Here is a 94,999-nt window from a genome sequence, read left to right on the forward strand (position 1 = left end):
TTTTTGAGACACCATATTTTTCGGCGAAACGGATCAGGGATAGACGATACCTCATATCTTGTGTTATACTTGCCATGCGGGAATACTTCCTTTCTTAAATGTTTAGGTTTGGTAGCTTAAAGCATAACACAGAAAAGGTATTTCCGCTTTTTAATTATTCAGTTGTAACACATGTATTGTAATCCTACAAGAAGCAGAGGTAAATATTCATTTATAGGCGTTGCAAAAATAAAAATAAAGTCCTATAATAATTATGTTTAAGTGGATTTACTAGGAATACTAGTCACATCATCAAAATATAGGAGAGGAGAAAAAGGGATGAAAAAGAAGCTAAACAAGATCGCAGCTTTAGTCTTGGCTCTGGTCATGGTCATCACGGGATTTGTGGCAGTTCCGCAGATGGATGTACAGGCTGCGAACGATGTACCGTCAATTATAACTAAGACGGATGTCACAAACATGAAACCCGGTGATAAGGTTCATGTTGAATGTTGGCTTAAGCCAAATGGAAACGTGATGCAGGTTGTCGGCGGATTTGATTTTGACACAAAGGTATATACATATGTGAAGGACAGTTTGGAGCAAGATCCAAATAATGTTCTCAAAAAGAATCTTATGTTTATTGTAGATGAGGAAGACGTATATACAGCAGGTGGATTTTCAGTACTGCTTGAAATGAAGGAAGGTAATCCGGTAAATAAAGATGTATTACTTTTTACGTTTGATGTAACAGTTAATGAGAATGCAAAAGGCTCAGGTCTTATGGGCTTTAATTGTGTAGGAATTCAGACAGGAACAAATGATAATGACAGAACTGATATCGACGGCAAAGATGTTCCATTAACAACATTAGATAAAAATGGTAATAAGATTGAAAACGGAGAAATCCCGGTTGCAATCGAACTTTCTTCTCTTAAGATCAACAAAGAAGACTTTACAATGACGAAAGGTACTTCCGAGACACTTACAGTGACAGGAACACCTGCAGAAGCGTTGGAAGGTCAGACAATTACATGGAAGAGTTCTAATAAAGATGTTGTGACAGTTGATTCAAAAGGTAAAGTTGAGGCTGTCGGAGTTGGAAACGCAACAATTACAGCGACAGCAGCAGGCAAGAGCGACAGTGTAAAGATCACAGTAAACAATCCGTTGAAAAAAATTACTGTAGATCCGGCAACTCTTACATTGAAAAAAGGTACTTCAAAGACATTGTCAGTGAAATATGATCCGGCAGATACGACAGATAACAAAGCAGTAACATGGGAGAGCAGCGATAAGAGCGTAGCGACAGTTGATGCAAACGGTAAAGTGACAGCATTAAAAGACGGCAGCGCAACAATTACTGCAAAGGTCGGAAAACTTACAGCAACTTGTGCACTTACAGTACAGGAGAAGAAACTGACAGGAATTTCACTTGATAAAACAGCTTTGGAACTTTCCAAAGGTCAGAGCAGTGAAGCTCTTAAAGTGATTTATACACCGGCAGATACAACAGATGATAAGACAGTTACATGGTCAAGCGCCGATGAAAAGATCGCAACAGTAAAAAATGGTGTCGTTACAGCGAAAGCAACAGGCACAACAAAGATTACGGCAACAGTAGGTACACATAAAGCTGAATGTACAGTTACGGTTAATGCAAAATTGACAGGCATCAAAGTGACACCGGACAAGGTGACAGTTGAAAAAGGTCAGAAAGCAAACCTGAATGTAACATATCTTCCGGCAGATACAACAGATGAAAAAGCTGTTACATGGAAGAGCGAAAATGAGAGCGTAGCAACAGTTGATGAAAATGGTGTTGTTACAGCAGTTGCAGGCGGAAAAACAAAAGTTATCGCAACAGCAAAAGCAAACAATAAGATCACAGCAGTATGTGAAGTAAAAGTTCCGATCCATACAGAAAGTATTGCGCTGAATAAAACAGAAATTACAGATCTTCTGAAAGGTAAAACAGAGAAACTTGAAGTATCGTTTATTCCGAGCAATACAGAAGATAGCCGTGAAGTAAAATGGACAAGCAGCGCGGCGGATATAGCTGCAGTTGATGCAAACGGAACAGTAAAAGCACTGAAAGAAGGCACAGCTACAATCACAGCAACAACAGCCGATGGAAAACATACAGCTTCTTGTACAGTGACAGTAAAAGAAATTCACCTGACAGATGTTAAGCTTGATGAGATGAAGAATCCGTCTGAACTTTTCAAAGGTGAGAAACATCAAATTAAAATCGGACTGAATCCGATCGATACAACAGATAATGTAATATATACATTTGCATCATCTGATGAAAAAGTTGTTTCTGTAGATAAAAATGGTATGGTAACAGCTTTGAAAAACGGCAAAGCGACGATTACTATTACAGTAAAAACAACAAACACAGACTTTGAGAAAACACTTACTTATGATATAACAGTAGAAGAAATTCCGCTTGAGTCGATTGAAATCAAAGGTGATGTAACTTCTCTTGAAGAAGGAAAGACAACAAAACTTAACGTAGTATTCAATCCGACAAATACAACAGATGACAAAACAGTTGTATGGAGCAGCTCTGATACAAAAGTAGCAACAGTAGATGCAAATGGTGTTGTTAAAGCTGTAAAAGCCGGAAATGTAAAGATCACAGCGAAAGTTGGAGATAAGACGGCTGAGTACGCTTTGAAAGTAACAGCAAAAGCAAACGGTACAAACAATAAGAATGAGAAACCGGCTGACGGCGGTGCAGTAAAGACCGGAGATAGCAACCACATCTCAGGTTTCGTAGTAGCAATGCTTTTATCCATAGCAGCGATTGTAGGCGTAGTAATTTTCAAAAAAAGAACGCATAGATAAAAGTTAAAAGAAAGCTCCTTGTTGGCGACTGACCGACAGGGAGCTTTTTGGTATCAGAAGAAAGAAAAACAGTAGATGATATTGTATTTCTTTTGATACCAAAAAGCTCCGAAAAGGTGCAAAAAATATATGTTATAAAAGGGAAAGAGCGTAAGGAGAATAGAGGTTGATGAGAGGAAAAAGAATAAAACAGTTTATTTTAATTTTATGCATGGTCTGTCTTTTCGGAATGAATGTTCAGGCGGAAGATGTATATACGGAGTTTCATGTAGATAATCAAAAAGGAAAAGCGGGAGACGTCGTAACAGTTCCGGTAGAGTTTAATACAGGCCAGGAAGTCGGCGGCTTTCAGATCTCTATTTATTATGACAAAGAAGTTCTGGAATTTCAGTCGCTGGAGGCAGGAGATTTGATTGAAAAAGCCGGAGGCGGAATATTTGATTATAACCATATTGAAGAATCATCAGAAATAATCGTTGTGTATGTAGTTCCGGATACAGTGAAAAATGAAGGATCTATCGTTGATTTGAAGTTTAAATTAAAAAAAGACTGTACGGAGAAGCTCCCAATCGGAATGAAGCCGGATGAAGTGGTAGACAATACGGAGTCCAGTAACCCGATTACAGGAGAAGTTTCCGGTGTGGATAAAGAATTTCAGGAGAAAGTTGTGGGAGATCTTGCCGTAGTTTCAACAGATCAGAACAAATCAGACAGATCGAAGTCGGACGATAAATCGGACAAAAAATCAGATAAGGATAAAGACAAGTCAAAATCTGAAAAGGAATCAAGCGATGATAAAAAAGATTCGTCCGAATCAGGTGAGAAAGGGAAAGGTGACAGCGGGAAAAAAGATGCTGATAAGGCGGATAAAGATAAGAAATCGAAAAAATTATCAGCTGAAGATTTTAAAGCGCTGGCTGCATTTTTCGGAGTTATGATTTTATCAGGCGTCGTTGTTTACTTGATAAAGAAGAAAAACGGAAACAAACAAAAGTAAAAACAAGTCAGAAAACAGTGATAAAAATAAAATCAGAAAATAGCGATAAACAAATAAAAGCAAGTAAAAGCTGCGAGAGCGGGGGCGGGATAAAAATGCTGATTTTAATGACGTGTATAGTGATAGTCGGAATATTGGGCGGCGGGTATTATGTATCGGTGTCTGCGGTAACCGGAATCGTACTGACCGGAGTTTTGTTTTACAGAATGTATGTGAAGAAGCGTATCACAGCAGCGTGGGATCTGAATATGGCTGCCTTTGCCGTGCTTGTGTTCGGATATCTTCTGTCTTGTTTATGGGCGGTGGATTCGGGAATGGCTCTTATGGGAGTCGTGAAGTTCCTTCCGTTGTTATTGTTCTACGTACTTGTATCGGGTCTGACGGACGAAAGAGAGAAAATGATCGCGTCTCTTCCGATGCTTGGATGTCTTATGACTGCTTTTTCATTTGTTATGATGCAGTTTGAAGTTTTTGAACAATGGGTATCGGTTGCAGGCAGGTTGTCGGGATTTTTTCAATATCCGAATACATATGCATTGTTTATGCTAATCTGTCTGATTCTTGTAATGTGGAGATTTGATTACAAAAAAATTGACTGGCTCGATATCGTGTATGGTGTTGCCGCTGTATTTGGAATTATTATGAGCGGAAGCCGTACGGTATTCGTATTAACTGCTGTTGCCGTTATATGGGTGTTTGCGGCAAAGTCCTCGGGGAAAAAAGTTATTATTTCAGTGTTGGCGGCAGGCGCCGTTGTGGCGGTGATATTGGCTGTTGCAGCAGGAAGCGCAGGTATTCTTGAGCGATTTACAAATATTTCCTTCGGAGCAAGTACGTTTCTCGGAAGAATTTTGTATGTGCAGGATGCGCTCCCGCTTATATTAAAACATCCTTTCGGACTCGGATATTATGGTTATTACTTTATACAGCAGTCAGTACAGACTGGTGTGTATACAGTTGTAAATGCACATAATGAATTGATTCAGATCTTGCTTGATGCAGGCGTGATCCCGGCGGTATTTATGGGCGCGGCGGTTTTACGTTCTGTATTTACGAAGAGGACGCAAAGCCGGAACAGGATCGTTCTTAGCATTATGATCTTACATAGCTTGTTCGATTATGACTTTCAGTTTCTGGCGATGGGATTTGTGCTGATCCTGTTTCTTGACATGCGGAATATTAAGACGCAGAAAGTGCCTGTTTTAACCGGAACGGTTGTAGGTCTGACCGGGGCGGCGGCAGCGGCGCTTTCGATTATGTGCGGGGTTTCGGACGTTTGCTATACGTCGGGAAATTATAAAGCGGCTGAAAAAGTTTACAGTGGAAATACAATGGCGCAGCTGGCTCTTCTTACGAAAGCGGATAAGGCAGAGGAAATGAAAGCGATTGCGGAAAAAGTGATCGTGGATAATCAGTCTGTGTCTCTTCCATATAGTGCATTGGCACAGGCGGCTTTTGCGGATGGGGACGTAGAACAGTTTACGGAATATAAATTAAAGGCGATTGAACTTGCGCCGTATCAGTATGAAGAATACGAGAATTATCTTGAAGTTTTAGTATACTGCAATGACCTGTATCACCAGATGGGCGATAAAGACGGGGTAAGATTTTGCGTGGAAAAGGCAGAAGAAATCCCGAAGATGCTGGAGCAGGTAAAAGAAAATACGAGCGCGCTGGGCTGGAAGATCGTAGATCGTCCGCAAGTGACATTGTCTCATGAGAATCTTGAGATCATTGAGGACATGAGGAGGCGGATGGATGAATAAAAAGAGAATTGTCGGGGTCGCATTGGCTGTCGGAGCATGTGGAGTCCTTGCGGCGGCGGGGATGATGCTTAGCAAAAAAAGTGGAGCGGTCGTGCTTGATCAGGCCGGAAATGAGATTGCAAAACTTATATTGCAGGACGGAAAGATCAGTTATGAGTGTGAAGACAAATATCAGTCTTATGCGGATATCGTTTCGCAGGAAGCGGTCAAAATGATTCAAGAGCGCGAAGGTGTGAATGAAAAAACTGCGGCAAAAATACTGGCAGACAGAGAAATAACAGTGAAAACATGGCTCGACCGGGAAACTTTGGATGCGGTGATCGGCTCTTATAATGACGGTGAAGGAATGGCATGTGAGCGGTTCGGAGCGGCGGTTACTGATAAAGAAGGGCATCTGACGGCGTGTTACAGTGATACAAAAGGAAACGACAACTATAACAATGTGACAAAGCCGGCGTTTGCAGGATCGACGATGAAACCGCTTAGTGTATATGGCCCGGCGATTGAGGACGGAACGATATGTTGGTCATCGTTGTACGAAGATAGCGCTTATGGAGTTGTGGCAGGAGACAACGGGATTGCCAGAGAATGGCCGGAAAATGTCGTGCCGTTTACAGGGAAAAATGTGACGGCTGCAGATGCACTGAAAGAGTCAAATAATGCAGTAGCCGTGAAAGTACTGAAAGATTACGGTGTTGAGAAGTCGGTTCGTTTTTTGGAAGATACGCTCGGTTATGATGTGGATAATGAGAAAAAGATTTTAGAGGAGGAAGGAGAAGACCGAACCTTAAGCAATATAGCGAGTGGATATCTGGCGGAAGGAGAAGACAGAATTTTAAGCAACATAGCGCTTGGATATCTGGAGAACGGCGTGACGGTTTCCAAAATGGCGGACGCATATCAGGTATTTATAAATGAAGGAAAAGATACGCCTCTTTGTGCTGTGAAAGAAATAGAAAAATCAGGAGAGACCTATTGGACGCCGCAGCAGAAAGAATCGGAAGTGTTCAGTGAAGATACGGCTTATAATATTATGAACCGGATGCTTCGGGAAGTCGTGACAGACGGAACAGGTATATCAGCACAGGTGACAGGACTTGACGTGTGTGGGAAAACAGGAACGAGCGAGTATGGAGACCATTGGTTTGTCGGAATGATTCCGGGAAATGTATGTGCGGTATGGTATAAATCTGATAAAGATATGGACGCTGAAACTGCAGACGCCGCTCGGATATGCAAAGGGGTCTTTGAAAAAATCGGGGCAGATGCATCGGAGCAATATTCGATTCCAACCGGTGTGAAAGAAGAAGTATACTGCAAAAAGAGCGGACTTTTGGCAGGAGAACAGTGTCAAGAAACAGGTATCGGATATTACAGGAAAGAAGATTGTCCGAAAGTATGCGGAGAATGCAAGTGATATATTAGTATGCAGAGTTTGCGGAAAGAGATATTAACAGTAAAAACTGACTTGAAAGGAGGCGGTAACTTTAAGAGAAAACAATACATTTTTTGAAAATATAAAGGAGCTTCCTGTATAATTCAAATATAAGGAATTCCAAGAAAGAAGGTTGAGAAAAAAATACCTCAGTGTAGAATAAGATTACTGACTTTGCACGGTTAGTAACAATCTTATTGAACAGAGAGGTATCTAAAATGAAGTATAACACACAGAACGCAAAAATTAAATCTATTACGGAAAAGACATTAATTGTTGGGATTGATGTGGGAAGTGAAACGCACTTTGCAAGAGCATTCGATTGGCGTAATTACGAGTATTCAAAGAAACCGTTGGAATTCAGTAATACAGAAGCTGGATTTATGACTTTAAAAGCATGGATGGCGGATTTTGCAGAAAAATACGGTAAAAACGTTGTGATTCCGGGAATGGAACCAACAGGACACTATTGGTTCAACCTTGGAGCATACCTGCAGGACAACGGCATGAAACCGGTTCATGTAAATCCACATCATGTAAAGAAGTCAAAAGAACTGGATGACAATAATCCAAACAAAAATGACCGTAAGGATCCAAAGACAATTGCGGCGCTGGTAAATGAAGGGAGATTTTCATATCCATATATACCAACTGGTATTTATGCTGAGATTCGGAGTCTTTCAAATCTCAGATTACAAACCCAGGAAGAAATTACAAGGATCAAGAACCGTATCGCAAGATGGTTTAGCATCTATTTTCCGGAAATCAAAGACGTTTATAGAAATCCGGATTCTGTGAGTGGTCTTATGATATTAAAAGAGGCACCTTTGCCACAAGATATCGTAAAACTGGGTGTAGATGGAATCAATAAGATTTGGCGGGATGCTAAGTTGAGAGCGGCTGGACTGAAGAGGGCAAAGACCCTGGTAACGGCTGCAGAGCACAGTATTGGAAGCCAGGAAGCACCTGATAGTGCAAGAATTGAATTGAAGAATCTACTGAACGATTATGAAATCTACAAAAATAGAGAGGAAGACCTGATGAGCCTGACAGAGGAAAAGTTGTCAGAGATTCCTCATATAGATAAGTTGTTGGAAATCAAAGGAGTTGGATTGAAAACAGTGAGTGGATTTGTTGCCGAAGTAGGAGACATCACACGTTTTGATAATCCAAAGCAACTGCAAAAACTAGCTGGATATGCCATTGTAGAGTGTAGTTCGGGAAAACATAAGGGCGAGAGTCACATCAGCTACAGAGGAAGAAAACGCCTCAGATATGTACTGTATGAAGCAGCCATATCCTTGATTGCAAGGAATGAAGAATTTAAGGAAGTACACCGGTATTATCGAACTAGAAAAGAAAATCCGCTAAAGAAGATGCAGTCAGTCATAGCAGTTGCGTGTAAAGTCTTAAGAATCTTTTATACGATTTTGACTAAAGGTGTGACTTATGACGGTGCAAAGATGATGCAAGATATCAAGAGACCACAGATGCTTGCAGCATAGAGTGCAGGAAGTAACCAACCCGAAAAGGTACAAAAGCAGAATGTAATGGGGAACGTCCACTGAAAAGTGCTGTTACAGGAAGCAAGTCAGTAATAATAGGAACAAAGAATGAGCAGGTAGTTGGCAGGAATATTTTCCATAGGGCAAGACCCTGACAAGGAGCTAAGCTGACACCCGGATTATGGATAGGCAGAACGAAGGAAGTTAGGACTCACGAAGTGATGATCCTGGTAGACACGGGAGGTGCGTTGCCATAGATGGAAGGGAATACACAAGGCCATTTAAAACGAATAAAAAAGACGTTTTATTTCGTATACCCTAAACTAGCTATTTTCGTACCAGATACAGAGAAACATCCATGATTCTTGTTCATTCATCTGAGATAGAAACTTTAAAAAACCTTTATTTTAAAGGAAAAAAGACTTGATTTATTAGGGAGGGGAATCTTCCGAAAAAATATATAAATCGGGAGAAACATTGACAAGTCAGGACGGTTGGCAAAAAACTTACTCAAATCTGCCGGCGGCAGACATAAACGGCAATGGAGAAAAAGAAATCTGCACGTATTATGTGAAGGAGATTTTGATTGCAGATTATAGTACAAGCTACAGTAACGGCAGCGTCGGTGAATCAGAAGATCCGTCGGCCGCGGCGCTTTCGTCGGGAACTATCACTGTTAAAAATACGGAAAAGATGAAATTCATATTACCTGAAACAGGTGGAACGGGACGTGGGATTCTGTACATTGCAGGAGTGTTTCTGTTAGGGATTTCTATGATTCTGTTAGGCAATAAAAATAGTTCTTTTTATGAATGCTTACATAAGAAAGGGTGACTTTTTGTATGAATTTGGATGAGCGGGATTTAAAAAAGATCAAATCTTTACATGTTATGTTGAAAATGCCAATATGGATATTGGAAAAAGAAACAAATAAAGTTTTAAAAAGCTATGAATCAATTTATAAGCATCCTATTTCTTACGGATTCAAAGAAAAGAATATCTCAGAAGAAACAGTGCAGTTCTACAGTGGAATATTAAATGAAATTTTTTTGTGCCTGTGGTATAAGGATATAAAAATAGTAATAGGCGCTTTTAGAATTAATAATGTTACAAGGGCAGATTTTTCACATGTTTATAATAATATGGATGATGAAAATAAGAAAAATTTGTCAGAAACCGAGTGTTGGGAATATTATGAAGCGCTTCCGGTATATCCGTTGGGGGATATCAGAGATTATTTGATCCTTTTAGGGTTTTTGTTTGATATGGATCTGGAAGATATCTATTCGGAAGGATTGCACGAGCAAGTAGCGAAAAACAAGTTAGAACTGGAGAAAAAGCCATCTGAAGAAGAGGTATATGACACTTTCCGTGTAGAGCGATATACATTTTATTATGAAAATAAGATCATGAACCTCGTAAGTCAGGGAGATATTCAATTATTAAAAAGTGGTCTTACAGAATTAGGAACGAGTGTTTTACCGATTTTAACGAGCAGTTCTTTAAAGACGGAAAAAAACTATACTGTTATTATTTTGGAAAAGCTGGCATCGTTGGCGATTCAGGTAGGAAAGGATATCGTGTCAGTAATCAGGCTGAGAAACTTTTATATCAAAAAGGTAGAAGAGCAAACAGAATTTGTAGGAGTTTTGGCTACGAGAGACAGCGCGATCATTCATTTTACAGAAGAACTTCACGGTGTATCGAATCAGGCAAGAACATCCCTCATCCGGTGTGTTCTGCAATATATTAATCTGAAAATCTATGATAACATCAAGGTGACGGAGCTTGCAAAACAATTTTATTTATCAGAAAGCGCGCTTCGCAGCAGATTTAAAGAAGAGATAGGCGTACCTATTAACGAATATGTAAATAAAAGAAAGATTGAAGAATCAAAGATGATGATCTGGTCGGGAATTCCGGCAGGAGAGATAGCAAGGCGCTTGAGTTTCTATGATCTGTCTCATTATTATCGTACTTTTAAAAAATACACAGGCGTGACACCACAGCAGTTTAGAGATACAAATATCATAGGACAGGAAATGTAATAATAGGCGAAAAGTTTGAGTAAAATCAGCTTTTCGCCTGTTTTGTTTTTGTAAATATCGGGTGTTTGGTAATTAAGAAGAAAAAAATGTTGTTATGTACACGAGGTGGTCAAACGGTACATTGAAGCGGGGGGGGGTAATAATATATGCTAACTCTAAAGCAAAATAATATAAAAGCTATACAGTTTTATATACACGGAAAGGAGGGGGGATATGCAGTTAAACAGAACAACAGATTACGTAGTAAGGATTGTGTACTTTTTAAGCAATGAAAACAGGATATTTACTTCTGAAGAGATTTCCGAGGCAATAGGGTGTTCAAGAGGTTACGTTATATCAATTTTAAGAAAATTATCGAAAGAAGGACTAGTGGAGGTGATCAGAGGAGTAAAGGGCGGTTTTCGGTTAAAGAAAAGACCGGACGCAATCAGTTTGTTTGATGTGATAAAAATCATGGAAGATACTATTTGTATCAATCAGTGTTTGAATGAAGAGGAAAATTGCAATCTAAAAGCAACCGATTACTGCCCGGTGAGACGGTTTTATCTTTCATTGCAAGAACAAATAGAATCGGAGTTAAAACATATGACATTTGAAATGCTGAGAAAATCGGGGGGGGCGGATAGAATATTTTAATAGTTCTTAATCAGGCGGGTAATGCAAAATGAAGTCAAATGAAATCGAAGGAATCAGATAGGAGGATTTATGGAAACGTTAAGAAAAATTATTGAAGAAAAAAAGCGAAAGGGAGAAGAAAAAAAGCCGTATTATGGAATACGCAAACTAAGCGTAGGTATAGTTTCCTGTATGTTGGGCCATCTTCTCTTTTTTGCATCGCCTGTAGTTGTAAGCGCTGTTGAAGCAACTCCGGAAGATGTAAGCATCATTCAGATGCAGTCGGTGAAAGGCGAAGCGATCGAAAGATCAGCGACGTTGGTTGCCGTTACCGGAGCGACAGGTATCAGGGCGGCTTCCGGAAACATAGATTCGGAGAATTTGGGATATGCTCCGAATGCAAAGTATAGTTTTCAGGATTTAAAATTCGATCCTGAAAAGCTAAGTAAAACCAATTCCGCGCGGCAGATCCAATTTAAAATCTACGGAAAGCACAATATTGCCGCTTCAACAGATAACTGGAAGATCAATCTTCAAATCGATGAAAGAATCGCAAAACATGTAATAGGAATCGAAGTTGAACCAAAAAGGCTGACAGAAGCAAATCCAAGACCGATCAGAAGAGCGCTTACGAGAAAAAGCGATACGATAGGGCGAATGACAAATATATGGGAAGTAAATTATATCAGATCTGAAAACGGAGTGTTTGCAGGAGGAGAGACGACAGATACTCAGACTGCGCATAATGGAATTATTTATCTTGATAAACCGCTGAATAAAATTCTTGAAGAAATCGGAGATGAAAATCTGACAAACGAACGGCTCTTTTACAGAATTTATTTGACAAGCGTTCAAGATAAAGGAGCTATTGTTCCGGGCATTGCTTCTACAGGATTTTTCAAAATTAACGGTCTGGATATCCAGATCGAAACGATAGAATCTAGCGGCAATGAAAAATGGTTTAAGCATGCGGCTGTTGAAGGCAGATATGTAAGAAGTGATAAGTTTAAAAATCCTGGCGGAGCGATTAATCAAAACGGAGCTATCGTCGTAGATCATAAGATATCGAAGAATACTAACTTTGCTTATATAAGCGCAAAGAACAAACCGTGGACTCTTGAGTATGGAGTCGATCCGAGATTGGTAAAATATATTGGAGGTATCGAGCTTTATTACATGGATGCAGCTGATTATGTGAATCCGGATTATTCTCTAAAAAACAAAGCAAATCGCAAAGTTCGAGATTTGTCGATCATAAGAACAGCAGGTCATAAAAAATATGGTTATGGTGATATTACAGAGAATCAGTTTACGCAAATAGTAGATGTTCATGGAGGACGACCCGAACCGATCACGATAAGATATGTCTATAAGCTTAATAAGCCAATCAATGAAATTTTGGAGGAATTAAGAAGAGAAGCCGGAGTAGAAGAAGGAGAAGCGTTTGGTAAAGATTTTATATTCAGCGCATGGATTACAGATAAAACAAAAGATGCTCTGATAACGAATACATACGGTACAGGCTACTATAGAATTCAGGATATTGACGGTGATGGAAAGCTTGATGAGGAGGAAGCAAATAATGAGCAAAGTCCTTATATCGGCGTTCCGAAAATTACAGCTCCTTATGAAGGTGATAATAAAGTAAAAGCTGTTGTGCATTTAAATGAAAATGCCGGAAAGGGAAATAAAGCTCAGCTGATCAATAAAAACGGAGTTGTCGTTGCTACAATTAATAATGTAGATGCAGAGGAAAACGGCATACCAAAAACAATAGATAGAGAACTTGAATTTACGGTTACTGATTCAAGTGTATTAGGTAAAGCAGGAGATAAACTTACCGTTAAGATCATTCCTTCAGATGAAAGGTATGAGAAAGCGGAAGAAGCAGAAACAAAGGTAAAAGAAGCGCCAAAAGCAGTCAAAGATCCTCTCAGAGTTGTCAAAGGAAAGGATTTAACAGAAGATACGGTATTAGCGAAAAAAGGAGTAGAAAATTCAAATAAAATGCCGGGAGGAACAACATATCGGTGGAAAACTGCTCCGAATACAAGTCAGGCAGGAAATACGACTGGGATAGTGTCAGTAACTGTTCCTGACAGAGAAGAAGCTTTTGAAGTAACTGTTCCTATTGAAGTGTTTTTAGCGGATGCAGATAAATATACTCCGCAGACAACGTCGATTATTAAAGAGTATGGAACATCAACGACAGAAGAGGAAATTATAGGCGCGGTAACAGTGCCGGGATATCCGGAAGATACAGTGGATGAACTGGAAATAGCACTTGATAATGCAACTCAGATTCCGGATGGGAATACAGCAGGGGATTATCCTGTAGATGTAACAGTTACTTATCCGGATGGAAGTGAAGATAAAGTACAAGTAACAGTTACAGTAAAAGAACAAAAAGATAATGAGAAGTATATTCCGGAATTCGATCAGATTAATAAAAACTACGGCGAAGCAACAACGGAAGAGGAGATCAAAGGTGCGCTGAAGGAAGAAAGCGTACCGGAGAACACGGAAGTCACAGTGAAGAATCCGGAAAACCTTCCGGACGGAATGACAGAGGGAACATTCGAAATAGAAGTGACGGTAGAGTACCCGGACGGAACAAGCGAAGATACGACAGTGCAGGTAGTGGTGACGGATAACCGCACGGATGCAGAGAAGTATACGCCGGAATTCGATCAGATCGAGAAAAACTACGGCGAGGCAACAACGGAAGAAGAGATCAAAGGTGCGCTGAAGGAAGAAAGCGTACCGGAGAATACGGAAGTCACAGTGAAGAATCCGGAAAGCCTGCCGGATGGAATGACAGAAGGAACATTCGAGATAGAAGTGACGGTAGAATATCCGGACGGAACAAGCGAAGATACGACAGTGCAGGTAGTGGTAACGGACAACCGCACAGATGCAGAGAAGTATACGCCGGAATTCAATCAGATTGAGAAGAATCATGGGGAAGCTACAACGGAAGAAGAGATCAAAGGTGCACTGAAAGAAGAAAGCGTACCGGAGAACACGGAAGTCACAGTGAAGAATCCGGAAAACCTTCCGGACGGAATGACAGAGGGAACATTCGAAATAGAAGTGACGGTAGAGTACCCGGACGGAACAAGCGAAGATACGACAGTGCAGGTAGTGGTAACGGATAACCGCACGGATGCAGAGAAGTATACGCCGGAATTCAATCAGATTGAGAAGAATCATGGGGAAGCTACAACGGAAGAAGAAATCAAAGGTGCACTGAAAGAAGAAAGCGTACCGGAGAACACGGAAGTCACAGTGAAGAATCCGGAAAGCCTGCCGGATGGAATGACAGAAGGAACATTCGAGATAGAAGTGACGGTAGAGTACCCGGACGGAACAAGCGAAGATACGACAGTGCAGGTAGTGGTGACGGATAACCGCACGGATGCAGAGAAGTATACGCCGGAATTCGATCAGATCGAGAAAAACTACGGCGAGGCAACAACGGAAGAAGAGATCAAAGGTGCACTGAAAGAAGAAAGCGTACCGGAGAATACGGAAGTCACAGTGAAGAATCCGGAAAGCCTGCCGGATGGAATGACAGAAGGAACATTCGAGATAGAAGTGACGGTAGAATATCCGGACGGAACAAGCGAAGATACGACAGTGCAGGTAGTGGTGACGGATAACTTTTTAGTTGTCACTAAAAATCCGCCAAAACAAATTGATGGACAGAGAGTAGCTGAAAATACAAATGTAATTACAGCAAATCTGACATTTACTGTAGAAGGTGTACATGATGAAGGATTAAATTCAGGTCTTTCCATTGATGAAAATGGAAATTTGACAGGAACGCCAAAACTTAATTGGGGTGACAAGAATTCCGACACTTATGAAGAACAGACAGTAGTTCTTCATGCAATAGCAACAGCGGAAAGTGGTAGTAAAAAACCTGTAACAATATCGGTAGTAGTTCAAAGAGATACGGACGGAGACGGAGAGCCGGATATCACGGATACAGACGATGATGGAGATGGATTTACGGATATAGAAGAGGAAGAAAAAGGTACTGATCCAAAAGATCCAGACTCAGTTCCGCAGGTTGATCCGATTGTTGCGCCGACTATAGGAGAAATAGAAGATCAGACTGTTGTAGAAGGAAATGCGATTACGCCGGTAACTCCGGAGGTGACGGAAGGATCGAATGTAACAGTGGAGGGTCTGCCGGAAGGAGTGATGTTTGAGAACGGAACGATTCAGGGAACGCCGAAAGTGACATGGAACGGATCGGAAGAAAGCAGAGCAATTACAGTGACAGTAAAGGCGGAGAAAGACGGAGCAACTGGCAGAGAGACTTTCGTGATCACAGTTCAAAGAGATACGGACGGAGACGGAGAGCCGGATATCACGGATACAGACGATGATGGAGATGGATTTACGGATATAGAAGAGGAAGAAAAAGGTACTGATCCAAAAGATCCAGACTCAGTTCCGCAGGTTGATCCGATTGTTGCGCCGACTATAGGAGAAATAGAAGATCAGACTGTTGTAGAAGGAAATGCGATCACGCCGGTAACTCCGGAGGTGACAGAAGGATCGAATGTAACAGTGGAAGGTCTGCCGGAAGGAGTGATGTTTGAGAACGGAACGATTCAGGGAACGCCGAAAGTGACATGGAACGGATCGGAAGAAAGCAGAGCAATTACAGTGACAGTAAAGGCGGAGAAAGATGGAGCGACTGCCAGAGAGACTTTCGTGATCACAGTTCAAAGAGATACGGACGGAGACGGAGAGCCGGATATCACGGATACAGACGATGACGGAGATGGATTTACGGATATAGAAGAGGAAGAAAAAGGTACTGATCCAAAAGATCCAAACTCAGTTCCGCAGGTTGATCCGAAGCCGGTCAAACCGGATCAAAAGCAAGATCCTGAAATTTCTCAAAATAAAGTAGTGAACAATGTGGTTAATAATTCTTATAAAAAGCCGATTTCCAATGCACCAAAAACAGGGGATTTTGGCAATGGAACAGGATATACAGGTTTAGCTGCATTGGCTGCGGGATTGATGCTTCTTCTTGGAATAAAGAAAAAAAGAAAAGAGGAAGACGGTGAAGAATAAGATCTGATATGATCACATTAAAACGGTGTAGCAATTTGCTATGCCGTTTTATTGTGACAGCTATGAACCAAATCTCAGGTTAGCCAGATACATTGGTGATCGAAATTAAGCCATTATGGCTGCCAATCGAAATCAAGAATTATGATTGACAAAATTGCATAAATAGAGTAAAGTTTAGTTAGTTAAAACTAACTAAAAGGCGAAGAAGATTATTATTTTGAGGAAACGATTTGCTTTTTGGAAAATGTTTAAGGAGAAATCAAAGAGACTATGTCAGAAGAAATGCTTGTAAGTTATTGCTCGCCCACTTTATCGGGGCTTAAAACAGGAAGTCTTTTTTCGTGTCCATGTGATTCTAAAAAAAAGATGTCCGGAGAAATAAGTAATTTTAATCAGAAGTTGTCAAAAAAAGGAATCCGAATTCTTCCGGTACGCATATCAGGCAGGAGAGCTTTGATTTATGTTTATCGTCCGGAAAAATTAAAGCAGGATTTTTTTGATGAGAAAGTGCAGACGATTTTAGCACATAAAGGGTATGACTGCACAAACCAAAATCGTTGTGTCTGCAGATTGGTTGAAAAACTGCGGAAGGATTCAGAATTTCCACATGAGATTGGTTTATTTTTAGGATATCCGGCGGAAGATGTCAAAGGATTTATAGAAAATAAGGCGGCTAGCAGCAAGTGCTCGGGATGTTGGAAAGTATATGGGGATGAACAAACAGCAATGAATCTCTTTGAAGAATACAGGAAGTGTACAGAAATCTGCTATAGAAAATGGAAAAACGGCGCAGATGTTGAACAGCTTACGGTTTCTATATAATCATGAATTCAGAAGAGCCGATAGAGAATGAAAAAATCCGCTTTAATAAGTTGAAAAAATTCATATGGATTTCATATGGAAAATATGTAATAATTTGCTTATTAATTGAAAAAACAAAAAAGAAAGGGGAAAAGTATGATTATTACGACAACACCTTCTATTGAGGGAAGAAGAATTGTAGATTACAGAGGAATTGTTTTTGGCGAGGTTGTCTCAGGTGTGGATTTTGTCAGAGATCTGGCGGCGTCTTTCACGAATTTTTTTGGCGGAAGATCAGGCGGATACGAGGAAGAACTTGTGACGGCAAGACAGAATGCGCTTAACGAGATGGCTCAGCGGGCGGCATCGGCAGGAGCGAATGCTGTTGTGGGAGTTGACGTTGATTATGAAGTTCTCGGGGCTGACGGAAATATGCTGATGGTGACAGTGAGCGGAACGGCAGTGGTTGTAGAGTAAATCAATTTTTACAAGGCAGCAGGGTCAGAAAAAGATCAGGAATAGGATTTGGGAAAAGGATCATGGAGAAGCGTCTGCATGGTCTTTTTTGCTTTCCGCTAAGAAATATAAAATCCCGGATATACAGAAGAGAGAATATGATGTAATATAGTATGGATATAGACTAAAGAAAAAGATAAAGGTGATTTTGTGAGAATCGGTAAAAAAAGTTCAAAAAGAGAGAAAAAGGCAATGTCTGTTTCGCTGTATGCGAACTTGATGTTTGTCGTAGTGGAGCTTGTAATGGCGATAGTGACAGGTTCACAGGCTGTTTTGCTGGATGGTGTATATGACGGAATCGAATTCGTTATGCTTCTTCCGTCTATCTTTTTAATACCGCTTTTATATAAGCCGAGTAACGAGAAATATCCGTTTGGGCATATGCAGATGGAGACTGTGTTTATCGTTGTAAAAGGAATAACAATGATCACTGTTACAGTCGGTTTGATCACGAACAGTATCAATATATTATTTCACGGCGGGCGGACAGTTGATTTTGGAGTTGTAGCGTGGTTTGAGCTGTTTGCTTGTGTTCTTGGCATAATAGTGACATTTTATCTGAAGAGGAAAAACAAAGCGATGAATTCCCCTCTTATTACAGTAGAGATGCAGGGGTGGAAGATGGATAGTATGCTTTCCCTCGGAATGACAGCCGTATTTTTCCTTCCGGTTTTCCTTCCGTTTAAAGGAGTAGGTCAATTAACTCCGTATTTGGACCCGTTTATCACGATCGTGCTGTCTATGATCATGCTTCCGATCCCGGTTAAAACGGTGTTTACCGGAATCAGGGATCTGTTGTTGATCTCTCCCGAGGAGGAAACAGTATCAGAGATCAAGCAGACGGTGGAACCGATCATACAGGAAAGTAATTGTGTGGATATTTATTATGACATTGTCAGAACGGGAAGAAAATTATGGATCAGCGCGTATATTAAATTGAACAAGGATGAGCTTTCCGTAAGGAAGTTTAAGATGCTGCAGACGAGATGCATTGCCGCCTTAAGTGAAAAATATACGGATTTTTATTTTGAGCTTCTTCCTGAAATCGAGCTTGATATGGAAGAACTGGAAGAACTGCAGGAAAAGCAGGAAAAACAACAAATGGAAAATAAAAACGGGCGGGAGGATAAATAATTGAAGAAAAAGAGAGGAATTCTATTCGGAGTCGTTTTTATTTGCGTATTGTTTTTTGTAATCGTATTTTTTGTGAGGAACAAAGAATCTGCCGAACCCGTCAGCAAAAGTGATTTTAAATTGAATACTGTTGTGACTGTTACAATTTATGATTTAGAAGAAAAAGAGAAAAAGCCGGATGACAAAGATAAAAGAAATGAAAAGGGAATACATAGAGAAGAAAAGGATGCGGAAGAGATTATAGATAAAGCGTTAAAGCTTTGTGACAAATATGAAAAGATATTCAGCCGTACGCTTCCTGAAAGTGAGATTTATGCGTTGAATCACGGAACGCTTCCGATGGAAGACGGATATTATCTTTTATCCGAAGAGTGCGCGGCGTTGATCGAAAAGGGGTTGTATTATAGTGAACTTTCCGGTGGAGCGTTTGATATTACGATCGAACCTGTTTCTTCTTTATGGGATTTTACTTCAGGGGAAAAGATCGTGCCGGATGCAGAGACAATCGCGGAAAAGCAGGCATGTGTAGGCTATGAAGATGTGGAGCTTAAAGGAAATAAACTACGTTTTAAAAAAGAGGGAATGGGAATTGAGCTTGGAGCTGTCGCAAAAGGATATATTGCAGATAAAGTGAAAGAATATCTTGTATCGGAAGGTGTGAAAAGCGCAGTTATCGATCTTGGAGGAAATGTGTTATGTGTCGGAGAAAAACCGGATGGGAAGCCGTTTAAAATCGGAATCCAGAAGCCGTTTGCCGATCGGAGCGAAACAGTGTCAGCCGTAGAAATTGCAGGTACGTCTGTTGTTTCCTCAGGCATATATGAAAGATATTTTGAAAAAGACGGGAAACTGTATCACCATATATTAGATCCGGCAACCGGATATCCGTATGAAAACGGACTCGTGTCCGTAACTGTTTTATCTGAAGAGTCGGCGGACGGTGACGGATTAAGTACGGCATGTTTTGCGCTAGGATTAGAAAAAGGATTAGAACTGATCGAACAGACACCGGATACAGAAGCGATGTTTATAACAGAGGATGGAGAAATGCATTTTAGCAAAGGTTTTGTTTATTGTGGCTAACGCTACTGTTTCACTTATAACCGGGCGCTCATCTCATACAGATGTCCGCCTGCATAAAAGAAAAAGAGATATGAAGGAGAGAAAAAAATGAGTATATGTGATTTAAAGTCTTATGAAATTGTACAAAGCAGAGATTTATCTGATCTGAGTTCAAAAGGAACGCTTCTGCGTCATAAGAAGAGCGGAGCAAGAGTTCTTCTTATGGAAAATGATGATGAAAATAAAGTGTTTGCCATCGGTTTTCGTACACCGCCGTCAGACAGTACAGGAGTACCTCATATTATGGAGCATTCTGTATTGTGCGGATCAAGAGAGTTTCCGGTAAAAGATCCTTTTGTAGAGCTTGTAAAAGGATCGCTTAATACATTTTTAAATGCGATGACTTATCCTGACAAGACAGTTTATCCTGTAGCAAGCTGCAATGATAAAGACTTTCAGAATCTTATGCATGTCTACATGGACGCGGTATTTTATCCGAATATTTACGAGCAGGATAAAACGTTTCGTCAGGAAGGATGGAGTTATAAACTGGATGCACCGGATGAGGAATTGAAGTTGTCGGGAGTTGTATACAATGAGATGAAAGGTGCGTTTTCTTCACCTGAAGGGGTGCTTGACCGGGTGATTTTGAATTCTCTGTTTCCGGATACATCGTATGCAAATGAATCCGGCGGCGATCCGGAAGTGATCCCTGATCTGACGTATGAACAGTTTCTTGATTTCCACAGGAAATATTATCATCCGTCAAACAGCTATATTTATCTGTATGGCGATATGGATATGGAAGAAAAACTGAACTGGCTTGATGAAAAGTATTTGTCTGATTTTGATGAGATTGAGGTTGATTCGGAGATTAAGTATCAGAAGCCGTTTTCACAAATGCAGGAGATTGTTCAGGAATATTCTATAGCAAGCGATGAAAGCGAAGCGGATAACACTTATCTTTCTTATAATAAAGTGATCGGAACTTCCTTAGATGAAAAGCTCTATCTTGCATTTCAGATTTTAGATTATGCGCTTTTGTCTGCTCCGGGAGCGCCGCTGAAAAAAGCGCTTCTTGATGCGGGAATCGGAAAAGATATTATGGGATCATATGATAATGGAGTTTATCAGCCGATTTTTTCTGTTATTTCTAAAAATGCAAATATGGAGCAGAAGGAAGCGTTTGTGGAAGTGATTGAAAATACGCTGCGAAATATTGCAGAAGGCGGAATTGATAAAAAAGCATTGCAGGCTGGACTGAATTATTATGAGTTCCGTTTCAGAGAGGCGGACTTCGGAAGTTATCCGAGAGGATTGATGTACGGACTTCAGTTGTTCGATAGCTGGCTTTATGATGAAGAAAAACCGTTTATCCATATGGAGGCGATTCCGACATTTGAGTTTTTGAAAAGTCAGATCGAAACAGGTTATTTTGAGCAGTTGATCCGAGATTATCTTTTGGAGAATCCGCACGGGGCGATCGTAATCATCCGACCGGAGAAGGGAAGGACTGCGAGAATGGATCGGGAGCTTGCAGAGAAACTGCAGGCGTATAAAGAAAGTCTGTCCGAAGAAGAGATTGAGAAACTTGTGCAGGATACAAAAGATCTGGAAGCGTATCAGGAAGAAGAATCTGCGCCGGAAGATCTGGCGAAGATTCCGGTGCTTAGAAGAGAAGATATTTCCCCGGAAATCGCGCCTGTCTATAATACAGAGATGGAGATCGACTCAGTGAAAACGATCTATCATAATGTTGAGACAAACGGAATCGGGTATGTAACGCTTCTGTTCGATCTTTCTGCGGTCAAGGAAGAAGATCTTCCGTATGTCGGCATTTTGCAAAGTGTCCTCGGCATTATCGATACAGAGAATTACGAGTATGGAGAGTTGTTTAATGAGATCAATATCCATACAGGCGGAATCGGAACGTCGCTTGAATTATATGCAGATGCGCAGAAAGTAAAGGAAAAGGAATTCAAAGCGACATTTGAAATGAAAGGAAAATCACTGTATCCGAAGATGGACGTTCTTTTCTCTATGATGCGGGAAATACTGACTTGTTCTAAGCTTGACGATGAGAAACGCTTAAAAGAGATTCTTGCGATGCTCAAATCACGCCTTAGTATGTCGTTCTTGTCATCGGGACATACAACTGCCGCTTTGCGTGCGTTGTCATATACATCGCCTCTTGCAAAATTTAAAGACGATACAGACGGAATCGAATTTTACGAAGTAGTAAAAGAAATCGAAGAAAACTTTGACGACCATAAAGAAGAATTGATCTGTCGGTTAAAAGCAATTTCAAAACAGATCTTTTGCGCAGATAATATGATGGTCAGCTATACTTCGGCAAAAGAAGGACTTGCCTATATGGAAAATGCATTTGCGGCTGTATCAAAACAGCTAAACGACGCAGATGTGGTACAAACAGAAGCGAAAGAAAACAGATGCATCATTCATTGTAAAAAAAGAAACGAAGGATTTAAAACATCTTCAAAAGTACAGTACGTTGCAAGAGTCGGCAATTTCATTGACGGCGGAGAAGAATATACAGGAGCGCTTCAGATCTTGAAAGTGATTTTAAGCTACGATTATTTGTGGCAGAATGTCCGTGTGAAAGGCGGAGCTTATGGATGTATGAGTAATTTTAACCGGATCGGAGAAGGTTATCTGATCTCGTACCGCGATCCGAATCTTGAGAAAACGATGGAGATTTACGAAGGCGTTGTAGATTATCTTGAAAACTTTAATGTAGACGACAGAGATATGAATAAATTTATTATCGGAACGATCAGTAATATCGACCGCCCGATGAATCCTGCCGCAAAAGGAAGCCGTTCTATGAACCTGTATATGAGCCGCGTGACAGAGGAAATGATCCGCCGGGAAAGAGAGCAGATCCTTTCGGCAGATCAAAAAGATATCCGAGCGCTTGCAAAAATATTAAAAGCGGTGCTTGACGCAGATCAGATCTGCGTGATCGGAAGCGAGGAAAAGATCGAAGAACAAAAAGAGATGTTTATGGAGATCAGAACATTAAGCTAAGAAGTATGACAGAACAGCGAAAAAGAGAATGATGAAGCGGTCGGATGACCGGATAAAGGAAATACAAGGAAAACGAAGAAGATAAGATTAAAAACAATAAGGAAGATAAAGAGAAGCGCAGAAGGCTTGCAGTGAGAATAAAAAGATAGGATGAGAAAGAGTAAGCGCGGGAAAGGATATTGATATGAGAGAAGATTTTAAATCAGGGTTTGTAACTTTGATCGGAAGACCGAACGTAGGAAAGTCAACATTAATGAATCATTTGATCGGACAAAAGATCGCGATTACATCGAATAAACCGCAGACGACGAGAAATCGTATCCAGACGGTTTTAACGACAGAGGAAGGCCAGATTGTTTTTGTGGATACTCCGGGTATCCACAAAGCAAAAAATAAGCTTGGAGAATATATGGTAAATATTGCAGAGCGTTCTTTGAACGAAGTTGACGTTGTGCTTTGGCTTGTCGAGCCGTCTGCTTTTATCGGGGCAGGAGACCGTCATATTATCGAACAGCTTAAGAAAGTGAAAACTCCGGTTATTCTTGTTATTAATAAGATTGATATGGTGAAAAAAGAAGAGATACTGACATTTATCGATGCATACAGAAAAGAATATGATTTTGCAGAGATCGTGCCTGTATCGGCAAGATCGGGAGATAATACAGATGAGCTTATAAAAGTGATTTTAAAATATCTGCCGTACGGACCGCAGTTTTACGATGAAGATACTGTCACAGATCAGCCGGAACGTCAGATCGTGGCAGAACTGATCAGGGAAAAAGCGCTTCACTGTCTGAATGAAGAAATTCCTCACGGAATCGCGGTGGCGATCGATCGGATGAAGGCAGAACGAAGAGTAATGCATATCGACGCGACGATCATATGTGAAAGAGATTCTCATAAAGGAATTATTATCGGAAAACAGGGAAGTATGCTGAAAAAGATCGGCAGTACCGCGCGTTACGAGATCGAGAGAATGCTCGGATGTAAAGTGAATTTGAAACTGTGGGTAAAAGTACAGAAAAACTGGCGCGACAGCGATTATCTTATGAAAAATTTCGGATACAGAGAGGACGAGTAATATCAACGCAGCGGTGATCGCATCGAAAAATTTTCTATAACAAAAATTTTCTACAACAAAAATTTTCTATAAATTATATATATCTTTTTAACTATCTTTTTATATCTTCTTAAATGTCCGCAAAGCCTTATTTTATCGGCTCTACGGGCATTTTGCTTTTGTGGTAAACCTCACATATCTAGGTCTATCTTCTTATATTTTCGCTATCAAGCGTGGTTAAAATCGTGGTAAATACTTCTATGCGATTAAACGCTGAACCTCTGATTTTGCAGTATCTATGGACGCATGAGCATACCAGTTCATTGTGATACTGATATTTGAATGTCCCATGATATACTGTAAATCTTTCGGGTTCATGTTCTTGCTTGCCAATCTTGTGCAGAATGTATGGCGTAGCGTATGCGGTGTGATATGTGGCAAAGGGTTATCCTTATGGTGCTTGTTGTATTTCTTTACCATACGGACAAAAAGCATATTGTAATCAATCGCAACTTTGGGCTTGCCTTTCTGATTGACAAATAGGAAGTTGCCCCGTCCATCTATCACAAATGGTTCTGCCTTTGGGCGTTTCTTCATAACCCGTTGAAATGCCTGTATCGTTTCTCTGCTTAATGGTACTTGCCTTATTCCGCTTTTCGTCTTAGGCGTTTCAATATAATAGCCTTGTTCCTTGCTCTTTAGTAACTGGTGGTCGATAATCACAACTTCATTCTTGAAATCAATATCGGCTACTGTCAGTCCGCACAGTTCCGAGATACGAAGTCCTGTCTTTAACAGTATCAGCACATCATCATAATACTTGTGATACACATTGTCCGTCTTGATGAATGAGAGTAAGGCTTGTTCCTGTTCCTCTGTCAATGCGACTTTCTCTTTGGTATCATTTTCTAGGACTTCACTCAACTTGAAATCAAAAGGGTTTTTCCTTACACAATCGTCTTGTATGGCGATATAGAATGACGCTTTTAACGAGCGTTTATGGTTGTTAATGGTGTTATAGGAAAAGCCTTTGTCTTTCATGCGTAACGCCCATTCCTTAGCGTCAGAGGGTTTTATCGTATCAATGCTCCTAGCACCTAACTTGTCCTCTTTCAATAACCGCATGAGCTGTTCCCGTTGTTTCTGTGTGCTTTTCTTCACGTTTGCCCTCTGTGCGTTCTGTTTGGCGTAGAGTTGGCAAAGCGTCATTTTCTTGCCTGTGCTGTCGATACCGTCCTCAATATCCCGTCTTATCTGCTGTTCCAGTTCACGAAGTGAGGGTTTTTCCCGTTTTCCCTTTGGTGTCGGGTCTGTGGGTGTCAATCTCCAAGCATACACATATTTTGTGTTTCCAAATGCGTCCACATATTTATATAAGTATTTTCCGTCTGTTCGTTGGCTCTCTCCAGTATGCAAGATACGTCCTTTGCTATCCCGTCTTTTTTCTTTCATGGTGTCTGCTCCTTTCCTTATTGGAAAGAGCCTTGATATGACTTGTGTTTATCATAACACATACAAGGCTCATTTGCATTAGATTGCGTCCAATTTGTCAATGACCTTTTCAAACTGTCGGCGTTTAATCTGTATGCGGTTGCCATTCATAATGAGCCAGCCAGCGTCCTTGTTTTCCTCTGCTAAGCGTCTTAACTTGTTTTCTCCGATACGGAAATACTTTGACGCTTCTTCAATGGTAAGGGTGTATTTTTCCCATACGGGAATATCGTTGTTATTCATCAGATACCCCCTTTCCCATGTTTCGTGTCATACTGGATATAGGGGATAAGGTCGGTGCGGTTTATCCTCTGTAAATGGGCGGTTAATTTACTGGAAAGGGAATTGCTGTATCTTGCCTTATCAAGCATAGTTCCCACTTTTTCCAGTCCGCCTAATGCGTCATGTTCTTCCAAGAAGTAAAAACTTTTGACAGCGGAAATCACGCCACCCTCTGTGAGCCATTGCTGTGTTTCTTCAAGGGAATTTTGCTGTTTTGGTACTTGCAGTTTTAAGACTTCCACAGCCCCTAAAAAGCGTTCCCAAAACCGACAAGTTTTCCATCTGCTCTTATTACTTTCGTTTCTGTTTGGTACGACAAAGCGTAGGTTGTTTGCCAATAGACCGAAAGCCAGTTCTCCAAGTTCCAGCGGTCTTTCCTTGAATGTCATGGCAAAAGCATGAGCCTTATCATCACGCAGTTGCATTTCTGTCCGTTTCCAACTGCCGACTTCCTCAAGCGTCTTATTATGTTTTGAACAGACTTCCTTATCCTTATCATAAAAGCGGTAGGACAATCCCGATTTACCAGCACCGATATAAACAGTCTTTGCGGTGTCGAAATCATCAAACTTGCTTTCGTCAAAGTGGTAGCCCTCACTATTCGAGATAAATTCCTCTTTTTCGCATTTCTTCTTTATCTGCTCTATGGTAAAAAATGGCTTTTCGTTTTTATCATCAATGGCAATATCAAGCCTTGTGAAGTGGAAGTTATCCTGTCCGTATCTTCGCTCACAATGTTTGAACATATCCCCAAAAGTACAATTCCTACTGTCGAGAATACGGAAAATATCATCACACCCTCTGCCGGTCATAACAAGATAACAGCCTAACCCTTGTGGGTTATCCTCTGTTTTTCTTGCGTCGCCCGATACATAAATATCTCCAATCTGCCAGCGTGCTTGATAGGTTTTGTATTTAATGCTTGCCGGATAGACATTGAAAATGTCAGTCGGTAAACCTAAAATGTGCATGATGACATCTTCAGCAGTTGCCGTTTCAAATACAATGCTGATGTAATCAATCTTAACGGATAAATTTTTGTGTGTAGTTATAGTGCATTACTCCTTTCGTATGTCCCGTTTTTTGCGGGGTAAAAATTGTGTTTTTTCCTTTATTTATCACAGTTTCTAGGTACTATGACATGTATGCGCAGGGCGGTGTTACATATACGCCCTTTACGAGCGCCTAAAGGCGTTCCCTTTCTTCCTGTGTCTGTTCCGTTCTTAACGCTCACGAGCCTTGAGAGGCTCGTGGCTAAACGAAACAGCCCCAGTCAGAAACCCTATTTTTAGTCTGATAGTCCATGCTCATTCATGCTATCAAAGTGAAAACATCTCTTATATATGCTTACTCAAGTGTGTGATTGACCCTAGCGTGCTTAATCACTCTGTCTGATAAGATAATAACGCCACTAGAATTACTTGTCAAGAAGTTTCGATTGACTTTTCGATATATATTAAGTATGATATGCTTATAAATGACAATAAAAGCAACGAAAGGAGCGGTTATACTAAGTTATGGAGTATTATGAAAAGAAAATCAGTTTCTTAGGAGAAAACATACAAATCATAAGAAAACACAGGGGAATGAAACAACAGGAACTTGCCAATAAAATCGGTATCAATATGCAGAGCCTTTCCAAGATTGAACGAGGTGTGAATTATCCTACCTTTGATACATTGGAAAAGATAATGGACGTGCTGGGAGTAACACCGAATGAATTATTGTCGGGGGAATGGAAATATATTGACCACACCGAGCCATATATCATGGACGTTATCAAACGAGAACAGGATTTTAATGTTTCCTTAGATTATTTGTCTGAAAATGAATTTTTCAATGACGAAAAAGAATGTAGATTTTACATGGAAACTACATTGATTAGATACATTAGCAATTATCTTTCTAGTGAGGTAGTAGAGTTGGAAGAACTTATGGAAATCAAGCAGTTGATACAGCGTCAGAAATTGGAACGCATGATGAAAGTACATAAGGAAATGCGAGGGTTAGACCGATACAGAGAACAGCCCAAAGAGTATAAATATCACGACCCTTATGATGATTGGATATTCCGTCAGCTTGCAGATATAGACAACAGAAACAACATTCCCAACACTTCGCCACAATTAGATTTTAATGAAACGGACTATGAAGATTATCTAAAAGAGAAATGGAATAGAGGACTTTAATTTTCCTCTTGCATGAAAGATACAGCAAACAAAAAGCCCAATCAAGAGTGCAAAGCACCACCAATGGTGGTAAGGCTCTTTACAGGGTTCTTTCTTTTCTGTGGTGGGTAATCAAGCGAAAAATGAAGAAGTGTTTTGTCATGCTTTATATTTTTATCCCGACTTTGATAATTCAGATTGTGAAAATGATTAAATACAGAAAAGCTAAATAACACGATTTATATTAGCATCACTTTAATGATAAATTAGTTAGAGTGGTGCCTTATTTTTTTCTCTGTACAATCACTTAAATAGGTGCTATAGTAATGGGTAGATAGTATTCGAACAGAAACTATACCACATATTTTTTATTTTTAAACCATGAGGATTATATCAGTTTGAACGAGACCTCATCCATGCAGATTTTCATGATTGTCACTTCCCAGAAAGGAGTGATCGATATGAGAGCAGGATTTATCGGAGCGGGGAAAGTAGGATTTTCCCTTGGAAAATACCTGAAGGAAAACGGCGTAGAGATTACGGGTTACTTCAGCAAATCACCGGAATCAGCTAAATCAGCAGCAGATTTTACTAACACAAAACTATATAAGAGTATAGAGAATATCTTAAGTGACAGTGATACCCTGTTTATTACTGTGCCTGATGGACAGATAAGCAAAGTATGGGATTATATGAAGAATCTGGATATTAAAAATAAAAATATTTGTCATTGCAGCGGTTCGATTTCATCAACCGTTTTTTTTGATGGTGAAAACCTCGGTGCAAATATCTATTCGGTACATCCCCTATATGCAATAAGTGATAAGTGCGAATCATGGAAACACTTGAATAAGGCTTATTTTACTGTGGAGGGTTCGGCAGAGAATCTAGATGAGATTAAGAGTATCTTTGAGCGAGCAGGAAATAAGGTAATCGCAATGGGAGCGGAAAATAAATCTCTTTACCACTGCGGTGCAGTAGTTGTAAGCAATCTCGTAAACGGACTTTTTCAAGTGGGGGCTGAAATGCTTGTAAAATGCGGCTTTGATAAAAAAGATGCAAAGAAAGCCTTAGTGCCTTTGTTTACTGGAAATGCCGACACATTGGCAGAAAAAGGGGTTGCGGCTGCCCTCACAGGTCCTGTTGAGCGAAATGATTTGTCGACTATCACAAAACACATTGAAGCTATTAAGGCAGCATGGATAAACGAGTCTGAGGAAAAGGTGGGATATGAGATGATATATCTTTTGCTTTCAGAAAAGCTTCTCAGTATTGCACAGGAAAAACATTTAGACAGTGACTATTTGAAGATGACGGAGGTAATTAAAAATGAAAAACACAGTATCCACTTTTAAAGAACAGAAGGTTAAGGGCGATAAGATTACAATGCTGACAGCCTATGACTATTCGACAGCTAAATTGATGGATCAGTCAGGTATTAACGGTATTCTCGTTGGAGATTCTCTTGGCATGGTTATGCTCGGATACGAAAATACTTTGCCGGTAACAATGGAAGATATGATTCACCATACAAGAGCAGTTACAAGAGGTGCCAAAGATGCCTTAGTAGTTGGAGATATGCCGTTTATGTCATATCAAGTTTCAGTTGAAGAGGCCATGTATAACGCAGGAAGACTTATGAAAGAAGGAAGATGTCAAGCAGTAAAGCTAGAAGGTGGAGCCTCTGTTTGTCCACAGATTAAAGCTATTACAGCTGCTTCAATTCCTGTTATGGCACATATTGGACTTACACCTCAGTCAGTGAACGTTTTTGGAGGCTTTAAAGTTCAGGGAAAAAGTGAAGAGGGAGCAAAGAAACTCATTGAAGAGGCAAAAGCTGTTGAAGAAGCAGGAGCATTTGCGATTGTTTTGGAATGCGTACCTGCAAAATTAGCGGAAATTATTTCTGAAAGCATTAATATTCCTACAATAGGAATAGGTGCAGGATCTGGCTGCGATGGACAGATTCTCGTTTATCAGGACATGCTTGGAATGGTCTCTGACTTTACACCTAAATTCGTAAAACAATTCGCAAAGGTAGGAGATGTAATGAAAGAAGCCTTTGCTGCATATATAGAAGAAACTAAACAGGGAAGCTTTCCAGCACCTGAACACACATTTAAAATTTCAGAAGATGTAATTAACAAGTTATATTAGGAGATAGAACGATGAAAATAGTAAAAACCGTAGATGAAGTGAGAGTTATAGTCAAAGAATGGAAGAAAGAAGGTCTTACAGTAGGTCTTGTTCCTACTATGGGATTTTTGCACGAAGGACATAAGAGTTTAATTACAAGGGCTGTTTCAGAAAACGATAGAGTTGTTGTCAGTGATTTTGTAAATCCGACTCAATTTGGAGTAGGGGAAGATTTGGAAAGCTATCCGAGGGATTTGGAAAGGGATACTATGCTATGTGAGGAGGCAGGTGCTAATTTAATATTTAATCCTGAGCCGGAAAATATGTATTTTGACGATTTTTCAACATATGTAAACATAGAAAGTCTTTCAGAGGAACTTTGTGGAAAATCACGACCAATACATTTCAGGGGTGTAGGCACAGTAGTATCTAAACTTTTTAATATTGTAAATCCCGACAGAGCTTACTTTGGTCAAAAGGATGCACAGCAGCTTGCGATTATAAAAAGAATGGTTAGAGATTTGAACTTTGATATCGAAATTGTGGGCTGCCCTATAGTTAGAGAAGAGGATGGTCTTGCAAAGAGTTCAAGAAATACATATCTAAGCAAAGATGAGAGAAAGGCGGCACTAATTTTAAGCAAAGCAGTTAAGCTCGGAGAAGATATGGCAAAAGCAGGAGAAAAAGATACAGATAAAATTGTATCAGAAATGATTAAGCTTATTGAAACTGAGCCTATGGCGAAAATAGATTATGTTCAGGCTGTAGACGCTGTTTCAGTTAAACCGGTCAAGGAGATGACAGCACCAGTACTAGTTGCCATGGCAGTTTATATCGGCAAAACCAGATTGATTGACAACTTTATTTACGAAGGTTAAACGGGGGTTAAATATGACATTTGAAATGTTAAAGGGGAAGATACACAGAGCTACAGTAGTTCAAGCAGAACTTGATTATGTAGGAAGCATCACTGTAGACGAAGACTTACTTGACAGTGCCGGAATTTTGGAGTATGAAAAGGTAAGTATCGTAGATATAAATAATGGGAACAGATTTGAGACATACACAATTGCAGGAGAAAGAGGCAGCGGAATGATATGTCTCAATGGAGCTGCTGCAAGATGTGTTCAGACAGGTGATAAGATAATCATAATGTGCTATGCACAGATGACTCCAGAAGAGGTAAAGAAAAATCCACCTAAAGTAGTATTTGTAGATGAGGATAACAAAATATCAAGAGTCGCAAGATACGAAAAACATGGTAAGCTATAAGACATGTAATTTGCAAATAAAAAAGGGCATTTCGGTAATTAAAAAATGTAAAAGGTGAAGAATATGTCATCTGCCCTCGTTGTGAGCAAGAAGTTTATAAAGAAGTAATAATTTATCCATTTTGTAACTTTGGCATAATGGCATGGCTTGAAGGAGAAAATGATGAAAATAGCAAACCAGTGAAAGATAAATCTAAGTAAAATCTCAGCTTAACAATTTAATATCTATATTTACAAAGCAGTTGGTCTTATGATTGACTGCTTTTAAAAAAGACACCGTTTAGGTGTGAGGTCTTTTTAGTGTTATTTATAGTCATATCAAGGCTCGTTTAATTATGGTAAATTCGTGGTAAAATGAGTGCTTTTCTATACTTCAAAATATTTGAAAGTATAGTGTTTATACGGATAATCAAAAATTAGATATAAAATTTCACATGAATAAAAATGGTATTTTTTATACAGTATGACCTTCTTTTCTGTCGGGGAAACTATTCTTAAAGATCACGGAAGAAGAGGTGGAACAGATGAAAGAAGAATACTGGGAATTATTTATGACATCAGGAAAGATCGATGATTATTTGAATTATAAAAACAGCCGGAAAGCAGATGGAAGCTCCGGCAGAAAGGAACGGCGTGAATCAGATTATACTGACAGGGATAGTACTCTCTACGATGCCGGTCGGCGAGTATGACCGGCGTGTTGTAATACTTACAAAAGAACAGGGAAAGATCTCGGCGTTTGCACGGGGGGCAAGACGCCCGAACAGTCCGCTTGTCGGTGCGCTCAACCCGTTTTCTTTCGGAACGTTTACGATGTATGAGGGGAGGACGTCTTACACGATACAGTCGGCAAGTATTTCTAATTATTTTGCCGAGCTGAGAGGCGACATTATCGGAGCATATTACGGTTTTTATTTTCTGGAATTTACAGATTACTATACGAAAGAATTCAATGATGAGCGGGAAATGTTAAAACTTCTTTATCAGACGCTTCGGGCGCTGACAAATCCGCATATTCCAAACATGCTTATCCGTTACATATTTGAATTGAAAGCGTTGACGATCAACGGACAGGCGCCGCAGGTATTTCAGTGTATGACTTGCGGAAATAAAGAAAGACATGCCGTGTTCAGCGCGGTGAAAGGCGGACTTGTGTGCAGCGAATGTATGAAAGACGTGCGGGACGGGATGAGTCTGGATCCTTCGACTTTGTATAGTATGCAATATATAGAAACAAGTACGATTGAGAAATTATATACGTTTAATGTGACAGAAAAAGTATTGACAGAACTTGGAAATGTGATGAGCCGGATGACGGATATATATGTCGGAAAGCATTTTAAATCACTGGAAATATTAGAGACTCTTATTTGATGTGGTGTATTTCAGGACAGGGATTGTGCTTAGATTTCAGAAGTCTGAGACAAAAACGTGAAAGAAAATAATAAAGGAAGAGAAGAAAGCGTAAGGTCAAATGAGAATAGCGATATGTGAAGATGAAGAATTTATACAAAATTCGATTGAAAAAAATGTAGAGAAGTGTTTAGAAATAACAGGGATGGCAGGAAAATGTGAATGCTTCGTGTCTGCCGAAGAATTGCTTGAGAAAGGAAATATGCCATATGCACTGTATATTCTTGACGTTGAGATGAAGAAGCTGAGCGGACTGGAACTGGCAGAACATATCCGAACAGAGGATAGAAATGCAGTGATCATTTTTATGACAAATCATAGTGAGATGATGCAGAAAGCATTCGACGTGCAGGCGTTTCAGTATCTGGTGAAACCGATCGATTCTGATACTGCGCACAATGTGATTATGCGCGCTCTGCGGATCATCCGGGAAAAAAGAAATTATATCCGCTTTACAAACAAATTGAAAGATATGATTTTTTATTATGATGAGGTTGAGTGCATCGAAAGCCGCAGAAGAAAAATCATCGTACATACAGAAAAAAGAGATTATGAGTTTTACGGAAGTTTGAGTCAGATTGAAGAAGATATAAAAGGATCTATGTTTGTGAGAGTACATAATTCATATCTTGTTAATTTGGAAAAATTAAGGGAAGTGGAGCGTGAATCAGTTACCCTTCGTTCGGGATTGAAAGTGCCGATTACAAGGACTTATAAGTAGGAGTTCAACAAAGCATATCAAAAATTTATTCTGATGAGCAAAGGGGGAAGAGAATAGATGATGGAATATGTATGGAGTACAATCGATTTTTTAGTAATGTATTTGTTTGCTTTGTGCTTTTTCAAACCGAGGAGACGGATAGGAAAGCGAATTGATTTCATAATATTAATTGTAGTGGCGGTAATGGCATCTTTTATCAATGATTATTTTGCCAATTCGGATATTAATTTAGTGGTGACAATTATTTTTATCGTAGTTGTACTTGGATTTTTTGAAGGAAATTGGAAGAGGAAATTATTTGTAGGAAGTTCTTTTTTTGCATTTATAATTACGATTGAAGGAATTGTTGCATTGAGTATAGGATATTTTTTTCATATTGAGGCATCCGAAATGCCGAAATTGGACAGTGATATTACGCAGTTTTTCCAACGCTTTCTTACAGAACTGCGACTGATCCTCGTGCTTGTCCTATATTTTTTCAGCAGGCGCAAGAAAAATGCGCCGGAGAGAAAGGTACAGAAAAGCTTTTTGATTATTCCGATATTAAGCGCTGTTTTGATTATTTATCTTCATGAGGCGCAGATTATGAGGGATTCGATTGATCTGATTTTTAGTTGGATAGTGACAATTATCGTCATCGTGATCAATATTATCACTTATATTCTTTTCCGAAAACAGGAGCAATATCATATCGCAGAAGGGGAGATGAAAAATCAGTTAAAAGAATATGAATATCAAAAGCTTCATTACGAACAGGTCGAGCAGCATCAGCAGGAAATCCGAAAGATTCGGCATGATATGAAAAATCAGATCGCAGGAATATACGGATATCTTGAAAAAGGAGAAATTGAAGAGGGAAAGCGGGAAGTTTGCAGTATCTTGAATCAATTAGAAAAGGCAGAGCAGAAATTATTTACTGCGAACGCAGTTGTGAACGGAATCTTGAATATGAAGTATGTAGAGATTGAAGCAAAGCAGATTGAAGCAAAGTTAGATGTAAAATTGCCGGAGATACTGGGAATTACAGGAACGGATTTAGGAGTGTTGTTCGGAAATATATTGGATAATGCAATCGAAGCATGCGAGTCTTGCAAAAAAGAAAAATGGATCGACTTGTTTGCAGTATACGAAAATCATGGAATTGTCATTTGTTGTAAAAATTCATGCAGTGAAACAGTAATGGATCTTCACACGAGAAAATCTGATAAGCGTAATCATGGCTTTGGTCTGTCTAGCGTAAAACAAATTGCAGAAAAATACAATGGAGACGTCTGGTGGGAGTCAGAAAAAGAAAGTTTTACATTGAATATAAATTTATGGGAAAAAATTGAAAAATAGTATATACGAGAAATACAGCAGTATCCTAAGAGGGTATTTGCTGTATTTTTTGTATAGGTGACGATACAAGTCTGGAGGTGTCAAAGACCTTAACGGTTGTGTACAATTCTGAAATGTGCCTTTTGCGCTTTCAGTGATCTGGCTTGTGATGAATTTTTATAAAATTTAGAATGACTGTTTTTTAAGTTGTTTTTTGCCGATCGGATCAAAACGAAAGAAATATAGAAACAAATATCATGTTAAAGTGCGAGTTGTTACAATAAACTATGCATTTTGTTACATGTTGGAAAAATTCAAAGAAAAATAGTGTATAATCAGAAACATAAAAAATCAGTCAAACAAAAGAGGGAAGAGGGGAAATGATGTGGAAAATGATTCATAAAAGATGGTTAAGCCTTTTGGTATTTGGCGCGGATATGGTTACAAGATTTGCTGCAAGTAACAAGTGTATATGGTATCTTTATCAAGAAGAAATTCCGAAAGATGCAGTGAAATTGAAAAAATGAAAAACAAAAGAGAAGATCGGTTTGAAGCAATCGTCGATCAGTTTGTAAAAAATGATCTGATTGCACAAGAGGAGTATTCTTATTATTTATATGGGGTGAAACATTTAGAAGTTTTAATCATGACAACAGGCGGAGTATTATTGAGTGGCATATTGTTAAAGGAGATATTGTTTACAGTCGTATTTCTAATTACATTTTCACTATTAAGAATCGGATGGCAAGGGATACATGCGAAAACGAAAATAAGATGTTTCTGTTATTCGTTACTGTTATTTTTAAGTGGAATCTATGTAAAAAAACAGGTAGTTCGTTCGATTGATCTTTTTAGTCAGGCAGTGTTTATGGGAAGTATGTTGATAATTTTGCTTTTGACTGCATTGTGGAAGTATAAAATCGACGGGAAATTAAATGAGTTAAAAAGATGTTTTTGGATATTAGGCGGTGTCAGTTTAGCGATAGTGCTTGACATTTTTGTAAAAAGTGAGGCTGTTATGTGTGGGATTGGATATTCTTGTTTCGCAATGATTTTGCTTTGGTTTATTAGTATGGTGAGGACAAAGGAATGAAAAAGAGAAGAATTATAATAGCAGTTATAAGTATTATTGTAGTTGCGGCGATGGTGTTATTCGATATGTTGTATATGAAAAAGGATAAAAAAGAGGAATTGCCACAAGAAGAAAAGAAAGTTGAGGAAATTGTGTGGATTACAGAGTCTTCTATTGAGGGAGTACAAAGTGAGATGGAAGAGGCGTTGAATGCGTTGTTGAAAAAACGTGGATGTGAATATAAAGTACGATTCGTATGCTTTCCAATGGAAACATATGAGGAAGATGTTGCAGAATATTTAGAGAACAATTCTGCTGATATTATTTACAGCAATTTGCGCGTCGTAGGAGATGACAGTAATCAGTATTATTCATTCTATAAAAACGGATATTTGCAAAATTTAGAAAAAATCAGAGAAGATGAAAAATTTTATGATGCGTATTCGGAAAAAACATGGGAGCATATGGAAATTAACGGCGAAATCTATGGGATTCCATCATATAGTTATGAGGGAAACGGTTTGTATTATGTGTTTAATCAACAATATTTGGATAAATATAATGTAGACATATCGCAGGTTACAGGAGATTTGCAGACATTGTATCCGATTTTGACGGAACTGTCGGAAAAAGAAAAAGATAACAAAGCGTTCGTGCCGCTACATTCTTATGAATATATGATTTATGCTCCTGAATATACAGAGATTTTAGATACAATCAGGGTAAAAGAAGGTATGGAAAAACCGATTGCAGAGAATTTACTGAATAATGAACAGGTGAAAGAATCCGTGTTGCTTCTTAACGAATTTCATAAAAATGGATTGCTGAAGGAGGGATCGGCAAATACGTTGGCAAATGGTAATTTCTTCGTGATGCTTATGTATGCAGATGATCCAGAGTTACTTCAAGAATATTTTGATACAATCTGCGAGGAAAATAATAAAAAACCACTCTCCTTAAAGTATGTAAAGATAGGAGAGCATTATCCCCCGCATAGAACAGGCGGAATGAACAGTGTGTTAAAAGGTGGAAACACAGAGAAAGCAATCGACCTTTTGAAAAGGACAGTTACAGATGAAGAAATCAGTAATCTTTTGAAATATGGAACAGAAGAGATGGAAGAAACACCGGCGATGCTTCAATGGATGTTTGGGAACGATCAGTGGAGCAAGGAGAAAAATGCAGTGAAAGAATCTTTAATCGCAGGAATTCAATTCGATGGAAGAGTTTACAAAGAACAGATAGATCAGCTTTCACAAATATATTACAGCTATTCAGAATTGTTCCGAGGTCTGTCAGAAAATCCGCAGGAAGATTATGAAAAAATGATGCAGGAAATGGAAGCGGCAGGAATTAACGCGATAACAGAAGAAGTAAATAATCAGTTGGATCAGTGGTATAACACGGTTCGATAAGAGGATTTGAAATTATTTTCGGGGCGTACGACCGAAAATGATCATAAATGAACAAAAAGAAAAAGATTAAAAAGGAGGACAAGAACATGACTAAGAGAATGAAACGAATTGCGGCATTGTTGACATGCGGGTTGGTGTTGGCAAGTGGAACAAGTGTGTATGCGGGAAATGCAGAAGGAACGCTTTTAGGGTATCCGATTTCACTAGAAGTATCAGTTAGAAAAGCGTCTGCGATGACGGCTGGAAGTTATCCGAAAACAACTATTTATCCTTATCGTTATGCTACAGGTGGAAGTGCAAACCAACTGATTCCAATGACAGCGGTTTCTGGGGGCGGTACGGCGAGCGTTTATGCTCCTGATGGATGGGATATTGGAAAGGCAGAAAGTTTGCATGAAAATGGTGGTGTCAAAGCATATTTAGTAGCATATCCATAAATTAAATTTAAAAATTTTTAGGCACAGGTATTTAGGCGCAGCTCTTAATATATAGTTGGGTATAAAAAATGATTAAAAATTAAATATTGGTTGAGTGAATAAGTAAATTCCATATGTAAAAGTAAATTCCATACAGAAGACTAAATTCGATATTTTAGGGTTTGACGAATTGTGTCAAATCCTTTAAAGTGGAATTTAACCAGATAATAAATGCTTTTCTGCAATAAAAATGTATGCTAATGAGACAACTGGAATCTGCTCTGTAAGACTAAATTCCACTTGTCTGGTATGTGTGATATGGAGCCTTTATCCGCAGATTTGTTTTATTATCTGGTTTTATTTTTTCAATAATGCAGGCGTTAATACGATCTCATCTGCCGGTATTTCAGTGAGAGCAAAAAAATTTAAAAGTTCATGTGGGAGCATGATTTTTGCAAGAGCCATAGGCGACAATCCACCAAGGCTTTGTCTTGGAGTACTGTTGATATGGCTCATCATCAGATTGATCTCTTTTTGCGAGTAATCGTCAAAGGATGTTCCTTTCGGGCATATTTTTCGGATATATTCATGGTTCTTTTCACAATGCGGCTTTTGCCAGGAACACATCGGATCACAATAATAAATACTTGTCCGAATCAGGTTGTCTTCACCACATTCCAATGCATCCGGAATCTGAAATTCACCGCCTCTGTCCGTTAAAATCAGCGAAAAAGCAGAGGCAAAAGAAAAGGTTCCAATCGCATGCTCAATGGAGTCAAATACATTTTTTATATGATCGGATTCTTTGCTGTCAAGAAGATACGCCATCATAAAAGAACATTCGGAAAAGTGGAAAGTGAGTAACACCTTGTGGGAACCTTCACAGCCGAGAACGGTATCCATTTCAGTAACTCTTGTATCCGGGAACTCTTTTAAAAATGCCTGAAAGTCTTTGTAAGTACGACCTTCATAGATTGTTTTATCAACTAATTCAGAAGAGCCGGAAGAACGGAGCTTATATTTTACTTTTTTAGGCAGATCGATATTTTTAACACTCAAAGCTCCGGATTCAATGTAATTGTAAAGCGTTTTTTCTGAGTAAGGGATCTCCGGATGATTCTGTAGGATCATGTAAGGGGACTGCCCCTGCATAATCAGTGGGGAAACCAGTTCATCCAGCCTTATCAAATCTTCAGGAGAAATGTTGATACCAGTTCGCGATTCAATCAGAACGGTTCGATATTCCCTGTGAGCAATCGTGGCTCTATAATAAGCCTTATCCAAACGGCATCCGCTTTTTTTACTGCAAGCATTGCATACAAAGGGAGCTTTATCTAGTTTGGAACAATGATAACTGCGAGGAATGAAATCATCGCAATGGGAATTACAGTGGTTGCAGAGTTTACACATTCTTTTGCATATCGGAGCATAGATTTCACAGATATTCTTTTTTTTGCAGTCTTTTATTAGAGCACATTTATTTTTTGATTCATTGAAGTGGCTATGTTCCTGAATAGTGCGGTGCTTTTTAATTTCTTTGGAGATAGTGGTTGGATCTTTTCCTAACTGTAGCGCAATGCTATGGAGGGAGTTTCCTTGATCCAACCTTTTTTCAATTATAATACGCTGATCCATTGTCATATGCTTTTGATTTCCAGGGATAGATTTACACATAAGTACCTCTTTTCTACTGCGGATAGAAGGTACTAAAATAATATAGGATATAGAAGAAGAGAGTAAGACTAAATTCAGCATGATGGTGGAATTTAGTTTTTCATTTAAGGAAAATTAAATATTCAGGCTGTTTTATAGTAAAATGCATAGCTTTGATTTATAATTAACAGAGAGATCTGGTTAAAAGACTTAAGGTGAAAAAGACTATAAAACAGCCTTACTGTATATGATTGATTTTTAGTAATCAAGGGGGAATACCGTTATGAAAAGAAGACGTTTTATATCATTTGTATTTGTATTAATCTTGTGCTTTGGAATGAGCGGATGTGGAAAGGAAAAGAAAACTACCGCACCTAATAAATTTCAATCAGATTATATGGAAGTGTGGGGTGGTACGACAGTAGAGGAAGGGGATTTTAGAGTTATAAACGGACTTTTATATTATATTGATTTTGAAACGATGGAGGGAATACCGATTTGTAATAAGCCGAATTGTCGTCATATATCATGGAAAGAAGATCGTAATACAAAATGTGATGCGGCAAATATAGATATTAGTACAGTATTTCCGTATGAAGGAAAACTATACGGATTTCGTTCTCTTTCTGATGGCGGCAGTGAATTGGTCGTATCTGATTTAGATGGGGGAGACTGGAAATCAAAGGGCATGTTTATTACAGCCGAAGAAATTTTTCAAGGCGGGGTTGTCGTGGGAAATCAGATGTTTTTTTTAAAGGATGTAGTGGTAAGACCCGAAGATCATATCACAGAAATGAGAACGGATACAGTAATGTGCGTATTGAATTTTGATACGATGGAACTAAAAGAACTTCGCAGAGAAAAGGGTGTTTTTTCTATTCAATTTTTAGGAGGAACGAAAGATTATCAGATCTATTCAGTACAAGAAGATAATGGAATCAAATGCTATCAGTTTGACTATGATGAAGAGGAGTCAAAAGAAATCTCTTTGAAAAACAGAACACAGTCTGTTGTAAAAGCAGATGAGACAGGATTTTATTATAATAGTGGAATTGATTATCCGAAAGAAGTATATAAACACGATCTTGAAACCAGTGAAAATGAAATTTGTATAAGTGAAGAGGAAGCGAAAGCAGCATTTGGAAAAGAGTATCTACAATTAATAATATGGGATGTTCGCGAAGATGGAATTCTATTTCATTTAGTGGATGAAAAAGAGGGGGACGTGTTTTGGAAAGAATCAAAAAGTGGAGAAATAAAAAGACTTTACTTGGAAGAAAATTTGCCGAAAAAGAATTCTAGATTGAATAGTTTTATGTTTGGAACGGAAGACGGAATTGGTTTTTCTTATTTGCAATCTTTAGATTCGGATAATATCGAATGGTATGGATATATTAGCTGGGAAGATTTACTAGCCGGAAAGAATAATATAAAGACACTCGTTGAAACAAAATTTACGGGTGGGGGAAAACCGCTTGATGAGGAGGGAAATGTGATCGGAGAATAATATAAAAGTATTTATTGAACCCAAGTTGCCAGATTTAGGTTATCTATTGGATGAAAAGGAAGGAGAGAACAAAGTCATGAAGAAGAAGCATTTATTAGGAGTAATTCTATTTTTCTGTGTTGTTTTAGCTACGATAATTTTTGCTTTAGATCGCATGGATGTTATATCCGAAGGAGTGGCGCTTTTTATTAATGTATCACTCATGGCATTGTATTGGTGTATTGCAAGCATCCTAAACAAGGACCCAAAATAGTAATCAGGGGGGAAATACCATTATGAAAAGAAGACATTTTATATCATTTGTATTCGTACTAATTTTATGTATTGGTATGATCGGATGTGGGAAAGAAAAGAAAACTACCGCATCTGATAAGTTTCAATCTGATTATATGGAAATAGGAGTTGGCACGACAGTAGAGAAAGGATATTTTGGCGTTATAAACGGATTATTGTATTATGTGGATTTTGAAACAATGAATGCAGTACCGATCTGCAACAAGCCGGATTGTCGTCATATATCGTGGATGGAGGATCGTAATACGAAGTGCAATGCGGCAAATACTGATATTTGGAACTTATTTCCTTATAAAGGAAAACTATACGGTTTTCGGTCTCTTGCTGATGGCGGAAGTGAATTGGTTGTATCTGATTTGGACGGAAGCAACTGGAAATCAAAAGGAATGTTTATTAAGGCAGAAGAAAGTTTTCACGAAGGTGTTGTAGTGAAAGATCAGATGTTTTATCTGAAAGATGTGGCGTTAAGAGAGGAAGAGGCGGCAGAACCGGAGTTGGAAACGGTAATGTGTATGTTGGATTTAGATACAATGAAGTCAAGAGAGATTTGCAGAGAACGAGGCACTTTTTCTATTCAATTTCTAGGAGGAACGAAAGATTATCAGATTTATTCAGTAAAAGGGGAGGATGGGGTTACCTGTTATCAGTTTGATTACAAGAAAGAGGTATCGAAAGAAATTTCTCTGTACGATATCCCCGGAAGGATTATAGGGGCAGATGAAACGGGATTTTATTATAATAGTGGGATCGATTATCCGTCAGCTGTGTATAGGTATCATTTTGAAACAGGAGAAAATGAGGTTTTCGTAAGCAAAGAGGAAGCGAAAGCTGCATATGGAAAAGATGTATTTTCTCTTAGTCTGTGGGATGTCCGTGAAGAAGGAATTTTGTTTAAGATATGGTACGGAGAAGATCAAAGATTGTTTTTGAAGGAAGCAGACAGTGGAAAGTTGAGACAACTTTCGCTGTCAGAAGAATTATTAAAAGAAGACTTTGTTTTAAACGGAATGTTGTTTAAAAACGAGGAAGGACTGGGATTTGAGTATACGCAGTATTTAGATATGGATCAGATTAACTGGTATGGATACATCAGTTGGGAAGATTTGCTAAGCGATGAGAACAATGTAAAAGTACTTATCGAACCGAGGATGACAAGCCGAGGTTATCCGCTGGATGAGGATGGAAATGTGATCGGGGCACAAGAATGAGAATGTGAGAATTAACTGTTAAGCGTTAAGCGTGTGAGCAGGGGAGAACGGATATGAAAAAGAAACTATTAGCAGGAACAGTCTTGAGTATTTGTCTTTTATCGTCAGGGTTGTCGGCTTGTTCATCAGAGGATAAGACGGAAAAACCATCTTCCGAGAATCAGCTTCAATCTGATTACATGGAAGTAGACGGTATTCTGACGAAAACGGAGAAGGGGAGTTTTTCGGTACATGACGGATTGATGTATTTTACGGATTATGAGACACAGACAAGTATACCGGTATGCGGAAAGCCGAACTGCCGCCATTTATCAGTATATGAAGATGAAAAGACGACATGCAATGCAGTTTGTTCTTCTTCGTATATGTTTCCGTATAAAGAGAAACTATATCGGATCGAGAGTGTAGATAATCGAGAAGGTAAGTTGATCGCTTCACATATGGATGGGAGTAACCCGAAAACAGTCGGTACGTTTTCTTCGGGAGATATGTTAGAATCGGCAGTGATTTTAAATGAGAATATGTACTATACCTACTGTGAATTACAAAATAAAATCCTGGCGGAACAGGAAGACGGACAGGCGCAAAGCGGACAGGCAATGGGATCAAATTGTTCGTTGAATCGTCTGAATCTTGACACGTTGGAGCAGACGGAAATTGTAAAGCTGGAAGATGTAAGCCATATTCTTATGCTTGGAGGAACGAAAGAGTATCAAGTGTGTGCTGTAGTGAAAGATGACGGAGTACAATATAACTTATTTGATTATGAGAGCGGAACATTGACTGAAATCTCGTTGAATACCGTTGATTATCAGCGTGTTGAAGTGACGCAGGATGGGAAGGGTTTCTATTATATCGGTGATGAAGGAAAGTCTCTCTATTGCTATCATATTGATTCAAAGGAAAATGAAAAAATTGTTCAGGCGGAAGAAGTTGGCGCTGAAAAAGTCACTGTAGAAGGTGTAAGTGAAGAAGGAATTTTGTTTCGGGCATTTCCGGAAAATGAATTATATGTAAAAAATGAGGAAGGAATCAGTAATCTGAAGCTGTCAGACCGACTTCCGACAGATCAGGCGTGGCTTAGTGGAATTAACGATATAACGAAAGACGGAGTTTATTTTACATATCAGGAAAAATATATCGGCGAAAAAGAAATTGAAGGAGATCTTCTCATGTACGACGCCTATATTGAGAAAGAAGATCTGTTTGGGAAAACAGGTGAAATGAAAGTGATTTATACGCCGAGAGTTTCTTCGGCGGGGAATATTGTAACTGAAGAGTAAGAGAAACAAAAAAACCTTGCCGGAGGGGAGGGATCGGATGAAATCTGTAATGTATGAATGGAAAAAGTTTCGTGCATTCCGCTATTTTTGGTTTTTGTGCTCGGTGTTTTTTCTTTTTAATATTTGGACGCTGTCTGAAAAAATGAAGATGGAGATGTACGATGCAGGAGCGGTGAAACAGATTTACGCAGATTTGAAGGCACAGCCGGAAGAAAAGCGTAAAGAGTGGATCGAGAAGCTTCCGGAAAAGAAAGTTCCTGTTTATACGGGGAATGAATATGCAGAAGAGATGTTGTACAACAAAATCTTTCAGGAGTACAGACAGGTCAACCGATACGACAAATATCTTGAGGAGATCAAGGAAAAAAGCGCGAGTATGTCCAGCGCTATTTTCTCGAATGAAGGAACGTTTGCTTATCGAAATGCACAGATTACCCCGGATGCGTATGAGAAACTGAAAGGACTGAAACTAAAGAGTGATGTATCGGACGGAGTGATCTTTGCCACAGAAGCAGAATTTACAGATCTTTGCATCGTTTTTATGCTTGCGGTGACAGTGTATTTTCTTGTGTTGGATGAAAAGAAAAATAAACTATATCCTTTGCTGAGATCCTGTTATCGAGGGAGAGGCTCTGTGATCGGGGCAAAGCTGACAGTGGCGGCATGTGTGACGGCGCTGCTCGTTCTTCTGTTTTACGGAGTCGATTATCTTTATGCGTGGCAGAAATATGGCTTTGGTGACCTCTCTCGTCCGATCCAGTCGGTAACTACGATGTACGAAAGTCCGTATATGATGTCCGTAGGAATGTTTTTATTTTTATATCTGATCGTCAAGATGGCAGTCTGCTATGTGATCATATTAGGAATGATATGGATTGCTCAAAAATCAGAGACACCGTCCGGCGCAATGATCGGAATCGGAGCGGTCGGAATTGCAGAGTATATGCTGTCTGCATTTCTTCCGTCGGTGTCTTATGCGGACGTGTTCAAATACGTTAATCTGGCGGAATATATGAAAGTGTATCCGCTGTTTTCTAAATACCATAATTTAGACTTTTTTGACAATCCGGTCAATGCGATGACTGTATTTCGGATTGTTCTTCCGGTAGTACTTGTTCTTTTTGTTTTGGGAAATGTGCGGAGGTTTTTCCGATGTGCCAAAACAAAGAGAAGATGGAGAAGGGAGAGAAAAAACAGCAGTCGGATCGGTTTTATTTCGGATAAATTATATTTTTACGAAAGTGTGAAATGTCTTTTCTCAAACCGTGCGATATGGGTATGTATCGCGGTCATGTACGGCGCCGTTCTTGTCGGGAATTCTATTCCGACATACAGGGATATCAAGGAAGAATACTATAAGTTTTATATGACCGATCAGCAGGGAAAGATGACAGAAGAAAAAGTGGAATACTTCAATGAGGAGCGCAAACGATTTGAAGAGATCTATTCTATGACTCCGGAAAATTCAGATCTGACTGCCGTTGAGATTGTTCAGAAGCAGGAAGAAAACAAGTATGCTCATGAAGGATTTTCCGAGGCGTACAGTCAGGTGATGTACATTATGTCAAATAATCAGGGAAAGGGAGTCAATGAACAGGAGTTGGTTTATGAAAAAGGCTATCAGCTTTTGTTCGGAGATAAGGCGGTGAAGGAACGTCTGATCGGGATTCTTTTATGTGTGATCGCTGCGGTGTACAGCGCATCCGGCGTTCTCGGAACGGAATATGATCTGAAAGTAATGAACCTGCTTCGCAGTACGAAGCGGGGGCGGAAAGAATTATTTTTAAAAAAGCTTGGCGTGTCATTCGGAATTACAGCGGTGATCTTTGTTTTAGTCAAGATTCCGGCGATATTAAAAGTTGTCGGGGAGTATCCGCTGGAATGTTGGGGCGCAAAGGTGCGTTCGATGATGTTTGCGGGACAGTCGGTTATAAATTGTTCGATCTTCGGATACGTTTTGATGCTGATGATTATGCAGCTTGTGACATTGTTTGTCATTGTATTTAGTACGATGGCATTGTCCGTCGTTTTGAAAGACTCTACGATGACGATGATACTTTCGCTTCTTTTGTTCGGCGGTCCGCTGCTCATTGAATGGGGCGGAGTTCCGATCGTACATTATCTTAGTCTGAACAGTCTTTTGGACGGGCATCAGATTTTACAAGGAAACTGGCTTGTACTTATTTTGGAAATCGTGATCTTTTGGGGAGCGCTTTCATTTGCGGCAGGATATGTTTTATATCGTGCTTATGAGAACAGGAGGTAGCAGGGATGGAAATTAAGATTCGGGAATTATGTAAAAGCTATGGGAAGAAAAAAGCCCTGCAAAATTTTGACGCGACGTTTGAAAACGGAATTTATGGCATACTCGGACCAAACGGGGCAGGGAAGAGCACGCTGATGAATATATTGACAGATAACCTCCTTCGGGATTCGGGGAGAATATTGTGCGGCGGAAAAGATATTTTGAAATGGGGCGCGGCTTACAGAAAATCGCTCGGATATATGCCACAGCAGCAACAGTTGTACGAAACGTTTACAGTGACTGAATTTCTCGCTTATATGGGAACGCTGAAAGGAATGAAGAAAAAGGAAATCCGCGCTCGGATGGAGCTTTTATTTCCTTTGTTAAATCTTGACAAGGTGAAACGTAAAAAGATCAAGGAACTGTCAGGAGGAATGAAACAGAGAGTGCTTCTTTTGCAGGCGCTTTTAAACGATCCGAAGATATTGATCCTCGATGAGCCGACGGCGGGATTAGACCCGAAAGAACGTATCCGCATCCGTAATCTTATTTCGGATTTGAGTCAGGATCGGATCGTTTTGATCGCAACTCATGTTGTATCAGATATCGAATTCATTTCCAAAGAAATTCTTCTGATGAAAAACGGACGGCTGATCGATAAGGCAAGTCCCGAACAATTACAGGCAAAGATTCAGGGAAAAGTGTTTGAAATGAGTGTAGGGCAGCAGGAGCTGGAAGAAGTGAAAGAAAAGTTTGAAATAAGTAATCTGTTCCGAAAAGACGGACAGATTATCGTTCGCGTAGTGACACAGAAGCGTCCGGAAGGGTATGATGAGATCAGGGAAGCCGCTCCGACATTGGAGGACGTTTACTTGTATGAATTTGAGGTGAAGGGAGCTATGCACAATAATGCTGTTAGAAAAATTGCAGGAACATAAAAATTTTACGGCTCATGAAAAAGATGTAGCGGAGTATATTTTAAGTCATTTAGATCAGATTTCGGAACTGTCGGCAGGAGAACTGGCGAAAGCGTCTTACACGAGTAAGGCAACAGTCGTGAGGCTGAGTCAAAAGCTTGGGTTAAATGGTTTTCAAGATTTGAAAATTACTCTTACTGCCGAGATCAATCAAAAAAAGCGGATCGATCAACTGCTTGCAAACGAGCCGGTGACTGCCGAAAGTACATATGACGATATCGTAAAAACACTTCCGGCGCTCTATGATAAAGCGGTGACGAATACAAGACTTTCTTTAGATAAAAACAGTATGAAACGGATCAGTCAAGTATTGCAAAAAGCAGAGTGCATCGATATTTACGGAACAGGGATCAGTTATATACTTGCACAGTCGGCGGCGTTTAAAATCAGTACGCTCGGGTTGGAATGCTCGGCATACGAAAGTATTAATTCTCACTATCTGGCGGCGCGTAAGCACAAGAAAAACATTGCTTTTTTGATCAGTCTGACAGGATCAAATCATACGGTGATCTGTATGGCAAAATATTTAAGGGAGGCGACAGAAACTTATGTGGTCGGAATTGCAGGTCCTTATCATACAGAACTTAAGAAATGGTGTCATGAGATTGTGGAGATTCCGAACAGGGACGCGCTGCTAAGCCTGGATGTGATTACTTCTTTTTCGGGAGCGACTTATATTCTTGATATTTTTTTCGCGCTTCTGTTGTCAAAGCGATATGAAGAACATGCAAGATCCTCTATGGAAATGTTGAATCATTTAAGTCTGCTTTGGGATGAAACGTATCATACAAAAGAGAAAAATGAGTAAATTTGGACCGCTGTTTCAAAAAGCAGCGGTTCTTTTTCATGATTTTTGAAACGCTGAAACAATCCGGCTTGTGCGAATTGTATGAAAGAAAGACATATGTTATTTTCTAACTATCAAAAAACAGTTATAGGAGGAAAAGAAATGGGAAAGTATGAGACGCTGGCAAAAGATATCGTAAAAAATGTCGGCGGAAAAGAAAACGTAACAGGACTTGTTCACTGTATCACAAGACTTCGATTTACGTTAAAGGATGAAAGTATCGCAAAAGACGATGTTCTGAAAAAGATGGACGGGGTTGTGACTGTAATGAAAAGCGGCGGTCAGTATCAGGTTGTGATCGGAAATCATGTGCCGGAAGTATTTGAAGATGTGATGGCGCTGCTCGATTTGAACGAGAATAAAGCGTCTGCGGAAACAAAGAAATCAGGGAAGCTCCTGGATCGTGCCATCGATGTAGTGTCCGGTATTTTTCAGCCTATTTTAGGGATCATGGCTGCCTGCGGAATGCTGAAAGGTCTGAACACATTATTCGTTACACTTGGATTGTATTCTGCCGATTGCGGAGGATATATGATTATCAATGCGGCAGGCGATGCGTTGTTTACCTTTTTGCCGCTGTTCCTTGGATATACAGCAGCTAAGAAATTTCAGTTAAAACCGATGCTCGGTCTTGCAATCGGAGCGGCAATGTGCTATCCGGGTATCCAGTTATCTGCATTGTCGGCAGGAGCAGAGGCTGTAACGACCGTTTTGGAAGGAACGCTGTTCCAATCTCCGGTATATATAGACTTTTTCGGAATTCCGGTCATTTCGGTAGATTATACGGGAACGGTGATCCCGGTCATACTGACTGTATGGTTTGCGTCGAAGTGTGAAAAATTATTTAATCGGTTTGTGCCGGATCTTGTAAAGTTTTTCTTTGTGCCGATGCTGACTTTACTTGTAACTCTTCCGGTTGCAATGATCTTCCTCGGACCGGTCGCAACCTTTGGATCTACGCTGATCTCTGAATTTACGCTTATGATCAGGGAATTTAGTCCGCTTCTTGCAGGCGCGGTCGTAGGATTTACATGGCAGATTTTGGTAATCTTCGGAATGCACTGGGGATTTATTCCGGTTTATATTAATAATGTGCAGACGTTGGGATACGACAATGTTATGATGCCGTTTTTCGCCTGTACATTCGCTACATCGGCAGTAGTGCTTGCGATGTTTTTCAAAACAAAAGATAAAAAGATAAAAGAGATGGCGATTCCGAATTTTATTTCCGGTATTTTCGGTGTAACAGAACCGGCGATCTACGGTATGCTTCTTCCGCTAAAAAAACCGTTTATCATAAGCTGTATTGCAGGAGGAATCGGCGGAGCATTTTACGGACATTTTAATTTCCGTAAATTCATTCTCGGTGGCATGGGAATTTTTGAACTTCCGAATATGATCAATCCTGACGGAACAAACGGAAATATTATCGTAGCATTTATCGGAATTGCAATATCCATGGTTGTCGGTTTTGTTCTCACGATGATCTTTTACCACGATGAGAAGACCGGAAAAACGGGCGAAATTGATATGAAAAAGAATAGAGAGAAAGAAGATAAGATCGGTAAGATTGAGAAGTTTGATAAGAATGAATCGGATAAGATTGACAGGAAAGAAAGGAAAACAGAGAAAATAAGCAGTCCGTTGAAGGGAGAAGTTATAGCGCTTTCAGATGTTCAGGACGAAGCTTTTTCATCGGGAGCGCTTGGACTTGGAGCGGCAGTTGACCCGAAAGAAGGAGTTTTGTATGCACCGGCAGACGGAACAATCTCTGTGTTTTTTCCGACAGGTCATGCAATCGGGATGACAACGGACGACGGAGTGGAATTGCTGATCCATGTCGGAATGGATACGGTACAGTTGGAAGGAAAGGGATTCCGTCCATTCGCCAAAGAAGGAGATCGCGTAACGAAAGGACAGAAGCTTTTAGAATTTGATATGGAACTGATTTGTAAGGAAGGGTACTCTCTTGTCACTCCGGTTCTTATTACAAATACAGATGAATTTTCAGATATTTCAATTACAAGTGAATGTCATATAGATCCGCAATCGATCTTGATGACAGTTACTCGATAGGAAAGGATTGTTGCGTATGAAAGAACAGTTTTTGTGGGGCGGAGCAACAGCGGCAAATCAGTTTGAAGGAAGCTGGGATAAAGATGGAAGAGGGACTGCACTCGTTGATGTGATCCCTCACGGAGAGAATCGTCAGGCTGTCATGGATGGAACGTTCGATTATAGGAAACTTCCGAAGGAATCTTATTTTCCGGGAAGAAAAGCGGTCAACGGTTTTGAAAATTATAAAGAAGACATTGTGCTTTTAAAAGAACTGGGATGTAAATGTTACCGTTTCTCAATTTCATGGTCGAGGATTTTTCCGACCGGAGAGGAATCACAGCCGAATGAGAATGGATTGAATCATTATGAGAATGTGATCGATGAGCTGAATAAGTATGGAATTGAACCGATTATAACAATCTGTCATTTTGATATTCCGCTGGCTCTTATAGAGAAGTATGGTTCATGGAAAAGCCGCGAAGTGATCGATTGTTATCTTCGTTACTGTGAAGCTTTGTTTCACCGTTTCGGGAAAAAAGTCCGGTATTGGATTACATTTAATGAAATTAATATGCTGATGCATCTGCCGTTTATGGGAGCAGGTATTCGTCTGGAAGAAGATGAGAATCCAATGGAAGTAAAATATCAGGCAGCTCATCATGAACTTGTTGCTTCTGCACTGGCTGTGAAAATGGCGCATGAGATATGCCCGGGCTCACAGGTCGGATGTATGCTTGCGGCGGGAGACGTCTATCCGTATAGCTGTGATCCGAAAGACGTATGGGCAAGCGTGGAAAAGAACAGAGAAAATTACTTTTTTACAGACATACAAGTCAGGGGAAATTATCCTTCTTATGCTGAAAAATTATTTGAACGGGAAAATATTCGGCTGAAGATGAAGGAGAATGATCTTGAAATCTTAAAAGAGAATACGGTTGATTTTGTTTCGCTTTCGTATTATAACAGCCGCTGTGTGAGAGCGGACGGAAAAGGCGAAGCCGCAGGGGGAAACGTGTTTGCTTCTGCGAAAAACCCGCATCTTACCAACAGTCAGTGGGGATGGCCGATCGATCCTCTCGGACTGAGGATTACGTTAAACACGCTGTACGACAGATATCAAAAACCATTGTTTATTGTGGAAAACGGACTTGGAGCGAAAGATACGCCGGATGAGAACGGGTTTGTTGATGATGATTATAGAATAGAATATCTTTCTTCCCATGTGAAAGCAATGATGGATGCAGTGGAAAAGGACGGTGTAGATCTGATCGGGTATACTGCATGGGGGTGGATCGATCTGGTCAGTGCAACGACCGGAGAGATGTCGAAAAGATATGGGATGGTTTATGTGGACCTGGACGACTTCGGAAAAGGAACGGGAAAACGGATTCCGAAAAAATCGTTTTATTGGTATAAAAATGTGATAGAGAGCAATGGAGATTGTCTGCGCGATGATGCTTGAAAAATAAGGCCGCACAAGTTATAATGAATACCATCGAGAATAAAAAGTAATAGTTCAGCCTGCGCCATTCGTAAAACCGCACTGCGTGCTTACTGTAGCTGCCGCTACTGTTTTACTCATAAAAAGGCGCTAAGCACATACAGATGTCCGCTTGCAAAAACATGCAGGCATGTTTTCTGCTTCCCGTACATCTGTATGGCTGAACTGTTACAATAAAAAATGTGAGGAGCATAAAAATGGTTGAAAAGACAATGGATAAAATCGTGGCGCTTGCAAAATCAAGAGGATTCGTATATCCGGGATCAGAGATTTACGGCGGTCTGGCGAATACATGGGATTACGGCAATCTCGGTGTAGAACTGAAAAACAATGTAAAAAAAGCATGGTGGAAGAAGTTTGTACAGGAGAACCCATACAATGTCGGTGTCGACTGCGCGATCCTTATGAACCCGCAGACTTGGGTGGCTTCCGGTCATCTCGGAGGTTTCAGCGATCCGCTTATGGATTGTAAAGAATGTCATGAGCGTTTCCGCGCGGATAAATTGATCGAAGATTTCTGCGAAGAAAAAGGAATTGAACTGGAAGGTTCTGTGGACGGATGGTCTCAGGAAGAGATGACGGCATTTATCGAAGAGCATCAGATTCCGTGTCCGACATGCGGAAAACATAATTTTACAGATATCCGTCAGTTCAACCTGATGTTCAAAACATTCCAGGGAGTTACAGAAGATGCGAAGAATACGGTTTATCTCAGACCGGAGACGGCGCAGGGAATTTTCGTAAACTTTAAAAACGTACAGCGTACATCAAGAAAGAAACTTCCGTTTGGTATCGCTCAGATCGGAAAATCTTTCAGAAACGAGATCACACCGGGTAACTTTACATTCCGTACGAGAGAGTTTGAGCAGATGGAGCTTGAGTTCTTCTGCAAACCGGATACAGATTTGGAATGGTTTGATTATTGGAAAAACTTCTGTCTGAACTGGCTGTCTGAACTCGGACTGAAAGAAGACGAAGTACGTTACCGTGACCATGATGCGGAAGAGTTGTCTTTCTACAGTAAAGCGACGACAGACGTAGAGTTCTTGTTCCCGTTTGGATGGGGAGAACTTTGGGGAATCGCAGACCGTACAGACTATGACCTGACACAGCATCAGAATGTATCGGGACAGGATCTTACTTATTTTGACGATGAAGCGAAAGAAAAGTACATTCCGTATGTAATTGAGCCGTCACTTGGCGCAGACCGTATGGTATTGGCGTTCCTTTGCAGTGCATATGACGAAGAGAATATCGGAACAGAAGAGAAACCGGATATGCGTACCGTTCTTCATTTCCATCCGGCGCTTGCTCCGGTTAAGATCGGCGTTCTTCCGCTGTCTAAGAAATTGAATGAAGGCGCGGAGAAAGTATTTGCACAGTTGAGCAAATATTATAACTGCGAGTTTGACGATCGTGGAAATATCGGAAAGAGATATCGCCGTCAGGATGAGATCGGTACTCCGTTCTGTGTAACATATGACTTTGATTCGGAAGAAGACGGAGCTGTTACAGTGCGTGATCGTGATACGATGGAGCAGGAGAGAGTGAAGATTGAAGATTTGAAAGCATACTTCGAGAAAAAATTTGAGTGGTAAGAAGGAAGCAAAGGAACAATGAAACCATCAGAAGAAATCGTCCGTTTTTTTGAGAAAGATCGGTTTGCGGCAGAGACCGGGGCGGTGATAGACGAGATAGACGACCGCTATGCGAGATGCAGTCTGACATTAGAGGCAAAACATAAGAATGCGCTTGGGGCAGTAATGGGAGGCGTTTATTTTACACTTGCCGATTTTGCGTTTGCAGTTGCTTCAAACTGGCAGGGCGATACAATGGTATCATTGAACTCACAGATTGCTTATCTTGGAGCGGCAAAAGGGAATATGTTGATTGCAGAAGCAGTCTGTTTAAAAGACGGCAGGACAACGGCGTATTATGAGATTCGTATCAAGGATGAACTCGGGAATACGGCGGCAGTCGTGAGCACGACAGGTTACAAGCTTACGAAATTGTGAAGAACAGCCGTCGGGTAAAACTTTTTAAAGAATAAAGAGAAAAAATAAAAATTTCCGCGTGGAGAAGATCCATGCGGAAATTTTTGCATTCAGATAAGTTTTGTGCTTTCGAGCTTCTCCGTAAATGCATCATTCAGACGTATGACAGGTTTCCGAAGGAGCAGACCGAGCAATAGTGCGGGGATGAGAAAAAGAGCTAATGTTCCGAGTTCTTTCCAATAAACTGTGCTGTAAAAGCCGGCAATACATTCTCTCATGGCATTCATGCTGTGCGTAAACGGCAGAAGGGGATAGACTTTTTGGAAAAAGTCAGGCGCTACCTCAATAGGGAATGTTCCGCCGCTTCCGGCTACCTGCATAACAAGTAAGACGACGCAGACGGCTTTTCCGATATCGCCGAATGAAACGGTGAGCGCATAAATGATACTTACATACACGATGCTTGTAAACCATCCGGCGAAAAGGAAGTAAACCGGATGTTGACACTGGATGTTTAAATAAAACAAATCGCCCAGACAGATGAGGCTGCTTTGCAAAAGGCCGATCGCTATAAAAAGTAGACTTCTTCCGATATATGTTTCATGAGGTTTCGGATTAAAAACTCCTGTCAAAGCTTTTCCTGAAACATTGACTTTCAGCATGGCGGCAAGCACAACGCCGCCAACCCACATGGCGAGTGTAGAATAAAAAGGAGCCATTGCCGATCCGTAATTTTCGATCGGGTAGACCGGATGCTCGGAAAGACTGACCGGAGACGCAAGAAAGGCGGCGATTGCTTCCGGTTTTTGCGCCAACAAGTCGGTCAACACGGAAAGTCCGTCACGGTTTGGGTTTAAGAGCGCTTCAGACGCGGATGAAAGTTGTTCAGATACATTACTTAGCAAAGTTGAGGAATCTGAAAGCGAAGTATGGATAAGGGCAAGGTCATCGGAAGCGCTGTTTGTAATATCTGTCAAGTCAGAGGCGCCTTCATTTAATTGTGTTAAAAGAGCGGATACAGAAGATCCGGTGCTGCCTAGACTGCCTGCCAAATTTTCCAGTTGATTTTTAACAGTTGCTTCATAGCTGTCTTTCACTTCCGAAGTGGAAGTCAGGCTCTCTTTAATAAGTCCGTCGATTTCTGTTTTTAAAGAATCCGCATTTTGAACGGCGCCGGTAATTTTTATTCCGGCATTATCAAGCTCGGCTTTTAAATTTGTCTGATGCTCGACGGCAGTCGAAATCTGCTTCAGAATCGGATCGATCACAAGACTAAGGTTTGGGTTTGCGTTTTTTATAGCAGTTAAAGAGTCCGCAAGAGATGTATATCCGTCGATGACAGTTTGTATCCTGTTTGAGACTGCATTAAGGGAAGTGAAAGCGGCATCCGCATCTGTACTGTAGGCGTCAAGTGCGGTTTGGATCGTGGAAGAGACGGATGAATAATAAGTTTCTCCGTCAGATAATGCCTGACTGACTGCGTCAGTTGTGCCGGATAAAGCGGAAGAAAGAGAAGCAATCCCGTTTCCTGCATCTGTCAAGGCGCCAAGGCTTGTCTTTGTTCCGTCTCCGGTATGGGAAAAGATAACAGAAGTCGTATCTAGCATCAAAGAAGCGGCGTCTGTCATATCAGAAAATGCCTGTACAGTTCCGGAAGCAGAATCAAGATCGGCAGAGATTTCTGCAAGCGAAGCAGATAAATTTTCTGCAAGAGATGCATCCCCTTTTTCTGCGGAAACGTCAGCAACAAAACGAAATGCGTCCAGAGCTGTTTTGGAAATTGTCTCTGTGAAGGTTTCGTTAATTTCCTGACGGATTGCATCTGCGCCTTTTTCTGTTACTTTTGGGGCGATGGCGTTCTCCTTTTCGTTGATGCAGTAAGTAATTGTCGGATGTGTCGTTTCAGAAGAAAACAGACTCATCATATCTTTGCTGAATGTTTCAGAAATGACAACAGAAGCATAATATTTTCCGGAACGTACACCGTTAGAAGCGTCCTTGGCATCTGTAAATATCCAGTGAAGCTGTGTGTTTTCACGCAGTGAAGAAATAATGTCATTTCCGAGATTGAGCCGGACCGGAAGCAGTTCGCCGTCATATCCTTTATCAAGACTTGCGACGGCTACTTTTAAATTTCCGGTATTTTTGTACGGATCCCAACTTGCGGCAATATTAAACCATGCATAGAGAGAGGGAACGATAGTAATGCCGAAAATAACGATCAGCGCGATTACGTTTTTTCGGATATTGTGGATGTCGTTTCGCGCAATGCGTATGATATTTTTCATAGTCAGTTTTCCTCCATTTTTCTGAATAATTTCAACATTTCTTCAAATGACATACCGGACAGTTCCTGTTGAGCTGCAAGTTCGTTATGTATGTATTCCACTGTGATCAGCCATGTGGCGATTAAAATAATAGATAAGATCCAAAGAATGAGGAATACAATTTTAGATTCAAGGCTGAACATAAGGATCAGGAAAATGAGCGGAATAGTTAAAATCGCAAAAAATCCAAAACGGATCATTTTGTGATAATTTTTTTCAAAACGCTGTGCTTTCTCGGCAGTTTGGATCTGAAGTTCTTCTTGTGATAAAGAAGCTTTTAGTAAAAGAGAAAGCTGTGCGCTGCGTCTGATATTTCTGTCGGGTGTTTCACCAAGCATTAAATCGGTTTCTGCAAGTTTAATGTCAAAAAGCCGGTTCAGACCTGAAAGCAGAGGTCTGATCCCAAGTCCGATCAGTAAGGAAACGGGAACGAAAAGGAGCAGGATGAGCAGATTGTGTATATAAGTGCTTCCGTACATTCCGGCAATACATTCTCTCATTGCGGAAATACCGTAAGTAAAGGGTAGGAACGGATGGACGTTTTGGAAAAACGCGGGTGTCATTTCTACAGGATATGTGCCGGACGATCCGGGAATCTGAAGGATGACGAGGAGAACACATAATGCTTTCCCGATGTGTTTAAATGAGATTGACAGTGCATAAATAATATTGACATACACAAACGAACAGATCACTCCGGTAAAGATAAGAGCGGCTGGATGCGCGCATTCAATCCCTTTTAGAAAAACATCTCCGATACAGACAATGAATCCTTGTACCATTCCGACCGTGATATACAAAAGCCAGCGTCCGAAATAGAGAGAGGCAGAAGAATATCGAAGCATAGAGCTGTCTTTATCTACTTCTAATTTAAAAATCGCGATGAGGACGATGCCGCCGACCCAAATTGCAAGGTTTGTGTAAAAAGGCGTCATTGCCGAGCCGTAATTAGCTATTTTATAAAAACTCTTTGTTTCTATTTTCACAGGTGAGGACATAAATGCCGATACCGATTGCTTGTCGATTCCTTCTAATGAGAGAAGAGTTTCGTAGATGTCAGAACCGGAAAGGGCATTTAAGTCTGTTTGAATCGTACCGAGATGTTCCTGAACATTTGACAGGGCGGTTTTTGTGCCTTCAAGAGCCGTTACAGTATTTGAAAGTCCGGCGCTCATTTGGTCTAACAGGTTGTCGATCTGATCGGCGGAGGAAGGAACTGTTGTTAGAAGACCGTTCATTTCTCCTGTCAAAGAAGAGAAAGCATCTAATGTCTTGTTTAGCTGCGGCAGAACGTTTTTGTCCAAAACAGCGCGGAGGTCGTGCAGACTGCCGATGTTTGCGGATGTAATTGTGTAAAGCTGTTCCCGGGTAGAAGCGGTTGTGTTGATGGCATTTTGTATTCCTGCATTTCCGGCGCTTAAAGAGAGGATCAGTTCCTGATTATTTGTGTTTTGAGCCTGCAGTCCGGCGATGGCAGAATCCAAATCAGATCCGGGAATGAGTGAGGCGAGCTCTCCTAACTCTTTTAAAATATTTCCGTTTAAGACGGCAGTGGAATTGGCAAAATCCAGTGCGTTTCCGATCGATCCGTTTACCGAGCGGGCGGCAGTTTCAAGATCGGTAAGTCCTGCTGATGCGATATTGTGCGCCTGACCGAGCAAAATTTCTCCTTGTGTCAAAGATGAAGATAGGGATGAAGAAAAGTTTCCTGCGGCAGTACGGGTTTCAGAGAGGATGCGGGAAGATTCGCTTAGAGCCGAAGAACCCGACGAGGCGGCGGATTTTAAAGATGAAGCAGTTGATTTTGCGCGTGTGATCAGGGGGGCAGATTTTTCTGCGGCTGCATTGAAGTTTTCGAGAAGTTGTTTGTAGGCGGCAATGTTTGCATCAGCTTTTTCAAGTGTTTTAGTAATATCGGAATTGACAGATCCAAGTGTTGACGACAAGTCTGACGCAGACTGCTTTAATATGCCGGAAACGGATTCAGAAGCAACCGAAGAGAAGGTGCTGTTGATCTGTTCCTGAATTGCGGCTGCGCCTGTGCCTGTGATTTTGGGAGCAATGGCATTGGCTTTTTCATTTATGTAATAGTCAAGTTTCGGCGTCTGTAAGTCGCCGGATAAAATACTGATCAAAGAGCGGCTGAAATCTTCGGGAATAACAATAGAAGCATAATATTTTCCTGATTTTACTCCGTTGAGAGCCTCTTTTTCCGAAGTGAACGTCCATCCGAGCTGTTTGTTTTCTTTTAGATTTTTGACAATTTCTTTTCCTGCATTGATAGAAAGATTTTCGGAAGATGCTTCTTTATCTAAACAGGCAATAGCGACTTTAATCTTAGACGTATTTCCGTATGGGTCTAAATTGGCTGCGATATTAAACCATGCGTATAGAGAAGGCAGCAGGCATACGCCGATCAGAACAAGAATCGCCGCTTTATTGTGTAAAAGGCGGGAGAGGTCACGCTGAAAAATGTGAAATGATTTTTTCATAATATCAGAACTCCTTATATATTAATAGATACAATGTTGATTTTCTTGATAAAGAGTATTATATTAAGGTAGAAATAGATTTACAACCATTAATAGAAGTGTGAAATGTCGGATAAACGACAATATAACGAAATGTGTTGACACATGTGAAGAGATATTATGACGAGGAGAAAGCGATATGGAAAAAAAGACAGACCGCAGGGTGAGAAAAACTAAAAACCAGCTTCGTACGGGACTAGCCCGTCTTATGAAGAAAAAAAATATCGGACAGATTACCGTAAAAGAACTTGTAGATGATGTGGATATTAACCGTTCGACATTTTATCTGCATTATTCGGATATTCCGTCTCTTCTAAAAGAGATAGAAGATGATATGATTGAGGAAATAGAAAGAGCGATTCTGGAGCATCCGATTAAAATCGAGAAAGACACTACATACTTGTTTATAGAAGATTTGTTTCGGGTGTTAAGCGATAACAGAGAGATCGGATGCGCGCTTCTTGGTCCATACGGTGATATTACGTTTATCAGGAGAATTGAAAAATTTTTGGAAGAAAACAGTCGTGATCTTTTGGCGGAACGCTTTCCCGAAAAGTTTGCGGAAATGAAATATTTCTATTCATTTTGTTTTAACGGATGTCTTGGATTTATTAGAACATGGCTTGAAAACGGGGAAAATATGCCGCCTGAATATGCGGCTCGTCTTACATTTCAAATGGTTGTAAGTTCGCTTGATGCTTTTTATGAAGATGCGAAAGAAAATAAATAAATATTTTGTAAATAATGGTGGAAAAAAAGTGTGTATATATGGTACATTAATATCTGTACAGTTGTAACACTGTACAGTATTAAAATGGTATATAAGGAAGAGAGGAAATTTTATGAAGAGAGAAAAATTCGGCTCCCGCCTTGGATTCATTCTGATTTCGGCAGGGTGTGCGATCGGTCTTGGAAATGTATGGAGGTTTCCTTACATTACCGGGCAGTACGGAGGAGCGGCATTCGTATTGATCTATTTGCTGTTTCTTCTGATACTTGGATTGCCGATCATGGTAATGGAGTTTTCGGTTGGAAGGGCATCAAGAAGCAGCGTTGCGTTATCATTTGACAGATTAGAGCCGCTTGGTACAAAATGGCACTGGTATAAATGGTTCGGCATGGCAGGAAATTATCTGCTTATGATGTTTTACACAACGATCGGCGGATGGCTACTTTTGTATTTTGTAAAAATGGCAGCGGGAAATTTTAAAGGCTTGGATGCGTCGGGAATCAAAAACGAGTTTGGCGAGCTGATGCAGCAGCCGGGAATTATGATCGTATGTATGATCATTGTTGTGGCAGCCTGCTTTGCGATTTGCAGCATCGGGCTGCAGAAAGGCGTAGAAAAAATCACAAAAGTGATGATGCTTATGCTTCTTGCGCTTATGATCATTCTGGCGGTACGTTCCGTTACTCTTTCAGGGGCAGGCGAAGGACTGGCGTTTTATCTTGTTCCTGACTTTGCCAAAGTAAAAGAAGCGGGACTGATGGAAGTTGTATTTGCGGCAATGGGGCAATCGTTCTTTACATTGAGCCTTGGAATCGGCGCGATCGCGATTTTCGGAAGCTACATAGACCGCTCCAGAAGTCTGACAGGAGAAGCAGTATGCGTAACCGTTCTTGATACATGTGTAGCGCTGCTCTCGGGATTTATTATTTTCCCGGCATGTTTTGCTTTCGGAGTGAACCCGGACAGCGGTCCGAATCTTATTTTTATTACGTTGCCGAATATATTTAATTCTATGGCAGGAGGCAGAATTTGGGGAAGTATCTTTTTCCTCTGTATGCTTTTTGCGGCGGCGTCAACGATTATTGCGGTATTTGAAAATATCATTTCATTTGCGATGGATCTGACCGGATGCTCGAGAGGCAAGGCAGTGGCAGTGAATCTGGTTGTGATTATCCTGCTTTCACTTCCATGTGTGTTTGGATTTAACCTGCTGAGCGGATTCCAGCCGCTCGGAGCGGGAAGCACGATCCTTGATCTGGAAGATTTTATCGTCAGCAATAACCTTCTTCCGCTTGGAAGTCTTGTATATCTTCTGTTTTGTACAAGCCGTTATGGCTGGGGATGGAAGAACTTCCGCAAGGAAGCTAATGCGGGAACGGGAATTAAATTCCCAAAATGGTCACGGATCTATGTGTCATATATCCTTCCGCTGATCGTGTTATTTATCTTCGTACAGGGATATTGGTCTAAGTTCTTCGGATAGGGAGGTATCTATGTTACCATCGGTAGTGAAAAATAAAATAGAGCAGATATGGCTGGATGTGATTGCGGGAGGAGTTTCTCAACCGACAGAAGTAATAGAACAGTTGACGTATCTGATGTTTGCAAAGCAGATTGATGAAAGAGAAGCAGATATTGAAATGGCGGAATTGCTTTCGGGAGAAAAACAGAGTCATATTTTCGGAGAATCAAGAGAAGAACAGGCTCTTCGCTGGAGAAACTTTAAAGGAATGGAAGCTCGTGCGCTTCACAAGCATTTCGTTGATAGAGTATTTATTTTTTTGATCAATCTGAATTCAAATGAAAATTCAGCTTTTTCAAGATATTTAAAACATGCAACATTTAAGATAAATGAACCGTTAGCGTTACAGAAAGTTGTTGCCGGTTTAGAAGATTTGTTTGAAAATGATATTAAAGATTTAGATATGCAGGGCGATCTGTATGAATATATGCTTGGAAAATTGAATTCAGCCGGACGCTTGGGAGCATTTAGAACGCCGAAGCATATCCGGGATATGATGGTAAAACTTATGATGCCGACACCGGATATGAAGATTTGTGATCCGGCTTGCGGAACTGCCGGATTCCTTATTTCTAGCGCCGAATATATAAGAAGTGAATATGGAAACAAGATGACTGCCGAACAATGGGAAAAATATGGTTCAGAAACATTTACAGGTTTTGATACAGATGAAACAATGTGCCGTTTATCATGTATGAATCTGATGCTGCATTCTGTTATAAATCCACAGTTAAATAAACAGGATAGTGTTTCTAAAGATTATCAGGTGAAAGATGCCTATGATTTGATTTTGGCAAATCCACCGTTTAAAGGAACGATTAATAAGGAGAATATCAATGAATCCTTATTGGCAATTACAAATACAACAAAGACAGAGTTGTTGTTTGTTGCATTGTTTATCAGATTGCTGCGTGTAGGTGGAAGATGTGCATGTATTGTGCCTGACGGCGTTCTTTTCGGTTCGTCAAAAGCACATAAAAACTTACGGAAAGAGTTGATTGAGAATCAGTACTTAGAAGCTGTAATATCGATGCCTTCGGGAGTATTTAAACCATATGCGGGAGTATCAACGGCAATTTTGATATTTACAAAAACAAATGGGACAGGAACGGATAAAGTTTGGTTTTATGATATGAAAGCAGATGGTTATTCGTTAGATGATAAACGTCAACCTGTTCAAGAAAACGATATTCCTGATATTATTGAAAGATTTCATAAGAAAGAAAACGAAGAGGATAGAGAGCGGACAGAACAAAGTTTTATGGTTGATAAGCAGGAGATTATAGATAATGGATATGATCTGTCAATCAATAAATACAAAAAAATAGAATATGTTCCTGTAGAATATCCACCGACAGAAGAAATTCTTGCTGAAATTGAAGAGTTAAACGAGGAAATTACGAAGGAAACGGCAGAATTGAGAGCATTGCTTAGAAAATAAAATAGAGAAGACGAAAGTTGATAAGAAAGACATTTGTTATTTTATTGAATCGGACTTTCAAACGTTGGATTTATGGTCTGACTTTTGAGGGGGCAAAATAATAGGTGTCTTTTTTGATTTCGCATGTTCGTGATGCGACTGGCATTTTCTTTCATTATAGTTATAATTGTTGTGATTTTATTACTATATTTGAAAACTTATGTAATGGGTATTTGATTGAGTGGATAAATCTTGTATAATGAGGAGGACAATAAATTAAGATTTGTAGGGATGATAGAATGACAAGAATAAGAGTGCCATTAGGGAAATTCATAAAGGAATACTCGGAGCGAAATAAAGGGAACGAAGATATTCCAGTGTACAGCGTGACAAATAGTCAGGGATTTTGTACAGAATACTTTGGCAAAGAGGTTGCTAGCCAAGACAAAACCACATATAAGATTGTTCCGCAAGGTTATTTTGCATATAATCCTTCGCGGATAAATGTCGGCTCTGTTGATTGGCAGAGGTATGAAAAACGTGTTATCGTAAGTCCTCTCTATAATGTATTTTCAGTATCAGAAGGGATTGACCGTCAGTATCTATACTATTTTCTTAGAAGTGATTTGGGCAGACAGATGATAAAGGCTAAGGCATCTGGAAGTGTTAGAGATAATTTAAAACTGGATATGCTGAAAGAAATGACTATTCCAGATATTTCTGTAGAGCAACAGAAGTTTTGTTCTTCTGTGTTGGATAAGCTTCATAAGTTGATTCAGATGCGCCAACAGGAATTACAAAAACTTGACGAATTTATCAAAGCCCGATTTGTCGAGATGTTTGGAGATGTAATCCACAACAGCAAGAAATGGCAAGTTTGTTTATTTGCAGAGATCACTTCTTCACGATTGGGGAAAATGCTAGATGCAAAACAGCAAACTGGAAGAAATAGTTATCCTTACTTAGCCAATTTCAATGTTCAGTGGTTTCGGTTCAATCTTGAAAATCTAAATAAAATGGATTTTGATGAAAAAGACCGTGCAGAGTTTGAGCTGCGTGAAGGAGATCTTTTGGTTTGTGAGGGTGGCGAAATTGGACGGTGTGCTGTGTGGCATAATGAGTTACAGCCATGTTTTTTCCAAAAGGCGTTGCATCGAGTGAGATGTAATCACCAGATAATTTTACCAGATTATCTGGCGTGGTGGTTTAGATATAATTGCGATTATGGAGGTTTTTCTGCATTAGCCGGTGCAAAAGCTACTATTGCACATTTGCCTGGTGCAAAATTAAAGCAGTTACAGGTCGCCGTACCTCCAATGGAATTACAAGAGCAATTTGCTGTCTTCGTCGCTCAAACCGACAAATCAAAAGTTGCAGTGCAAAAAGCATTAGATGAAGCACAATTATTATTTGATAGCTTAATGCAGGAGTATTTTGGATGATGGGAAGGAAAATTATGGGAGAAACAGGAATAAAGCCTATAGTAATAGAGGAAATATGTGATCTTGCCAAAAAGTATAATGTAAAAAAAGTAATTCTGTTTGGCTCAAGAGCAAGAGGAAGCTTTAAAGAAAAAAGCGATATTGATTTGGCTGTGCAAGGCGGCAATTTCGTGCATTTTATGTTGGATGTAAATGAGGAGACGAGTACCCTTTTGTGCTTTAATATTATTAATTTGGACGAAGAAATACAGAGTGAATTAAGAGATTCTATCAAAAAAGAAGGGAAAACAATATATGAAGAAATTTGAGCATTTTAAATCAAACTTGAAAGTGCTTGTGACAGCAGAAAATGAAGACTTATCAAATGAATTTATTGTGGGTGGTATTATTGATAAATTTTTTGTGCAGTTTGAGTTGGGCTGGAAAGTGTTAAAGGAATTGTTAAGTTATGAAGGACAATCTATCTCTGCGACAGGTTCTCCTAAAATGATTCTGAAAACTGCATATACGATTTTTGATTTTATTGATGAGGATATTTGGCTTGGAATGTTAAAGAGCAGAAATGATTTAACACATATTTATGATGAGTCGTCAGCAAGAAGATTAGTTGGCGTTATTTTAAAAGACTATATTCCGGCATTTGTAAAAATGCAGAAGGGGATTGAAGAGTATTACGGTATTGAGTTAGAAAACATATAAAATGAACAGATTTTTTGAAGTTTTCGTATATTTTTATTAAAAACGTGAGGCAGAAAGAATTATAGGGAAGTTTAGCTATTATTTGATAGTATGACACAGAATTATTTGGGATAGAAGGGGAACGGATAAATGGCAAAAATGACAGTATATCACGGAGGGTATATATCAGTTGAAAATCCCCAAGTTCGTATAGGAAGAAATACAAAGGATTTTGGAACAGGGTTTTATTGTACCGTTATCAAGGAACAGGCTCAGAGATGGGCAAAACGCTACGATACAAAAGTTGTTTCTATTTATGAAGTAAGATTAAATTTGGATTTGAACATCAAAGAGTTTCAAGAAATGACGGAAGAGTGGCTGGATTTTATTATTGATTGCCGGAGTGGGAAAAGTCATAATTATGATATTGTAATTGGAGCGATGGCTGATGATCAGATTTATAATTATATTTCAGATTATATAGAGGGAGTTATTACAAGGGATCAATTTTGGAGTTTGGCAAAATTCAAATATCCGACACATCAGATTAATTTTTGTACGGAAAAGGCATTAAAATGTCTTGAATACCGAGGGTTTGAGGAGGTTGTGTAATGCAGGATAATATTGGCAGAGAATCTTCAAAAGATAACGATTTGTTTTTTACATGCAGTCTGATTGACTATATTGCAAGGAAAACGAAAAATACAAGAATGGATGTTGTAAATACGTTAGGGAAAAAACGTATTGAAAAAATTTATGATTTGGCAGATGTGTACCATAGTGACAATATAGATCGTGTGAGTGATGATTTCATAGTGGAATCAGGAATGAAAGAAGGAAATTTTGACAATGTAAAAGCATGTGGTTATGCAATACCGTCGCATTGGGATATCGGTAAAGTTTATAAAAGGCTGATAAAAGGAGTCGCTGATAGGGAAAAGACAGGAGTGATTGACGCGCTGTTTCATGTTTATAATTCTTTTGTAAGTGCCAAGATAGATGATTATAATAGTAGTATGTATTATGAAAATCCATCTTACTTACTGGAGTGTTATTTGGAAAATAGAGTGATTGAATAAAAGATGCATTGCGCTGGCATTAGGTTGCGTAGTTTTGGTTGAAGGATGTTGGTACAAGTCGAAAGGGGAGTATCAACATGGAAGAAAAAATTGTACTTATATTGAACGAGATGTCAGAGTATCTGTCGATTGCACAGATGAAAAAATTACAGGAAGTTGTGTTAAAAACATTTTCGGAAAATGAAGCTGATAAACAAGAAATATCAAATAATGATTTTTTGCAAATGTTTTTGGATGCTAAGCGGATTGAAGGGTGTTCGGAAAGAACAATACAGTATTATCGGGTCACTGTGGAACATTTATTTTCAAAAATGAATCAGAGTGTAAGGAGGATTACCACGGAAGAGATTCGTACTTATTTATCAGATTATCAGAAAATAAACAGGTGTTCAAATGTGACGATTGATAATATCAGACGAAATATATCCAGTTTCTTTTCATGGCTAGAAGAGGAAGATTATATTTTGAAAAGCCCAATGAAAAGAATACATAAAATAAAGACAAAGACAGTCGTCAAAAGTGTAATTACAGATGAAGGAATAGAAAAACTTCGCGATAATTGTGCAGAAATACGTGATTTAGCAATAATTGATTTACTGTATTCGACCGGAATCAGAGTTGGAGAATTAGTAAATCTGAACATTGAAGACATTGATTTAGAGGGGCGAGAATGTATTGTATACGGAAAAGGAGATAAAGAACGGCGCGTTTATTTTGATGCGAAGGCAAAAGTCCATCTGAAGGAATATATTGAAAAAAGAAAAGATAATAATGAAGCATTATTTGTAACGTTGGATGCACCGCACGATCGTTTGAAAATAAGTGGAGTCGAAATACGATTGCGGCAGTTAGGAAGACAACTGAAATTGGATCGTATACATCCCCATAAATTTCGACGAACGATGGCAACGAGAGCAATCGATAAAGGAATGCCGATCGAGCAGGTACAAAAGATTTTAGGGCATTCTCAGATAGATACAACAATGCAGTATGCGATGGTAAATCAGAATAATGTAAAAACATCACATCAAAAATATATGTCTTAAAGTGAAATGTATCCCTCAAGCAAATTAAGATTTGTGGGGATGATATATGAGAGTAAAACTAGGAGATGTCTGTGAACGTGGGACATCAAATTTAAAACTGTCAGATGTATCTGAAAAGAATGGGGAATTTTCAGTTTTTGGTGCATCAGGATATATTGGAAGTGTAGATTTTTATCAGCAAGGATATCCGTATGTCGCAGTTGTAAAGGATGGAGCTGGAATTGGAAGGGCAATGTTATGCCCGGGAAAAACTTCTGTAATAGGTACGATGCAGTATCTTTTACCGAAAGACAATATATTGCCAAAGTATCTTTTTTATGTAGTAAAATATATGAATTTGGAAAAATATTTTACAGGCGCAACCATCCCGCATATATATTTTAAAGATTATAAAAACGAAGAATTTAATTTTGATTTTTGGGAACGGCAAGTTGAAATTGTAAGTGTTCTTAGTAAATGCGAAAAAGTTATTGATTTGTGTAAACAGGAATTACAATTATTGGACAAGCTTATCAAAGCCCGATTTGTCGAACTGTTTGGTGATCCGGTTTCAAATTCTTACGGTTTACCAGAAGCTACATTACCTGACTTGGGAGAATTTGGTCGAGGAGTATCTAAACATAGACCAAGAAATGATATTAAGTTGTTAGGTGGTAAATATCCATTAATTCAGACAGGAGATGTTGCAAATGCTGGACTATATATTACATCTTATAGCAGCACATATTCGGAACTTGGATTAAAACAGAGCAAAATGTGGGATAAGGGGACTCTTTGTATTACGATTGCTGCTAATATTGCTAAGACGGCTATATTGGAATTTGATGCTTGCTTTCCTGATAGTGTGGTTGGATTTATTGCAAATGAAAGAACAAATAATATTTTTGTTCATTATTGGTTTTCTTTCTTTCAAGCAATTCTGGAATCACAGGCACCTGAGTCTGCTCAGAAGAATATCAACTTGAAAATTCTTAGTGAATTGAAGGTAATAGTGCCAGAAAAAAGGAAACAAGATCAGTTTGCTTCTTTTGTTAAATTAACCGACAAATCAAAAGTTGCAGTGCGGAAATATTAAAAATTTGCTTGAGAGGAGGAGCTTATCATGGAAATGAATTTTGCATTTCTTGAGAAGAAACAAGAATATGAATTGTTTTCAGGAGCGTGTATTGATGCGGAAAGAATATTAGAATCTTCGCCGGTGATGAGCGCGGTAGCTTCAAGAAAAGCATTGGAATTGTGTGTGAAATGGATTTATTCGATTGATTCTGCATTAGAACCGATTGGAAATAGAGAAGGATTGCAGTCTTTACTTCACAATAATGGCTTTCCTTCTTTGATGGATATTACATTGTGGAGAAGGCTTCAGCACATTGTTCGGAATGGAAATGAGTCTGTACATACTTCAAAACGACTGACGCGAGACAATGCAGTTCTTTCTCTCAACATATTATTTGATTTTGTGGAATGGGTTGATTATTGTTACGGAAGAGATTATGTTGAACGAGTATTTGATGAGAAAAAGATTCCTGATGCGACAACGGATATGAATGTGGTACAGGAAGAGTATCGGCAGGTTATTAAAGACGTTCAAAAAAACGCTGATAAAATAGTGAATGAAAAAGATAAAGAAATAGAACGTCTTTTAGCTTTGAATAAAGAACTTCGTAATGAGATGAAAGTTCAAAAAGCCCGTAATATAAAAAATCGGGAATATGTTTACGAACCGGATCTGTCAGAATGGACGACGAGAAAAAGATATATTGATGCAGATTTAGAGGCGAATGGATATGTGTTCGATCAGGATAAAAAGAGAAATTGTGTGGAAGTTGAATATCCTGTTGTCGGAATGCCGAATCAAACAGGACGGGGATATGTGGATTATGTTATATGGGGAGATACAGGAAAGATTATTGCTGTAGTAGAAGCAAAAAAGGCAAGCGAGAGCGGAGATAAAGGGCGGAATCAAGGGAAATTATATGCAGACTGTATCCAAAATATGCAGGGAAAAAGACCGATTATATTTTATACAAATGGTTTTGAAACTTATCTTTGGGATGATGCAAACAGTGCGCCCAGACTTGTGAGCGGCATCTTTCCGCAAAAAGATATCAATGCAATGATTGAGCGGCGATGTATAAAGAAATCGGTTAACAGCATTCAGATTGATAAGCAAATTACGGATCGCTGGTATCAATTAAGAGCAGTTACAAAATGCTGTGAAAATTATGAAAAGGGAATCCGAAAATGTTTGCTTGTAATGGCGACGGGTACAGGGAAAACACGAACAGCGGCATCGATAGTAGATGTGATGACGCGCAGTGAGTTAATGGGAAAAGTGTTGTTTTTGGCAGATCGCAAAGAATTGGTGAAGCAGGCAAAGGATGCGTTTTATAAATATATAGAGAATACAACAATGTGTAATCTTTTACTAAATAAAGATGAGCGAAATGCAAAAATTATATTTTCAACATACCAGACAATGTTACATGCGATTGATACTATAAAAAATGCGGATGGATCGCGATTTTTTTCGCCGGGGCATTTTTCGTTAATTGTAATAGATGAAGCACATAGAAGTATTTTTAATAAATATAAAGCAATTTTTCAATATTTTGACGCTTGCCTGCTGGGATTGACTGCGACGCCGAAGAATACGATTCATCAGTCTACCTATACATTTTTTGATATGAAAAATAATATACCGACGGATGTATATGAGTATGAGGAAGCGGTGGAAAAAGATCATGTGTTAGTTCCGTTTTATTTAATTGAGACTTCGACACAGATTTCAGATGATGGAATTACATATGCGGATTTGGACGAGGAAGAGAGGGAGGCATATGAAGCAGAGTTTGTCGAAGATGGAGGAGTGCCTGAACATATTCCGCCGGAGAGAATAAATAAATATATTTTTAATGTCGATACGGTTGATAGAATGATTTCAGATTTGATGAATAACGGCATTAGACATAAAAATGGAAATCATGTCGGGAAGACAATTATTTTCGCACAAAATAAATTGCATGCAAAATTTATTGTTGATCGATTTAATGAATTATATCCGCAATATAAAGGTAATTTTTGCAAGTTGGTGGTTTGTGATGAGCCATATGCAGGACAAAATCTTAAGGATTTTAAAAAAGCGGATGACTATCCGTTTATTACGGTGACTGTAGATATGCTGGAAACCGGGATAGATGTGCCGGAAATTACAAATCTTGTTTTTGCCAAGAAAGTTTATAGCCGGATTAAATTTGAGCAGATGTTAGGTCGAGGAACAAGACTTTGTGAAAACCTTTTTGGGGAAGGCGAGGATAAAAAAGAATTTGTTGTATTTGATTATATGAGGAATTTTCAATTTTTTGACGAACATCCAAAAGGAAGAGAAGCAGGGGAAGTAGTTGCTCCGGTTGCGGCAAGATTTATCCGAATGGTCCAGATGATCAAATGTTTGCAGGATGCAAATTATGTAGATGTGAAGTATCAGAATATTCGGGAGAATTTGATAGATCATGTCGTAGATGATGTGAAAGCTATGGGAACAGAAAGGGTTGAAGTGCGCTTAGAACTAAGGTATGTAGAAAGATATAAAGAACGAAAACAGTATGAATGCCTTGAGGAAATTCATAAAGAAGAAATTATAGATCACCTTGCAAAACTTGTCGTATCAGATGAGAAGGACGAAGCGGCAATTAGTTTTGATGTGCTTATGTATGGACTGATGTTGTCAGTTATGACAGGAGGAAAAAATTTAGGAAGATTAAAAAGGTATGTTGTTGGTAATGCAAATATTCTTTTGAAAGAATGCGCTACGATTCCGGATATAAAAGTTAGAATTTCGGAATTGAAAGAACTTGTATCAGATCATTATTGGGATGTTCAGGATGTTTTGAAATTTGAAGAAACAAGAAAATCTTTACGTGAAATTATGAAATACATTCCCGCGAAGAAAGAAAAGCTTCATTATTCAAATTTTAAAGATATAGTTGTGTTTAGAGAAGAAGGAAGATTGACGAGTCTGTCTGCATCTGATTTTGAAGATTACCGGGCAAAAGTAAACGAATACGTTGAAGCACATAAAACGACGCCGGCGATTAATAAACTCCTGCATAATGAACCGATTTCTGTGGAAGATTATAACGAGTTAGAGCGAATATTTACTGTAGAATTAGGGACGGCAGAAGATTATGAGATGAATTATCAAGATACACCGTTCGGTTTGTTGATTCGTAAAATTGCAAAGATGGATCGGACTGCTGCATATGCTGCGTTTTCCACATTTATTTTAGAAGAAAGACCAAATACAGAGCAACTTCATTTTATTGAACAAGTTGTAGATTATGTCGTAGAAAATGGGTATATTAATAATGTTCTTGATTTGATGAAAACGCCGTTTGACAGACCATATAAATTTAGTTTGATTTTTACATATGAAGAACAGGTAAAATTTGTTAAGATTATTAACAATATCAAAAATAATGCTCTTGTTACTTAAATATAAAAGATCAATTAAGTCGGCAAAGAGACTGCTGCTTGAGTTTGAAGTTTCAAGCGACAGTCTTCTATTGCCATATTTAATACTTTTTCAACACTCGTTTTTCCACTACATTGATCAGAGCATACAATCCCATTGCCATAATACAGAGCAAAATAATCGACATGAGAAGCCAATCCATCTTAAATACCTGACTGGAATAGATGATCAGATATCCAAGTCCGCTTTTGGCAGCGAGAAATTCTCCGATAATGACTCCCACAAGACAAAGTCCGATATTGACTTTCATATTGCTTATGATTGCCGGAACAGAGGAAGGCAGTACAACTTTTGTAAGCGCATGCCTGCGGTTTCCGTGCAGTGTATATATCAGTTTGATCTTTTCCTGATCGACATTGATAAAGGCGGTATACAGATTCAAGATACTTCCGAAGATGGCGACGGACATTCCGGCAATAATAATTGTTTTTGAAGTTGCGCCGAGCCATACGATCAGAAGAGGGGCAAGCGCGGATTTCGGAAGGCTGTTTAGCACAACGAGGTATGGTTCCAGTATTTCCGATAGCTTTTTACTATACCAAAGCAAGATTGCCGCAAGGATGCTGAGCAATATGACGAGTATGAAGCTGATAAATGTTTCGTATAAAGTAATCCCGATATGAAGGAAAAGAGATCGGTTTTTCAACATTTCCAAAAAACAAAGAGTGATTTTTGAAGGACTGCTGAAGATAAAGGAATCTATAATTTCAAAACGAGCGCATAATTCCCATAAAAAAAGAAACACAGTTAAAATAAGGACACGGCTGATCAAAACTGTGATCCTATGACGGCGAAGGCGCGTTAAAAAAAGTTTTTGTCCGTTAGATTGATCATTCATCTTGATTTAGCTCCTTCCATATTTCGTTAAAATATTGTTTGAATTCCGGGGCATTTCTTCGGTTTAGCGGGGTATCGTTTTCGATGGAAAATGCAATCGGAACAATTCGGGCAATATGTGCGGGGCGTTTTGTCAATATGATGATCCGATCGGCAAGGCTGATTGCCTCTGAAAGGTCATGGGTTACAAGAAGCGCGGTTTTTCCTGAATGTTTGATGATTTTTCCGATATCATCGCTGACGGTAAGACGTGTTTGATAATCGAGAGCGGAAAAAGGTTCATCTAAAAGGAGCAGTTCGGGATTCGGCATGAGAGTGCGGATCAGAGCTGCTCTTTGCCGCATTCCACCGGATAATTCAGACGGGCGGGAGTTAATAAAACGCTTTAATCCGTATTGACGCAGAAGTTCTTTTGCCCGTTGTTTCGTTTCCTGGGATACACTTTTGTTGATTTCAGCGCCGAGCAGGACGTTTTTTAAAATGCTCCTCCATTCAAAAAGGTGATCATGCTGAAGCATATAGCCTATTTTGGCAGATTTTCTGAAAGATTTTTCCGATGGTTCGCCGTCTAGGAAGATTGTTCCGTTCTCTGCCTCTATAAGTCCTGCGATTAACGAAAGAAGTGTGGATTTCCCACATCCGGAAGGTCCGACAACGGCGGCAAATTCTCCGGGGGCAAGCTGAAAAGAAATATCGGATAAAGCTTTTGTTTCTCCGTCTATTGTATGATAAGAATAACTGATGTTGTTTAATTCCAGTAAAGGTCTCACAGAGTCACTTCCGTTCTTATTTAAGTATCTAAGATTAATGTATGAGAGCCGGCGGCAGTGTGTGAATATCGACATATCGGAACTTGATCTGATTTGGAAATGAAACGGATTGACATTGTAATTTGGAAAAAGAGATGATATCTTATTATAAGTAGAATAAACAAAAAGGTAACGCAGCATATAGGAGAACAGTTAAGATGAATGTTCAGAAAATCAATTATCAAAAGGAATTAGATAAAATATTGAAACGTCTTGAAGAGGAAGGCCGTGTCCCGACTCTTTTGATCCATAGCTGTTGTGCGCCGTGCAGCAGTTATGTGCTGGAATATTTATCCCGCTATTTCAGGATCACGGTGCTTTATTATAACCCGAATATTTATCCTGAGAGCGAGTATACAAAGCGGATCATAGAGCAGCAGAAACTGATAAAAGATATGCGGTTTCAATATCCGGTCTCATTCCTTGCGGGAAAGTATGATAAGGAGAAGTTCTATGAAATGGCAAAAGGGATGGAGCATTTGAAAGAAGGCGGCGCACGATGCATGAAATGCTATGAACTTCGGCTTGAAGAGGCGGCGCAGCAGGCAGCGGAAGGCAGATTTGATTATTTTACGACGACTCTGAGCATCAGCCCTCTGAAAAATTCGCAGAAGTTGAACGAGATCGGAGTGCGAGTCGGGAAAAAGTACGGCGTAGAGTATTTAGTTTCGGATTTTAAAAAGCGGAACGGATATAAACGGTCTGTAGAATTATCCGAAGAATATGGGCTCTACAGGCAGGATTACTGTGGATGTGAGTTTTCAATGAGAGAACGTGAGCATAGAGAAAAACAGTTTTTATAAAAAGTATGGACATTTCGCACGTTAATGTGTTAAACTAGGTGAAAAATGCAGAACAGAAAAGAGGAGATGAAATGGCACAACTATGGGGTGGTCGTTTTACGAAAGAAACAGATCAGTTAGTTTATAATTTTAACGCTTCGATTTCTTTTGATAAGCGTTTTTATAAACAGGATATCAGAGGGAGCATTGCTCATGTGACGATGCTTGAAAAACAGGGGATTCTGACAAAAGAAGAGAAAGATCAGATCATAGAGGGTCTTGAAAGTATATGCAGAGACGTAGAGAACAAAACGCTTGAGATCACAGAAGAATATGAAGATATCCACAGCTTTGTAGAAGCGAATCTGATCGACAGGATCGGAGATGCGGGGAAAAAATTACATACAGGGCGAAGCAGAAACGATCAGGTCGCTTTGGATATGAAGCTTTATACGCGAGATGAGATCACACACCTTGACAGTTTGTTAAGAGAACTTATGGAAGTTCTTTTGAAATTGATGGAAGAAAATACAGAGACATATATGCCGGGATTTACACATCTGCAAAAGGCGCAGCCGATTACTCTGGCACATCATATGGGAGCTTATTTTGAAATGTTTAAGCGCGACCATCAGAGGATGCGGGATATTTATAAAAGGATGAACCTTTGTCCTCTCGGAAGCGGAGCTTTGGCGGGAACGACATATCCGTTGGACAGAGAATATACAGCTTTGCTTCTCGGATTTGACGGTCCGACTTTAAACAGTATGGATTCGGTGTCGGACAGAGACTATCTGATTGAACTTCTGTCTGCCATGTCAACGATTATGATGCACCTTAGCAGATTTTCGGAAGAAGTGATCATCTGGAATACAAATGAATACAAATTTGTTGAGATTGACGACGCTTACAGTACGGGAAGCAGTATTATGCCGCAAAAGAAAAATCCTGATATCGCAGAGCTTGTACGAGGAAAAACAGGACGCGTTTACGGAGCTCTCACTTCACTTTTGACGACGATGAAAGGGATTCCGCTTGCATATAATAAAGATATGCAGGAAGATAAAGAACTTGTATTTGATGCGATCGATACGACCAAAGGATGTCTTGCATTATTTACAGGAATGTTAAAGACAATGCGTTTTAACAATGCCCGCATGGAAGAAAGTGCAAAGCACGGTTTCACAAATGCGACGGATGCTGCGGATTATCTCGTAAATCACAATGTTCCGTTCAGGGATGCCCATGGTATCGTTGGAAGACTTGTATTGTATTGCATTGAGAAAAATATTGCTTTGGACGATATGTCTTTGGAAGAATTCAAGGCGATTTCTCCTGTCTTTGAAGAAGATATATATGAGGCGATCAGTATGAAAACATGCGTGGATATGCGTAACACAATCGGCGCGCCGGGGAAAAACGCAATGGAAGCGGTGATCAGAGCAGAACGGCAATATTTGAAAGAACAGCCTGCTTTATAAAGAATTTCGCAGAGTCAGGCTTTTACAGATAGAAGATACTATAGAGGTTATAGAGGCAAGCGGAAGCTGACGTGGATATGGCGCTATAGTAAGAAAGATAACAGGAAAAATAACAGTAAAAGGAGAAAGAAGATGGAACAGAAATTAAAAGTAGGTATTTTAGGTGCGACAGGAATGGTAGGTCAGAGATTTATCTCTCTGCTTGAGGATCATCCGTGGTTTGAAGTTGTAACAGTTGCGGCAAGCCCGCGTTCTGCAGGAAAGACATATGAGGAAGCGGTAGGCGATCGCTGGAAAATGGATACGCCGATGCCGGAGGCTGTGAAAAAGCTTGTTGTTCTTAACGTAAATGACGTAGAGCATGTAGCTTCGACTGTAGATTTTGTTTTCAGCGCGGTTGATATGAGCAAAGAAGAGATCAAAGTGATCGAAGAGGCATATGCAAAAACAGAGACTCCGGTCGTATCAAACAACAGCGCGCATCGCTGGACGCCGGACGTTCCGATGGTAGTACCGGAGATCAATGCAGAACATTTTGAAGTGATCAAAGATCAGAAGAAACGTCTCGGTACAACGAGAGGATTCATTGCAGTAAAACCGAACTGTTCGATCCAAAGTTACGCTCCGTGTTTGGCGGCATGGAAAGAATTCGGACCGAAAGAGCTTGTTGTTACAACATATCAGGCAATTTCAGGAGCAGGAAAAACATTCAAAGACTGGCCGGAAATGCTGGGAAATATTATTCCGTTTATCGGAGGAGAAGAAGAGAAAAGCGAGCAGGAGCCGCTTAGAGTTCTCGGAAAAGTGGAAAATGGCGAGATCGTAAAAGCCGAGCTTCCGAAGATCACATGTCAGTGTGTGCGTGTTCCTGTATTAAACGGACATACTGCGGCGGTATTTATCAATTTTGAAAAGAAACCGACAAAAGAACAGCTAATTGAAAAACTGGTAAACTTTAAAGGATTCCCGCAGGAAGCAGAACTGCCGAGCGCGCCGAAGCAGTTTATCCAGTATCTTGAGGAAGAAAATCGTCCGCAGGTAACGGCAGACGTAGATTATGAGCGCGGCATGGGAGTGTCTATCGGACGTCTCAGAGAGGACAGCATGTATGACTTTAAGTTTATCGGACTGTCACATAATACAGTAAGAGGTGCGGCTGGCGGAGCAGTGCTTTGTGCAGAAGCGCTTACGGCAAAAGGATATATCGCAAAGAAATAAAAATGATGTGGCAAAGACCATATTTATGAATGATAAAGGGGGTCTCAAAAATGGGAATGACGATGACGCAGAAGATTTTGGCTGCTCACGCAGGATTGGATACTGTGGAAGCAGGGCAGCTGATCGAAGCGAAACTCGATATCGTGATGGCGAATGATATTACAGGACCGATGGCTTTGCCGATCATCAGACAGATGTCGGATAAAGTATTTGATAAAGATAAGGTTGTGTTTGTACCGGATCATTTTACACCGAATAAAGATATCAAATCAGCGGAAAATTCAAAAGCAATTCGTGAATATGCGAAGGAGCAGGGGCTGAAATGGTATTTTGAACAGGGAAAATCGGGTGTGGAACATGCGATTCTTCCCGAAGCGGGAGTTGTCACCGCAGGTGAGTGTATCATCGGAGCGGATTCACATACATGTACATACGGAGCTTTGGGCGCGTTTTCAACAGGAATGGGAACGACCGATGTGGCAACCGGAATGGCGACAGGAGAAATCTGGTTTAAAGTGCCGTCGGCGATCAAGTTTGTTCTGACGGGAAAGCCGGGGAAATATGTAAGCGGAAAAGATATTATCATTCACATTATCGGCAAGATCGGAGTGGACGGCGCGCTTTATAAATCAATGGAATTTACAGGTGACGGAATTGGAAATCTGTCTATGGATGATCGTTTTACGATGGCGAATATGGCGATTGAGGCCGGTGCGAAAAACGGGATTTTTCCGGTGGATGAAAAGACGGTCGAGTATCTTGACGCTCATTGTGAGAAACCGTATACAGTTTACGAGGCGGACGAGGATGCGGTTTATGACGACGTTGTAGAGATTGATCTGTCAAAGGTGCGTCCGACGGTAGCGTTTCCGCATTTGCCGGGAAACGCAAAGACGATTGATGAGATCGAGGCAGAGGAACAGGTTAAGATCGATCAGGTTGTGATTGGTTCTTGTACGAACGGACGAATGGAAGATATGAGGAAAGCTGCGGCAATACTGAAAGGTCATACGGTACATCCTGATGTGCGTGTGATGGTTGTTCCGGCTACACAGAAGATTTATAAGCAATGTATCAAAGAAGGACTGCTGGATATTTTTGTAGATGCAGGATGTGCTGTAAATACTCCGAGCTGCGGACCGTGTATGGGCGGGCATATGGGAGTTATGGCAGCAGGAGAAAAGTGTGTTTCCACAACGAACCGTAATTTTGTCGGACGCATGGGACATGTTGATTCTCTGATTTATCTGGCATCGCCGGAAGTTGCCGCTGCAAGTGCGATCAAAGGGTATATTGCAAATCCCGAAAAAATAAGCGCTGCAGACGAAGAGGCAGATTCGCGGAATATTCAATGTGCAGAACAGAAAGAAGGAGGAAGATCATGAGAGCGCACGGACATGTTTTTAAATACGGAGACAATGTAGATACAGACGTTATCATTCCGGCAAGATATCTGAATTCCTTTGATGCACAAGAACTTGCCAGCCACGCTATGGCAGATATAGATCCGGATTTTGTAAAAAAAGTACAGTCGGGAGATATTATTGTGGCAAATAAAAATTTCGGATGCGGATCATCCAGAGAACATGCGCCGCTCTGCTTGAAAACGGCAGGAGTAAGCTGCATTATCGCGGAAACGTTCGCAAGAATCTTTTACAGAAATGCAATCAATATCGGTCTTCCGATTATTGAATGTCCGGAAGCGGCACAGGGAATTGAAGCAGGTGACGAAGTTGAGGTTGATTTTGACAGTGGTATGATTTACAATCGTACAAAAGGAACTGAATTTAAAGGTCAGCCCTTCCCGGAATTTATGCAGAAATTGATTGCCGCAGGCGGATTGGTCAACTATACAAACAGTAAAAAGAAATAATATATAAAGTTTTGGCTCTTTTAGCCGAAATTCGGGCAAAAAGAAAAGCGGCAGGCAGTACTGCCGCCTTTTTGCAACGGTTATTATATCTAAAACGAAAGGGAGAATTTAATGGGAAATGAAAAACAAAAGGGAAAGGCTTTTGCGCTTCTGCCTATAGGCGTGTTTTTGGTAATCTTTTTAGGCGCGGGAATCTTGTTTAAGGATTTTTACGCAATGCCGGCAGTAGTTGCATTTCTGATTGCTTTATTTGTTGCGTTTTTGCAGAACCGTAAAGTAAGTTTTCAGAAAAAGATGGAAGTGATCGCAAAAGGACTCGGAGAGGAAAATATTATTACTATGTGTCTTATTTTCCTTTGCGCGGGAGCTTTTTCGGGAGCGGTAACCGCAGCAGGCGGAGTGGACAGTACGGTGAATTTGGGACTCTCTCTTATTCCGCCGCATTTTGCAGTGGCAGGTCTGTTTATTATAGGATGTTTTATTTCAGTGTCGATGGGAACTTCCGTAGGAACAATCACGGCGCTTGCTCCGATTGCGGTCGGAATCAGTAAACAGACAGGGTTTTCTATGGCAATCTGTGTAGCTGCCGTCGTGTGCGGGGCAATGTTCGGCGATAACCTGTCGATGATCTCTGATACGACGATTGCGGCAGTAAAAACGCAGGGATGCGAGATGAAAGATAAGTTTAAGATGAATTTTCTGATCGTACTTCCGGCGGCGATCATTACAGTCGTGTTCTTTTGGTTTGTGACGCGCAATGTAGCGTACGATATTACAGAGAATTTAGACTATAATTTCTGGCAGGTTGTACCGTATCTTGTCGTGCTTATAGGTGCGTTGATCGGAATCAATGTATTTCTCGTGCTGATCGGCGGAACTGTTATTTCACTTATAGCGGGAGTGGCAACGGGAAACATTGTTTTAGCGGATATGTTTACTGTTGTAGGAGATGGCGTTGTATCGATGTATGATATTACTGTAATATCTATTCTTGTAGCATGTATTGTATCGCTTGTGAAGATGAACGGCGGAATCCAGTTTATTCTGGATCAGATCAAAAGCAGGATTCACGGAGCAAAAGGAGCACAGGGAGGAATTGCGCTGCTTTCGTTTTTAGTTGATCTTTGTACGGCAAACAATACGGTAGCGATTGTTATGACAGGCCCGATCGCGAAGGAAATCAGTGATGAGTTTGACGTTGATCCAAGAAGATCGGCATCTCTGCTGGATATGTTTACATCCGTTGGACAGGGGCTGATCCCTTACGGCGCTCAGCTTCTTACGGCTGCGGCTCTTACAGGTCTGACTCCGTTTGATTTTATGCCGTATTTGATCTATCCGATGCTGATGGCAGTATGCGGTATTGTGGCGATCTGCATAAGGCGGGAACGAAAAAGTGCCTGAGTATTCAGGAATATATTTAGTTGAAAATTGTGTTGCAGAAAGAAAAAGAGGTAAAATAATGAATTTATTGTATAAGAGTACAAGAAACTCAGAAAAAACAGTGACGGCATCCGAGGCGATCTTGAAAGGTCTGGCAGATGACGGGGGATTGTTTGTTCCGGAATCTATTCCAAAGCTTGACGTTACGCTTGATGAATTGAAAGGGATGTCTTATCAGGAAACAGCTTATGCTGTGATGAAACAGTTTTTTACAGATTTTACGGAGGAAGAGTTAAAACACTGCATCAACAGTGCGTATGATTCCAAGTTTGATACAGAAGTGATCGCTCCGCTTGTAAAAGTGGGTGACACATATCATTTGGAGTTGTTCCACGGAGCAACGATCGCATTTAAGGATATGGCTTTGTCGATTTTGCCGCATCTTCTTATTACGTCGGCTAAGAAAAATAATGTGAAAAATGAAATTGTAATTTTAACGGCAACATCAGGAGATACGGGAAAGGCGGCTCTTGCAGGTTTTGCGGACGTTCCGGGAACGAGGATCATCGTTTTTTATCCAAAAGGGGGCGTCAGCCGTATTCAGGAGCTTCAGATGGTGACTCAAAAAGGAGAGAACACATCAGTAGTGGCGATCCACGGAAATTTCGATCATGCACAAAGCGGTGTGAAAGCGATTTTTGAAGATAAAAAGCTGGCGGAAGAGTTGGCAGATGCCGGATACCAGTTTTCATCTGCGAACTCTATCAATATCGGACGTCTTGTTCCGCAGGTAGTATATTATGTTTACGCTTATGCAAAACTGCTTGAGAATGAAGAAATCAAAGCGGGAGAAAAGATCAATGTGACGGTTCCGACAGGAAACTTCGGAAACATTCTGGCTGCTTATTATGCGAAACAGATGGGAGTGCCGATTGCAAAGCTGATCTGTGCATCCAACGAAAATAAAGTGCTTTTTGATTTCTTTAAAACAGGGGTTTATGATAAAAACAGAGAATTTATCCTGACATCTTCCCCGTCTATGGACATTTTGATTTCCAGCAATCTGGAGCGTTTGATCTATACAATCGCAGGGCAGGATGCAGGGAAAAATGCCGAGTTGATGAGACAGCTTAAAGAAGAAGGCGTTTATGAAATAACAGAAGAGATGCGCGGACAGTTAGGTGATTTTGTCGGAGGATTTGCGACGGAAGAAGAGACGAAAGAGACGATTAAAAATACATATGAGAAAACAGGGTATGTGATGGATACGCATACGGCGGTAGCGGCACATGTATGCGCACAATACCGCAAGGAAAGTGGGGATGAAAAGAAGTGTCTCGTAGCTTCGACGGCGAGTCCGTATAAATTTATCCATAGCGTTATGACTGCCATTGACGATAAATATGCAAAGAAAGATGAATTTGAATTGATCGATGAGCTGAGCGCCCTGTCGGCAACGGAAATTCCGAATGCGATCAAAGAGATCCGAAATGCTCAGATCAGACATAACAGAGAATGCGATTCGGACAAAATGAAAGAAATCGTGAAAGAAATTTTGAATGTATAATTTATGAGAGGCTTGTCGTGTAGAAAATGCAGGATTGATAAAAAAATCCTGCATTTTTTAAATGGCGACGAGTCAAAACCCAGATTTTTCGGAAACCTTGACAATCGCTTAAAATCCACAAATGTGCCTTTTGACACTTCCGGTGATTGAAATGTAATTTTGTTTTTTTTAGAAATAAAATAGAGCATATGAATTTGCAGTTTATAAAACTTTCATATAATCGAGAGAGATAGATGAATATTATTGTTGATTTTTGGAAAATGATTTTGTATAATGAAAGCATAACGCTGGCATTAAGCGGCGTAGATGTGAAATATACATTTTAGAAAGAGAGAGGTAAGACATATTATGGCAAACATTGATCTTAGTCAGTATGGTATTACAGGAACTACGGAAATCGTTTACAACCCTTCTTATGAGCTGCTTTTTAAAGAAGAGACAGATTCAAGTCTTGAAGGCTTTGAAAAAGGACAGGAAAGCGAACTGGGAGCTGTTAATGTAATGACAGGTATTTATACAGGACGTTCTCCGAAAGATAAATTTATCGTAATGGATGAAAACTCCAAAGATACGGTTTGGTGGACATCAGATGAATACAAAAACGACAATCATCCGGCAAGCCAGGAAGCATGGGATACATGTAAGGCGATCGCGCTGAAAGAACTTTCCAATAAGAGACTGTTTGTTGTTGACGCATTTTGCGGAGCAAATGCAGATACACGTATGGCAATCCGTTTTATCGTAGAGGTTGCTTGGCAGGCTCATTTTGTAAAGAATATGTTTATTCAGCCGACAGAGGAAGAGCTTGAGAACTTTAAGCCGGATTTTGTTGTATACAATGCATCAAAAGCAAAAGTGGAAAATTATAAAGAACTGGGATTGAACTCAGAGACAGCGGCTATGTTCAATATTACAAGCCGTGAGCAGGTTATTCTGAATACATGGTACGGCGGAGAGATGAAAAAAGGTATGTTCTCTATGATGAACTACTATCTGCCGCTGAAAGGAATCGCTTCTATGCACTGTTCCGCAAACACAGACATGAACGGAGAGAATACAGCAATTTTCTTCGGACTTTCAGGAACAGGTAAGACAACGCTTTCCACAGATCCGAAACGTCTTTTGATCGGTGATGACGAGCACGGATGGGATGATAACGGTATCTTTAACTTTGAAGGCGGATGTTATGCAAAAGTAATCAACCTTGATAAAGAGTCAGAGCCGGATATTTATAATGCAATTAAGAGAAACGCTCTTCTTGAGAACGTAACTCTTGATGAGAACGGAAAAATTGACTTTGATGATAAGAGTGTAACAGAGAATACTCGTGTGTCTTATCCGATCGATCATATTGAAAAAATCGTGCGTCCGATATCGGCAGCTCCGGCAGCGAAAAATGTAATTTTCCTGTCAGCAGATGCGTTTGGAGTGCTTCCGCCGGTATCGATTCTTACACCGGAGCAGACAGAATATTATTTCTTGTCAGGATTTACAGCAAAACTTGCAGGTACGGAGCGTGGTATCACAGAGCCGACACCGACATTCTCAGCATGTTTTGGACAGGCATTTCTTGAGCTTCATCCGACAAAATATGCTGAAGAGCTCGTTAAGAAAATGAAAGCTAACAACGCGAAAGCATATCTTGTAAATACAGGATGGAACGGAACAGGAAAACGTATCTCTATTAAAGATACTCGTGGTATCATCGATGCAATTTTGAACGGAGATATCGCAAATGCGCCGACAAAAACTATTCCGTACTTCAACATTGAAGTTCCGACAGAGCTTCCGGGAGTTGACACAAACATTCTTGATCCTCGTGACACATATGCAGACGCTTCCGAATGGGATGAAAAGGCAAAAGATCTTGCAGGAAGATTTATTAAAAACTTTGCAAAATATGAGAGCAACGAGGCAGGAAAAGCTCTTGTTTCAGCTGGTCCGCAGTTATAAGAACAGTTTTTTCGTTAATCAAAGAAAATCATATTCAGCAGAGAATATGATGATTGTCGATATAAGAAATGTGAAAAAGAAATCGCTGAAGTTTTATACTTCAGCGATTTCTTTGTATAGGAGATGAGACAAAGTCTGGATTTTCCAAAGACTTCTTCTTTCATAAATTGGATTTACTTGATAATATATAAAAAAGAAGATATAATTATATCAATAAAATGATATAAAAATAAAGAAACATGAAAGGGTGAAGAAAATGATTATTAAAGCTTCGGCAACATTACGAAACGATTATTCTACGATTTCCAATCTTGCAAGGGCAACGAGTGAACCGATTTATATAACAAAAAATGGCGAGGGTGACGGAGTATTTATGAATATTGATGCCTTTGAGAAAAGGGAACAGGCATTGGAACTTCGTGCGAAAATCATGCAAGCAGAAGAAGAACGGTTAAACGGAGCAAAGACAAGAAGTATCTCCGAAGCAAGAAAGGAATTGAGAGAACGTGCAGGAACAATATAAGGTTGAGATTCTTCCTACTGCGTGGGAAGATTTGAAAAGTATTGAGGACTATTATTTACTTCAATTCGGTGTGGAATCTGCGATGAAAGTAACAGATCAGATATTAAATAGTATTGAACGTTTGGAGTTATACCCGAATTTTGGTTCACTTACACCTGACAAATGGTTGAACCGAAAGGGGTATCACATGATTATATCTGAAAGGTATGTTTCTATATATCGACTGATAGAAAAAACAGTTTATATATATCATATTGCCGATACACAGACAGAGTACACTAAACTGTTTTCGTAAATGAAATTGAATAAGAATTTTAAGCAGAAGAACTGCCTGTCATTGAAAGATTGATGATAGGCAGTTCTTTTACTAGGAGATGAGACAAAGTCTGGATTTTTGAGACTATGAAGAAAAGTCTGTAAATATGATCTTCTATGATAAGAATGGGCGATAGGCTTAAACAAAATCAGCTTTTCGCCCTTGCTTTATATATAACAGTTACAAAATTGCATGTCAACAGCAGGCGGGTAATCCGCCTGTTTTTCTGCTTTTTTTATTACTCTGGCAAGCGACCTTCATACATGATACTTAACTCTCCATAAACCTGAGCCCAGTTCCGGATTGTTGCAGTCCATTTTTTTGTAGCTTCAAAGGTAGCCAGATAAAGGGCTTTTAAAAGGGCTGTATCGCTTGGAAAGACGCTTCTCTGACGGTTCAGCTTCCGATAAGTGGAATTCAGAGATTCAATGGCATTTGTTGTATAAATGACCTTTCTAACCGCTGCTGAAAACTTGAAGATTGGGGAAATAGCATCCCAGTTATCCTTCCAGCGTTTCATGGAATTCGGATATTTTGCAGTCCATTTTTCCATTACCCGATCCAAAGCTGCCAAAGCTTTCTTTTCATCCGCTGCCTGATATATCGTTTTCAAATCTGTGGCAAATGCTTTTCTGTCTTTATCTGGAACATATTTCAAGGTATTTCGCACTTGATGAACGATACATCTTTGATATTCTGTCTTAGGAAATGCTGCCGCAATCGCTTCTTTGATACCTGTGAGTCCATCTGCACAAATGATCAGGATATCTTTTACACCACGATTTTTTAATTCGTTTAAGACGGAGAGCCAATACTTGGAACTTTCATTTTCTCCAATACTGATAGTAAGCACTTCTTTCTTACCTTCCGCATTAATCCCAAGAATGACATACGCAGCAAGCTTCCGGATCACTCCATTATCACGGACGGAATAGTGAATCGCATCAATATACAGGATTGGATAAACTTCATCTAATGGCCGATTCTGCCAGTCTTCAATTTGTGGGAGAATCTTGTCTGTAACATCTGATATAAAACCTTCGGATGTTTCAAAACCATAAATATCTTCGATTGTTTCTGAAATCTGCCGGGTTGTCATACCTTTTGCATACATAGAAATAATCTTCTGATCGATATCTGAAATGTCTTTCTGACGTTTCTTTACTACTTGAGGTTCAAAAGTTGATTTTCTGTCTTGTGGAACTTCAATCTCCATAGAACCATAACGACTATTCACTCTTTTTCGCTTATAACCATTGCGATAATCACCGCTATCAGAACGTTGTGATTTTTCATATCCCAAGTGGTCATCCATTTCCGCTTCCATCATCTCTTTGATGGTTCCACCAAGAAGATCTTTCAGCGCATCCTGGATATCTTCTGCTGATTGGATATCGTATTCTTTCAAGAGCTGGTGAATGATGTTACGTTTTCCTTCTGTCATTTGTACTTTGTGTACAGGTTTCTTTTCTCTTGCCATAATAAAAGGCCTCCTTATGATAAAATATTTTACCATAGAAGACCTTCTAAAACATTATTTACAGAAAAAGTTTCACATTCTCGGATTTTTCAGAGGCTTTTGGCGTTTCCGGTGATTACCGAAAATAAGTGTTAGCAATTTTGTTACATGTATATAGGTATTTTTGAAATCATGAAAAAGATTTCCGTAGTTTCTCCACAGCCCCTTTTTCGATTCGTGAGACATAAGAACGGGAAATTCCAAGTTGTCTTGCAATTTCCCGCTGCGTATATTCTTCTCCGTTATAGAGTCCGTAACGCATTTTTAAAATAATACGTTCCCGCTGCGATAATTCTTTTTCGACTTTTTCATAAAGTGTCTGTATATTTTCTTTTAGGTGAATTTTTTCGGCAACTTCTTCTTCATCAGTCTCGATAATATCATATAATTTTATTTCGTTTCCTTCTCTGTCAGTGCCGATTGGTTCATAAAGAGAGATTTCTTTTGCGGCTTTTTTCTTGGAACGAAGATACATAAGAATTTCATTTTCTATGCATCTGGAAGCATAGGCGGCGAGGCGGTTTCCTTTGTCAGGATTAAAAGTGACAACGGCTTTGATCAGTCCGATTGTGCCGATAGAGATCAGGTCTTCGGGATCTTCTTCGGAATTTTGATATTTTTTGATTACATGTGCGACAAGTCTTAGATTGCGTTCGATCAGGATGTGTTTTGCCTCGAGGTCACCTTCTGTGTATTTTCGGATATAATATTTTTCTTCCGACGGCGTGAGCGGATTTGGAAATGATTTCAAGATAACACCTCTTAGCACATTTGATATAGTCTATGTAAAAGACATGTTGTTTGTGCTTTTCCATCTGTAAACTGGGAAATAAATTCTGTCATTTCGTGAAATTTTCATTTTTTTCTTGACGCTCATTTTTTTATGAATTATCATAAATCTACATTCCCGAAGAAATTCATCTTCGGCAATCTGACCTCTGAAAGAGGTGTCTGACCGGATCGGTTGGAATTCAATTATTTTAAGTGGTGTTTCTTCTATAATAAATAGTGTATAAATCAACAGTATAAACGATAGAAGATCTTGTTATTTTAACAAAGGAGAACAGGAAGCTCATAGAAAGGAGTGCAAATGAGTTTCAGTACAATTTTATCTGCGGTGATTGAAGGTCTTGAGGTGGCGTTTATTCATGTAGAGGCAGATATATCGAACGGCCTGCCGGTATTCCATATGGTGGGGTATTTGTCATCGGAAGTAAAAGAAGCGGGAGAAAGGGTGAGAACTGCAATTAAAAATTCGGGATTTGAGTATCCGGCAAAGCGGACTGTTGTGAATTTATCACCGGCTACAATGCGAAAGCACGGCGCGTCTTTTGACCTGCCGATCGCCGCGGCGATATTGACTGCATTAGGACAGATTGAAAAGCCGGAGAAAGACTGTCTGATTATCGGAGAACTCAGTCTTGGAGGAAGTGTGAAGAAAGTGTCTGGAGTTTTGCCGATCGTAATGGAAGCGAAAGAAAAAGGGGTGAGAAAGTGTATTGTTCCGTCTGAAAATGTAACGGAAGCGTCGCTTGTCAGTGAAATGGAAATTGTAGGAGCTGCGACTTTGCAGGAAGCGGTTGAGGCAATGCAAAACAGAAGAAAGAGAAAGAAGATACAAAATAAAGAGATAACGGATTGTGGGAATTTGAGAAAAACAGTTCAAAAAGAAACGAAATTTCCTGATTTTGCAGATATGAAAGGTCAGGAATTTGTAAAAAGAGCAGCGGAAATCGCAGTTGCAGGAGGGCACAATCTTCTTCTTATCGGTCCGCCGGGCAGTGGAAAGTCAATGACGGCAAAATGTATTGCCGGGATATTGCCGCCGCTTGATTTGCGAGAAAGTTTGGAGATTACAAAAATATACAGTGTATTAGGGTTAGTTGATGAGAAAACCCCGCTGATTGTAGACCGTCCGTTTCGTGAAGTGCATCATACGGCAACAAAAGCTGCTTTGATCGGAGGAGGAACGATTCCGCATCCCGGAGAAATCAGCCTTGCTCATAAAGGCGTTTTATTTCTTGATGAACTCCCTGAATTTCGCAGAGATACGTTGGAAGTGCTTCGACAACCATTGGAAGAGCGGTATGTGAATCTGTCGCGAACATACGGAAATTATACATTCCCGGCAAATTTTATGCTTGTGGCAGCTATGAATCCGTGTCCGTGTGGATGTTTTCCGAATGCAAATTGTACATGTACACCTTTGCAGATCCAAGCGTATCAGAATCGTATCAGCCGTCCTTTTCTGGATAGGATCGATCTATGTGTGGAAGCTTCTCAAGTAAAATATGAGCATTTATCAGATGAGCAGAAAGGCGAAAGTTCAAAAGAAATACGAAAAAGAATTTGCCGGGTCAGAGAGATGCAAAGAATACGATATAAGGAAACAGGAAATTTAACAAATGCAATGTTGGAAGGGGATGCTTTAAATAAGTATTGCAAGTTGGGAACAAAAGAAAAAAAGGTGATGGAGCAGGCCTTTTCGGTTATGAATTTGACGGCCCGGGGATATAGCAGGATTTTGAAAACAGCGCGAACGATTGCAGATTTAGAAGAAAGTGATGCGATCAAAGTAAAGCACTTGCAAGAAGCGCTTGGATATAGAATGGATAACAGGAAATATACTGTATAGGAGGATAAAATGAAAACGGAAGTGAAGAGAACGGTCGAGGCGAAGTAATGTGAAATGTGAATAGATAAATAAAGTATGAAATAAAAGGAGAATGTATGAAGTACGAATATTGGTTTGCTAAAATACAGGGAATAAATTTGCGAAAAAAAATCCGCCTGCGTCAATGCATGAAAACAGCAGAAGCGATTTATTATATAGAAGAAACACAGCTGAAAAAAATAGAATTTTTAAACGAATCAGAGCAAGATAAAATTTTGAAGGCAAAACGGCAGGATCCGGAAAAAGAGTATGAAAGTCTGTGTGAAAAAGGAATTCGTTTTATTCCGCATTTTACGGATGAATATCCGGAAAAATTAAAACGGATTTCGGATTATCCTTATGCACTTTATGTAAAAGGCAGCCTTCCGGATAAAGCTGCGAAAAAGGCGGCTCTCGTGGGAGCGAGGAGATGTACTCCTTATGGTGAAAAATATGCAGTTGATTTTGGAAAAGTTTTGGCAGAACATGGGGTGCAGATTATAAGTGGAATGGCTCGCGGCGTAGATGGAATGGGTCACAGAGGGGCGCTTCTTGGAAATGGTAAAACATTCGCGGTATTGGGGTGTGGCGTAGACGTTTGTTACCCGAGGGAGCATATCGGGCTTTATGTAGATATATTGGAACAAGGAGGTGGAATTATTTCCGAGATGCCGCCTGGAACGCCTCCGTTTCCTCAAAACTTTCCGGCTCGGAACAGAATTATAAGCGGATTGTCAGATGTTGTGCTTGTTATGGAAGCGGGAGAGAAGAGCGGCTCGCTTATTACAGTCGATCTGGCATTAGAACAAGGGAGAGAAGTGTATGCGCTTCCGGGTCCTGTAAATAGCCGGATGAGTATCGGATGTAATGAATTGATCCGTCAGGGAGCGGGAATTTTACTTTCACCGGAAATGTTTTTGGAAGAATTGGGATTATCAGGTAAAAAAACAGAGAAAGAAGGTAAAAATAAAAAAATGCTTGAAACTCAAGAGGAATTGTTGTATAGTTGTCTCGGTTTGTACCCAAAGAGCGTGGAAGAAATTTTGAAAGAAACAAAACTGGAAGTACGTCAGGTGATGGAAATATTGGTTTCTTTGGAATTGCGCGGGTACATACGGGAAATATCAAAAAATCATTATATTATTGTTTAAAATGAATTTTCCTGCAGTTTGATTTGAGTTTGAAAATCATAAAAACAGCTTTGGGTTAAAAATGGGCACATACCGCTCAGATGGAGGAGTAATTTTTTATGGCACATTATCTTGTTATCGTGGAGTCTCCTGCGAAAGTGAAAACGATCAAAAAGTTTTTGGGCAGCAATTATACAGTTGCGGCTTCTCAGGGACATGTACGGGATCTTCCGAAAAGTTCACTTGGAATCGATGTAGAACACGATTACGAACCAAAATACATTACAATAAGGGGAAAAGGCGATATTCTTGCGGCTTTGCGGAAAGAGGCGAAGAAGTCGGACAAAGTATTTCTGGCAACTGACCCTGACCGTGAAGGAGAGGCGATTTCGTGGCATCTTGCGACTGCGCTGAAATTAGATGAAAAGAAGATGCGTAGGATTACCTTTAATGAGATTACAAAAAATGCAGTGAAGGCATCCTTGAAAGCTCCGCGGGATATTGATATGAATTTAGTTGATGCGCAGCAGGCACGCCGCGTTCTGGATCGTATGGTCGGATACCGGATCAGCCCGCTTCTTTGGGCAAAAGTAAAACGCGGACTGAGCGCGGGGCGTGTGCAGTCGGTAGCGCTTCGTCTTGTGGCAGACAGAGAAGAGGAGATTAATGCGTTTATTCCGGAAGAGTATTGGACACTTGACGTGATTTTGAAGATAAAAGGGGAAAAGCGCCCTCTTACAGCAAAGTTTTACGGAACAGATCAGAAAAAAATGACGATCAGATCAGAGCAGGAATTAAATGAGATTGTCAAAAAGATCGAGAATGCAGAATTCAAAGTTTCAGATATAAAAACGAGCGAGCGGTTCAGAAAAGCTCCTCTTCCGTTTACTACGAGTACACTGCAGCAGGAAGCGGCGAAGGCTCTGAATTTCGGAACTCAAAAGACGATGCGCATTGCGCAGCAGCTTTATGAAGGTGTTGATATTAAAGGCGGCGGAACAGTCGGTGTCATCACTTATCTTCGTACGGATTCTACTCGAATCGCAGACGAAGCGGACGCATCGGCAAGAGAATATATCGCTTCTGTTTACGGAGAAAAGTATATTGCGGCGGGGCAGACGAAGCAGGCGGAAGGAAAGAAAATACAGGATGCACATGAGGCGATCCGTCCGACGGATATCAGCAGAACTCCGGCTTCGATCAAAGAATCTCTCACAAGAGATCAGTTCCGTTTGTATCAACTGATATGGAAACGTTTTGCGGCAAGCCGTATGATGCCGGCGCAATATGAATCTACTTCGGTTAAGATTGCAGCCGGGCAGTATCGTTTTTCGGTTTCGACATCAAGATGTGTATTTGACGGGTTTAGATCTGTCTATACAGAAGCTGATGAAGAAAAAGAGGAAAGTAATGTTCTTGTAGGACACTTAAGTATGGATTCTGTATTTACAAGAGAAGATTTTGATACAAAACAGCATTTTACACAGCCGCCGGCGCATTATACAGAAGCCAGTCTTGTAAAGGCGTTGGAGGAACTTGGAATCGGGCGTCCGAGTACGTATGCCCCTACGATTTCAATCATACTTGGGCGCAGATATGTGACAAAAGAGGCGAAAAATTTATATTTGACGGAAATTGGGGAAGTGGTGAACAATATTATGAAACAATCTTTCCCAAGTATTGTGGATGCAAATTTCACGGCAAATATGGAAGGCCTTTTAGATATGGTTGAGGAAGGAAAGGTTGCATGGAAAGATGTGATCCGTAATTTTTATCCGGATCTGGATGAGGCGGTAAAACGTGCGGAGATCGAGCTTGAAAGTGTCAAGATCGAAGATGAAGTGACAGATGTGATCTGCGAAGAATGTGGAAGAAACATGGTAATCAAGTACGGGCCTCATGGAAAATTTTTGGCATGCCCCGGGTTTCCGGAATGCAGAAATACGAAACCATACCTTGAAAAGATAGGCGTACCTTGTCCGGTATGCGGAAAGGACGTTGTGATTCGTAAGACAAAGAAAGGCAGAAAATATTACGGATGTGAAAATAATCCGGAGTGTGATTTCATGTCGTGGCAGAAGCCGTCGAAAGAAAAGTGTCCTGACTGCGGCGGTTACATGTTGGAAAAAGGAAATAAACTCGTATGTGCAGATGAAAAATGCGGATATGTAAAAACAATCGGGAAATAGAGTGGAAACCAAACAAAAACAGAGGCATTCGGATTATAAATAAAAAAAATAAAAAATAAGAAATAAAACTGCGGAAATGTATTGAAATCAGAAAAATTGTGTGATAGCATATTATTATCTATATATTTATCTGGATTTGTGTATACAATTATTGGCTTGTAAGAAGCAAACGGAGGAAATAATGAGCGTACAACTGTTAGACAAAACAAGAAAAATTAATAAATTGCTTCATAACAATAATTCAAGTAAGGTCGTATTTAATGATATTTGTGCGGTATTGACCGAAATTCTTGATTCAAATGTTCTTGTGGTAAGCAGAAAGGGGAAGATTCTCGGCGTAAGTAAAAGCCCGGATGTTCAGGAAATCAGTGAATTGATCACAGAGGCTGTCGGATCTCATATCGATCAGATGTTAAATGAAAGACTTTTAAGCATTCTTTCTACAAAAGAAAATGTGAATCTGGAGACACTTGGATTTTCAGCAGAGGCGGTGCAGGGGTGCCAGGCAATCGTAACTCCGATTGATATTGCGGGAGAGAGGCTTGGAACATTATTTATTTATAAGCAAGATAAGACGTATTCGATAGACGACATTATTTTGAGCGAATACGGAACTGCTGTTGTCGGTTTGGAGATGCTTCGTTCTGTAAATGAAGAAAGTGCGGAAGAAACAAGAAAAGAACATATCGTGCAATCGGCGATCAGTACACTGTCATTTTCGGAGTTAGAAGCGATTATTCACATTTTTGATGAGCTCGGCGGAACGGAAGGTATTCTTGTCGCAAGTAAAGTAGCTGACAGAGTAGGCATTACACGTTCGGTTATTGTGAATGCGCTGCGTAAGTTTGAAAGTGCGGGAGTAATTGAATCTCGTTCTTCCGGTATGAAGGGAACCTATATAAAAGTGTTGAACGACTATATTTTTGAAGAACTTGAGAAAATTAAAAAAGAACGTATGTAGTTTTTTAAAAAGCGGAAAGTCAGATAGAGGCAGGCAGGAGGAAGAACGATGTACGAAGGAAATCCCGTAGATCTGCGTATGGAAAAAATCATATCGGCAGATGGAATTTTTGATGAAGCGACAAGGCAGTGCAGGGTTGAAAAATATGATCCGGAGGAAGATTACATTTATCTTGAGTTGAAAGAAGATGAATTGACGGTAATTTCACTCGATGCTAAATACAGATGTTATATTTCGACAAGGACAGAACTTTTGTATTGCACAGGGGTTGTGAAAGAACGATATTGTCGCGATGACCGAAAGTTTTTGAAGCTTCGGATTGAAAATGGTTTTTACAATGTATATGAAGGCAGAAAAATGACGAAACGTGCGTAGATGCGTTTCGTCTTTTTTATGGGCGATGAGCCAAAGATCGGGCTTACTGAAATATTGTCAACTGCTGATTGATCTATAATGTGCGTTTTGGAACTTCCGGTGATTGTTGTTATTTTTTCTATAAAAACCTCATAAACTGTGTTGACAAATTGAAAACAGAGTGCTATTTTATATTCATGAAGTTTAGCACTCGTAATAAATGAGTGCTAACAGGCAAATTTAAAGGAGGAATTACAATGAAATTAGTACCGTTGGGTGACAAAATTGTTTTGAAACAGTTAGAAGCAGAAGAGACGACAAAATCCGGTATTGTTTTGCCGGGACAGGCAAAAGAAAAACCGCAGGAAGCAGAAGTTATCGCTGTAGGACCGGGCGGAAATATAGATGGAAAAGAAGTAGTAATGCAGGTAAACGTGGGAGATAAAGTGATTTACTCTAAATACGCAGGAACAGACGTGGAACTGGACAAAGAAGAGTACATTATCGTAAAACAGAGCGATATTCTCGCAATCGTAACAGAGTAAAAATAGTCAGAAGACAGATGATCACAGGTAAGAATAAGGAGATGTTTAACGATGGCAAAGGAAATCAAATACGGATCTGAAGCAAGAACAGCCCTTGAAAAAGGTGTAAATCAGTTAGCGGATACAGTAAAAGTAACACTCGGACCAAAAGGAAGAAATGTCGTTCTTGACAAATCTTTCGGAGCGCCGCTTATTACAAACGATGGTGTGACGATTGCAAAAGAGATCGAATTGGAAGACGGATTTGAAAATATGGGAGCGCAGCTTATCAGAGAAGTTGCTTCTAAGACGAACGATGTGGCAGGAGATGGAACAACAACGGCAACAGTGCTTGCGCAGGCAATGGTACATGAGGGAATGAAAAACCTTGAAGCAGGAGCGAATCCGATCGTTCTTAGAAAAGGTATGAAAAAGGCAACAGATAACGCGGTTGAAGCGATCCGTGCTATGAGCAGCAAGGTGAATGGAAAAGAACAGATCGCGAGAGTTGCGGCAGTTTCTTCCGGCGATGAGGAAGTCGGACAGATGGTTGCGGATGCGATGGAAAAAGTATCGAATGACGGAGTCATCACGATTGAAGAATCCAAAACTATGCAGACAGAATTAGACCTTGTAGAAGGAATGCAGTTTGATCGAGGATATATTTCTGCATATATGGCAACAGATATGGAAAAGATGGAAGCGATTCTTGATGATCCGTATATTTTGATTACAGATAAGAAGATTTCTAATATTCAGGATATTCTTCCGGTGCTTGAGCAGATTGTCCAGTCCGGCGCAAGACTTCTTATTATCGCAGAGGATATTGAAGGAGAGGCTCTCACAACATTAATCGTAAATAAACTTCGCGGAACATTTAATGTTGTTGCAGTAAAAGCTCCGGGTTATGGAGACAGAAGAAAAGAAATGCTTCAGGATATCGCAATTTTGACAGGCGGACAGGTGATCTCAGAAGAACTTGGATTTGATCTGAAGGAAACAACTATGGATCAGCTTGGCCGTGCAAAATCTGTAAAAGTTCAGAAAGAAAATACTGTTATTGTAGATGGATGCGGAGATAAAAAAGCGATTGAAGACAGAATTGCACAGATCAAGAAAGCGATCGAGGAGACGACTTCTGAGTTTGATAAAGAAAAATTGCAGGAAAGACTTGCAAAACTTGCAGGCGGTGTAGCTGTTATCCGTGTCGGCGCTGCAACAGAAACGGAGATGAAAGAAGCTAAGCTTCGTATGGAAGATGCACTGAATGCGACAAGAGCGGCCGTAGAAGAAGGTATTATTGCAGGCGGTGGTTCTGCGTATATCCATGCTTCAAAAGAAGTGGCTAAATTGACAGAGGAATTGGAAGGTGATGAGAAGACAGGAGCCAAGATCATTCTGAAAGCATTGGAAGCTCCGCTTCATCAGATTGCTGCTAATGCAGGACTTGAGGGCGCTGTGATTGTAAATAAAGTAAGAGAATCCGATCCGGGAGTAGGATTTGACGCTTATGCGGAAGAATATGTTGATATGGTAAGCAAAGGAATTCTGGATCCGGCTAAAGTGACAAGAAGTGCTTTGCAGAATGCAACGAGCGTTGCATCCACGCTTTTGACAACAGAATCTGTTGTGGCAACGATTAAAGAAGATGTACCGGCTATGCCGGCAGGCGGTGCAGGCGGAATGGGTATGATGTAAAAATAGTATCTAACCATATTATAGTGTATAGAAGGTCTGTGGGAATTTCCTACAGACCTTTAAAAAATGAAAATTGAAATACCGGTACCGATAGTGTATTAGGTGTTTGGGAGGGCGGATTATGAGTAAGAAAGTTCTTGTTATCAGTACGAGTCTGAGAAAGAATAGTAATTCGGAAAAACTTGCAGAGGCATTTGCATCAGGGGCTGAGGACGCCGGTAATGTAGTGGAATTTCTTTCCTTAAAAGATAAAACAATCGCGTTTTGTGAAGGGTGTATGGCGTGCCATAAACTGGGACGTTGTGTGATCGATGATGATGCGAATATGATTGCCCGAAAAATGTATGAGGCAGAGGTTATCGCATTTGCAACACCGATCTATTATTATGAAATGAGCGGACAGATGAAGACAATGATCGATAGAGCAAATAGCTTGTATGATTCGGATTATAAATTTACGGATATTTATATGTTGACAACTGCTGCGGAAGATGAACCGGAAGTTCCGAATCGGGCGATCGGTGGTTTGACAGGATGGATAGATTGTTTTGATCGAGCGCATCTTTCAGGAAGCGTATTTGCCGGAGGAGTAAACGAATCAGGAACGATCAAAGGGCATAGTGCACTGAAAAAGGCGTATGAGATGGGAAATTGTATTAAATAGCAAATGACAAATCTGCAAGGGGTAAGGTCTCGGTGAGCGGATTTTGAATGAGTATTTTGAAAGCAATATTT

77 protein-coding genes are annotated in these 94,999 nt (G+C 39.9%); 67 read left to right on the top strand and 10 right to left on the bottom strand.

Annotated features, from left to right (window positions below):
- Positions 1 to 318 precede the first annotated feature (318 nt).
- The 15 genes from RUMTOR_RS08460 to era all read left to right on the top strand — a co-directional run bounded on the left by RUMTOR_RS08460 (position 319) and on the right by era (position 23,937).
- Positions 319 to 2,832, top strand: coding sequence for an Ig-like domain-containing protein (locus RUMTOR_RS08460; RefSeq protein WP_004847032.1), 2,514 nt, complete (start codon positions 319 to 321; stop codon positions 2,830 to 2,832).
- Between the two features lie 169 nt (positions 2,833 to 3,001).
- Positions 3,002 to 3,829 (top strand): cohesin domain-containing protein, encoded by an 828-nt coding sequence (locus RUMTOR_RS08465; RefSeq protein ID WP_004847034.1) that lies wholly within the window; start codon positions 3,002 to 3,004, stop codon positions 3,827 to 3,829.
- Between the two features lie 95 nt (positions 3,830 to 3,924).
- Positions 3,925 to 5,595, top strand: coding sequence for an O-antigen ligase family protein (locus tag RUMTOR_RS08470; RefSeq protein WP_004847035.1), 1,671 nt, complete (start codon positions 3,925 to 3,927; stop codon positions 5,593 to 5,595).
- On the top strand, positions 5,588 to 7,012 hold the full coding sequence (locus RUMTOR_RS08475; RefSeq protein ID WP_004847036.1) for a penicillin-binding transpeptidase domain-containing protein: 1,425 nt from the start codon (positions 5,588 to 5,590) through the stop codon (positions 7,010 to 7,012). The genes RUMTOR_RS08470 and RUMTOR_RS08475 overlap by 8 nt, the downstream gene beginning before the upstream one ends.
- A gap of 236 nt (positions 7,013 to 7,248) precedes the next feature.
- On the top strand, positions 7,249 to 8,535 hold the full coding sequence (locus RUMTOR_RS08480) for an IS110 family RNA-guided transposase (RefSeq protein WP_004846577.1): 1,287 nt from the start codon (positions 7,249 to 7,251) through the stop codon (positions 8,533 to 8,535).
- Between the two features lie 477 nt (positions 8,536 to 9,012).
- The gene (locus RUMTOR_RS08485; RefSeq protein ID WP_004847037.1) at positions 9,013 to 9,369 is read left to right on the top strand and encodes an LPXTG cell wall anchor domain-containing protein; all 357 of its coding nucleotides are present in this window, start codon (positions 9,013 to 9,015) and stop codon (positions 9,367 to 9,369) included.
- Between the two features lie 8 nt (positions 9,370 to 9,377).
- Positions 9,378 to 10,583: a YSIRK-targeted surface antigen transcriptional regulator gene (locus RUMTOR_RS08490; RefSeq protein WP_004847038.1), complete on the top strand. Its 1,206-nt coding sequence runs from the start codon at positions 9,378 to 9,380 to the stop codon at positions 10,581 to 10,583.
- Positions 10,584 to 10,796: 213 nt separating this feature from the next.
- Entirely contained in the window at positions 10,797 to 11,219 is a 423-nt protein-coding gene (locus RUMTOR_RS08495) for an RrF2 family transcriptional regulator (protein WP_004847039.1), read from the top strand.
- A gap of 69 nt (positions 11,220 to 11,288) precedes the next feature.
- Positions 11,289 to 16,295: a Rib/alpha-like domain-containing protein gene (locus tag RUMTOR_RS08500; RefSeq protein WP_004847040.1), complete on the top strand. Its 5,007-nt coding sequence runs from the start codon at positions 11,289 to 11,291 to the stop codon at positions 16,293 to 16,295.
- Positions 16,296 to 16,565: 270 nt separating this feature from the next.
- Entirely contained in the window at positions 16,566 to 17,117 is a 552-nt protein-coding gene (locus RUMTOR_RS08505) for a DUF3793 family protein (protein WP_009243418.1), read from the top strand.
- 135 nt (positions 17,118 to 17,252) lie between these two features.
- Complete coding sequence (locus tag RUMTOR_RS08510; protein ID WP_004847043.1) at positions 17,253 to 17,573, top strand: putative heavy metal-binding protein; 321 nt, start codon at positions 17,253 to 17,255, stop codon at positions 17,571 to 17,573.
- Positions 17,574 to 17,762: 189 nt separating this feature from the next.
- Positions 17,763 to 18,746: a cation diffusion facilitator family transporter gene (locus RUMTOR_RS08515; RefSeq protein ID WP_009243417.1), complete on the top strand. Its 984-nt coding sequence runs from the start codon at positions 17,763 to 17,765 to the stop codon at positions 18,744 to 18,746.
- Positions 18,747 to 19,829, top strand: coding sequence for an FAD:protein FMN transferase (locus tag RUMTOR_RS08520; protein ID WP_009243416.1), 1,083 nt, complete (start codon positions 18,747 to 18,749; stop codon positions 19,827 to 19,829).
- Positions 19,830 to 19,916: 87 nt separating this feature from the next.
- The gene (locus RUMTOR_RS08525; protein WP_004847047.1) at positions 19,917 to 22,856 is read left to right on the top strand and encodes an insulinase family protein; all 2,940 of its coding nucleotides are present in this window, start codon (positions 19,917 to 19,919) and stop codon (positions 22,854 to 22,856) included.
- Positions 22,857 to 23,040: 184 nt separating this feature from the next.
- The gene (gene era, locus RUMTOR_RS08530; RefSeq protein ID WP_004847048.1) at positions 23,041 to 23,937 is read left to right on the top strand and encodes a GTPase Era; all 897 of its coding nucleotides are present in this window, start codon (positions 23,041 to 23,043) and stop codon (positions 23,935 to 23,937) included.
- Between the two features lie 237 nt (positions 23,938 to 24,174).
- Here era and RUMTOR_RS08535 read toward each other — a convergent pair whose 3' ends face one another.
- The 3 genes from RUMTOR_RS08535 to RUMTOR_RS08545 all read right to left on the bottom strand — a co-directional run bounded on the left by RUMTOR_RS08535 (position 24,175) and on the right by RUMTOR_RS08545 (position 26,711).
- Positions 24,175 to 25,368, bottom strand: coding sequence for a site-specific integrase (locus RUMTOR_RS08535; protein WP_004847049.1), 1,194 nt, complete (start codon positions 25,366 to 25,368; stop codon positions 24,175 to 24,177).
- Positions 25,369 to 25,446: 78 nt separating this feature from the next.
- Positions 25,447 to 25,650, bottom strand: coding sequence for an excisionase (locus RUMTOR_RS08540; RefSeq protein ID WP_002610247.1), 204 nt, complete (start codon positions 25,648 to 25,650; stop codon positions 25,447 to 25,449).
- Positions 25,650 to 26,711 carry a replication initiation factor domain-containing protein gene (locus RUMTOR_RS08545; RefSeq protein ID WP_256151268.1) on the bottom strand — a complete coding sequence of 354 codons (1,062 nt, stop codon included), beginning with the start codon at positions 26,709 to 26,711 and terminating at the stop codon, positions 25,650 to 25,652. The genes RUMTOR_RS08540 and RUMTOR_RS08545 overlap by 1 nt, the downstream gene beginning before the upstream one ends.
- 564 nt (positions 26,712 to 27,275) lie before the next feature.
- Here RUMTOR_RS08545 and RUMTOR_RS08550 point away from each other — a divergent pair.
- The 12 genes from RUMTOR_RS08550 to RUMTOR_RS08605 all read left to right on the top strand — a co-directional run bounded on the left by RUMTOR_RS08550 (position 27,276) and on the right by RUMTOR_RS08605 (position 37,639).
- A complete protein-coding gene (locus RUMTOR_RS08550) occupies positions 27,276 to 27,878 on the top strand; it encodes a helix-turn-helix domain-containing protein (RefSeq protein WP_431978798.1) in 603 nt (200 codons plus the stop codon).
- 395 nt (positions 27,879 to 28,273) lie between these two features.
- Entirely contained in the window at positions 28,274 to 29,212 is a 939-nt protein-coding gene (locus RUMTOR_RS08560) for a Rossmann-like and DUF2520 domain-containing protein (RefSeq protein WP_004847063.1), read from the top strand.
- A complete protein-coding gene (panB, locus tag RUMTOR_RS08565) occupies positions 29,187 to 30,014 on the top strand; it encodes a 3-methyl-2-oxobutanoate hydroxymethyltransferase (RefSeq protein WP_004847068.1) in 828 nt (275 codons plus the stop codon). Before RUMTOR_RS08560 ends, panB begins: the two co-directional genes overlap by 26 nt.
- 11 nt (positions 30,015 to 30,025) lie before the next feature.
- Positions 30,026 to 30,871, top strand: a complete 846-nt coding sequence (gene panC / locus RUMTOR_RS08570) for a pantoate--beta-alanine ligase (protein ID WP_004847070.1) — start codon at positions 30,026 to 30,028, stop codon at positions 30,869 to 30,871.
- 13 nt (positions 30,872 to 30,884) lie between these two features.
- On the top strand, positions 30,885 to 31,265 hold the full coding sequence (panD, locus tag RUMTOR_RS08575) for an aspartate 1-decarboxylase (RefSeq protein ID WP_004847071.1): 381 nt from the start codon (positions 30,885 to 30,887) through the stop codon (positions 31,263 to 31,265).
- A 605-nt stretch (positions 31,266 to 31,870) separates the two neighbouring features.
- On the top strand, positions 31,871 to 32,638 hold the full coding sequence (gene recO / locus RUMTOR_RS08580; protein ID WP_004847074.1) for a DNA repair protein RecO: 768 nt from the start codon (positions 31,871 to 31,873) through the stop codon (positions 32,636 to 32,638).
- A gap of 100 nt (positions 32,639 to 32,738) precedes the next feature.
- Positions 32,739 to 33,398 carry a LytR/AlgR family response regulator transcription factor gene (locus tag RUMTOR_RS08585; RefSeq protein WP_004847076.1) on the top strand — a complete coding sequence of 220 codons (660 nt, stop codon included), beginning with the start codon at positions 32,739 to 32,741 and terminating at the stop codon, positions 33,396 to 33,398.
- A 57-nt stretch (positions 33,399 to 33,455) separates the two neighbouring features.
- A complete protein-coding gene (locus RUMTOR_RS08590) occupies positions 33,456 to 34,736 on the top strand; it encodes a sensor histidine kinase (RefSeq protein WP_044998156.1) in 1,281 nt (426 codons plus the stop codon).
- A gap of 359 nt (positions 34,737 to 35,095) precedes the next feature.
- Positions 35,096 to 35,242, top strand: a complete 147-nt coding sequence (locus RUMTOR_RS12730; RefSeq protein ID WP_004847083.1) for a cyclic lactone autoinducer peptide — start codon at positions 35,096 to 35,098, stop codon at positions 35,240 to 35,242.
- Entirely contained in the window at positions 35,239 to 35,808 is a 570-nt protein-coding gene (locus RUMTOR_RS08595) for an accessory gene regulator B family protein (protein WP_004847086.1), read from the top strand. The genes RUMTOR_RS12730 and RUMTOR_RS08595 overlap by 4 nt, the downstream gene beginning before the upstream one ends.
- Positions 35,805 to 37,202 (top strand): DUF3502 domain-containing protein, encoded by a 1,398-nt coding sequence (locus RUMTOR_RS08600; protein WP_004847088.1) that lies wholly within the window; start codon positions 35,805 to 35,807, stop codon positions 37,200 to 37,202. Before RUMTOR_RS08595 ends, RUMTOR_RS08600 begins: the two co-directional genes overlap by 4 nt.
- Positions 37,203 to 37,288: 86 nt before the next feature.
- Positions 37,289 to 37,639: a hypothetical protein gene (locus tag RUMTOR_RS08605; RefSeq protein WP_009243409.1), complete on the top strand. Its 351-nt coding sequence runs from the start codon at positions 37,289 to 37,291 to the stop codon at positions 37,637 to 37,639.
- A gap of 336 nt (positions 37,640 to 37,975) precedes the next feature.
- Here RUMTOR_RS08605 and RUMTOR_RS08610 read toward each other — a convergent pair whose 3' ends face one another.
- Complete coding sequence (locus tag RUMTOR_RS08610; RefSeq protein ID WP_242647671.1) at positions 37,976 to 39,373, bottom strand: IS30 family transposase; 1,398 nt, start codon at positions 39,371 to 39,373, stop codon at positions 37,976 to 37,978.
- 181 nt (positions 39,374 to 39,554) lie between these two features.
- Between RUMTOR_RS08610 and RUMTOR_RS08615 the strand changes: the two genes are divergently transcribed.
- The 11 genes from RUMTOR_RS08615 (at position 39,555) to RUMTOR_RS08660 (ending at position 53,206) form a co-directional block, all read left to right on the top strand.
- Positions 39,555 to 40,778: a hypothetical protein gene (locus RUMTOR_RS08615; RefSeq protein ID WP_022003152.1), complete on the top strand. Its 1,224-nt coding sequence runs from the start codon at positions 39,555 to 39,557 to the stop codon at positions 40,776 to 40,778.
- 76 nt (positions 40,779 to 40,854) lie between these two features.
- Positions 40,855 to 41,031: a hypothetical protein gene (locus RUMTOR_RS13170; RefSeq protein WP_004847093.1), complete on the top strand. Its 177-nt coding sequence runs from the start codon at positions 40,855 to 40,857 to the stop codon at positions 41,029 to 41,031.
- Between the two features lie 22 nt (positions 41,032 to 41,053).
- Positions 41,054 to 42,280: a hypothetical protein gene (locus RUMTOR_RS08620; protein ID WP_004847095.1), complete on the top strand. Its 1,227-nt coding sequence runs from the start codon at positions 41,054 to 41,056 to the stop codon at positions 42,278 to 42,280.
- A 53-nt stretch (positions 42,281 to 42,333) separates the two neighbouring features.
- Complete coding sequence (locus RUMTOR_RS08625; protein WP_004847096.1) at positions 42,334 to 43,563, top strand: hypothetical protein; 1,230 nt, start codon at positions 42,334 to 42,336, stop codon at positions 43,561 to 43,563.
- Between the two features lie 37 nt (positions 43,564 to 43,600).
- Positions 43,601 to 45,829 carry an ABC transporter permease gene (locus tag RUMTOR_RS08630; RefSeq protein ID WP_004847098.1) on the top strand — a complete coding sequence of 743 codons (2,229 nt, stop codon included), beginning with the start codon at positions 43,601 to 43,603 and terminating at the stop codon, positions 45,827 to 45,829.
- Between the two features lie 5 nt (positions 45,830 to 45,834).
- Entirely contained in the window at positions 45,835 to 46,746 is a 912-nt protein-coding gene (locus tag RUMTOR_RS08635; RefSeq protein ID WP_004847099.1) for an ATP-binding cassette domain-containing protein, read from the top strand.
- A complete protein-coding gene (locus RUMTOR_RS08640; RefSeq protein WP_004847101.1) occupies positions 46,718 to 47,593 on the top strand; it encodes a MurR/RpiR family transcriptional regulator in 876 nt (291 codons plus the stop codon). The genes RUMTOR_RS08635 and RUMTOR_RS08640 overlap by 29 nt, the downstream gene beginning before the upstream one ends.
- A gap of 141 nt (positions 47,594 to 47,734) precedes the next feature.
- A complete protein-coding gene (locus RUMTOR_RS08645; protein ID WP_009320951.1) occupies positions 47,735 to 49,708 on the top strand; it encodes a beta-glucoside-specific PTS transporter subunit IIABC in 1,974 nt (657 codons plus the stop codon).
- 16 nt (positions 49,709 to 49,724) lie between these two features.
- Entirely contained in the window at positions 49,725 to 51,152 is a 1,428-nt protein-coding gene (locus tag RUMTOR_RS08650) for a 6-phospho-beta-glucosidase (protein WP_004847105.1), read from the top strand.
- A 236-nt stretch (positions 51,153 to 51,388) separates the two neighbouring features.
- Complete coding sequence (locus RUMTOR_RS08655; protein WP_004847107.1) at positions 51,389 to 52,789, top strand: glycine--tRNA ligase; 1,401 nt, start codon at positions 51,389 to 51,391, stop codon at positions 52,787 to 52,789.
- A gap of 18 nt (positions 52,790 to 52,807) precedes the next feature.
- Entirely contained in the window at positions 52,808 to 53,206 is a 399-nt protein-coding gene (locus RUMTOR_RS08660; protein WP_004847110.1) for a PaaI family thioesterase, read from the top strand.
- A gap of 89 nt (positions 53,207 to 53,295) precedes the next feature.
- Here RUMTOR_RS08660 and RUMTOR_RS08665 read toward each other — a convergent pair whose 3' ends face one another.
- A complete protein-coding gene (locus tag RUMTOR_RS08665; protein ID WP_004847111.1) occupies positions 53,296 to 55,473 on the bottom strand; it encodes a YhgE/Pip domain-containing protein in 2,178 nt (725 codons plus the stop codon).
- Positions 55,474 to 55,475: 2 nt separating this feature from the next.
- Positions 55,476 to 58,004 (bottom strand): YhgE/Pip domain-containing protein, encoded by a 2,529-nt coding sequence (locus RUMTOR_RS08670; protein ID WP_004847114.1) that lies wholly within the window; start codon positions 58,002 to 58,004, stop codon positions 55,476 to 55,478.
- 178 nt (positions 58,005 to 58,182) lie between these two features.
- Between RUMTOR_RS08670 and RUMTOR_RS08675 the strand changes: the two genes are divergently transcribed.
- The 11 genes from RUMTOR_RS08675 (at position 58,183) to RUMTOR_RS08725 (ending at position 70,455) form a co-directional block, all read left to right on the top strand.
- Positions 58,183 to 58,773: a TetR/AcrR family transcriptional regulator gene (locus tag RUMTOR_RS08675; RefSeq protein WP_004847117.1), complete on the top strand. Its 591-nt coding sequence runs from the start codon at positions 58,183 to 58,185 to the stop codon at positions 58,771 to 58,773.
- 112 nt (positions 58,774 to 58,885) lie between these two features.
- Entirely contained in the window at positions 58,886 to 60,256 is a 1,371-nt protein-coding gene (locus tag RUMTOR_RS08680; protein WP_004847120.1) for a sodium-dependent transporter, read from the top strand.
- A 10-nt stretch (positions 60,257 to 60,266) separates the two neighbouring features.
- Positions 60,267 to 61,736 (top strand): class I SAM-dependent DNA methyltransferase, encoded by a 1,470-nt coding sequence (locus RUMTOR_RS08685; protein WP_004847122.1) that lies wholly within the window; start codon positions 60,267 to 60,269, stop codon positions 61,734 to 61,736.
- Positions 61,737 to 62,014: 278 nt separating this feature from the next.
- Positions 62,015 to 63,157: a restriction endonuclease subunit S gene (locus RUMTOR_RS08690; RefSeq protein ID WP_004847123.1), complete on the top strand. Its 1,143-nt coding sequence runs from the start codon at positions 62,015 to 62,017 to the stop codon at positions 63,155 to 63,157.
- Positions 63,154 to 63,465, top strand: coding sequence for a nucleotidyltransferase family protein (locus RUMTOR_RS08695; protein ID WP_004847125.1), 312 nt, complete (start codon positions 63,154 to 63,156; stop codon positions 63,463 to 63,465). Before RUMTOR_RS08690 ends, RUMTOR_RS08695 begins: the two co-directional genes overlap by 4 nt.
- Positions 63,452 to 63,856: an HI0074 family nucleotidyltransferase substrate-binding subunit gene (locus RUMTOR_RS08700; protein ID WP_004847127.1), complete on the top strand. Its 405-nt coding sequence runs from the start codon at positions 63,452 to 63,454 to the stop codon at positions 63,854 to 63,856. Before RUMTOR_RS08695 ends, RUMTOR_RS08700 begins: the two co-directional genes overlap by 14 nt.
- 129 nt (positions 63,857 to 63,985) lie before the next feature.
- The gene (locus tag RUMTOR_RS08705; RefSeq protein ID WP_004847129.1) at positions 63,986 to 64,447 is read left to right on the top strand and encodes a DUF3990 domain-containing protein; all 462 of its coding nucleotides are present in this window, start codon (positions 63,986 to 63,988) and stop codon (positions 64,445 to 64,447) included.
- Positions 64,447 to 64,914, top strand: a complete 468-nt coding sequence (locus RUMTOR_RS08710) for a hypothetical protein (protein WP_004847131.1) — start codon at positions 64,447 to 64,449, stop codon at positions 64,912 to 64,914. The genes RUMTOR_RS08705 and RUMTOR_RS08710 overlap by 1 nt, the downstream gene beginning before the upstream one ends.
- Before the next feature lie 77 nt (positions 64,915 to 64,991).
- Positions 64,992 to 65,960 (top strand): site-specific tyrosine recombinase/integron integrase, encoded by a 969-nt coding sequence (gene xerA / locus RUMTOR_RS08715; protein ID WP_004847133.1) that lies wholly within the window; start codon positions 64,992 to 64,994, stop codon positions 65,958 to 65,960.
- Positions 65,961 to 66,006: 46 nt separating this feature from the next.
- The gene (locus RUMTOR_RS08720; protein ID WP_004847135.1) at positions 66,007 to 67,035 is read left to right on the top strand and encodes a restriction endonuclease subunit S; all 1,029 of its coding nucleotides are present in this window, start codon (positions 66,007 to 66,009) and stop codon (positions 67,033 to 67,035) included.
- A 27-nt stretch (positions 67,036 to 67,062) separates the two neighbouring features.
- Positions 67,063 to 70,455, top strand: coding sequence for a DEAD/DEAH box helicase family protein (locus RUMTOR_RS08725; protein WP_004847136.1), 3,393 nt, complete (start codon positions 67,063 to 67,065; stop codon positions 70,453 to 70,455).
- 79 nt (positions 70,456 to 70,534) lie between these two features.
- Here the strand turns inward: RUMTOR_RS08725 and RUMTOR_RS08730 are convergent, their stop codons facing one another.
- Together RUMTOR_RS08730 and RUMTOR_RS08735 are read right to left on the bottom strand one after the other, a co-directional pair.
- Positions 70,535 to 71,332 (bottom strand): ABC transporter permease, encoded by a 798-nt coding sequence (locus RUMTOR_RS08730; protein WP_004847138.1) that lies wholly within the window; start codon positions 71,330 to 71,332, stop codon positions 70,535 to 70,537.
- The gene (locus RUMTOR_RS08735; RefSeq protein ID WP_009243702.1) at positions 71,325 to 72,101 is read right to left on the bottom strand and encodes an ABC transporter ATP-binding protein; all 777 of its coding nucleotides are present in this window, start codon (positions 72,099 to 72,101) and stop codon (positions 71,325 to 71,327) included. Before RUMTOR_RS08735 ends, RUMTOR_RS08730 begins: the two co-directional genes overlap by 8 nt.
- A gap of 197 nt (positions 72,102 to 72,298) precedes the next feature.
- On the opposite strand from RUMTOR_RS08735, the gene RUMTOR_RS08740 reads away from it, so the two are divergent.
- The 10 genes from RUMTOR_RS08740 (at position 72,299) to RUMTOR_RS08785 (ending at position 83,215) form a co-directional block, all read left to right on the top strand.
- Entirely contained in the window at positions 72,299 to 72,943 is a 645-nt protein-coding gene (locus RUMTOR_RS08740; RefSeq protein ID WP_004847140.1) for an epoxyqueuosine reductase QueH, read from the top strand.
- A 71-nt stretch (positions 72,944 to 73,014) separates the two neighbouring features.
- The gene (gene argH, locus RUMTOR_RS08745) at positions 73,015 to 74,403 is read left to right on the top strand and encodes an argininosuccinate lyase (protein ID WP_004847141.1); all 1,389 of its coding nucleotides are present in this window, start codon (positions 73,015 to 73,017) and stop codon (positions 74,401 to 74,403) included.
- A gap of 132 nt (positions 74,404 to 74,535) precedes the next feature.
- A complete protein-coding gene (gene asd, locus RUMTOR_RS08750) occupies positions 74,536 to 75,621 on the top strand; it encodes an aspartate-semialdehyde dehydrogenase (protein WP_004847143.1) in 1,086 nt (361 codons plus the stop codon).
- 50 nt (positions 75,622 to 75,671) lie between these two features.
- Positions 75,672 to 77,006 carry a 3-isopropylmalate dehydratase large subunit gene (gene leuC, locus RUMTOR_RS08755; protein WP_009243701.1) on the top strand — a complete coding sequence of 445 codons (1,335 nt, stop codon included), beginning with the start codon at positions 75,672 to 75,674 and terminating at the stop codon, positions 77,004 to 77,006.
- The gene (gene leuD / locus RUMTOR_RS08760; RefSeq protein ID WP_004847150.1) at positions 77,003 to 77,494 is read left to right on the top strand and encodes a 3-isopropylmalate dehydratase small subunit; all 492 of its coding nucleotides are present in this window, start codon (positions 77,003 to 77,005) and stop codon (positions 77,492 to 77,494) included. The genes leuC and leuD overlap by 4 nt, the downstream gene beginning before the upstream one ends.
- Before the next feature lie 111 nt (positions 77,495 to 77,605).
- On the top strand, positions 77,606 to 78,898 hold the full coding sequence (locus tag RUMTOR_RS08765) for a Na+/H+ antiporter NhaC family protein (protein ID WP_004847159.1): 1,293 nt from the start codon (positions 77,606 to 77,608) through the stop codon (positions 78,896 to 78,898).
- A 58-nt stretch (positions 78,899 to 78,956) separates the two neighbouring features.
- Positions 78,957 to 80,444: a threonine synthase gene (thrC, locus tag RUMTOR_RS08770; RefSeq protein ID WP_004847161.1), complete on the top strand. Its 1,488-nt coding sequence runs from the start codon at positions 78,957 to 78,959 to the stop codon at positions 80,442 to 80,444.
- Between the two features lie 348 nt (positions 80,445 to 80,792).
- Positions 80,793 to 82,397: a phosphoenolpyruvate carboxykinase (ATP) gene (gene pckA / locus RUMTOR_RS08775; protein WP_004847165.1), complete on the top strand. Its 1,605-nt coding sequence runs from the start codon at positions 80,793 to 80,795 to the stop codon at positions 82,395 to 82,397.
- A gap of 256 nt (positions 82,398 to 82,653) precedes the next feature.
- Positions 82,654 to 82,920: a type II toxin-antitoxin system Phd/YefM family antitoxin gene (locus tag RUMTOR_RS08780; protein ID WP_004847167.1), complete on the top strand. Its 267-nt coding sequence runs from the start codon at positions 82,654 to 82,656 to the stop codon at positions 82,918 to 82,920.
- Positions 82,904 to 83,215 carry a type II toxin-antitoxin system RelE/ParE family toxin gene (locus RUMTOR_RS08785; protein WP_004847169.1) on the top strand — a complete coding sequence of 104 codons (312 nt, stop codon included), beginning with the start codon at positions 82,904 to 82,906 and terminating at the stop codon, positions 83,213 to 83,215. Before RUMTOR_RS08780 ends, RUMTOR_RS08785 begins: the two co-directional genes overlap by 17 nt.
- A 259-nt stretch (positions 83,216 to 83,474) precedes the next feature.
- Here the strand turns inward: RUMTOR_RS08785 and RUMTOR_RS08790 are convergent, their stop codons facing one another.
- Both RUMTOR_RS08790 and sigK read right to left on the bottom strand, forming a co-directional pair.
- Positions 83,475 to 84,716: an IS256 family transposase gene (locus RUMTOR_RS08790; protein WP_009321026.1), complete on the bottom strand. Its 1,242-nt coding sequence runs from the start codon at positions 84,714 to 84,716 to the stop codon at positions 83,475 to 83,477.
- 169 nt (positions 84,717 to 84,885) lie between these two features.
- Positions 84,886 to 85,506: an RNA polymerase sporulation sigma factor SigK gene (gene sigK, locus RUMTOR_RS08795; protein ID WP_009320944.1), complete on the bottom strand. Its 621-nt coding sequence runs from the start codon at positions 85,504 to 85,506 to the stop codon at positions 84,886 to 84,888.
- A 339-nt stretch (positions 85,507 to 85,845) separates the two neighbouring features.
- On the opposite strand from sigK, the gene RUMTOR_RS08800 reads away from it, so the two are divergent.
- From RUMTOR_RS08800 to RUMTOR_RS08835, 8 genes are all read left to right on the top strand, one after another.
- Positions 85,846 to 87,390 carry a YifB family Mg chelatase-like AAA ATPase gene (locus RUMTOR_RS08800; protein WP_004847174.1) on the top strand — a complete coding sequence of 515 codons (1,545 nt, stop codon included), beginning with the start codon at positions 85,846 to 85,848 and terminating at the stop codon, positions 87,388 to 87,390.
- A gap of 95 nt (positions 87,391 to 87,485) precedes the next feature.
- Positions 87,486 to 88,559 carry a DNA-processing protein DprA gene (dprA, locus tag RUMTOR_RS08805; RefSeq protein ID WP_004847175.1) on the top strand — a complete coding sequence of 358 codons (1,074 nt, stop codon included), beginning with the start codon at positions 87,486 to 87,488 and terminating at the stop codon, positions 88,557 to 88,559.
- Between the two features lie 98 nt (positions 88,560 to 88,657).
- Positions 88,658 to 90,727, top strand: a complete 2,070-nt coding sequence (gene topA, locus RUMTOR_RS08810; RefSeq protein ID WP_004847177.1) for a type I DNA topoisomerase — start codon at positions 88,658 to 88,660, stop codon at positions 90,725 to 90,727.
- Positions 90,728 to 90,908: 181 nt separating this feature from the next.
- Positions 90,909 to 91,688 (top strand): GTP-sensing pleiotropic transcriptional regulator CodY, encoded by a 780-nt coding sequence (gene codY / locus RUMTOR_RS08815; RefSeq protein ID WP_004847178.1) that lies wholly within the window; start codon positions 90,909 to 90,911, stop codon positions 91,686 to 91,688.
- A gap of 48 nt (positions 91,689 to 91,736) precedes the next feature.
- Positions 91,737 to 92,063, top strand: coding sequence for a hypothetical protein (locus RUMTOR_RS08820; RefSeq protein WP_004847181.1), 327 nt, complete (start codon positions 91,737 to 91,739; stop codon positions 92,061 to 92,063).
- A gap of 236 nt (positions 92,064 to 92,299) precedes the next feature.
- Complete coding sequence (locus RUMTOR_RS08825; RefSeq protein WP_004847185.1) at positions 92,300 to 92,587, top strand: co-chaperone GroES; 288 nt, start codon at positions 92,300 to 92,302, stop codon at positions 92,585 to 92,587.
- A 51-nt stretch (positions 92,588 to 92,638) separates the two neighbouring features.
- Positions 92,639 to 94,264 (top strand): chaperonin GroEL, encoded by a 1,626-nt coding sequence (gene groL, locus RUMTOR_RS08830; protein WP_004847187.1) that lies wholly within the window; start codon positions 92,639 to 92,641, stop codon positions 94,262 to 94,264.
- A gap of 121 nt (positions 94,265 to 94,385) precedes the next feature.
- Positions 94,386 to 94,928 carry a flavodoxin family protein gene (locus RUMTOR_RS08835; protein WP_004847189.1) on the top strand — a complete coding sequence of 181 codons (543 nt, stop codon included), beginning with the start codon at positions 94,386 to 94,388 and terminating at the stop codon, positions 94,926 to 94,928.
- The last annotated feature ends 71 nt before the right edge of the window (positions 94,929 to 94,999 follow it).

Origin of the sequence: [Ruminococcus] torques ATCC 27756 (assembly GCF_000153925.1) — a bacterium.
Taxonomy (GTDB): Bacteria; Bacillota; Clostridia; order Lachnospirales; family Lachnospiraceae; genus Mediterraneibacter; species Mediterraneibacter torques.

Coding starts and splice junctions, on each gene's coding strand:
- panD (WP_004847071.1), top strand. CDS start 30,885: ATGACATTTGAAATGTTAAAGGGGAAGATACACAGAGCTACAGTAGTT.
- argH (WP_004847141.1), top strand. CDS start 73,015: ATGGCACAACTATGGGGTGGTCGTTTTACGAAAGAAACAGATCAGTTA.
- RUMTOR_RS08645 (WP_009320951.1), top strand. CDS start 47,735: ATGGGAAAGTATGAGACGCTGGCAAAAGATATCGTAAAAAATGTCGGC.
- RUMTOR_RS08835 (WP_004847189.1), top strand. CDS start 94,386: ATGAGTAAGAAAGTTCTTGTTATCAGTACGAGTCTGAGAAAGAATAGT.
- RUMTOR_RS08685 (WP_004847122.1), top strand. CDS start 60,267: ATGTTACCATCGGTAGTGAAAAATAAAATAGAGCAGATATGGCTGGAT.
- RUMTOR_RS08495 (WP_004847039.1), top strand. CDS start 10,797: ATGCAGTTAAACAGAACAACAGATTACGTAGTAAGGATTGTGTACTTT.
- pckA (WP_004847165.1), top strand. CDS start 80,793: ATGGCAAACATTGATCTTAGTCAGTATGGTATTACAGGAACTACGGAA.
- topA (WP_004847177.1), top strand. CDS start 88,658: ATGGCACATTATCTTGTTATCGTGGAGTCTCCTGCGAAAGTGAAAACG.
- RUMTOR_RS08560 (WP_004847063.1), top strand. CDS start 28,274: ATGCAGATTTTCATGATTGTCACTTCCCAGAAAGGAGTGATCGATATG.
- dprA (WP_004847175.1), top strand. CDS start 87,486: ATGAAGTACGAATATTGGTTTGCTAAAATACAGGGAATAAATTTGCGA.
- RUMTOR_RS08680 (WP_004847120.1), top strand. CDS start 58,886: ATGAAGAGAGAAAAATTCGGCTCCCGCCTTGGATTCATTCTGATTTCG.
- RUMTOR_RS08470 (WP_004847035.1), top strand. CDS start 3,925: ATGCTGATTTTAATGACGTGTATAGTGATAGTCGGAATATTGGGCGGC.
- RUMTOR_RS08490 (WP_004847038.1), top strand. CDS start 9,378: ATGAATTTGGATGAGCGGGATTTAAAAAAGATCAAATCTTTACATGTT.
- RUMTOR_RS08730 (WP_004847138.1), bottom strand. CDS start 71,332: ATGAATGATCAATCTAACGGACAAAAACTTTTTTTAACGCGCCTTCGC.
- RUMTOR_RS08550 (WP_431978798.1), top strand. CDS start 27,276: ATGAAACAACAGGAACTTGCCAATAAAATCGGTATCAATATGCAGAGC.
- asd (WP_004847143.1), top strand. CDS start 74,536: ATGGAACAGAAATTAAAAGTAGGTATTTTAGGTGCGACAGGAATGGTA.
- RUMTOR_RS08690 (WP_004847123.1), top strand. CDS start 62,015: ATGACAAGAATAAGAGTGCCATTAGGGAAATTCATAAAGGAATACTCG.
- RUMTOR_RS08615 (WP_022003152.1), top strand. CDS start 39,555: ATGAAAAGAAGACGTTTTATATCATTTGTATTTGTATTAATCTTGTGC.
- RUMTOR_RS08825 (WP_004847185.1), top strand. CDS start 92,300: ATGAAATTAGTACCGTTGGGTGACAAAATTGTTTTGAAACAGTTAGAA.
- RUMTOR_RS08670 (WP_004847114.1), bottom strand. CDS start 58,004: ATGAAAAAATCATTTCACATTTTTCAGCGTGACCTCTCCCGCCTTTTA.
- RUMTOR_RS08665 (WP_004847111.1), bottom strand. CDS start 55,473: ATGAAAAATATCATACGCATTGCGCGAAACGACATCCACAATATCCGA.
- RUMTOR_RS08620 (WP_004847095.1), top strand. CDS start 41,054: ATGAAAAGAAGACATTTTATATCATTTGTATTCGTACTAATTTTATGT.
- RUMTOR_RS08610 (WP_242647671.1), bottom strand. CDS start 39,373: ATGCTGAATTTAGTCTTACTCTCTTCTTCTATATCCTATATTATTTTA.
- RUMTOR_RS08700 (WP_004847127.1), top strand. CDS start 63,452: ATGAAGAAATTTGAGCATTTTAAATCAAACTTGAAAGTGCTTGTGACA.
- RUMTOR_RS08590 (WP_044998156.1), top strand. CDS start 33,456: ATGATGGAATATGTATGGAGTACAATCGATTTTTTAGTAATGTATTTG.
- RUMTOR_RS08650 (WP_004847105.1), top strand. CDS start 49,725: ATGAAAGAACAGTTTTTGTGGGGCGGAGCAACAGCGGCAAATCAGTTT.
- RUMTOR_RS08635 (WP_004847099.1), top strand. CDS start 45,835: ATGGAAATTAAGATTCGGGAATTATGTAAAAGCTATGGGAAGAAAAAA.
- leuC (WP_009243701.1), top strand. CDS start 75,672: ATGGGAATGACGATGACGCAGAAGATTTTGGCTGCTCACGCAGGATTG.
- RUMTOR_RS08790 (WP_009321026.1), bottom strand. CDS start 84,716: ATGGCAAGAGAAAAGAAACCTGTACACAAAGTACAAATGACAGAAGGA.
- RUMTOR_RS08640 (WP_004847101.1), top strand. CDS start 46,718: ATGCTGTTAGAAAAATTGCAGGAACATAAAAATTTTACGGCTCATGAA.
- RUMTOR_RS08535 (WP_004847049.1), bottom strand. CDS start 25,368: ATGAAAGAAAAAAGACGGGATAGCAAAGGACGTATCTTGCATACTGGA.
- RUMTOR_RS08605 (WP_009243409.1), top strand. CDS start 37,289: ATGACTAAGAGAATGAAACGAATTGCGGCATTGTTGACATGCGGGTTG.
- recO (WP_004847074.1), top strand. CDS start 31,871: ATGGAAGCTCCGGCAGAAAGGAACGGCGTGAATCAGATTATACTGACA.
- RUMTOR_RS08740 (WP_004847140.1), top strand. CDS start 72,299: ATGAATGTTCAGAAAATCAATTATCAAAAGGAATTAGATAAAATATTG.
- RUMTOR_RS08695 (WP_004847125.1), top strand. CDS start 63,154: ATGATGGGAAGGAAAATTATGGGAGAAACAGGAATAAAGCCTATAGTA.
- RUMTOR_RS08780 (WP_004847167.1), top strand. CDS start 82,654: ATGATTATTAAAGCTTCGGCAACATTACGAAACGATTATTCTACGATT.
- RUMTOR_RS08595 (WP_004847086.1), top strand. CDS start 35,239: ATGAAAAACAAAAGAGAAGATCGGTTTGAAGCAATCGTCGATCAGTTT.
- RUMTOR_RS08765 (WP_004847159.1), top strand. CDS start 77,606: ATGGGAAATGAAAAACAAAAGGGAAAGGCTTTTGCGCTTCTGCCTATA.
- RUMTOR_RS08500 (WP_004847040.1), top strand. CDS start 11,289: ATGGAAACGTTAAGAAAAATTATTGAAGAAAAAAAGCGAAAGGGAGAA.
- RUMTOR_RS08585 (WP_004847076.1), top strand. CDS start 32,739: ATGAGAATAGCGATATGTGAAGATGAAGAATTTATACAAAATTCGATT.
- RUMTOR_RS08705 (WP_004847129.1), top strand. CDS start 63,986: ATGGCAAAAATGACAGTATATCACGGAGGGTATATATCAGTTGAAAAT.
- RUMTOR_RS08660 (WP_004847110.1), top strand. CDS start 52,808: ATGAAACCATCAGAAGAAATCGTCCGTTTTTTTGAGAAAGATCGGTTT.
- RUMTOR_RS08655 (WP_004847107.1), top strand. CDS start 51,389: ATGGTTGAAAAGACAATGGATAAAATCGTGGCGCTTGCAAAATCAAGA.
- panB (WP_004847068.1), top strand. CDS start 29,187: ATGAAAAACACAGTATCCACTTTTAAAGAACAGAAGGTTAAGGGCGAT.
- RUMTOR_RS08675 (WP_004847117.1), top strand. CDS start 58,183: ATGGAAAAAAAGACAGACCGCAGGGTGAGAAAAACTAAAAACCAGCTT.
- RUMTOR_RS08630 (WP_004847098.1), top strand. CDS start 43,601: ATGAAATCTGTAATGTATGAATGGAAAAAGTTTCGTGCATTCCGCTAT.
- RUMTOR_RS08465 (WP_004847034.1), top strand. CDS start 3,002: ATGAGAGGAAAAAGAATAAAACAGTTTATTTTAATTTTATGCATGGTC.
- RUMTOR_RS08710 (WP_004847131.1), top strand. CDS start 64,447: ATGCAGGATAATATTGGCAGAGAATCTTCAAAAGATAACGATTTGTTT.
- RUMTOR_RS08475 (WP_004847036.1), top strand. CDS start 5,588: ATGAATAAAAAGAGAATTGTCGGGGTCGCATTGGCTGTCGGAGCATGT.
- codY (WP_004847178.1), top strand. CDS start 90,909: ATGAGCGTACAACTGTTAGACAAAACAAGAAAAATTAATAAATTGCTT.
- RUMTOR_RS08480 (WP_004846577.1), top strand. CDS start 7,249: ATGAAGTATAACACACAGAACGCAAAAATTAAATCTATTACGGAAAAG.
- thrC (WP_004847161.1), top strand. CDS start 78,957: ATGAATTTATTGTATAAGAGTACAAGAAACTCAGAAAAAACAGTGACG.
- leuD (WP_004847150.1), top strand. CDS start 77,003: ATGAGAGCGCACGGACATGTTTTTAAATACGGAGACAATGTAGATACA.
- RUMTOR_RS08510 (WP_004847043.1), top strand. CDS start 17,253: ATGATTATTACGACAACACCTTCTATTGAGGGAAGAAGAATTGTAGAT.
- RUMTOR_RS08505 (WP_009243418.1), top strand. CDS start 16,566: ATGTCAGAAGAAATGCTTGTAAGTTATTGCTCGCCCACTTTATCGGGG.
- RUMTOR_RS08720 (WP_004847135.1), top strand. CDS start 66,007: ATGAGAGTAAAACTAGGAGATGTCTGTGAACGTGGGACATCAAATTTA.
- RUMTOR_RS13170 (WP_004847093.1), top strand. CDS start 40,855: ATGAAGAAGAAGCATTTATTAGGAGTAATTCTATTTTTCTGTGTTGTT.
- era (WP_004847048.1), top strand. CDS start 23,041: ATGAGAGAAGATTTTAAATCAGGGTTTGTAACTTTGATCGGAAGACCG.
- RUMTOR_RS08800 (WP_004847174.1), top strand. CDS start 85,846: ATGAGTTTCAGTACAATTTTATCTGCGGTGATTGAAGGTCTTGAGGTG.
- RUMTOR_RS08820 (WP_004847181.1), top strand. CDS start 91,737: ATGTACGAAGGAAATCCCGTAGATCTGCGTATGGAAAAAATCATATCG.
- panC (WP_004847070.1), top strand. CDS start 30,026: ATGAAAATAGTAAAAACCGTAGATGAAGTGAGAGTTATAGTCAAAGAA.
- RUMTOR_RS08725 (WP_004847136.1), top strand. CDS start 67,063: ATGGAAATGAATTTTGCATTTCTTGAGAAGAAACAAGAATATGAATTG.
- groL (WP_004847187.1), top strand. CDS start 92,639: ATGGCAAAGGAAATCAAATACGGATCTGAAGCAAGAACAGCCCTTGAA.
- xerA (WP_004847133.1), top strand. CDS start 64,992: ATGGAAGAAAAAATTGTACTTATATTGAACGAGATGTCAGAGTATCTG.
- RUMTOR_RS08625 (WP_004847096.1), top strand. CDS start 42,334: ATGAAAAAGAAACTATTAGCAGGAACAGTCTTGAGTATTTGTCTTTTA.
- RUMTOR_RS08540 (WP_002610247.1), bottom strand. CDS start 25,650: ATGAATAACAACGATATTCCCGTATGGGAAAAATACACCCTTACCATT.
- RUMTOR_RS08525 (WP_004847047.1), top strand. CDS start 19,917: ATGAGTATATGTGATTTAAAGTCTTATGAAATTGTACAAAGCAGAGAT.
- RUMTOR_RS08600 (WP_004847088.1), top strand. CDS start 35,805: ATGAAAAAGAGAAGAATTATAATAGCAGTTATAAGTATTATTGTAGTT.
- RUMTOR_RS08460 (WP_004847032.1), top strand. CDS start 319: ATGAAAAAGAAGCTAAACAAGATCGCAGCTTTAGTCTTGGCTCTGGTC.
- RUMTOR_RS12730 (WP_004847083.1), top strand. CDS start 35,096: ATGATGTGGAAAATGATTCATAAAAGATGGTTAAGCCTTTTGGTATTT.